The 115343-nt window shown below is 67.5% G+C and carries 100 protein-coding genes, 2 pseudogenes and 1 riboswitch (1 of these 103 only partly in view); of the genes and pseudogenes, 51 read left to right on the forward strand and 51 right to left on the reverse strand.

Translation table 11 applies throughout. The features are described from left to right. From BPODLACK_RS01350 to BPODLACK_RS01360, 3 genes are all read left to right on the forward strand, one after another. A protein-coding gene (locus tag BPODLACK_RS01350; protein ID WP_159404556.1) for a sodium/solute symporter crosses the window boundary here: on the forward strand, positions 1 to 359 show its final stretch. It extends 1429 nt beyond the left edge of the window; 359 of the gene's 1788 nt are visible here — the last part of the coding sequence; the start codon falls outside the window, past its left edge; its stop codon occupies positions 357 to 359. Between the two features lie 170 nt (positions 360 to 529). Beyond that, on the forward strand, positions 530 to 889 hold the full coding sequence (locus tag BPODLACK_RS01355; RefSeq protein ID WP_006436856.1) for a DUF485 domain-containing protein: 360 nt from the start codon (positions 530 to 532) through the stop codon (positions 887 to 889). Next, positions 886 to 2529, forward strand: a complete 1644-nt coding sequence (locus tag BPODLACK_RS01360; RefSeq protein ID WP_159404557.1) for a solute symporter family protein — start codon at positions 886 to 888, stop codon at positions 2527 to 2529. The genes BPODLACK_RS01355 and BPODLACK_RS01360 overlap by 4 nt, the downstream gene beginning before the upstream one ends. An 85-nt stretch (positions 2530 to 2614) precedes the next feature. On the opposite strand, the gene BPODLACK_RS01365 is transcribed toward BPODLACK_RS01360, so the two are convergent. The 3 genes from BPODLACK_RS01365 to BPODLACK_RS01375 all read right to left on the reverse strand — a co-directional run bounded on the left by BPODLACK_RS01365 (position 2615) and on the right by BPODLACK_RS01375 (position 6707). After that, positions 2615 to 4447, reverse strand: coding sequence for an outer membrane protein assembly factor BamB family protein (locus BPODLACK_RS01365; RefSeq protein ID WP_159404558.1), 1833 nt, complete (start codon positions 4445 to 4447; stop codon positions 2615 to 2617). A gap of 209 nt (positions 4448 to 4656) precedes the next feature. Continuing rightward, complete coding sequence (locus BPODLACK_RS01370; protein ID WP_159404559.1) at positions 4657 to 6069, reverse strand: amidase; 1413 nt, start codon at positions 6067 to 6069, stop codon at positions 4657 to 4659. Continuing rightward, positions 6066 to 6707 (reverse strand): TetR/AcrR family transcriptional regulator, encoded by a 642-nt coding sequence (locus BPODLACK_RS01375; protein WP_159404560.1) that lies wholly within the window; start codon positions 6705 to 6707, stop codon positions 6066 to 6068. The genes BPODLACK_RS01370 and BPODLACK_RS01375 overlap by 4 nt, the downstream gene beginning before the upstream one ends. Before the next feature lie 90 nt (positions 6708 to 6797). Here BPODLACK_RS01375 and BPODLACK_RS01380 point away from each other — a divergent pair, with 90 nt between their 5' ends. After that, entirely contained in the window at positions 6798 to 8060 is a 1263-nt protein-coding gene (locus BPODLACK_RS01380) for an MFS transporter (protein WP_159404561.1), read from the forward strand. A gap of 8 nt (positions 8061 to 8068) precedes the next feature. Here BPODLACK_RS01380 and BPODLACK_RS01385 read toward each other — a convergent pair whose 3' ends face one another. Next, positions 8069 to 8683, reverse strand: coding sequence for a TetR/AcrR family transcriptional regulator (locus BPODLACK_RS01385; protein WP_159404562.1), 615 nt, complete (start codon positions 8681 to 8683; stop codon positions 8069 to 8071). Between the two features lie 196 nt (positions 8684 to 8879). Here BPODLACK_RS01385 and BPODLACK_RS01390 point away from each other — a divergent pair, with 196 nt between their 5' ends. The 4 genes from BPODLACK_RS01390 to BPODLACK_RS01405 all read left to right on the forward strand — a co-directional run bounded on the left by BPODLACK_RS01390 (position 8880) and on the right by BPODLACK_RS01405 (position 12366). After that, positions 8880 to 10073, forward strand: coding sequence for an acyl-CoA dehydrogenase family protein (locus tag BPODLACK_RS01390; protein WP_159404563.1), 1194 nt, complete (start codon positions 8880 to 8882; stop codon positions 10071 to 10073). Between the two features lie 49 nt (positions 10074 to 10122). Then, positions 10123 to 11235: an acyl-CoA dehydrogenase family protein gene (locus tag BPODLACK_RS01395; protein WP_159404564.1), complete on the forward strand. Its 1113-nt coding sequence runs from the start codon at positions 10123 to 10125 to the stop codon at positions 11233 to 11235. 145 nt (positions 11236 to 11380) lie between these two features. Then, the gene (locus tag BPODLACK_RS01400; RefSeq protein WP_159404565.1) at positions 11381 to 11809 is read left to right on the forward strand and encodes a DUF350 domain-containing protein; all 429 of its coding nucleotides are present in this window, start codon (positions 11381 to 11383) and stop codon (positions 11807 to 11809) included. 86 nt (positions 11810 to 11895) lie between these two features. Then, positions 11896 to 12366 carry an SRPBCC family protein gene (locus BPODLACK_RS01405; protein ID WP_006436865.1) on the forward strand — a complete coding sequence of 157 codons (471 nt, stop codon included), beginning with the start codon at positions 11896 to 11898 and terminating at the stop codon, positions 12364 to 12366. Positions 12367 to 12372: 6 nt separating this feature from the next. Here the strand turns inward: BPODLACK_RS01405 and BPODLACK_RS01410 are convergent, their stop codons facing one another. Continuing rightward, complete coding sequence (locus BPODLACK_RS01410) at positions 12373 to 13173, reverse strand: HAD-IIA family hydrolase (protein WP_006436867.1); 801 nt, start codon at positions 13171 to 13173, stop codon at positions 12373 to 12375. 100 nt (positions 13174 to 13273) lie between these two features. Between BPODLACK_RS01410 and moeA the strand changes: the two genes are divergently transcribed. The 5 genes from moeA to BPODLACK_RS01435 all read left to right on the forward strand — a co-directional run bounded on the left by moeA (position 13274) and on the right by BPODLACK_RS01435 (position 19556). Beyond that, positions 13274 to 14533 carry a molybdopterin molybdotransferase MoeA gene (gene moeA, locus BPODLACK_RS01415; protein WP_006436875.1) on the forward strand — a complete coding sequence of 420 codons (1260 nt, stop codon included), beginning with the start codon at positions 13274 to 13276 and terminating at the stop codon, positions 14531 to 14533. 86 nt (positions 14534 to 14619) lie between these two features. Further along, a complete protein-coding gene (locus BPODLACK_RS01420) occupies positions 14620 to 15348 on the forward strand; it encodes a phosphatidylserine decarboxylase (protein ID WP_159404566.1) in 729 nt (242 codons plus the stop codon). A gap of 12 nt (positions 15349 to 15360) precedes the next feature. Continuing rightward, positions 15361 to 16518, forward strand: coding sequence for a CDP-alcohol phosphatidyltransferase family protein (locus tag BPODLACK_RS01425; protein WP_006436877.1), 1158 nt, complete (start codon positions 15361 to 15363; stop codon positions 16516 to 16518). Further along, a complete protein-coding gene (locus tag BPODLACK_RS01430) occupies positions 16515 to 18785 on the forward strand; it encodes an AAA family ATPase (protein WP_006436878.1) in 2271 nt (756 codons plus the stop codon). The genes BPODLACK_RS01425 and BPODLACK_RS01430 overlap by 4 nt, the downstream gene beginning before the upstream one ends. 117 nt (positions 18786 to 18902) lie before the next feature. Then, positions 18903 to 19556 carry a TetR family transcriptional regulator gene (locus tag BPODLACK_RS01435; RefSeq protein ID WP_006436879.1) on the forward strand — a complete coding sequence of 218 codons (654 nt, stop codon included), beginning with the start codon at positions 18903 to 18905 and terminating at the stop codon, positions 19554 to 19556. Between the two features lie 30 nt (positions 19557 to 19586). On the opposite strand, the gene BPODLACK_RS01440 is transcribed toward BPODLACK_RS01435, so the two are convergent. The 11 genes and pseudogenes from BPODLACK_RS01440 to BPODLACK_RS01490 form a co-directional block, all read right to left on the reverse strand. Then, positions 19587 to 20564 (reverse strand): PDR/VanB family oxidoreductase, encoded by a 978-nt coding sequence (locus BPODLACK_RS01440; protein WP_006436880.1) that lies wholly within the window; start codon positions 20562 to 20564, stop codon positions 19587 to 19589. A gap of 31 nt (positions 20565 to 20595) precedes the next feature. Then, positions 20596 to 21582 (reverse strand): GNAT family N-acetyltransferase, encoded by a 987-nt coding sequence (locus tag BPODLACK_RS01445; RefSeq protein ID WP_159404567.1) that lies wholly within the window; start codon positions 21580 to 21582, stop codon positions 20596 to 20598. Continuing rightward, positions 21579 to 23979, reverse strand: a pseudogene (locus tag BPODLACK_RS23760) (CaiB/BaiF CoA transferase family protein). Before BPODLACK_RS23760 ends, BPODLACK_RS01445 begins: the two are co-directional and overlap by 4 nt. Positions 23980 to 24004: 25 nt before the next feature. Next, positions 24005 to 25444 carry an aldehyde dehydrogenase gene (locus BPODLACK_RS01455; RefSeq protein ID WP_006436884.1) on the reverse strand — a complete coding sequence of 480 codons (1440 nt, stop codon included), beginning with the start codon at positions 25442 to 25444 and terminating at the stop codon, positions 24005 to 24007. Between the two features lie 28 nt (positions 25445 to 25472). After that, positions 25473 to 26657 (reverse strand): thiolase C-terminal domain-containing protein, encoded by a 1185-nt coding sequence (locus tag BPODLACK_RS01460; protein ID WP_159404568.1) that lies wholly within the window; start codon positions 26655 to 26657, stop codon positions 25473 to 25475. Beyond that, a complete protein-coding gene (locus BPODLACK_RS01465) occupies positions 26657 to 27103 on the reverse strand; it encodes a Zn-ribbon domain-containing OB-fold protein (protein WP_006436886.1) in 447 nt (148 codons plus the stop codon). Before BPODLACK_RS01465 ends, BPODLACK_RS01460 begins: the two co-directional genes overlap by 1 nt. Continuing rightward, positions 27100 to 27414, reverse strand: coding sequence for a hypothetical protein (locus tag BPODLACK_RS01470; protein ID WP_006436887.1), 315 nt, complete (start codon positions 27412 to 27414; stop codon positions 27100 to 27102). Before BPODLACK_RS01470 ends, BPODLACK_RS01465 begins: the two co-directional genes overlap by 4 nt. Before the next feature lie 69 nt (positions 27415 to 27483). Next, positions 27484 to 29010: an aldehyde dehydrogenase family protein gene (locus BPODLACK_RS01475; protein ID WP_255219193.1), complete on the reverse strand. Its 1527-nt coding sequence runs from the start codon at positions 29008 to 29010 to the stop codon at positions 27484 to 27486. 173 nt (positions 29011 to 29183) lie between these two features. Continuing rightward, the gene (locus BPODLACK_RS01480) at positions 29184 to 30476 is read right to left on the reverse strand and encodes a TetR/AcrR family transcriptional regulator (protein ID WP_040004805.1); all 1293 of its coding nucleotides are present in this window, start codon (positions 30474 to 30476) and stop codon (positions 29184 to 29186) included. A 76-nt stretch (positions 30477 to 30552) separates the two neighbouring features. Further along, positions 30553 to 31377, reverse strand: coding sequence for an alpha/beta fold hydrolase (locus tag BPODLACK_RS01485; protein WP_006436890.1), 825 nt, complete (start codon positions 31375 to 31377; stop codon positions 30553 to 30555). Next, positions 31374 to 32105, reverse strand: coding sequence for a nitroreductase (locus BPODLACK_RS01490; protein ID WP_006436891.1), 732 nt, complete (start codon positions 32103 to 32105; stop codon positions 31374 to 31376). Before BPODLACK_RS01490 ends, BPODLACK_RS01485 begins: the two co-directional genes overlap by 4 nt. A 160-nt stretch (positions 32106 to 32265) precedes the next feature. Between BPODLACK_RS01490 and BPODLACK_RS01495 the strand changes: the two genes are divergently transcribed. Both BPODLACK_RS01495 and BPODLACK_RS23395 read left to right on the forward strand, forming a co-directional pair. Beyond that, positions 32266 to 33591 (forward strand): oxygenase MpaB family protein, encoded by a 1326-nt coding sequence (locus tag BPODLACK_RS01495; protein WP_006436892.1) that lies wholly within the window; start codon positions 32266 to 32268, stop codon positions 33589 to 33591. A 541-nt stretch (positions 33592 to 34132) separates the two neighbouring features. Then, positions 34133 to 37524: pseudogene (locus BPODLACK_RS23395) on the forward strand (AMP-binding protein); the annotation flags it as partial. Between the two features lie 102 nt (positions 37525 to 37626). On the opposite strand, the gene BPODLACK_RS01510 reads toward BPODLACK_RS23395, so the two are convergent. The 8 genes from BPODLACK_RS01510 to BPODLACK_RS01545 all read right to left on the reverse strand — a co-directional run bounded on the left by BPODLACK_RS01510 (position 37627) and on the right by BPODLACK_RS01545 (position 46318). Further along, positions 37627 to 38262: a TetR/AcrR family transcriptional regulator gene (locus BPODLACK_RS01510; RefSeq protein WP_024500243.1), complete on the reverse strand. Its 636-nt coding sequence runs from the start codon at positions 38260 to 38262 to the stop codon at positions 37627 to 37629. 194 nt (positions 38263 to 38456) lie between these two features. Then, positions 38457 to 39977 (reverse strand): class I adenylate-forming enzyme family protein, encoded by a 1521-nt coding sequence (locus BPODLACK_RS01515; RefSeq protein WP_024500244.1) that lies wholly within the window; start codon positions 39975 to 39977, stop codon positions 38457 to 38459. A 165-nt stretch (positions 39978 to 40142) separates the two neighbouring features. Further along, on the reverse strand, positions 40143 to 41324 hold the full coding sequence (locus tag BPODLACK_RS01520; RefSeq protein WP_159404569.1) for an aromatic ring-hydroxylating oxygenase subunit alpha: 1182 nt from the start codon (positions 41322 to 41324) through the stop codon (positions 40143 to 40145). Between the two features lie 172 nt (positions 41325 to 41496). After that, on the reverse strand, positions 41497 to 42729 hold the full coding sequence (locus BPODLACK_RS01525) for a cytochrome P450 (RefSeq protein ID WP_159404570.1): 1233 nt from the start codon (positions 42727 to 42729) through the stop codon (positions 41497 to 41499). After that, positions 42729 to 42965, reverse strand: coding sequence for a ferredoxin (locus tag BPODLACK_RS01530; protein ID WP_096272936.1), 237 nt, complete (start codon positions 42963 to 42965; stop codon positions 42729 to 42731). Before BPODLACK_RS01530 ends, BPODLACK_RS01525 begins: the two co-directional genes overlap by 1 nt. Before the next feature lie 2 nt (positions 42966 to 42967). Beyond that, complete coding sequence (locus tag BPODLACK_RS01535; protein ID WP_024500248.1) at positions 42968 to 43837, reverse strand: SDR family NAD(P)-dependent oxidoreductase; 870 nt, start codon at positions 43835 to 43837, stop codon at positions 42968 to 42970. Between the two features lie 362 nt (positions 43838 to 44199). Continuing rightward, entirely contained in the window at positions 44200 to 45693 is a 1494-nt protein-coding gene (locus tag BPODLACK_RS01540) for an aldehyde dehydrogenase (protein WP_024500249.1), read from the reverse strand. Positions 45694 to 45889: 196 nt separating this feature from the next. After that, positions 45890 to 46318: a hypothetical protein gene (locus tag BPODLACK_RS01545; RefSeq protein ID WP_024500250.1), complete on the reverse strand. Its 429-nt coding sequence runs from the start codon at positions 46316 to 46318 to the stop codon at positions 45890 to 45892. Positions 46319 to 46391: 73 nt separating this feature from the next. Between BPODLACK_RS01545 and BPODLACK_RS01550 the strand changes: the two genes are divergently transcribed. Genes BPODLACK_RS01550 through mnhG form a run of 6 tightly spaced genes read left to right on the forward strand, consistent with a single transcriptional unit; the run spans position 46392 to position 53093 of the window. Next, positions 46392 to 49364: a Na+/H+ antiporter subunit A gene (locus BPODLACK_RS01550; protein WP_159404571.1), complete on the forward strand. Its 2973-nt coding sequence runs from the start codon at positions 46392 to 46394 to the stop codon at positions 49362 to 49364. Beyond that, the gene (locus BPODLACK_RS01555) at positions 49361 to 50050 is read left to right on the forward strand and encodes a Na(+)/H(+) antiporter subunit C (RefSeq protein ID WP_096272928.1); all 690 of its coding nucleotides are present in this window, start codon (positions 49361 to 49363) and stop codon (positions 50048 to 50050) included. The genes BPODLACK_RS01550 and BPODLACK_RS01555 overlap by 4 nt, the downstream gene beginning before the upstream one ends. Then, positions 50047 to 51660: a Na+/H+ antiporter subunit D gene (locus tag BPODLACK_RS01560; protein WP_096272926.1), complete on the forward strand. Its 1614-nt coding sequence runs from the start codon at positions 50047 to 50049 to the stop codon at positions 51658 to 51660. Before BPODLACK_RS01555 ends, BPODLACK_RS01560 begins: the two co-directional genes overlap by 4 nt. Next, a complete protein-coding gene (locus BPODLACK_RS01565; protein ID WP_096272924.1) occupies positions 51657 to 52490 on the forward strand; it encodes a Na+/H+ antiporter subunit E in 834 nt (277 codons plus the stop codon). Before BPODLACK_RS01560 ends, BPODLACK_RS01565 begins: the two co-directional genes overlap by 4 nt. Next, entirely contained in the window at positions 52487 to 52750 is a 264-nt protein-coding gene (locus BPODLACK_RS01570; RefSeq protein ID WP_096272922.1) for a monovalent cation/H+ antiporter complex subunit F, read from the forward strand. The genes BPODLACK_RS01565 and BPODLACK_RS01570 overlap by 4 nt, the downstream gene beginning before the upstream one ends. A 10-nt stretch (positions 52751 to 52760) precedes the next feature. Continuing rightward, complete coding sequence (mnhG, locus tag BPODLACK_RS01575) at positions 52761 to 53093, forward strand: monovalent cation/H(+) antiporter subunit G (RefSeq protein WP_096272920.1); 333 nt, start codon at positions 52761 to 52763, stop codon at positions 53091 to 53093. Here the strand turns inward: mnhG and BPODLACK_RS01580 are convergent. From BPODLACK_RS01580 to BPODLACK_RS01595, 4 genes are all read right to left on the reverse strand, one after another. Next, positions 53090 to 54214, reverse strand: coding sequence for a glutamate--cysteine ligase (locus tag BPODLACK_RS01580; RefSeq protein WP_096272918.1), 1125 nt, complete (start codon positions 54212 to 54214; stop codon positions 53090 to 53092). The genes mnhG and BPODLACK_RS01580 overlap by 4 nt on opposite strands. A 32-nt stretch (positions 54215 to 54246) precedes the next feature. Then, on the reverse strand, positions 54247 to 54927 hold the full coding sequence (locus BPODLACK_RS01585; RefSeq protein ID WP_096272916.1) for a superoxide dismutase family protein: 681 nt from the start codon (positions 54925 to 54927) through the stop codon (positions 54247 to 54249). Between the two features lie 133 nt (positions 54928 to 55060). Next, positions 55061 to 55546, reverse strand: a complete 486-nt coding sequence (locus tag BPODLACK_RS01590; protein WP_096272914.1) for a LytR C-terminal domain-containing protein — start codon at positions 55544 to 55546, stop codon at positions 55061 to 55063. A gap of 47 nt (positions 55547 to 55593) precedes the next feature. Next, positions 55594 to 55938 carry a DUF3263 domain-containing protein gene (locus BPODLACK_RS01595; protein WP_024500253.1) on the reverse strand — a complete coding sequence of 115 codons (345 nt, stop codon included), beginning with the start codon at positions 55936 to 55938 and terminating at the stop codon, positions 55594 to 55596. 329 nt (positions 55939 to 56267) lie between these two features. Between BPODLACK_RS01595 and BPODLACK_RS01600 the strand changes: the two genes are divergently transcribed. From BPODLACK_RS01600 to BPODLACK_RS01635, 8 genes are all read left to right on the forward strand, one after another. Further along, positions 56268 to 56879 (forward strand): peptide deformylase, encoded by a 612-nt coding sequence (locus BPODLACK_RS01600; protein WP_024500254.1) that lies wholly within the window; start codon positions 56268 to 56270, stop codon positions 56877 to 56879. A gap of 8 nt (positions 56880 to 56887) precedes the next feature. Then, positions 56888 to 57913 carry an N-acetylglutamate synthase, CG3035 family gene (locus tag BPODLACK_RS01605; protein WP_024500255.1) on the forward strand — a complete coding sequence of 342 codons (1026 nt, stop codon included), beginning with the start codon at positions 56888 to 56890 and terminating at the stop codon, positions 57911 to 57913. Next, the gene (locus BPODLACK_RS01610; RefSeq protein WP_024500256.1) at positions 57913 to 58542 is read left to right on the forward strand and encodes a ribonuclease domain-containing protein; all 630 of its coding nucleotides are present in this window, start codon (positions 57913 to 57915) and stop codon (positions 58540 to 58542) included. The genes BPODLACK_RS01605 and BPODLACK_RS01610 overlap by 1 nt, the downstream gene beginning before the upstream one ends. Continuing rightward, the gene (locus BPODLACK_RS01615) at positions 58539 to 59051 is read left to right on the forward strand and encodes a barstar family protein (RefSeq protein WP_159404572.1); all 513 of its coding nucleotides are present in this window, start codon (positions 58539 to 58541) and stop codon (positions 59049 to 59051) included. The genes BPODLACK_RS01610 and BPODLACK_RS01615 overlap by 4 nt, the downstream gene beginning before the upstream one ends. Before the next feature lie 59 nt (positions 59052 to 59110). Further along, the gene (locus BPODLACK_RS01620; RefSeq protein WP_024500258.1) at positions 59111 to 59740 is read left to right on the forward strand and encodes a TetR/AcrR family transcriptional regulator; all 630 of its coding nucleotides are present in this window, start codon (positions 59111 to 59113) and stop codon (positions 59738 to 59740) included. A 42-nt stretch (positions 59741 to 59782) separates the two neighbouring features. Next, on the forward strand, positions 59783 to 61003 hold the full coding sequence (locus BPODLACK_RS01625) for an oxygenase MpaB family protein (RefSeq protein ID WP_375295676.1): 1221 nt from the start codon (positions 59783 to 59785) through the stop codon (positions 61001 to 61003). Then, a complete protein-coding gene (locus BPODLACK_RS01630) occupies positions 61000 to 62142 on the forward strand; it encodes a DUF5995 family protein (RefSeq protein WP_024500260.1) in 1143 nt (380 codons plus the stop codon). Before BPODLACK_RS01625 ends, BPODLACK_RS01630 begins: the two co-directional genes overlap by 4 nt. A gap of 69 nt (positions 62143 to 62211) precedes the next feature. Continuing rightward, positions 62212 to 62997: an exodeoxyribonuclease III gene (locus tag BPODLACK_RS01635; RefSeq protein WP_024500261.1), complete on the forward strand. Its 786-nt coding sequence runs from the start codon at positions 62212 to 62214 to the stop codon at positions 62995 to 62997. Between the two features lie 115 nt (positions 62998 to 63112). Here BPODLACK_RS01635 and BPODLACK_RS01640 read toward each other — a convergent pair whose 3' ends face one another. Continuing rightward, entirely contained in the window at positions 63113 to 63865 is a 753-nt protein-coding gene (locus BPODLACK_RS01640) for a siderophore-interacting protein (protein ID WP_024500262.1), read from the reverse strand. Further along, entirely contained in the window at positions 63862 to 65526 is a 1665-nt protein-coding gene (mbtM, locus tag BPODLACK_RS01645; RefSeq protein ID WP_159404573.1) for a long-chain-fatty acid--ACP ligase MbtM, read from the reverse strand. The genes BPODLACK_RS01640 and mbtM overlap by 4 nt, the downstream gene beginning before the upstream one ends. A 339-nt stretch (positions 65527 to 65865) precedes the next feature. Between mbtM and BPODLACK_RS01650 the strand changes: the two genes are divergently transcribed. The 7 genes from BPODLACK_RS01650 (at position 65866) to BPODLACK_RS01680 (ending at position 78500) form a co-directional block, all read left to right on the forward strand. Next, on the forward strand, positions 65866 to 69321 hold the full coding sequence (locus BPODLACK_RS01650) for a non-ribosomal peptide synthetase (RefSeq protein WP_096272910.1): 3456 nt from the start codon (positions 65866 to 65868) through the stop codon (positions 69319 to 69321). A gap of 75 nt (positions 69322 to 69396) precedes the next feature. After that, on the forward strand, positions 69397 to 70005 hold the full coding sequence (locus BPODLACK_RS01655) for a GNAT family N-acetyltransferase (protein WP_024500265.1): 609 nt from the start codon (positions 69397 to 69399) through the stop codon (positions 70003 to 70005). A 4-nt stretch (positions 70006 to 70009) separates the two neighbouring features. Next, complete coding sequence (locus tag BPODLACK_RS01660) at positions 70010 to 71809, forward strand: IucA/IucC family protein (protein WP_096272908.1); 1800 nt, start codon at positions 70010 to 70012, stop codon at positions 71807 to 71809. Next, the gene (locus BPODLACK_RS01665; protein ID WP_159404574.1) at positions 71806 to 74148 is read left to right on the forward strand and encodes a penicillin acylase family protein; all 2343 of its coding nucleotides are present in this window, start codon (positions 71806 to 71808) and stop codon (positions 74146 to 74148) included. Before BPODLACK_RS01660 ends, BPODLACK_RS01665 begins: the two co-directional genes overlap by 4 nt. Beyond that, the gene (locus BPODLACK_RS01670) at positions 74136 to 75578 is read left to right on the forward strand and encodes a condensation domain-containing protein (RefSeq protein ID WP_159404575.1); all 1443 of its coding nucleotides are present in this window, start codon (positions 74136 to 74138) and stop codon (positions 75576 to 75578) included. The genes BPODLACK_RS01665 and BPODLACK_RS01670 overlap by 13 nt, the downstream gene beginning before the upstream one ends. 64 nt (positions 75579 to 75642) lie before the next feature. Then, a complete protein-coding gene (locus tag BPODLACK_RS01675) occupies positions 75643 to 77187 on the forward strand; it encodes a pyridoxal phosphate-dependent decarboxylase family protein (protein WP_024500269.1) in 1545 nt (514 codons plus the stop codon). Continuing rightward, on the forward strand, positions 77184 to 78500 hold the full coding sequence (locus BPODLACK_RS01680) for a lysine N(6)-hydroxylase/L-ornithine N(5)-oxygenase family protein (protein ID WP_024500270.1): 1317 nt from the start codon (positions 77184 to 77186) through the stop codon (positions 78498 to 78500). Before BPODLACK_RS01675 ends, BPODLACK_RS01680 begins: the two co-directional genes overlap by 4 nt. 342 nt (positions 78501 to 78842) lie before the next feature. Here the strand turns inward: BPODLACK_RS01680 and BPODLACK_RS01685 are convergent, their stop codons facing one another. The 6 genes from BPODLACK_RS01685 to BPODLACK_RS01710 form a co-directional block, all read right to left on the reverse strand. Further along, positions 78843 to 79814 carry an ABC transporter substrate-binding protein gene (locus BPODLACK_RS01685; protein ID WP_024500271.1) on the reverse strand — a complete coding sequence of 324 codons (972 nt, stop codon included), beginning with the start codon at positions 79812 to 79814 and terminating at the stop codon, positions 78843 to 78845. A 43-nt stretch (positions 79815 to 79857) separates the two neighbouring features. Next, complete coding sequence (locus BPODLACK_RS01690) at positions 79858 to 80670, reverse strand: hypothetical protein (RefSeq protein ID WP_096272900.1); 813 nt, start codon at positions 80668 to 80670, stop codon at positions 79858 to 79860. 135 nt (positions 80671 to 80805) lie between these two features. Next, positions 80806 to 82110 carry a wax ester/triacylglycerol synthase domain-containing protein gene (locus BPODLACK_RS01695; RefSeq protein ID WP_159404576.1) on the reverse strand — a complete coding sequence of 435 codons (1305 nt, stop codon included), beginning with the start codon at positions 82108 to 82110 and terminating at the stop codon, positions 80806 to 80808. 25 nt (positions 82111 to 82135) lie between these two features. After that, the gene (locus BPODLACK_RS01700) at positions 82136 to 83302 is read right to left on the reverse strand and encodes an acyl-CoA dehydrogenase family protein (protein ID WP_159404577.1); all 1167 of its coding nucleotides are present in this window, start codon (positions 83300 to 83302) and stop codon (positions 82136 to 82138) included. A 12-nt stretch (positions 83303 to 83314) separates the two neighbouring features. After that, a complete protein-coding gene (locus BPODLACK_RS01705) occupies positions 83315 to 83563 on the reverse strand; it encodes an acyl carrier protein (RefSeq protein WP_024500275.1) in 249 nt (82 codons plus the stop codon). 49 nt (positions 83564 to 83612) lie between these two features. Further along, positions 83613 to 84956: a salicylate synthase gene (locus BPODLACK_RS01710; RefSeq protein WP_024500276.1), complete on the reverse strand. Its 1344-nt coding sequence runs from the start codon at positions 84954 to 84956 to the stop codon at positions 83613 to 83615. 149 nt (positions 84957 to 85105) lie between these two features. Here BPODLACK_RS01710 and BPODLACK_RS01715 point away from each other — a divergent pair, with 149 nt between their 5' ends. After that, positions 85106 to 86764 carry a (2,3-dihydroxybenzoyl)adenylate synthase gene (locus BPODLACK_RS01715; RefSeq protein ID WP_035760984.1) on the forward strand — a complete coding sequence of 553 codons (1659 nt, stop codon included), beginning with the start codon at positions 85106 to 85108 and terminating at the stop codon, positions 86762 to 86764. Between the two features lie 64 nt (positions 86765 to 86828). Here the strand turns inward: BPODLACK_RS01715 and BPODLACK_RS01720 are convergent, their stop codons facing one another. Beyond that, positions 86829 to 87176 carry a GNAT family N-acetyltransferase gene (locus BPODLACK_RS01720; protein ID WP_006435014.1) on the reverse strand — a complete coding sequence of 116 codons (348 nt, stop codon included), beginning with the start codon at positions 87174 to 87176 and terminating at the stop codon, positions 86829 to 86831. Between the two features lie 183 nt (positions 87177 to 87359). Then, positions 87360 to 87474: riboswitch (TPP riboswitch) on the forward strand. Here BPODLACK_RS01720 and thiC point away from each other — a divergent pair. Continuing rightward, the gene (gene thiC, locus BPODLACK_RS01725) at positions 87465 to 89156 is read left to right on the forward strand and encodes a phosphomethylpyrimidine synthase ThiC (protein ID WP_024500277.1); all 1692 of its coding nucleotides are present in this window, start codon (positions 87465 to 87467) and stop codon (positions 89154 to 89156) included. Its footprint overlaps the riboswitch before it by 10 nt. A 77-nt stretch (positions 89157 to 89233) precedes the next feature. Continuing rightward, positions 89234 to 90034, forward strand: coding sequence for a bifunctional hydroxymethylpyrimidine kinase/phosphomethylpyrimidine kinase (gene thiD, locus BPODLACK_RS01730; RefSeq protein ID WP_051349686.1), 801 nt, complete (start codon positions 89234 to 89236; stop codon positions 90032 to 90034). Positions 90035 to 90070: 36 nt separating this feature from the next. Here thiD and BPODLACK_RS01735 read toward each other — a convergent pair whose 3' ends face one another. The 5 genes from BPODLACK_RS01735 to BPODLACK_RS01755 are packed head-to-tail and all read right to left on the reverse strand — an operon-like array spanning position 90071 to position 96213. Beyond that, positions 90071 to 91723 carry an ABC transporter family substrate-binding protein gene (locus tag BPODLACK_RS01735; protein WP_024500279.1) on the reverse strand — a complete coding sequence of 551 codons (1653 nt, stop codon included), beginning with the start codon at positions 91721 to 91723 and terminating at the stop codon, positions 90071 to 90073. Continuing rightward, positions 91720 to 93795 (reverse strand): dipeptide ABC transporter ATP-binding protein, encoded by a 2076-nt coding sequence (locus BPODLACK_RS01740; protein WP_024500280.1) that lies wholly within the window; start codon positions 93793 to 93795, stop codon positions 91720 to 91722. The genes BPODLACK_RS01735 and BPODLACK_RS01740 overlap by 4 nt, the downstream gene beginning before the upstream one ends. After that, positions 93792 to 94790 carry an ABC transporter permease gene (locus tag BPODLACK_RS01745; RefSeq protein WP_024500281.1) on the reverse strand — a complete coding sequence of 333 codons (999 nt, stop codon included), beginning with the start codon at positions 94788 to 94790 and terminating at the stop codon, positions 93792 to 93794. The genes BPODLACK_RS01740 and BPODLACK_RS01745 overlap by 4 nt, the downstream gene beginning before the upstream one ends. Position 94791: 1 nt before the next feature. Further along, positions 94792 to 95775 (reverse strand): ABC transporter permease, encoded by a 984-nt coding sequence (locus BPODLACK_RS01750; protein ID WP_024500282.1) that lies wholly within the window; start codon positions 95773 to 95775, stop codon positions 94792 to 94794. Positions 95776 to 95823: 48 nt separating this feature from the next. After that, the gene (locus BPODLACK_RS01755; protein ID WP_024500283.1) at positions 95824 to 96213 is read right to left on the reverse strand and encodes an SHOCT domain-containing protein; all 390 of its coding nucleotides are present in this window, start codon (positions 96211 to 96213) and stop codon (positions 95824 to 95826) included. Positions 96214 to 96407: 194 nt separating this feature from the next. Here BPODLACK_RS01755 and BPODLACK_RS01760 point away from each other — a divergent pair, with 194 nt between their 5' ends. Then, the gene (locus BPODLACK_RS01760) at positions 96408 to 97484 is read left to right on the forward strand and encodes an LLM class flavin-dependent oxidoreductase (RefSeq protein ID WP_024500284.1); all 1077 of its coding nucleotides are present in this window, start codon (positions 96408 to 96410) and stop codon (positions 97482 to 97484) included. A 106-nt stretch (positions 97485 to 97590) separates the two neighbouring features. Here the strand turns inward: BPODLACK_RS01760 and BPODLACK_RS01765 are convergent, their stop codons facing one another. The 3 genes from BPODLACK_RS01765 to egtB form a co-directional block, all read right to left on the reverse strand. Continuing rightward, positions 97591 to 98025: a hypothetical protein gene (locus BPODLACK_RS01765; protein WP_152528565.1), complete on the reverse strand. Its 435-nt coding sequence runs from the start codon at positions 98023 to 98025 to the stop codon at positions 97591 to 97593. Between the two features lie 214 nt (positions 98026 to 98239). Then, positions 98240 to 99250 carry an L-histidine N(alpha)-methyltransferase gene (gene egtD / locus BPODLACK_RS01770; protein ID WP_024500286.1) on the reverse strand — a complete coding sequence of 337 codons (1011 nt, stop codon included), beginning with the start codon at positions 99248 to 99250 and terminating at the stop codon, positions 98240 to 98242. Then, complete coding sequence (gene egtB, locus BPODLACK_RS01775; protein ID WP_024500287.1) at positions 99247 to 100551, reverse strand: ergothioneine biosynthesis protein EgtB; 1305 nt, start codon at positions 100549 to 100551, stop codon at positions 99247 to 99249. Before egtB ends, egtD begins: the two co-directional genes overlap by 4 nt. A gap of 179 nt (positions 100552 to 100730) precedes the next feature. Between egtB and BPODLACK_RS01780 the strand changes: the two genes are divergently transcribed. Continuing rightward, positions 100731 to 101486: a Clp protease N-terminal domain-containing protein gene (locus tag BPODLACK_RS01780; RefSeq protein WP_024500288.1), complete on the forward strand. Its 756-nt coding sequence runs from the start codon at positions 100731 to 100733 to the stop codon at positions 101484 to 101486. A gap of 5 nt (positions 101487 to 101491) precedes the next feature. Here the strand turns inward: BPODLACK_RS01780 and BPODLACK_RS01785 are convergent, their stop codons facing one another. Beyond that, positions 101492 to 101986 carry a DUF5709 domain-containing protein gene (locus tag BPODLACK_RS01785; RefSeq protein ID WP_024500289.1) on the reverse strand — a complete coding sequence of 165 codons (495 nt, stop codon included), beginning with the start codon at positions 101984 to 101986 and terminating at the stop codon, positions 101492 to 101494. Between the two features lie 132 nt (positions 101987 to 102118). Here BPODLACK_RS01785 and BPODLACK_RS01790 point away from each other — a divergent pair, with 132 nt between their 5' ends. Then, entirely contained in the window at positions 102119 to 102691 is a 573-nt protein-coding gene (locus tag BPODLACK_RS01790) for a hypothetical protein (RefSeq protein ID WP_024500290.1), read from the forward strand. Between the two features lie 91 nt (positions 102692 to 102782). Here BPODLACK_RS01790 and BPODLACK_RS01795 read toward each other — a convergent pair whose 3' ends face one another. Beyond that, complete coding sequence (locus tag BPODLACK_RS01795) at positions 102783 to 103214, reverse strand: DoxX family protein (protein ID WP_024500291.1); 432 nt, start codon at positions 103212 to 103214, stop codon at positions 102783 to 102785. A gap of 219 nt (positions 103215 to 103433) precedes the next feature. On the opposite strand from BPODLACK_RS01795, the gene BPODLACK_RS01800 reads away from it, so the two are divergent. Together BPODLACK_RS01800 and BPODLACK_RS01805 are read left to right on the forward strand one after the other, a co-directional pair. Further along, entirely contained in the window at positions 103434 to 104801 is a 1368-nt protein-coding gene (locus BPODLACK_RS01800; RefSeq protein WP_024500292.1) for a M1 family metallopeptidase, read from the forward strand. A gap of 7 nt (positions 104802 to 104808) precedes the next feature. Beyond that, complete coding sequence (locus BPODLACK_RS01805) at positions 104809 to 106095, forward strand: hypothetical protein (protein WP_024500293.1); 1287 nt, start codon at positions 104809 to 104811, stop codon at positions 106093 to 106095. On the opposite strand, the gene BPODLACK_RS01810 is transcribed toward BPODLACK_RS01805, so the two are convergent. Further along, positions 106082 to 106939 carry a glycosyltransferase family 2 protein gene (locus tag BPODLACK_RS01810; RefSeq protein WP_024500294.1) on the reverse strand — a complete coding sequence of 286 codons (858 nt, stop codon included), beginning with the start codon at positions 106937 to 106939 and terminating at the stop codon, positions 106082 to 106084. The genes BPODLACK_RS01805 and BPODLACK_RS01810 overlap by 14 nt on opposite strands. A 90-nt stretch (positions 106940 to 107029) precedes the next feature. On the opposite strand from BPODLACK_RS01810, the gene BPODLACK_RS01815 reads away from it, so the two are divergent. The 5 genes from BPODLACK_RS01815 to BPODLACK_RS01835 all read left to right on the forward strand — a co-directional run bounded on the left by BPODLACK_RS01815 (position 107030) and on the right by BPODLACK_RS01835 (position 110580). Then, a complete protein-coding gene (locus BPODLACK_RS01815) occupies positions 107030 to 107731 on the forward strand; it encodes a glycosyltransferase family 2 protein (RefSeq protein ID WP_024500295.1) in 702 nt (233 codons plus the stop codon). Positions 107732 to 107738: 7 nt separating this feature from the next. Then, positions 107739 to 108104 carry a DUF2304 domain-containing protein gene (locus tag BPODLACK_RS01820; protein WP_024500296.1) on the forward strand — a complete coding sequence of 122 codons (366 nt, stop codon included), beginning with the start codon at positions 107739 to 107741 and terminating at the stop codon, positions 108102 to 108104. A 76-nt stretch (positions 108105 to 108180) separates the two neighbouring features. Beyond that, entirely contained in the window at positions 108181 to 108723 is a 543-nt protein-coding gene (locus BPODLACK_RS01825) for an EXLDI protein (protein ID WP_024500297.1), read from the forward strand. 115 nt (positions 108724 to 108838) lie between these two features. Continuing rightward, a complete protein-coding gene (locus BPODLACK_RS01830; protein WP_024500298.1) occupies positions 108839 to 109777 on the forward strand; it encodes an ABC transporter ATP-binding protein in 939 nt (312 codons plus the stop codon). An 8-nt stretch (positions 109778 to 109785) separates the two neighbouring features. Then, the gene (locus BPODLACK_RS01835; protein ID WP_024500299.1) at positions 109786 to 110580 is read left to right on the forward strand and encodes an ABC transporter permease; all 795 of its coding nucleotides are present in this window, start codon (positions 109786 to 109788) and stop codon (positions 110578 to 110580) included. A gap of 28 nt (positions 110581 to 110608) precedes the next feature. Here the strand turns inward: BPODLACK_RS01835 and BPODLACK_RS01840 are convergent, their stop codons facing one another. Both BPODLACK_RS01840 and rfbA read right to left on the reverse strand, forming a co-directional pair. Beyond that, positions 110609 to 111226, reverse strand: coding sequence for a dTDP-4-dehydrorhamnose 3,5-epimerase family protein (locus BPODLACK_RS01840; RefSeq protein ID WP_024500300.1), 618 nt, complete (start codon positions 111224 to 111226; stop codon positions 110609 to 110611). Positions 111227 to 111254: 28 nt separating this feature from the next. Beyond that, positions 111255 to 112130: a glucose-1-phosphate thymidylyltransferase RfbA gene (rfbA, locus tag BPODLACK_RS01845; protein ID WP_024500301.1), complete on the reverse strand. Its 876-nt coding sequence runs from the start codon at positions 112128 to 112130 to the stop codon at positions 111255 to 111257. A 152-nt stretch (positions 112131 to 112282) separates the two neighbouring features. Here rfbA and rfbB point away from each other — a divergent pair, with 152 nt between their 5' ends. Both rfbB and galE read left to right on the forward strand, forming a co-directional pair. After that, positions 112283 to 113287, forward strand: a complete 1005-nt coding sequence (gene rfbB, locus BPODLACK_RS01850; RefSeq protein ID WP_024500302.1) for a dTDP-glucose 4,6-dehydratase — start codon at positions 112283 to 112285, stop codon at positions 113285 to 113287. Positions 113288 to 113339: 52 nt separating this feature from the next. Then, positions 113340 to 114359 (forward strand): UDP-glucose 4-epimerase GalE, encoded by a 1020-nt coding sequence (gene galE / locus BPODLACK_RS01855; RefSeq protein ID WP_024500303.1) that lies wholly within the window; start codon positions 113340 to 113342, stop codon positions 114357 to 114359. A gap of 4 nt (positions 114360 to 114363) precedes the next feature. On the opposite strand, the gene BPODLACK_RS01860 is transcribed toward galE, so the two are convergent. Then, positions 114364 to 115200, reverse strand: a complete 837-nt coding sequence (locus BPODLACK_RS01860) for a hydrolase (RefSeq protein ID WP_024500304.1) — start codon at positions 115198 to 115200, stop codon at positions 114364 to 114366. Positions 115201 to 115343: the final 143 nt, after the last annotated feature.

The following is a 115343-nucleotide window of genomic DNA, read 5'->3' on the forward strand; positions in this document are numbered from 1 at the left end:
TGCTGGGGATCTGGTGGCGGGGTCTCACCGCAACCGGTGCGATCGCCGGTCTGGTGGTCGGCGGGTTGTCGTCGGGTTCGGCGGCGTCGCTCGCCATCGCCGGGGTGATCGACGACGACGTCCTCGGCGGATGGGCGGCCGCGCTGGCCGGTTATCCGGGTGCCGTCACCGTGCCGCTCGCTTTCGGCACGATGGTGCTGGTCAGCCTCGCCACCCGACGACGGCTGCCCGGCGACCTCGCACGGACGTTCGCACGCATGCACGTTCCCGAACGCGTCGGGATGGGCGTGGACCGTCTACCCGGTCGGACCGTCGACACGCCGCTCGCCGATCGGCAGACGGACCGCGGCGACGCCTGACCGTTCACCGTTCGTCGGATTTGAACGACCGTCCGTCGCACAGACGACGACCTTCGGCGTGTGACCCACGCCACCTGATTGCGGTGTGATCTGAGCCTCAATCAGGCTGTCTCCGAAGAGCCATCACAGTGGGGCTCCACCACCGTGGCCCCATCACCTTGGAGGACAGTGTGTCGAACATCGACCAACCAGCAGCGGCACCACCGCATGCGCCGACGGGCGAGCAGTTCATCGAGATGCAGAACAGCCCTCAGTTCCAGGAACTGAAGGCACGGCTGCGCAAGTTCATCTTCCCGATGACCGCGTTCTTCCTGATCTGGTACGCGGTCTACGTGCTCCTCGGCGCTTTCGCGCATGACTTCATGTCGATTCAGGTCTGGGGCAACATCAATGTCGGCCTGATCCTCGGACTCTTGCAGTTCGTGACCACGTTCGTCATCACCGGCCTGTATGTGCGCTTCGCGAACCGCGAACTCGACCCGCGCGCCGAGGCCATCCGCAACGAGATGGAAGGCGGTCCGTCGCTGTGAACAGCTCCGTACACACCACCACGCTCGCCGCCACCGTCGGCAGTCCGGCCGCCAACATCGCGATCTTCGCCGCGTTCGTGGCGATCACGATGTACATCGTCATCCGGGCGAGCAAGAACAACAACTCCGCCGCGGACTTCTTCACCGGTGGCCGTGGCTTCTCCGGACCGCAGAACGGGATCGCCATCGCCGGCGACTACCTGTCGGCGGCCAGCTTCCTCGGTATCGCCGGTGCCATCGCGGTCTACGGCTACGACGGCTTCCTCTACTCCATCGGCTTCCTCGTCGCCTGGCTGGTGGCTCTGCTGCTCGTCGCCGAATTGCTGCGCAACACCGGCAAGTTCACGATGGCCGACGTCCTCAGCTTCCGCCTGAAGCAGCGGCCGGTCCGTCTCGCGGCGGCCATCTCGACCTTGGCCGTCTCGCTGTTCTACCTGCTCGCCCAGATGGCCGGTGCCGGTGGCCTCGTCGCCCTGCTCCTCGACATCGAGGGCCGCGTGGGACAGTCGATCGTGATCGCCGTGGTCGGCGCGCTGATGATCGTCTACGTCCTCATCGGCGGCATGAAGGGCACCACCTGGGTGCAGATCATCAAGGCGGTACTGCTCATCAGCGGTGCGGCGATCATGACCTTCATCGTCCTCGCCAAATTCGGCATGAACCTGTCGTCGATCCTCGGCTCGGCCCAGGACGCCATCTCCGGCTCGGCGAGCGAAAAGGTGGCCGCCCGTGACGTTCTCGCGCCCGGCGCCCAGTACGGCGGTTCGCTGGAATCGAAGATCAACTTCCTCTCGCTGGCCATCGCGCTGGTCCTCGGCACCGCGGGCCTGCCGCACGTGCTGATGCGTTTCTACACCGTGCCGACCGCGAAAGAGGCTCGTAAGTCGGTGGTCTGGGCGATCGCGCTCATCGGCGCCTTCTACCTGTTCACCTTGGTCCTGGGTTACGGCGCAGCCGCTCTGGTCGGTCCGGACAAGATCCTCGCCGCCGCCGGCGGACAGAATGCGGCGGCACCGCTGCTGGCGTTCGAGATCGGCGGCGTGGTGCTCCTCGGCATCATCTCGGCGGTCGCCTTCGCCACGATCCTCGCCGTCGTCGCCGGTCTGGCGATCACCGCGTCGGCGTCCTTCGCCCATGACATCTACGCGTCGGTCATCAAGCGCAACAGGGTGAGTGAGGACGACCAGGTTCGCGTCTCGCGCTACACCGTCGTCGTGCTCGGCGTGCTCGGCATCATCCTGGGCATCCTGGCCAACGGGCAGAACATCGCCTTCCTCGTGGCACTGGCCTTCGCCATCGCCGCGGCGGCGAACCTGCCGACGATCGTGTACTCGCTCTACTGGAAGCGGTTCAACACCCGCGGCGCACTGTGGAGCATGTACGGCGGCCTGATCTCCACGATCGTGCTGATCGTCTTCTCGCCGGCCGTCTCCGGTTCGTCGACCGCGATGATCCCCGGCGCCGACTTCGCCTGGTTCCCGCTGGCCAACCCCGGCATCGTCTCGATCCCGCTCGCCTTCGTCCTCGGCATCATCGGCACGCTGACCAGCCCGGCGGACACCGGCACGCCCGAGCGCAATGCGGAGATGGAGGTTCGCTCGCTCACCGGCATCGGCGCGGAGAAGGCAGTGCAGCACTAGCCTTTCCGGCAGACCCACCCCTTTTCGGCAGAATCACCACCCTCCGAGGTGGTGATTTTGCCGATCAGGGGTGGGTTTGTCAGCGTCATCGGAGCGCGAGGACGTCGACCCTCTCGGTGTCCCGCGGTTCGCGATCATCACGCACACACGTCGCCAGCACCGAACCCGGGACCACGAGAACCCCTCCCGCGTCCTCGCCGCACGGTGATGGTCGTCGAGTCACCTGACCGGCGGGGTCGACGATCGCGAGCCATCGGTCCCAACTCCGAAATCCGGAGTCTCCGACACTCATTCCCACGATGTCCTCGCCCACCCGCGACCATCGCTGAGTCGGGATGACGGCCTCGGTCTCTCCGAGGTAGTGGACCACCCCCGGGATTTCGCGCCTCAGACCAGTGCCTAGATCCACGAGCAGCGTTCCCCCGGGGACGCCGTGCACGTCGTATCGGAGGGGAACGATCGGGCCGGGTAGAAGCAGGTCTCGGTCCATCAGCCCGAACCGGCTGTAGTCCCTCTCGGCGTCCGGTACGACTTCCACCGAACGAGTTGTCACATCGACGATCACCGACTGGCGAGGCCGAAAGTCGTCATGCGCGTACATGTGAACAACGACCCGATCTCCGTAACTTCCCTGCAACGAGGTCATGACGAAATCGCCGTTCCGCAGTCCTGGTATCTCCGGCAGGTCAATCGTGCTCTGCTTTCCCGATTTCACGTCGAACAGGGTCACCGCGGCCGCACGAGTCCTGGCGTCGAGGGACCCCGACTCGCAGTGGTTCAGCATGACGAGCGCGGTGTTCGTCGATGTCACATTCCCGTCTAAGTACCGACATTTCGTCACCGTCGACCACAGAAGGTCCCCGGAATACAGATCGAGGACCCCGAACTCGGCGGGCGCCTCAGACCGGGAACTGACCACCGCAACCGACGATTCAGGCGTGGCGACGCTGGTCCTGGGTTCCATTTGCGCACGCCTGGTCCACCGGACCGTCCCAGTTGACGCGTCGATCGCAATCACGTGTCCGCGATGGAGTTCGTCGGCACAAGTGATGAGAACCGTGCTCCTCTCCCCGATGCCCGATGACCAGATCGCCTCGGGATCACATCCGCCGGCCAGTGCCGTCGAGGGCACCACCCATCGAACTCGGCCGGTCGCACCGTCGTAACCGACGATCTCGCGGTCGAACCGAATGACGAAACCCGCACCTGCCGCGACGACATCGGACTGTGATTCGATTGTCGCCCACTGCACCGCGCTCTCGCCGACCGTCGTCGGCAGCGCCGGAGCCGCAACCTCGGACGCTGTCCGGTACCCGGCGGGAGGTGTGGAGGCGGTCAACTGCAGGCCGAAAGCAAGGACAACGACCACCACCACAACGGCCGGCGCCCAGGAGATGGTCCGAGGTGACAACCTGCCCGACGACAACGCCGCCCCGACCACCAGGACAGCGAAAGCCACTGCGACGACTACAACCGCAGCCCTCGCCAACGCCACCGAGGTCGAACTGTCGGTACCGTGAAGCGCATGACGCGCCGACGCCGTCACGGCACCGGACATCACGGCGACGATCGCAATGCACGCACACGCGAGAAGCCAAGCCGCGCAGCCGACGACTCGCTTTCCTCGGACCGCGACAACGACGAGGACCACCAGGCTCATCGCGCCGAGAAAGACACCCGCCAACGCAGAGCCGAGGAACACGAGGGCCGGCCCCGTGTCGACTCCGAGAACACCGGTCTCCGCGAGCCTGATCACCGCGTACAGGCTCAATCCGACGGCTCCGACGGCAAATCCGACGGACACAGCGAGCATCCCGAGACCCCAGGCATTGCGGCCTCGACGAGGCTTGGTGCTGCCGTCCGGTGCGTCGACAGCCGTCGGTTCGACCTTCCGCAGCGACTCGTCGTTCGTCGTCATGCTCCCCCTCGACCCACTTCCGCGCATCAGCGACGTCCGGACCCTACCGCAGACGAGGCCGACGAACGTGGACCGATTCACAGCCGGCGGCACACCCACCAAGGGGCGGCAGGAATTCCCGCCGGCGTGTCTCCTACCCGCTCATCAGATCCGATAAGCGCGAGGGAGACGATGTGGCGGGAGGGAAATCCACAGGCGGGAACCGACGCTCAGTCGTCCTGAATCCGCGCGAACGGGCGGGCCGCCTCGAGCTCGAAAGCCAACTCCAGCAGCGTGCGCTCATCGCCGAGGTCGGCCGAGAACTGGATTCCGACCGGCAGCCCCGACGTCGACTGCCCCAGCGGCAGACTGATGGCCGGGGTTCCCGACGTGTTGTTGGCGGGCGTGAACGCGACATAGCGGGTCAGACGATCCATCGCCTCGGCGAAATCGACACCCGGGTCGAGGTATCCGATCTCCGGAGGCAGGTGCGCGAGGGTCGGCGACAGGATCACGTCGAACTGGTCGTGCAGCGAGCGGAACGCGGCCGTGGAGCGACGGAGTCCGCGGATCGACGACGGCATGCGATAGAAGTGACGCAACGCGTTCCGCGACAGGCCGCGCGTGAACGAGTCCAGCTTCTTGCGGTCGAACCCCTTGTCGTGCAGTCGCTTACCGGTACGGTCCAGCGCGAACGCCAACAGCGACCAGTAGTCGATGAACTGCCGGATGTAGGCGCGGTCGACGGGCAACGGCACCATTTCCGTTCGGTGACCGAGGGATTCGACGAGCTCGGCGACATCGGTGACGCACCGCTGGGTATCGCGATCGAGCAGCTGGCCGGTGATCGGTTCGGTGATCAGCGCGATCCGCAGACGCTTGGTGCCGGGTCCCTCGACGAGGCCCACCGGCGGCAGGCCGGGCGCCGGACGGAAACCCTGGGAGTCGTCGAGGAAGCGTGCGGTGTCGCGCACCGAGCGGCTCACGATCCCGTTGCACACGAGATCGATCGGGGCGTCCTCGGTCTGCTTCGCCGGCGCGGTGCGACCCCGAGTCGGTTTGAGACCCACCAGACCGCATGCGGCAGCGGGGATTCGGATCGAACCGCCACCGTCGTTGGCATGCGCTATCGGCAGGGCACCCGCGGCCACGAGCGCAGCGGACCCGCCCGACGAGCCCCCGGCGGAGTGGTCGGTGTCCCAGGGATTGCGCGTCGGCTCGCGGTCGACATACTCCGTCGTGGCGGTCAACCCGAAGGCCGGCATGTTCGACGCGCCGACGAAGTTGACGCCCGTCGCCAGGAACTGGTTGGTGAACGCCTCGTTCGCCACGGCCGGGTTCGGAGCGACCGCCGCCGAACCATGACATGTGGGGAGACCCGCGAAGTCGGTGTTGTTCTTGATGATCGACGGCACCCCGCCGAACGACCCGAGCGGGAAGTCGTTGTCGACGGCACGCTTCCGGGCCCGTTCGCGGTCGTCGAAGGCGATCGCGTTCAGCTGCGGATTGACCGCGTCGATCCTGGCGAGGGCCGCTTCGACCGCCTCGGCTGCCGAGATCTCCCGGGAGGCGATTGCTGCGGCGATGCCGACCGCGTCCAGATCACCCAGTGCGTCGTCTCGGAACGCATGAACCTTCTTCATGCCCGGACCCTATCGCCCGAGAGCGGGTCCCCGGGGCGGCTGGAGAACATCGAGACGACATCGTCGATCAACTCGGCGACATACGCATCGTCGACGGCCAGGCCGAACACCGCGTGGTGGTAGAGCGGCGCGATCACGTGGTCGAGCAGCTGCCGCACCGACGGCGCCGACTCGCCACGCGCGCGGCCCCGCGCGATCATCTCCTCCGCCTGCTCACGGCGGATCTCCCAGCACGGGCACACCTCGACGACGTCGTCGCGGGCCGCGACCATCGCCCGCAGGTACGCCCGGCGCTTGGGCCGGCCGATGTCGGCGGCTATGACGCGCGCCCACTCCGCGACGTCCTCGCGCAGCACTCCGGTGTCGGGAAGCGGCTCGCCCTGCGTCAGGGCGGCGACCGCCACCTCACCCAGGAGCACGTCGATCGACCCCCACCTGCGGTAAATGCTGGTCGGGTTGACTCCGGCGAGGTCGGCGACCTCGGGAATGGTCATCGTGTCGCGTTGTCCGGCGCCGACGAGCTGGCCGACCGCGGCATAGACCGCCGACTGCACCCGCGCACTCCGGCCACCGGGCCGCCTCGCGCGCGGCGCCGCATCCGCGGAGTCCGTCCGCGACGTTGCGCTTCCCATAGCCATGCGACCATTATTGCAAATTGAATTGCTTTTGGAAGCGATCCCCGCCTATCGTCATGCTTAATGCAACTGCGTTTGCGTTAAGGAGACGAGATGGCACCCCTACATCCCCACCGCGCGTTCTGGCTGATCGCGGCCACCTACGTGATGGTCCTCTTCGCCTCCGCCGCCCCGTCGCCGCTCTACCCGATCTACCAGGAGCTCTGGGGGTTCTCGTCGCTGACGCTGACCCTGGTCTTCGCGGTGTACGTGGTCACGATGCTGATGAGCCTGCTGACGGTCGGATCGCTGTCCGATCACATCGGCCGACGCCCGGTGCTCGCCGTCGCGCTCGTCGTGCTGATCGCCAGCATGGTGCTGTTCGTCGCGGCCCAGGACGTGGGCACGCTCCTCGCCGCCCGCGCACTCCAGGGCCTGGCCACCGGCGCGGCGATGGGCACCCTCACCGCGACCACCGTCGACCTCCAGCCCACCGCGCGCCTCGGCTCGACGATCATCGGCGCCGCACCGGCGTTCGGGCTCGCCGCCGGCGTCGGTGTCGCCGGCCTGCTCGTCGAGTACGCGCCCGCGCCGCGAATCCTGGTCTACGAGATCATTCTCGGCTTCTTCGCGATGCTTCTCGCCGCTCTGCTCATCATCCCCGAGACGCGCGAGCGCGAGGGTTTCCGCTCACGGCGCCACCTCGCGGTCACCCTCGCCCCCCAGGTTCGCGTGCCCCGTGAGGTACGCCCCGTGTTCTTCGCCGCGGTGCCCACCCTGGTGGCCACCTGGTCCCTCGGCGGGCTATACCTGTCGCTCGGATCATCCGTTGTCGCACGGGTCTTCGGCGTCACCAACCACGGTGCGGCCGGACTCATCCTCTTCACGTTCTTCGCCAGCGCGACCATCACGTCCCTGGTCATCACGGGACGGCCGTCGACGGTCAAGCAGGCCGTCGGCTACCCGACCCTCGCCGCGGGCGTGCTGATCTCGCTGTCCGGCGTGCTGACCGAGGCCCTGCCGCTCTACATCCTCGGTTCGATCGTGGCCGGGTCCGGATGGGCGGCGACCTTCCTCAGCGCGATGGACAACATCACCGCCGCAACACCGCCCGCCCAGCGCGGGCAGGTCTTCTCGTCGGTGTTCGTCGCGAGCTACCTCGCGTTCAGCGTGCCGGCGGTGATCGCGGGGGTCGTCGTGTCCCACATCGGTCTTCGCGCGACGATCATCGGCTATGTCGGCTACGTCCTGGTGGTCGCACTGTTCGGCGCGGTACTCGCTCTCCTCATGCGTCGTGCCGCCACGAGAGCCGACCGCGCCATCGCCACGATCGGCGACGCCGGCCCACGACAACCGGTGGCGGCCGGCGAACCCTGACCGGCGGTCTAGTCCCGGTCCCGCAGACCCACCATCCGAGTGGCCAGGCGCGCGTAGAACTTTCCCATCTCCTCGGGCGGGAGCGAGTTCTCGGCGCGATACCACCGCGCGACGTCGATACCCATCGACAGCATGGCGTTGGTGGTGGCCTGCGAATCGGCGGCATCGAAGTCGCCGTTCTCGATACCCGCATCGACGATCGCCCGCACCCGGCGGGTGATCTCCCGACGCAGCTCCATGACCGTCTCGAGGTGATCGGGCGCGAGCGAGGCCAGTTCGTAGTTCACGACGCGAGCGCGGACGTGCTCGCGCGCATGATGCTCGGTGAACGCGCCGATGACCGTCGCCAGCCGATCACCCGGCGGCGACGCCGGATCGTCGACCTCGTCGATCATGTCGAGGATGCTTCGATGCCCGGCATCGGAGAGCTCGAAGAGGAGCTCTTCCTTGGAGCGGAAGTGCACGTAGACCGCGGCCGAACTCATCTGCGCCCCGTTGGCGATGTCCCGGGTCGTCGTGGCGTTGAAGCCCTTCGCCGCGAACGCCTCGACGGCGGCGAGCAGGAGTCGTTGCCGGGCCGCGACCGGTTGCACCCGGGTCGTCGGTTCGGTCGACGAGACCATGTACGCCTCCTCGAATTCGCTCGGCGACCATGCGCCTACCTTGCCGATTGACACCGCCCACGCGGCGCGGCATAGTGCAACATATCACTAAGCAAGCGCTTAGTCAGCGGCGGTCTCCCCGGTCTTCCCAGGTAGGCGGTCCGCGACCGGTGTCGCCGAACACCCGGCAACCCCCGACAGGAGTAGAGAAGAACCCATGCACCTGAAGTTCAGTCCGGAGGAAGAGGCGTTCCGCGAGGAACTGCGCGGCATCTTCGCGAAGGTCCCCGAGGACATCCGCAAGCGGAACGAAGAGGGCAACCTCAACTACCCCGACGACATCGTCACCGCCTCGCGCGTCCTCAACGAGCACGGCGTGCTGACCCCGAGCTGGCCGATCGAGTGGGGCGGCAAGGACTGGACGCCGATCCAGCACCACATCTACCGCGAGGAGATGAGCCTGGCGTTCGTCCCCGACCCGCTGCCGTTCAACGTCAGCATGATCGGTCCGGTCATCGCGCAGTTCGGGTCGCAGGAGATGAAGGAGAAGTTCCTCCCCCAGACCGCCAACCTCGACATCTGGTGGTGCCAGGGCTTCTCCGAACCCGAAGCCGGCTCCGACCTCGCCTCGCTCAAGACCCGCGCGGTCCTCGACGGCGACCACTACGTCATCAACGGTCAGAAGACCTGGACGACGCTGGGCCAGTTCGCCGACTGGATCTTCCTGCTCGCCCGGACCAACCCGGATGTCAAGAAGCAGGCCGGCATCAGCATGTTCCTGATCCCGATGGACACCCCCGGCATCGAGCTGCGCCCCATCCAGCTCATCGACGGCAGCTATGAGGTCAACGAGGTCTTCTTCAACGACGTCCGCGTGCCCGTCGAGAACATGGTCGGCGAGGAGAACAGCGGCTGGACGCAGGCCAAGTTCCTGCTCGGCAACGAGCGCAACGGCATCGCCCGGGTCGGCTACACGAAGTCGAAGCTGGCACGTGCCAAGGAACTGGCCAGGGGCGTCCGCACCGCCAACGGCACGCTGCTCGACGACCCGCTGTTCGCCACCCGCCTGGCCGAACTGGAGAACGAGCTGCTCGCCCTCGAGATCACCCAGCTCCGCGTCGCCGCGTCGTCGGCCGACGGCAAGCCGAACCCGGCGTCGTCGCTGCTGAAGCTCAAGGGAAGCCAGCTGCAGCAGGCCGCCATGGAACTCATCGCCGACATCGCCGGACCGGACTCGCTCCCGGTCGCCGGGGTCGACGTCGACGCCGCGAACGGCAGCGCAGCGGTCACCTCTCCCGAGTGGGCCCAGCTCGCCGCGCCGACCTACCTGAACTACCGCAAGGTCTCGATCTACGGCGGTTCCTCCGAGGTCCAGCGCCAGATCATCGACAAGGCGGTCCTCGGTCTCTGACCGCCGGCCCCACTGACCTCACTTTCGACTTCACAGACCAAGGACGACAATGGATTTCGAGCTTTCCGAAGAACAGGGGATGTTGCGCGACACCGTGCGCGAGGTCCTCACCAAGACCTACGACGTGGAGACCCTCCGCAAGGTGACCGACACCGATCTCGGCTGGAGCGAGAAGGTGTGGAAGTCCCTCGCGGAGATCGGCATCCTCGGTCTGACCTTCCCCGAGTCCGAGGGCGGCATGGACGCCGGACCGGTCGAGTTCACCAGCGTGATGACCGAACTCGGTCGCGCCCTGGCACCCGAGCCCTACCTGGACTCGGTGCTCGTCCCGGGCTCGCTCCTCGAGGCCGCCGACGACGCGACCCGTGGCGAGCTGCGTGAGGGCCTCGCCTCCGGCGAGCTGCTCATGGCCTTCGCCCACAACGAGCCCGGCGACCGCTGGCCGGTGGCCGCGGTGGCCACCACCGCCACCGCCGACGGCGTGCTCAACGGAACCAAAACCCTTGTCGGACATGGCGACGCAGCGCACAAGCTGATCGTCTCGGCACGCGCCGGCGACGAGGTGGGCCTCTTCCTCGTCGACGCCGACGCCGAGGGTGTCACCCGCACCCCCTACCGCACGCACGATCGTCGACGCGGTGCCGAGATCACCTTCAACGACGCGAAGGCCACGCGCCTCGGCAGCGGCGACGCGTCGGAGCTCATCGCCAACGCGGAGATCGGCATCCAGACCGCGCTGTGCGCCGAAGCCCTCGGCGCGATGGAACGCAGCCTCGAGCTGACCGTCGAATACCTCAAGTCGCGCAAGCAGTTCGGCGTTCCGCTGGCGACCTTCCAGGCGCTCACCCATCGCGCTGCGGACATGTACGTCCAGCTCGAACTCGCGCGCAGCCTGGTGCTGTACGCGACGACCGCACTCGCCGACGGCGTCGCCGACGCGGCCATCGCCTCGCGGGTGAAGCTGCAGACCGTGCGTTCGGCACGCCTCATCGGCCAGGAGGCCATCCAGATGCACGGCGGCATCGGCATGACCGCCGAATACCCGATCGCGCACTACGTGAGCCGCCTCACCGCGATCAGCCACACCCTCGGTGACGCGGACGCGCACGTCACCAAGCTGTCGAAGGACCTCGGTTCCTACGACATGCTCAGCGTCGGCTGACACCCCTCCTCGCTCCCTGAGGCACTTCAATCGCTGCCTCAGGGAGCGAGGGCGATCCGCCCTGCGCAGACACGTGTCGGACGGCCTTTCCGCATCGCCCACCGATAGTGTTCTCAGCGAGCGTCGATGAGCGAGAGGGACTCGGATGGAACTGCTGCGTGACAATCTGGCCGCCGGGGCGTCGTTCAGCCTTGTCGGGATCGCCTTGCTCGTCGTCGGATTCGTGGCGCTCGATCTGGTGACCCCCGGCCGTCTGCGGCAGCTGGTGTGGGTCGACCACAACCGCAACGCGGTCATCCTCACCACGTCGATGGTGATCGGACTGGCCATCGTGCTCGCCTGTTCGGTCGTCGACACCGAACTCCTCGCACTGTGGCGCGCGCTCCTCTACACCGCCGCCTACGTCGTCCTGACGATCGCCGTGATGATGTGGTCGTTCGTGCTCATCGACTGGCTGACCCCCGGCAAGCTGGGCACGCTGCTCCTCGAGAACGACGAGCACCCCGCCGGGTGGATCACCGCTGCCGTATTCGTCGGCATCGGCGCCGTCATCGGCATCACACTGCTGGTCTGAGCCCCTCCGTCGCACCGATCGCGCTTGTTGACGGTCCGCCAACAACGTATTGACGGTGCGCCTACAAGCCCATACTGTTGGCGACCATGACCGCATCACTCATCGAAGAGTCCATCGACATCGACGCCACTCCCGCACAGGTGTGGTCGGTGATCTCCGATCTCCAGCGTATGGGCGAGTGGAGCCCGCAGTGCAAGAAGATGATCATCCGCGGCGGCACCGTCGGGTTGGGGACGAAGACCATCAACATCAACCGCCGGGGACCGCTGGTGTGGCCGACCACCTCCAAGGTCGTGCGCTTCACGCCGAACCAGGAGATCGCGTTCCGCGTGGCCGAGAACCGCACCGTGTGGAGCTACACCATCACCCCGAACGGGTCGGGCGTCACCGTGACCGAACGTCGTGAGCTGAACGGCACCACCACCAAGGTGTCGTCGGTCCTCGTGGACAAGGTCATGGGCGGCACCGAGTCCTTCGAGGCCGAACTCAAGCTCGGCATGGCCGAGACCCTCGGCAAGATCAAGCGCGCCGCGGAGAGCAAGCTCGACCGCGTCTGAGGGCCATCAGGTTCGGCTGATCTTGTCGATCAGCTCGGGGAGGTCGGCCACCGAGTCGATGACGTGGTCCGGGTAGGGCCCGAACTCGTCACGCTGCAGCGCGTTCAGCGCCTCCTCGCGGAACTTGCCGGTGCGTACCAGCACACCGATCAGCGCCGACGCCTGCGCGCCCAGGACGTCGTTGTGCATGTCGTCCCCGACCATCACCACCTGGTTGGGCTCCAGCCCTAACATGTCGGTGGCGGCCCGGAACCCGAGTGGCGACGGTTTGCCGATCGCCTTGATCTTCTTGCCCGATGCCTTCTCGAGGCCCTCGAGGTACACGCCGGTGTCGATCGACAGCCCGTCGGCCGTCGACCACGTCATCGAACGGTGCATGGCGATGACCGGCACGCCGTCGAGCAGCATCTCGAGCACCTTCGACAGCGCGTGGTGGGTGAACACGGGCCCGGCCCCACCGAGAACCACGACCTCCGCGTCCGACGGGTCGTCGGTGAGTTCGACGCCGGTCATGTCCTCCGCGATCGGCCCCTGGTTGAGAACCCACACCCGCTTTCCCGGGAAGGTCGACGCCACATACTCGGAGGTCAGCTTCGCGGCGGTCAGGATCTCGCCGCCGTCGACGAAGAAACCGCAGTCGTTCAGCAGTTCCGCGATCTCGTTGCGCGAGCGCGAGGTGGTGTTGGTCAGGAACATCCGCGGGATCTTGCGGTCGGCGAGTCGGGAGACGGCCTCCACCGCGCCGGGCAGAGCCTTCCACGAGGTGACCATCACCCCGTCGATGTCGAGAAGCAGACCCAATGCCATGGGCACGAATGTAGTCCGCGGTCCCCGGCGACGCAGTGCAGGCATCCCGCGAATCGGGGACCGCGGCGAGACGCGACCGCCCACCTGGCATCCTGAGCGCATGCGTACCGTCGCAGAGCATCAGGCCGTCGTCGCGGCGCTGTTCGGCCCACCCGTCCCCGTCCGGCTGCCCGTCCCGGAGGCACTGGGCCGGGCAACGCTCGCCGACGTCGACGCACCACTGTCGCTGCCCGGCTTCGACAACTCCGCGATGGACGGATTCGCCGTCCTCGCCGCGGATCTCGCCTCCGCCGGCCCCGACTCCCCCGTCACACTGCCCGTCGCCGCGGACATCCCGGCCGGGCGCACCGACACCCTCACGCTCGCGCCCGGCACCGCGCACCGGATCATGACCGGCGCCCCGTTGCCGGCCGGCGCCGACGCGGTGGTGCCGGTGGAACTGACCGACGCGGTGATCGGCCCGGTCGCGGCCGCCGAGACGGTCACCTTCACGGCACCGGTCGAGTCCGGCAAACACATCCGGCGCGCGGGGTCCGACATCGGGCGGGGAGCACGGGCACTGCCCGCCGGCACCGTGATCGGCGCGCCGCAGGTCGGGCTGCTCGCCGCGCTCGGGATCGTCGAGGTCACCGTCGCGCGCCCGCTGCGCGTCGAGGTCCTGTCCACCGGTTCGGAACTCGTCGAACCCGGAAACCCGTTGCAGCACGGCCAGATCTACGAATCGAACGGGGCGATGCTCACCGCCGCGGCCATCGAGGCCGGCGCGCTCGGCCGGCATGTGCACTTCGTGCCGGACGACACCGGCGACTTCCTCGCGCGTCTCGACGAGGTCGCCGGCGAGGCCGACCTGATCATCACGTCCGGGGGTGTGAGTGCGGGCGCCTTCGAGGTCGTGAAGGACGCGCTGTCGGCCACCGGTTCCGTCGAGTTCGTCAAGGTCGCGATGCAACCGGGCATGCCGCAGGGGTGCGGTCACCACGTCGCGTCCGCCGGGTCCGACGGGACGGCCGGACCCACCGTGCCGATCATCACACTGCCGGGCAACCCGGTCAGCGCCCTGGTGTCCTTCGAGGTCTTCATCCGGCCCGCCCTCCGCACCGCGACGGGGTTGCCGCCGCACCGGCCTCGTGTGACCGCGCGCCTGGGCGCCGACATCCGCTCACCGCAGGGCAAGAGGCAATTCCTGCGCGGAGTCCTTCGGACGGACGAGGGCGGATCGGGCGTCGTCGTCGATCCGATCGGGCCGCCCGCGTCCCATCACCTGCGGTTCCTCGCCGAGGCCGATGCGCTCATCGACGTGCCCACCGAGACCGACGGCCTGGCCGCCGGATCTCCGGTCGACGTGCTCGTCCTGCGCTGAGCTCTAAGCTGGACCGGAGTCGCACCCACCGTGGTGCACGAGGTTTCATCGAGTCGCCCCACACCGGGCACAACAGGAGGTAGATCGTGGCCAGACGTCCGCGTCCGGACGAGGGCAACACCGGCCGTGTCGCCCATTTCCTAGACCTGGCCCGCGAGACCATCCCACCGATCCATCCGGCGGGTATCCCGTTCGTCGCCGCTCCCGCGGCGATCGCGCTCCTCGGGCGCCGCCACCGCTGGATCGCTCGCCCCGCGGCCCTCACCGCCGGCGCCTGTGCCGCCTTCTTCCGCCACCCCGGCCGTATCCCGCCGACCGAGCCGGGCGTGGTCGTCGCCCCCGCCGACGGCACGATCGCGCTGGTCGACGAGGCGGTGCCGCCCGCCGAATCGGGCCTGGGCACCGAGCCGCTGCCCCGCGTCTCGACCTTCCTGTCGATCTTCGACGTCCACGTGCAGCGTGTGCCCATCGCCGGTACGGTCACCGCGGTGACCCACACGCCCGGAGCATTCCTGTCCGCGGACCTGCCCGAGGCCAGCCGCGACAACGAGCGCACCACGATGACCATCCGCACCACGGCGACCGGCGGAGGGGCGGGGCCGGACCTGGCGGTCGTCCAGATCGCCGGACTCGTCGCACGCCGGATCGTCTGCGATCCGGAGGTCGGCGACACGCTGCGTCTCGGCGACACCTACGGGCTGATCCGCTTCGGCTCCCGGGTCGACGTCTACTTCCCCGAGGGCACCACTCCCCGCGTCTCGGTGGGTCAGCGCGCCGTCGGCGGCGAGACCCCGTTCGCCTACCTGGATCTCTGACCCGGCCCGCCCGTGAACCCCCCAGCAGCGAACTCCTCCGACGGCCACTCCGGACTCCGGGCCGGTGGCCCCGGGATCCGCCGACCGACCCGACCCTCCACGACCCGCAACCCCACCGCGCGGTCGGCACGACGCCAGGCGCAGGCCCACGCCCCGACACCGGCGGCGCCACGGGAACCCGAGCGGCGTCGCGTCCGCCGACAGGCGCAGGCCGGGCGCATCATCATCCCGTCGTCGCTGACGATCCTCGCGATCTGCGCCGGACTGACGGCGATGCGCGCGGCGACCACCGGTGACATCGACGCCGCCATGGGTCTGCTCGTGGCCGCGGCCTTCCTCGACGGCATCGACGGACGGGTCGCCCGGCTCATGGGCGCGACCAGCCGGATCGGCGCCGAGATCGACTCCCTGGCCGACGCGATCAACTTCGGCGTGGTGCCGGCGATGATCGTCTACTTCCACCTGCTCGAGGGCCAGGATCTCGGTTGGGCGCTGGCGCTCGTCTACTGCTGCGCGGTCGTGCTGCGCCTGGCCCGCTTCAACACCCTGCTCGACGACGAGGAGGCACCCGGCTACACCAGGGACTTCTTCGTCGGCGTTCCGGCGCCCGCGGCCGCCATCGCCGCGCTGCTGCCGATCGGTCTCGCCCAGCAGTTCGGTGAGGGCTGGTGGACGTCGCTTCCCGCCGTCGGCGGCTGGCTGGTCCTGGTGGCCTTCCTCGCCGTCAGCCGGGTCCCGACCGCGTCGCTGAAGACCGCGTCGATCCCGCCCCGCGCGGTCGCCGGTCTCCTCGTCCTCGTCGCGGTCGGCGCGGCACTCCTGCTGACCTACCCGTACGTGCTGATGATGATCGCGATCCTCGGTTACGCGATCCACATCCCGTTCGCGTGGCGCTCACGGCGCTGGGTCGCCTCCCGACCGGAGTACTGGGAGGAGAGGCCCGCCGAACGTCGCGCACAGCGGAAGGCGTCGAAGACCGAGCCCGACGGCCGTCGACGACGCCCCGTCCTCAAGTCGCAGCGCCGGCTCGGCCTCAACCGTCCGACCGGCGCCCCGGCCATTGCTCACCAGCCCGCTGATCGCCCGACCGAGGACGACACCGCGGACCGGAACGCCGCGACCGCCGGCGCTGGACCGGTGGCCGCCGAAGCCGAAAGCGAGACCGAGTGAGCTCACAGGTGTCCCTGACGCTTACCGCGCGGCTCAACACCTCCGCGGCCGAGGCCCGGCGCGGCATCATCCGGGTCCATCCCGAGGTGCTGACCGCGCTGTCGCTGCGGGAATGGGACGCCGTGTCGATCACCGGCGCCCGCGTGACCGCCGCGGTGGTCGCGGCGACCGGCGCGGCGTCGCCGACCGGGATCGCGCTGCTCGACGAGATCCTCTTCTCCAACGCCGGGGTCAGAGAGAACGCCTCGGTGGTGCTGGCACCGGTGGTCGTGCACGGGGCGAGCCGGGTGATCGTGAACGGTTCGGTACTGGCCACCCAGTCGATCACCGAGTCCACGCTCCGGCGCGCGCTGCTCGGCAAGGTGCTGTCGGTCGGCGACGCGGTGTCGTTGCTGCCGCGCGACCTCGGCCCCGAACTCGCCGCCACCGAGGCGACGCGCGCCCTGGCCCGGTCCGTCGGCATCACCTGGACCACCGAACTGCTCACGGTCACCGGCACCGATCCCGGCTCCCCCGTCAGCGTCCAGACCAACACCGCGGTGTTGTGGTCGACGACCGCCGGCGTGGTACCCCCGCTCGGCGACGACCGCACCGGTTCACCGCGTCTTCCGGGCGCACTCGGCATCGTGCCCGAGGCGCAGGTCAGCGCACCCGCCCCGGCGACCGCGGCCGGCGTCGGCCGCCTCCCGGTGGAGGAGCCGGACGTCCCGGTCCGGCCGGTGTCCGAGCTGGTCGGCGTCGATTCCCAGATCACCAAGCTCACCGAATGGCTGGCGATCACGCTCGACGAGCCCGACGTGCTGCGCACCCTGGGAGCCGCACCCCGCCTCGGTGTCCTGGTGACCGGGCCGGCCGGCGGCGGCAAGGCGACAGTGGTGCGGTCGGTCTGCGCGAAACGCACACTCGTCACCGTCGACGGCCCGACGACCGGCGCGACCGAACCCAACACCCGCCTGCGCACGGTCTCCGACGCCGTCGCCCGGGCCCGCGCGACCGGTGGGGTCCTGCTCATCACCGACGTCGACGCCCTGTTGCCGTCCGAACCCGAGCCGGTCGCCACCCTCATCCTCGACGAGTTGCGGTCGGGCATCGCCGACGGTCGCATCGCACTCGTCGCGACCACGGCCGAGCCGGTCCGCCTCGACTCGCGCCTTCGCGATCCGTCGTTGTGCGACCGCGAACTGATCATCGGCCTACCCGACGCCGCGACGCGGGCGCGGCTGATGTCGGCGATCCTGTCGACGGTTCCGACCGAGGGCGACCTGGACCTCGACTCGGTGGCCGCACGCACGCCCGGCTTCGTCGCCGGCGACCTCGCCGCGCTCACCCGGGAGGCCGCGCTGCGCGCCGCCACCCGTGCCAGCAACACCAGGTCCGAACCGGCACTCCGCACCGAGGACCTGGTGGGCGCGCTCGACGTGATCCGCCCGGTCTCACGGTCGGATTCACCCGAGGTGGCCCTGGGTTCGATCACGCTCGCCGACGTCGGCGACATGGTCGAGACCAAGCAGGCCCTGACCGAGGCCGTGCTGTGGCCGTTGCAGCACCCCGACACCTTCGCCCGTCTCGGCGTCGACCCGCCGCGCGGTGTGCTGCTCTTCGGCCCGCCCGGCTGCGGCAAGACCTTCGTCGTGCGGGCGCTCGCCGCGTCCGGCCAGTTGTCGGTGCACACCGTCAAAGGTGCTGAGCTGATGGACAAGTGGGTCGGCTCGTCGGAGAAGGCGGTCCGTGACCTCTTCGCCCGCGCACGGGAATCGGCGCCGTCGCTGATCTTCCTCGACGAGGTCGACGCCCTCGCTCCCCGCCGCGGACAGTCCACCGACTCCGGGGTCGGCGACCGCGTGGTGGCCTCGCTGCTCACCGAACTCGACGGGGTCGAACCGCTGCAGGACGTGGTCGTGCTCGGCGCCACCAACCGGCCCGATCTCATCGATCCCGCTCTGCTGCGGCCCGGACGCCTCGAACGACTGGTCTTCGTACCGCCGCCGGATGCCGCCGCCCGCGGTGACATCCTGCGCGCCAGCGGCCGCGACGTCCCGCTCGACGACATCGACCTCGACGAACTCGCGGCCGACCTCGACGGCTATTCCGCCGCAGATTGTTCGGCGCTCCTGCGCGAAGCCGCCCTGTCGGCGATGCGCCGGGACATCAACGCCGCCGCGGTCACCGCCGACGATGTCACCGAGGCCCGGCGACGGGTCCGCCCCTCCCTCGACCCGGTCCAGGTGGAGGAGCTCAGGGCGTACGCCGAGCGCCGCCTGGACTGACCGGAGAGAATCGCCCCCACCACATGGACGATCGGTCACGCAGAAACTACTGTGGTTAGGTCAGATGCGGGCGCGCATAAGGTGTGCCGCACTTTGTGACGCGCTGAGAGGGGAACAATGGCACGGCCGTCCAAGCCGTTGATCAGTCGCGATGCCGCCGTGATGGCATCGATCGAGATCATCGACTCCGAAGGGCTCGACGCCTTCAGCCTCCCCAAACTCGCCAAGCATCTCGGGGTCCGCGCGCCGTCGTTGTACCACCACTTCGACGACAAGAACGAGATCCTCACCGAGGTCGCCCGGTACATCGCCGGCACCGCGGTGCGCCGGCCCCGGATGAAACCCGGACCGGACTGGCCGGAGTTCTTCGTGAACCTGGCCCTGAACTTCCGGCAGTCGATCCTCCGTCATCGCAATGCCGCACCGGTTCTGCTGCAGCACCTGCCCCGCGACCTGTTCACCGCCACCTACGAGGACACCGCCGAGTTCCTGCTGGAGTCAGGAGTCCCCGTCGACCTGCATGTCCGCATCCTCGACGGCATGGAGACGCTGTCCATCGGCGCGGTACTCATGGAGGCGATGCGGCCGCCGCGACCGCGCTCGGCGATCTTCCCCAACGTGTCGGCCGATTCGCAACCGCTTCTCGCCGAGGCGTTGTCGAAGAACGAACTGACCCAGAAGCAGCTGTTCGAGGCGATGATGCGGAGCTTCCTGCACGGCATCATCCGGGATCACGACCTCCCGGCCGCGGACGAGGTCGCAGCGGGCTGACGATGGGCGCGCTCGGACGGTCCTTTCGGGTCAGAGATCCAGAACCAGCCGCGCCGAGCAGCTGCGCGAGACGCAGACCATCATGCAGTCGTTCGCGGCCTGCTCGTCGTCGTCGAGCACCGAATCCCGGTGGTCCGGAACGCCGTCGAGGACGGTCTGTTCGCATGTTCCGCAGGTGCCCTCGCGGCAGGAGAAGTCGACCTCCACGCCATCGCGGAGGAGCGCGTCGAGGACCGTCTCGTCCGCTCCGACGGTCACCGTCCGTCCGCTTCGGTGGAGGACCACCTCGAACGCATCGCCGGGTGAATCCGATTCGGACGGAACGGACTTCGGCGAAAACCGCTCCAGGTGTAGTTCGACGCCGCGGGACCGGCACTTCTCTTCGAGAGCCGCCAGCAACGGTTCGGGTCCGCAGCAGTAGACGGCAGTACCCGGACTCACGGCGTCGAGTGCCGCGTCGAGGTCGAGCAGTCCGTGCTCGTCCTGCGGCCTCACCTGCACCCGATCCGAATACTCTTGTGCCAGAACATCCGCGAACGCCATCCCCGCCGCCGTCCGGCCACCGTAGAGCAGGGTCCACTCGGCACCGCACCCGTCGACCTCGGCGATCATCGGCTTCAGCGGGGTGATACCGATTCCGCCGGCGACGAACAGGTAGGCCGGTGCGTCGACGAGCGGGAAGTTGTTCCGCGGCCCCTTGACCGCGATCAGGTCGCCGACCGCCACGTCATCGTGCACGCTCTGCGACCCACCGCGCCCCTCCGGTTCGCGCAGGACCGCCACCCGGAGATGACGCCGGTCGGTGACCGCACCGCACAGGGAGTACTGGCGGATCAGGTTCTGCCCGAGCACCAGATCGAGGTGCGCGCCCGGCGACCACGCCGGGAGGTCGCCGCCGTCGGGGTCGGCGAGGACGAGCGATACGACCCCTTCGGCCGCAACCTCTTTCGCGACGACGCGCAGCTTGTGATGGTCGAGCACGCCGACGCCGGTCAGGTTGTCGTTCATCTAGGGCCTTCTCACATGTCGTGACGTCGTGTCAGCGGAATGCCGGTGGCGGACTCGCGCTCTCGCCGACCTGGTAGCAGGAGTGCACGTCCTCTTGCTCGTAGCCGAGCAGACGACACATCCGGACCGCGCCCGTGTCCTCCGGATCGATTCGCAACGTGGACAGCTGGACGTCGGCGTCGATCTGGTGCCAGAGCGCACCGAGCAGGAGCGCGGCGCCCACGCCCTCGCCGCGCGCGGCGGCCGAGAGGACCAGCGCGTGGACCGGCGCAGACCTGAGGTCGAGGTGACGGCGGTGGTCGATCGAGAACCACACGAAGCCCAGTACGTCTCCGTCCGCGTTCCGTGCATCGGCGATCAACCTGCCGCCGAGCCGCAGCTCGTCGGTGATGCGATCACGGTGCCGCGGTGCGAGTTCGGCGGATTCGAGGACATCGGCGAGCACCGGGTCGTCGGCCGTGAGTTCCCGCGGCTCGGTGAGGGTGACCCCGGCCGGGACCACCGGCTTGTCCAGCGGCAGCGCGAACGGCCCGGTCAGGTGCCGCACCAGGGTCCACTGCCGGCTGACCGCCGGGACACCGAACCGCCGGGTCAGGCGCCCCGAAGCGGGATGCGTCGAATATGCCCAGCACCGAAGTGCGGTGGCGCCGGTGTGATCCCAGCCGTCCGGGCCGGCCGTGTCGAGACCCATCTCCTCGACGAGCAGGGTCGTGATACCGCGCGACCGGTAGTCCGGATGAACCACACAGGAGACGGTCCCCAACCCGTCCGCGTCGACCGTGAGGTTCAGGTACGCCACGATCACCATCGGGACGTCCTCGAGCGGGCTGAGATCGCGACGTGCCTTGATGGGCAGGTGCGCAACGGTGCGGGTACCGTCACCGACCTCCCTCACCAACGCGGGGTCGATGTGTGAGAACCCGGCCTCGTCGTCGTATTCGGCTGCGGTGGTGACGAGTTCGATCACTTCGTCGAGTTCGTCGCCCTCGAGGCGAGGACGCCATTCATAGGTGATCATCGTGCACTCTCCTCGAGTGGCTGGAGCACTCCGTCGGCGACGAGCCTGCTGTACCCGGCCTCGTCGAGGCCCAGCAGCTCCACGGCGATCTCGTGCGTGTCGGCGCCGGGCAGAGGGGCCGGCCGTAGGGGCGCGTCGGCAATCGAGGTGAACCGCGCGACGCGCACCGCGGTGGGCAGGGGCGCCGGGAGCAGCGGATGCTCGAGTTGGGTGTAGGCCTCACGCGCCGACAGGTGCGGGTCGGTCAGCAGTTCGGGAAGCCGGACCATCGCCCCGGCGGGTACGCCGGCCTCCTGCAGGGCGGTCATCGCCTCGGTCGGCGTCCGCTCCGACAGCCATTCGGTCAGCACCTTGTCCGCCTCGTCGCGGTTCTCGATCCGCTTGGCCACGCCGTCGAATCGGGGGTCGCCGGCGAGATCGTCGCGGCCGATGAGGTGAGTGAGGTTGCGCCAGTCCTGATCATCGCGGACGGCGACCACGCACCACTCGTCGTCACCGGCACACGGGTACACGCCCGCGGGCGCGGCGAACGGGTCGGTGTTGCCCACCGCCGACACCGATCCCGGCGCCAGCGATTCGCGGACGAGTTGCCCGCCGAGCGCGACGAGAGCGGCGTCGGCCTGCGCCACCTCGATCTCGGCACCGCGACCGTGCGACAGTCGGGCGATCAGCGCGGCGAGTACGGCCACCGCCGCGACCTGGCCGCCGATGTGGTCGGGGTAGACGGTCGAGCCGTCGCTCAGGCCGGTGTCGGCGTCGGAGTATCGCCACAGTGCGGAGACCCCGCAGGCCGCGCGCACGAGTGGCCCGTACCCGAGTCGGTTGTTCCACGGACCGGTGCTGCCGAAGGCGCTGCCGTCGGAGACGATGATGCGCGGATTGATCTTGCGCAGTTCGTCGTAGCCGATCCCCATCGAGTCGAGGGTTCCGGGCTTGAAGTTGGCCAGGACCACGTCGGCTTCGGCGGCCAGCTGCCGGAACACTTCCCGGCCTTCGTCGGTGCGGAGGTTGACGCCCAGCGAGCGGCGGTTGCGATGTCCCCACGCCACGGATGCGGCGAGCGAAGCGCCCCTCTTCGACTGGCGGAGACCGTCCGGGAAGTCGCGGTTCTCGACCTTGATCACGTCCGCGCCGTGGTCGGCGAACTGGCGACCGAGTTCGGCGCCGAAGACGACCACACCGAGGTCGAGCACACGCAGCCCCGTGAACGGATGGGGCCCCGCCACGCCCGCGTCGGGGATCGACTCGTGGAGATCGTTTGTCCCGGACCAGAAGTCGGCCGCTTCGTCGAGCGACTGCGCGCCGTGCCGGAAGCCTGCGCGCTGTCGGTCGAACTTGACGTAACCCGACGGAATGCGCGCTTCGACACCCGGGGCGATCTCGACGTCGACGAGGGTGCCGGAAGCCGCGAAGTGGTCGTTGGTGAGCACCTCCGAGGGACGCAGCACGCCCCCGATCGGAATCCCGCGCGCGGCACCCTCGGCGACCAGTTCGTCGCGCGTGCGCCCGGCGAAGAGCTCTTCGATGAGTGGATGCAGCCGGTCGGCCGCGGCGAAGCGCGCCGGAATCGTGTCGTAGGCGGGGTCGGCGAACTCCTCGGGCTCGCCGAGCCAGGCGAACATCGCGCGCCACTGCCGCTTGGCCAGCAGGCAGATTCGCACCTGTCCGTCCGCACACCGCAGGACCGGATAGAAATTAATTCGCCGCATCGGGACGCCCACGCGGGAAGTCGTCACGACGACCGGCCGCGGCGGACCCCTGCACGCCGAAGCCGGGATCGAAGCCGTGGACCACCGACTCGAATGCCGAGATGTCCACGAGTTGTCCGCTGCCGGTCCGGAGTCGGTCGTAGTAGGCCAGCAACGCCGACCATGCGGCGTGCACCCCCACCGACTGCTCGACGAGGCCGGCCGGCGGCAGAAGCGGTTCACGGCCCGGTTCGCCGGATCGGGACAGCACCCCGCTCATCGCGTAGATCACGGATTCGGTCGCGGCCCAGTCCCGGTACGGACCGGTCTGACCGAACCCGCTGATCGAGACGGCGACGAGTCCGGGGGCCATGGCCAGGAGGTCTGCGGCGCCCAACCCCGTACCTGTCGGCAGCCCGTTCGGCGTGCTCTCCACCAGGATGTCGGCGGCGGCAACCTGATCCAGGAAACGAGTCCGGTCCGGTCCGGAGTCCAGATCCAGGACGACGACCCGCTTGTTCGCGTTGTTCAATGCGAACGGGATGCTGATCCCGGATTCGACCGGCTGGGACCGGCGTGAGGCCGAACCACCGGGCCGCTCCACGCGGACCACCTCGGCGCCCAGGTCGGCGAGAAACCGGCCGCACGACTCACCGAGGCCGTCGGTCACGTCGACGACCCGTACACCGGTTAGGGGCAGATCCGTCATGTCACTCCTGTTGCAGCTCAGTCGATCAGCGGGTGGCGAAATACACCGATTTGGGGGCGAGGTAGGGCGCGAGACCCTCTGGGCCGAGTTCACGTCCGAGACCCGATGCCTTCACCCCGCCGAACGGAGCGGTGAGGTCCAGGGCGTAGTGATTGACACCGACCGTCCCCGTTCGGATCCGGCGGGCCAGTTCGAGTCCGCGCTCCTCGTCGGCGGTCCACACGGTGCCGCCGAGTCCGTACACCGAGTCGTTGGCGATGCGCACCGCGTCGTCGGTGTCGGCGTACTCGGTGATGGTGAGCACCGGACCGAAGATCTCCTCCTGCGCAATGGGGGCAGAGTTGTCGACGCCGGCGAAGACGGTCGGCTCGACGAACCAGCCCTGCGCGAGGTCGGCGGGAACGCCTCCCCCCGTGGTGATCTGATAACCGCCAGCCCGGCCCGACTCGATGTGGCCGAGGACCCGCTCGCGCTGTGCGGCGCTGACGAGCGGACCGATGGCCGTCGTCTTGTCCAGCGGGTCACCGACGCGCAGCGCACGGACGGTCTCGGTGACCGCGTCGACGACCTCGCCGTAGCGAGACCTCGGAGCGAGAATCCGTGTGCTGGCGTGGCAGGTCTGCCCGTTGTTCACCAGCGACACCTCCAGCAGGTGATCGGCGAACACCCCGAGATCGGCGTCCTCGGCGACGATCGCCGCCGACTTGCCGCCCAGTTCCAGGGTCACCGGCCGCAGGAGCCGGCCGCACACCTCACCGATCGCCCGTCCGGCGACGGTCGACCCGGTGAAGGCCACCTTGTCGACCCCGGGATGTCCGACGAGGTGAGCACCGGCCTCGCGACCGCCCGGGACGACGTTGAGGACACCGGCCGGCAGGCCGGCCTCCTGCGCCGCGTCGGCGAAGACGAAAGCATCCAGGGCGGTTTCGGGCGCCGGTTTGAGTACCACAGTGCAGCCGGCCGCAAGTGCGGGCGCGATCTTCATCGCGGCGAGCGGCTGCGGGTAGTTCCACGGCGTGATCGCGGCGACGACCCCGACGGGCTCGCTGCGGACCACGGTCCGACCGCCGAGCGCACCGGGCCGCACCTCCTCGTCCTCCGCCGACCGGATCAGGCCGGCGTAGTACGACAGCATCGCCGCGGGGCCGTAGCCGTTCGTCGGCTTCGCGAGGGTGATCGGCATCCCGTTCTCCCGGCTCACCAGTTCGGCGGTGGCACGAGCACGCGCGGTCATCGCCGCCGCGAAACGGTCGAGGAGGTCGGCACGTTCGGCGCGACTCATCGAACCCCACGGTCCGTCGAGCGCGGCGCGTGCGGCCGCAACGGCGGCATCGATGTCGGTCGGTCCCGCGAGAGCGCTACGGCCGAGCACCTTCGCGGTGGCGGCTTCGATGACGTCGCCATGCTCTCCCGACGCCGGCGCCGTCCAGGTGCCGTCGATGAACAGTTCGTTGCGATCCAACATGATGACCCTTCGGAGTCTGAGTGCCTGGCTACAGGGTGTCTGCGTGGCCGAACAACACGGAGCTGACCAGCGGCGCCATCGGACCACCGATGAACAGCGAGGTCTTCGCGTCGGCGACCTGGTTGGTCGACGTACCCCGGATCTGTCGCACCGCTTCCACGGCGAGGTTCAGCCCGTTGATGAACGAGTCGGCGAGGTTGCCGCCGCTGGTGTTCACCGGGAGCTTTCCGTGCGGGGCGGTCAGGTTCTCCACCGTCATCACGGTGCCGGCCGCCTCACCGGGCGGGCAGAGGCGATGGTCGATGAGCGCCGCAACCGCGGGGCCGCTGAAGTTCTCGTAGACCTGCACCACGTCGACGTCGTCGGGGCCCAGACCTACCGACGCCCAGAGACGTTCGGCAACACCGGGTTTGCCGCCGTTGGCCGGACCGAAACCGGCGGTCGCGTACTGCTCGTCGTTGTCGACGCGCTCGCTGTAGCCGCCCGGCGCACCCTGCGCGCCCGCGATGACGTAGGCCGGATCGGCACGGAGGTCGCGCGCCCGGTCCGCGGAGACCAGGACGAGCGCCACCGCGCCGTCGCTCTCCCGCGAGCAGTCGTAGAGATGGAACGGCTCGGCGATGAGGCGCGACGACTCGTAGGTCTCCTCGTCGAGCGGCCGACCGTGGCCCTGGGCCGTGGGATTCTGCTGCGCATGCTGATACGCCGCCAGGACGAGTGAGCGCATCGCCGACCGCGGGACGCCGTCGTGCTCGAGCATCCGCTGAGTACGCATGGCGCAGATCTGCGCGGGCGAACCGACGCCGTGCGCCAGGAAATGCGGGCCGTAGTGGTATTTGGCGTATCCGAGTCGTCCGGTGTCGGCCTGGGACATGGCCCGGTACACGACGACGCACTGCGCCTGTCCCGATGCGATCGCGACAGCCGCGTTGGTGACGGCTGCGGCGACACTGCCTCCGCCGCCGCCCCACATCATGTTCGACCAACGGAGTTCGTCGACCATAAGGGCCGCGCCCAGGATGGGGCCGTCGTTGGAACCGCCTGCGTACGAGACGAATCCGTCGATCTCACGGGGCGATACCCCGGCGTCGGCACAGGCATCGATGATGGCCTTGATGGTCATCTGCTGTTCGGTCATGGGCGATTGCCCACGCTTGTAATGCATCTCGGCGACGCCGACGACGGCGGTCGCACCACGAATCGATCCGGACATCACTGCTCTCCATTCGGCGAGTCGGCCCGGCGCCACCGCAGCAGCGGCCAGGGTTCGCCCTCCTTGTGCTCGAAGACGCCGGTGACGGGCTCGCCGATGCGCGGTGTCCGCTCGACGTCGTCGACGAGCAGGCCCAGGACGCGGCGACCGCCGGCGTCGGCCAGTTCGACGAGAACACTGATGTAGGGCATCCGGTCGGACAGTTCCTCGATGTACGGGTACCAGCTCCGACTCCAGCTGTAGACGGTGCCCACCGGTTCGACGCGCTCCCATTCGAGGTCGAAGCCGTGACAGGAGCCGCACACCGACTGCGGACTCCAGATCCAGGTCCGGCAGGTGCCGCAGCGTTGTAGCCGCAGTTCACCGGCGAGAAGGCCCTCCCAATACGGCGCATCGAGACCGTCGGCCGCCGGCCCCCACGGGACGTCGACCGTCGGGGCGGTCATGCGCGATCACCGGGCGGGAAGTTCTCCAGGGCGGCCGCCAGCCAGGTGCCGTCGTCGCGTTCCCAGATCGAGCGCAGACCGATCTCGCGGCCATCGAAGGCGTACACCGCCTCACCGATCATCCGGTCGCCGTCCGCACGGACGCCGACGATCCGGTGGTTCTCGATCGCGCCACGGGGCACGTCGACGCCCTCGAACACGGTCGGGAGGTTCTCCTGGACCATCTCCGCCAGCGCGGACTTCATGTCCCCAGCGGCGACGTGGCCGACGTGCTGCGTATAGCGCGCACGAAAGTCGTCGATCTCGCTCATCGCGTCACTCCTTCACCGCCGGATGCCCGGCGTCTGTGCAATAAACCTTACGTCTTTAGATAATCACGGTCAATCGAGGCGGGCCGTACCGGACTGCTCGACCCGCAGTCGGCGGCCGGCCATCTCGGCCTCGGCGAGCTCACGGAGGTCACCGGAGTCGGTGACCACCGCCAGCGTCCGCGCGCCGCCCGGTACGCGCGCCGCCACGAATGCCTTCTCGGGGTTACCGTCTCGACCGAAAGCGACTGTCCAGGATTCGATCTCGGCAATTCCGTCATGGGTCTCGGCCACCGTGGTCGTCGGCTCCGCATCCACCTCGGCCTGGACGTTCTCGCGGCGGAAGCCGTCGACCGGCGGTTCGGTGCTGTAGACGCCGAACGCATGCTTGGTCAGGTACCCGCTGTTCGCGGTCACCAGACCGTAGGTACCCGGCGACTCGCGAAGTCGCGAGACGACCGTGGCGATGGCGCGCGTGCTGTAGTTGTTCCACGGCCCGCCGGCGAAGGTGAGACCACCGGTGCAGGTCAGCGGGCGCTGCGTACCACTCGGATCGACCCCCAGTGCGACGACCCGCCTCGACTCGTCGATCGCGCCGCCGTACTGCTCGCCGCCGTGCGTCGACAGGATGCGCCGCAGTCGGGCGACATGCCGGTCGTTCACGATCCGGGTGCTGTCCTGGGCCCCGCGCAGCGGCAGTTCTGCAAGCAACCGCTCGACGAGCGCCGGTCGCACCGACTCCTCCACCAGCACGTAGTCGGGAGCGGTACACGTCTGGCCGGCGTTCACCGCCTTGGCCCAGGCGATCCGCCGGGCGGCGACGTCCACATCGGCGTCGGAGGCCACGATCACCGGGCTCTTACCGCCCAGCTCGAGCGTCACCGGGGTCAGATTGCGAGCGCTCGCCGCCATGACCGCACGGCCCACCGGCGTCGAGCCGGTGAAGAACGTGTGATCGAACGGCCGCCCGGCCAGCGATGCGCTGACCTCTGCGTCACCCAGCACGAGGCGAACCGCCTCGGCATCGACGTACCGCGGCAGCTGCTCCGAGAGATATCTCGCGGTCGCGGCGGAGATCTCCGACGGCTTCACGACCGCGGCGTTCCCCGCTGCCAGACAACTCACCAGTGGATGAAGGGTCAGCAGGATCGGGAAGTTCCAGGCGCCGAGGATGAGAGCAACTCCCTTGGGCTCCGGGACAATCCACGCTTGACCCGGCGCGGTCGCCGCACTCACCCGAACCCTCTCCGGCTTCATCCACTGCGCCAGGTTCGCAAGCGTGTGCCGGATCTCGTGCCGGACAGGCGCGATGTCGGCCATGAACGTCGCCATCGGGTCTCGCCCGAGATCGGCGCACACCGCGGCCGCGATACCGGCCTCGCAGTCGTCGATGAATCGCAACAACCCCTCGAGCTGAGCCACCCGCCAGGACAGCGGCCTCGTGCGCCCACTCGTGAAAGCCCTACGGGCACAATCGAGGTCGTGGTCGATGCCGGCGGTGGTCGAGCCGGCGGGGATCTGGGTAACACTCATCGATGACTCCGGTTTCTTCGCGGGGTGCCGACAGCCCACCGTGGGCCGGCTAGATACCGTGAGCATACATAGTGTTCAGACGTGACGTCAATCACAAAAACGGCAGTGCAGATCCGAGTTCGATCGATGTGCGTCACGCACGATTCCACCGCCGATCACCGGGAGTTCCGCCGGAATAGTCCGAAATCGACTCGGCAGGAGGGTTTTCGAACTCTCCCGCGTCGCGTTGTGCAGCGCGGTCAGCGACGTCCGTAGATCGCTGCGAAGACGAATCGTGTGACCATCTCCGTGACGGCGGCACGGTCGCCGAGATGGGCCTCCCCGGCCAGCGAACCGGCAATCGTGCGTTCGATCGTCCACAACAGGGTCGCCGCATACTCACGAACGGGCGGCCCGGCGGGCGCGAGACCTCGCTTCCGATCGGCGAGGATGATCGACTCGAGCACGGTCTCCATCGCACTCATCGCCGCCAGGTATTCGACACGCAGTTCGGGCAGACGCGGCCACTCGTGCACGGCGTTCTTGATGACCGCCCCCGCGTGACGATCGACGTTCAACCACTGGTCGACCTGGGCCATGAGCGCCGACGGGTCCGCCCGATCGACCTCGACGATGTCAGCGAGCCCGGCGACGACATGCGCGGCCGCTTCCCGGAACAGGACGACGAAGGCATCTTCCTTGCTGCGGAAGTAGAAGTAGAAGGATGCGCGAGAAGTGTTGGAGTGCTTGAGGATCTTCGCCACCGACAGCTCGGCGAGGGTCTCGGTCATCAGCAGCTCGCGCATCGAGTTCAAGATGTTGCGCGCGGTCTCGGTTTCGACGGCCACGGGTTCCGCGGCCGGCGGTGCGGTCACCTCGGTCGCGGCGTCCTTCGCCGTCGCGCGCCGCCCCTTCGCCGGGGCGCGTCCTCCGTAGATGGCCGCCTCGTTGATCGCGGTCAACGACGTCGTGACGCTCGCGGCGGCCGGCAACCGATCATCGAGACCACGGGTGCTCACGTAGAAGGCACGCTCGGCGCCGCCGACCAGCATCGCGGCGAGCATCACCGCGGGAGCTCCGTCAGGTGCCCGACCCTCGGCTCGCTCGAACCTGATCTGTTCCGCCAGAGCCGACACGAACTGTTCGAACATGCGCTGCCACGCCTCGGCCACCGCCGGTCGGCTGTGCATGTGCTCGATGACCGCGCAGATCACTGCTCCGTGCTTCGACCACATCTCGAGCGTCTGGTCGAGACTCGACCCCATTCGCCGGGCCCGGTCGCGACCCGGGTCCGTCCCCCACGGTGCGTCGAGACCGTACGACTCGTCGAAGACACGGCCCAGGAGCGCAACCAGCACGTCGTACTTGTTGGCGAAGTAGTGGTAGAAATTCGCCCGGGACAAACCGCCGACCTCCAGGATCTGCGCCACCGTCAGGTCCTGGAGAGATGTGTTGGCCAGCAATTTCTCGGTCGCGTCGAACACCGCGATCTCCGCCGCGGAACTCCCGTCGTGGTCACGGGGGCGTCGACGCGCGAACGAACCCTGGCTCATGGGAGAAGAGTAGTAGATGTCCGGACACGCCGTCTGCAGGGTCGTCTGCAGGGAGGGACCGGGGTGACCTGATCGTTCACGACCGGAGTCCGGCACCGGTCCGCAGTCCCGCCAGCAACGCCTCGTCGAAGTCGTCCGGACACTCCAGCATCGGATAGTGACCGGCGTCCAGCTCCACGAGCTCACCGCCCAGACGATCCCGCACCCACCGGGCACCGCGCACCGAGAGCGCCGGGTCCGCGTCGCCGACGATCTGTGTCACCGGCAGCGACAGACGATTCAGCAGATCGACCTGCTCGGTGGTCATCAAGGTGCGCAACGCCGCCCCAGCGGCCCAGCTCGGGGTCTGAAGCGAGATGCGATGCAGCCAATCCAGCACCGACGGTTCCGGGTCGCTTCCCTTGAAAGGGTCCCCGACCGCCTTCCGCCGGAAGGAGATCCGGTCGGCGTGCTCGGCCGCGAGCATCGCCTCGAGCGGCCCCTCCGGCGGCACCCCGAAGGGGAAGGTCTCGTGTCGCGCCGACGCGACGCCGTTCGACGCGACGAGCACCAGGGAACGCGCGAGATCCGGTCGCCGACAGGCCAATCGCATCGCGACCAGGCCACCCAGCGACCATCCGACGAGGGCCACCCGGTCGAGGGCGCGTTGCTCGATGACCTCGATGGCGTCGTCGCAGAGTGAGTCGATGTGACAACCGGCGCGAGGGGCGTCCGAGTTCCCATGGCCCCGAAGGTCCATCGCGACCACCCGGTGGCCGCTCTCAACCAGCACACGGATCTGCCGATCCCACACCTCCCCACTCAGACTCCAGCCGTGGATGAGCAGCACACCCGGCCCGTCACCGACGTCGTGGAACGCGATCCGGACGCCGTCCCGCGTCAGGACATGGAAGTGGTTCATCCGAGCCGGCCTCCGCCGACGAAGGTCGCGACCTCGTCGACACTCTGACGGTGTGTCCGATAGCCGTTGACCGGGTGATCGACATCCGCGTAACCGAAGGAGATCCCCAGCAGAACCTGCCGGTCAGCGGGTAAACCGAGATGCTCACGGAGGAGGGGTGCCTGAGTGGCGAGCGCCGCCTGCGGAATCGCGGCCACCCCGCGACTGTGCGCCGCGAGCAGAAAACTCTGGACGAAGAGCCCGCAGTCGACGGCGCCGTAGGTGCCCAGGACCTCTTCGGTGGTGAGCACGGCAACGTTCGGGGCGTCGAAGAAATCAAAGTTGCGCAACGTCTGTCGCGCCGAACCCACCCGATCGTCCCGGGCGATACCGAGGCTGTCGTACAGCTGCCATCCGCTCTCCCGACGGCGCTCGCGGTACACCCCCTCGTAGGCCCGCGGGAACTCGACGTCCGGCCGGACATCGGCCCCGGACGCAACCCGCGCCCGCAGCGCTTCCCGTAGGCGACCAGTGGCGTCGCCCTCGGTGATGTGCAGGTGCCACGGCTGGGTGTTGCACCAGGAGGGGGTTCGGCGTGCGATGTCGAGGATCGCTTCTATCTCGTTGCGCGGCACCGCCGTAGGCCGGAATGCGCGACAGCTCCAGCGCGTGGCCAGCAGGTCGCGCAGCACTTCGGCGGCGAGGCCGGAACCGACTGCGCCGGTCTCGTGGGTCGGGACTCCGGACATTGGCTTGTCTCCTCCTGATGGATCTTGCTCGCCGGCCGGTGGCACCAGCGACGAGACACCTAACCAGACATGAAGTGTAGACATAGTGTTCAGTCGGGTCTACCCTGCCGTGTAACGGCCGTCACACCGGCCGCTTCACGCACTCGGCGAGGAAGAGGACATGACACCCCACGCAGCACCACAGCCGGACGAGCAGACTTTTCGCGGCGACCTGGATGTACCGACGGGATTGCCCCGCGGGATCGACCTGGGACGAATCGCTAACAAGGACAAGGCAATAGCCATGTATGGGAGAGACCTGGTCGAGAAGCTGACCGACCACGCACTCCTCGCCGACGACTACGCGTACGCGGCGATGCTCGACTTCAAGGACCCGTCGTACACCTCGACGTGGCGCACGTTCGACCAGGCACTCGAGTACGGCATCGACGCCGTGGACGATCCGAGTCCCGGATTGATCGCGCTGTTCGAGCAGCTCGACCGGGTCCCCGAATGGGTCGACTTCGACCAGCTCTACCGGGGCGCGGTCGCGTTCTGGCGCGCCGGACCGATCGTCCCGCCGGTCCTCGCCTGGGGTGCGATCGCCGGCGGGTTCTCGATGTACAGCGCCACGCGCCCGGTCCTGTTCAGCGGCCGGCTGCGCAAAGAGGACAAGGTCGGGACGCGACTCATCGAGAGCTTCCGTTACGTGGTGGCGGCGTACACCCCGGGCGGGATGAGGCGCTTCGAGGAAGGGTTCCGGCTGACCGCCAAGGTCCGCATGATCCACGCCGCCGTCCGTCACAGCCTCGGGCGCTCGGACCACTGGGACTGGGCGAACTGGGGCATCCCGATCAACAACCTCGACAGCATGGTCACCCAGGCCGGGCAGTTCGGTGTCAAGTTCACCGATGCCGTCCAGTCCGCCGGAATCCGTTACAGCGACCGCGAACTCGACGACATCTTCGCTCTGAGCCGCTATGTCGGTCATGTCATCGGTGTCCCGGAGGACATCTTGCACACCGACTACGACGACGCCCGCCGAAAGACAGATCTGCACACTCTCATCGAGTTGCCGCCGGACGAGCTCTGCCACGACGTCGTGCATTCGATCATCGAGTACAGCGTCGAGAACCCGCCCGGCGATGTCGAGGTCCTGCCGGGGCCGGTCGCGAAGTTCATGACGAACGAACGAAGGCTGAAACTCGCTTACGGACTGCTGCACTCGTGGATTCCGCCGCATGTGATGGACGCTCTCGGCGTCGAGAAGACCGCTTGGCGGCACATTCTGCCGGCCATCAGTCCCCTCGTCACCTTCGCCGATCGTGTCGGGCGGATACTCCCGCACGACGACGAGAAGGCAGCCTTCGCCATGCTTCGCCAGTTCAACGACGCCATAAAGCTCCCCGATGGAGCCGACAAGCAGATGGCCGTGGCCAACCCGGACGAGGTTCACGCGGACATCGCCGCGAACAAGGGCGGCATGCCGGTGGTGGCGAAACGATGACCGCACATCGGACATCGGCACCACATCGGACATCGACACCACGTCCCCCGTGGCCGGGCCCCGATTGGTCCGGCGCACCGGACAACTCGTTCCGGCCGAACGCGGAGTTCGGCGACGCGGAGCTCGAAGCGGCGCTCGAGGAAGCGAATCTGCCGATTCTGCTCGGATCGCTGGCATTGCTCACCGGTGACGACCGCTGGATTCGTGAGCCGTTTCTTCCCACCCCGCCGCCCGACCTCGGCGACCACGATGGCGGTGGTTTCGGTCCGGAACTCGCGACCCGCATCCGACAGGAAGCACACACGGCACTGTGCGCCTGGCGTGACGGTGACCTGACGATGGCCGATCCCCCGGCACCCGAACGACTTTCGCAAATCCTGTCGGTCATCCTGGCCGAACAATCCCCGACGACTACGGCCGGCTGCTCGGCGAGGAGATGGGGATCCACCGACGCCACTCCGAACCGTCGTCACCGCCGGCGGACGGTTTCCGGGTCGCCGTCATCGGTGCCGGCATCTCCGGACTCGCGATGGCGATCCGCCTGGAGCAGGCGGGAATCGACTACATCCTGATCGACAAGAACACTGCCGTCGGCGGCACGTGGCACGAGAACGTGTATCCGGGCTGCGGCGTCGACACCCCGAGTTACCTGTACGCGCTGTCCTTCGACCCCAAACCGGACTGGTCGAGTCACTTCGCTTCCCAGCATGAACTGGCCGAGTACTGGCGGGATCTGGCCGAGCGGCACGGCGTGCTCGCACGAACACGGTTCTCGACCATGGTGGATTCAGCCGCCTTCGACTCCGGCACCTCGACGTGGACACTCACGGTCCGTTCGGTCCACACCGGTGAGGCCGAGAACCTCACCGCGACCGCCGTCGTCAGTGCCGTCGGACTGCTGAACCAGCCGAGCATCCCGGACCTTCCGGGACTCCAGGACTTCGACGGTCCGGTTCTCCACACCGCCCGTTGGGATCCCGAGTTCGACCTCCGGGGCAAACGCGTCGCCGTGGTGGGCACGGGCGCCAGCGCGATGCAGTTCGTCCCCGCCGCGGCCGAGATCGCCGCACAGGTGCGTATCTTCCAACGGTCACCGCAGTGGGCGATGCCCCATCCGTTGAAAGGTGTTGCGGTACGCGCGTCGACACACTGGCTGAACGAACACGTGCCGTTCTACCTGGCGTGGTACCCCGCCAGGCTGTTCTGGCGCATGGGCGACAAGGTGTGGCGTCTGCTGCAGGTCGATCGCGATTATCCGCACCTCGGCCGCGCCATCAACAAGGGAAACGACCGGCTCCGCGCGATGCTCACCGCATACATCGAAAGCGAGTTGTCAGATCGCCCGGACCTGTTGGAGAAGAGCCTTCCCGATTATCCGCCGTACGGAAAGCGTCTGCTGATCGACGCGGGCTGGTTCCGCACCCTGCGTCGGGACAATGTGGACCTGATCACCACCGGGATCGAGACCATCACGCCGAACGGTGTCGCCACCACGGCGGGAACGACTTTCGAGGCCGACGTGATCGTCCTCGCCACGGGGTTCCGATCGGTGGACGTCCTCGGCTCGGTCGAGGTCCGCGGACGTGACGGACGAACTCTGCGGGAGGTCTGGGGCGATGACGACGGTAGGGCGCATCTCGGGATCACCGTGCCCGGGTTCCCCAACTTCTTCTGCCTATACGGCCCGAACACCAACACCGGCCACGGCGCGACGGTCATCGCCGGGACGGAGATGCAGATCCAACACGTGACCGCATTGCTCGCCACGATGATCGACGATCGCCTCGCGACCATCGAGGTTCGTCCCGAGGCGTACGAGGCCTACAACCGGGAACTCGACGAGGCGCTCGCGGACACCCGTCTGGCATTTCGGCGGCACCACCACATACTACCGCAACGATCGTGGGCGGATCGTCACCAACAGCCCATGGCGCTACGTCGACTACTGGCGACGGGTCCACCAACCCGATCCGGCCCACTTCCTCACCACCCGCGACACCGTCACGGCCGGCCTGCGCTCCGCCGTCGCGGAACCTGTTGCCCAACCCGGGTGAATTCCCACTCCCTCAACGTGATCGAGACAGGACCCATGAACCGCACACAGACATCGCCGGAACCCGTCGCGGCTCCCGGTATCTCCGCCACCACCCTGGTCGAGGCCTTCCAGGCAACCGCGGCGAATCGCACCCACTGCACCGCCCTGACCGCATCCGGCGACAACCGTTCGTACACCTGGGGCGAGTACCGCGACGCGGTGGAGGAAGTGGCCACCGGCCTCGCGAGCCTCGGCGTCTCCCGCGGTGACACCGTCGCCCTCATGGTGCGCAACAGTCCGGAGTTCCACATCCTCGACATGGCGGTGCTGCACCTCGGCGCGACCCCGTTCTCCATCTACCTGACCTCGGCGCCCAACAGATCAGCTACCTGTTCGAGAACGCGGGCAACCGCGTCGTCGTCGCCGATCCCGAGTTCGTCGACGTTCTCCGACGCACGGCGGCGCCCACCGTCGAACACATCGTCGTCAACGGCGCCGTCGACGACGGTCCGCACGGCCGCGACGACGGTCCCGAGGCGCTCATCTGCCTCGCCGACCTCCGGCGGCATCCCTCGGACGGCTTCGACTTCGAACAGGCCTGGCGCACCGTCGGGCCCGACGACCTGGCGACCCTGATCTACACCTCCGGGACCACCGGCGACCCCAAGGGGGTCGAGCTCACCCACGCGAACCTCATGTTCGTGATGTTCACCTGCAACCTGCGCTTCCCGTTCGCCTCCGACGGCGCGGCGATCAGCTACCTCCCCACGGCACATGCGGCCGACCGCGTCTTCTCCCACTATCTGGCGACCGTGACCGGATGGCCGATCACGACCGTGCGCGACGCGACAGCCGTCTTCGCCGCCGTGGCCGAGGCGCGTCCGACCTGGTTCCTCGGCGTTCCCCGGATCTGGGAGAAGCTCCGTGCCGCACTCCTCGCCCGTTTCGCCGCACTTCCGGACGATCAGCGAGAACCCACGCTCGCAGCAATCGAGGCGGCAACGCGCAGGGTACAGATGGAGCAGCGTCACGAACCGGTCCCGGCCGAGGTCGAAGCGTCGGTCGCCGCCGCCGACGGACAGATCTTTGCCGGACTCCGCGCCCAGCTCGGCCTCGACCGCGTCGCGCTGCTCATGACCGGCGCCGCCCCGATCGCGCCGGCGGTACACGAGTTCTTCCTCGCCATCGGCACTCCGCTCCAGGAAGGTTTCGGCATGTCCGAGACCGGAGCACTCGGCTTCACCAACCTGCCCACCGACATTCGCGTCGGGAAGGTCGGACTCGCGCAACCGGGTACCGAGGCGAAACTGGCGCCGGACGGCGAACTGCTCCTGCGCGGCCCCCATGTGATGAGGGGCTATCGCAAAGACCCCGAGAGGACCGCCGAGGCCATCGACGAGTCGGGTTGGCTGCACACCGGTGACATCGCACGGATCGACGAGGACGGATGGGTCACGATCGTCGACCGCAAGAAGGAACTCATCATCAACGCCGCCGGTAAGAACATGTCGCCGGTGAACATCGAGGGCAAACTCAAGAGCGCATCGCCGCTCATCGGCCAGGCGTGTGTCTTCGGCGACCGGCGCCCGTACAACGTCGCACTGATCGTCTTGGATCCGGACGCCGCGGACACCTACGCGGCCGCGCACGGTCTCGCCGACGGCTCCCCGGCGACACTGGTCGCGAATCCTGCCCTGCAGGCCGTGATCGCCGAAGCAGTCGAGCGCGCCAATGCTCAGCTGTCGCGGGTCGAGCAGGTCAAGCACTATCGGCTGCTCGCCGACGAGTGGCTACCGGATTCCGACGAACTGACACCGACCATGAAACTCAAACGACGCGCCGTCGCCGACAGGTACGCCTCGGTCATCGACGAGGTCTACTCCGAGAGTTCGCCGTAGCCACCGAAACCGCCCCTGGAAACCACCCTCTGTAGTCGCGCCGACGTGGTGTCGTCGGACAGTCTGTAGAGGGCGGATTTCAGGGGCGCTTTGCGGTTCGGGCTAGGACTTGGCGGTAGCGGCCGGCACCGCGCTCGGCAAGAACGCCGGAAGAACGAAGGTACGCAACATGTCCCGGTGTTCGGGGTCGTCCGGACGATCGAAGTCCAGACGCCCGACGAGGATGAACTGGACGAGCGCGATCCACTCCGCCATCTTCTCCCTGTCGACGTCCCGTCGGACCTCGCCGCGCTCCATCGCCCGTTCGATGACCGGGTCCCACATCTCGGCGGTCAGCCGCGCGGCGAGGCCCGAGGCACCGACCAGCGGTTCGGCCATCTGCATGTGCTCGGGGCTGACGAGGATGCGGATCAACGGATCACGACGTCCGCGGTCGACCAGGAAGATCAGGCCCTCGACGAGCTGATCGGCGAAGGTCTCCTTCTCGAGCAGGAACTTCCGCGCTTTGGCGAACAGCATCCGCGAGCGCCGCTCGATGATGGCCGAGATGAGCGTGTCGCGGTCGCCGAAGTAGCGGTAGACGGTCGGGCGGGACACACCGGCCTCACGACCGATGTCGTCCATCGTCGTCTTGGATACGCCGTATCGCTGGAAAACCTTCTCGGCAGCGACCATGATCTGTTTACGGGCCTCGTCGACGTCCTCGCTCAGGACGTTGCCCGTCTTTCTGCGTGCCACGTGTGTGCACCTCCCTCAAGCGATGTTACAACGGACAAACTGTGTCATCTGTCCGCGAGGCGGAAAATTCGAGACAGCCTCGTCGTCCGTGGCGTCGAGGCGGCCGACACGCAAAACGACCGAGGCGCGGATGTCCTCCGCAACCTCGGCCGTCTCACACCCAGCGCGTATCCCGTCTAACGCACGCGCACCCCTCAGCGCACGCGATCGAAGCGAGTGTCCACGTCCTTGTACTCGTCCCGGATCACCGTCTTGGCGATCTTTCCACTTGGGAGCCGGGGCAGCGGGTCCTGCCGGATCACCACGTAGCGGGGCACCTTGAAGTCGGCCAGGACCTGCTGGCAGTGCTCGACGATCGTCTTCTCGTCGACGTCGCCCGAGGTCGTCACGATGGCCGCCGGCGTCTCGCCGAACCGGTCGTCGTTCGCCGCGATCACGGCGACTTCCTGGACACCGTCGATGGCGCCGATCGCGATCTCGAGTTCCACCGGCGAGATGTTGATGCCGCCGGAGATGATGAGGTCCTTGAGACGATCGACGAACTTCACCCGACCCTCTTCGTCCGCCTCGCCCAGGTCACCGCTGTGCAGCCAGCCGTTCCGGAGGGCCTGCGCGGTGGTCTCGGGGTCGTTCCAGTATCCGGGGGTCACACCCGGGCCGCGGACGACGAGCTCGCCCTCTTCCCCGGGCGCCGCTTCCTCACCCTTGTCGTTGAAGACCTTGACCTCGGTGAAGATCGACCCGGTGCCGCACCGATCCGGGTACTCGAAGGCCTCCTCGCGGATCGTCGCGGTCGCGACGCCGCCCGCTTCGGTCATGCCGTAGATCTGGCGCAGCAGCACACCCTTGTCGCCCCAGCGCTTGAGCAACGGCACCGGCACCGCTGCGCCGCCGACGATCGCGGTCTTGAGGGAACTCAGGTCCGCGTCGGCGAACTCCGGGGCACGCGAGATGGCCTCGAAGATCAGCGGAACACCGAAGATGGCTTCCACCGAGTGCTTCTCGAGGAGCTTCACCGCGTTCGAGGGGTTCAGTTCCGGCTCGATGACCAGCGTGCCGCCCAGAACCGTCGTGATCAGGAGTCCGTACACCAGACCCGGGGTGAAGGCGAGCGGCAGGACCAGCAGCGTGGTGGTTCCCGGCCGGAAGCCCTCCTCGGTGAGCGTGTTCTCCAGGACGATCGACGTGAGGGTCTGATTGGTCAGGATCACCCCCTTGGACAGACCGGTGGACCCACTCGTGAACAGCACGGTGGTCGGCTCGTCCCGATCGAGATCGACCCGGAAGTCGTCCGCACTCCCGCTACGCAGCGCCTCGAGCTCGGCGTAGGTGACCACGGTGAACGGTTCACCGATCGCGGCGGTGTCCTCGGCGAGCTGTTCGAAACCCGGCGCAACGATCACGACGCCGATTCCCGCGTCGTCGGCGATCTTCCGCAGCTCCGCCGGACGGTAACGGCTGTTGAGCGGAACCAGGACACCACCGGACTTGAGCGCACCGAGGGCCGCGACCGGCCACTCGAGCGAGTTCGGCCCGAGCAGGCCCACCCGGTCACCCCGGGCGACTCCCTTGTCTTCCACGAGGAGGCGGGCGATGCGGCTGCTCCAGTCCCGGAGCTCACGGTAGGAGATCTCGGACTCGGAGAACACCACGGCGGTGGTGTCACCCTTGGTCCGGGCCCACCAGTCGAGGGCTTTGCCGATGGTTGCGGTCATGATCGTACTTTCTTCTATGTCAACGGGTTTCGATGCGACCGAGGGGCGCGGCCGCCGCACTGCGAGAATCCGGCGGAACGACCGGCCCCCCAATCACCTAACGCTTATAGGATAAATCGGACTTCGCCGACACGGGCCGATTCGGCCGAACCGACCCCCCGGTGATCACGAACCGGCGGCGCGTCCTTCGGCGACCAGCCTCTTGGTCTCACGACGGAAGACCTGGTTGGCGATCTCGTTGCGGCCCAAGAGCATCTCGCCGGCATCGGCACTGCCCATGCCCACCTGCGAATCCCGCAGCAACGGGAAATCCTCCTGGTGCAGAACGGCGAGCAGGATCTCCCAGTTCTTGTTCCACAGGCGCTCCCAGCGCTCCTGTTCCATTCCGCTGTCCTCGACCGACGGAACGATCAGACGCTGCTCCATCCGCGACTTGGTCGGGTCGGTGGGATGCGGCCGGAAGGTCAACAGCTGGAAGTGATCCGGCTGACGGAGCAACGTGCTGTTCGGCCCGAGCCAATGGGTCTCGGTGACGTACTTGTCCAGCGGCGCGTCACCGGGGTCCTCCTCGAGGAATCGGTCGATCGTCTTGCGCGGCGCGATGAACCGGCAGTGTCGCCCGAAGTCCTCGAAGGCCATCACGTTGGTGTGGATGACCTTGCCCGCGGTGTTCGGATGCGCGTACTGGATGTGGTAGCCGTCCAGGAAGGCGTCCTGCATGATCTTCCAGTTGGTGGGCTCGTCGAAGCCCCCCGCCCGGAAACACACCAGTTTGTCCAGGTTGTACTCGGCGAGCATCGTGTCGATCTCGGGACCGAGCCACGCCGCGACATCGATCTCGGCCGAGGCGTTGTCGACGACCCAGATGAATCCGTGACGCTCCTCGGTCGGGATCTCGATGAGTCCGTGGTCGGAACGATCCACGTCGCCGAAGGTCGAGTCGCGCGTGATGGTCCGCAGCGATCCGTCCGGGTCGTAGGACCAGCGGTGGTAGCCACACGAGAAGATCCGGCAGCGCCCCTTCTCGCTCTTCTCGAGCATCGCCCCGCGATGTCGGCAGAGATTGACGAACGACCGGACACTGCCGTCCTTCTGCCGCACCACGATGATGTTGTTCCGCGGCATCTGGACCGTGACGAAGTCGTTGGGCCGGGAGATCTCGCTGCCGTGCGCGACGATCGAGGGCACACGGCCGAAGATGTGGTCGCGCTCCTCCTTCGCGAGCACCGGATCGGTGAACTCTTCGGGCTCGAACTGGACGATCTCGTCGAACTTGTCCGTCGTCTCGTTGCGCAGGAGGTCCAGCGCACGCCTGATTCGATCTTGACGGGGAAGCGAAGTGGTCATGATTCCCTCCGTGGAGGAGCGGTTGTCTGCGAGTAGGGATGCACCCGGCGGGCTGCCGCGGATACGGACCTAAACCTACAGTAATAAGTTTTATGGGGCAACGGTGCGGCCTGGGTACCGGTGCGGCGAGCGGGGAACACAACCCGCCGCACCGGTGGTCTGGGACGCCGGGTCAGGACTCCGGGGTGAACCGGATCGGCATGCGGACGCAGCCACGCACCTGGCTGGCGTGGAACACCGGCGGATCCGATTCCACGAGCTGGAAATCGGGGATTCGGCGCAGGATCTCTTCGAGCGCGACCGTGAGCTCGATGCGCGCGAGATGTGAACCGAGGCATCGGTGTGCGCCACCGCCGAACGACAGATGGCGGTTCGGCTTACGGGCGATGTCGAGGGCATCGGGGTCCTCGAACTCCTCGTGGTCCCGATTCGCCGAGCAGAGCATCAGGATCAGCTGCTCGCCCGCCGAGATCTTCATCCCGCCCAGTTCGACGTCACGGGTGGCGCGACGCCCGGGCACCACGGCCGCCTCGATGCGCAGGATCTCCTCGACCGCGGTCGGGATCATCAGCTCCGGGTCGTCGATGATCTGCTGTCGCTGCTCGGGATTGTTCACCAGGTGGACGATCGCCCACGCCAGCGAGCCCTGGACGGTGTGCAGGCCGGCGATGAGCAGCAGGAAGAACATGCGGTTCAGCTCTTCGTCGGTCAGCAGCCGGAGTCCGTCCTCGAGCTCCACCTCGGTGTGGATGAGCTGTGAGGTGACGTCGTCGCCCGGGCTCGCGCGGCGCTCGTCGACCATCTTCTGGAAGTAGCCGAGCATCTGCATGCCGGCGATCGCACGAGCTTCCAGCGACTCCTGTTCGGAGCCACCGGGCTTGCCGAACAGCACGACGTCGGTCGCCTCGGTGAACAGCGGCGCGTCCTCGACCGGCCAGTCCATCAGCGCCAGGAAGATCCGAGCCGGGAGTTCGTGGGCGAACTCCGAGATGTATTCGGCCTCACCCTTCTTCGCGAAGCCGTCGAGCAGGTCGTTGACGACACCTCTGATGTCATCGGACAGCTTCTTCATCCGCGCTGGACCGAACAGCGGCTGCAGCGCCTTGCGGTAGCCGGTGTGCTCCGGGGGATCGAGCTCGATCGGGATGAATTTGCCGAAGGCCTCGTTCGTCACCAGGTTGTTGGGGTAGCTCGAGAAGGTCTCCGCGTCGCGCAGGACCTCGTGGATCTCGTCGTAAGAGGTGACGATCCAGTGGCCGCCGTGGGCCGTCGAGTAGACGACCGGTCCCTTCGCGGCGAGTTCTGCGGCAAATTCCTGGAATCGATCGATCGGGGCTGCGATGGACTGGTCGTAGACGTCGAAGTCGACGGTGACGTCCTCGCGGGATCGTTCCGCTGTTGTCATTACTGGTCCTTTGTGGTCGTGGAGTCGGTGGTGAGCAGCGCCAGGGCCCGTTCCGGACACATCGACACCGCCTCGCTCGCCTGAGCCGCCTCGTCCGGGGTGAGAGCGCGTTCCGGAACGACGGGGTCGCCCTGATCGTCGGCGTCGATCAGATCAGGGGCGACCCCGTAGCACAGTCCGTGTCCGGCGCACGCCACGCGATCCACGATGAGAGTGGTGGGCTGCGGGGAGGACATGGTCAGGCGTTCGGGTTCTTCTGCTCGAGGTCCTCGGGGAACCACATGCCGACGCGCGACATGGTGCCGCCGTCGCCCGAGGAGATGACCTGGCCGGACATGTAGGCGGCGTCATCCGAGGCCAGGAACAGGGCGATCTTGGCGTTGTCGACGAGTGACGGCGGGCGGTTCAGCTTGAGCGGGATCGGCGAGACGAACGGGTCCCACGGGCCGGAGACCTCTTCGTAGGACTGGCCGACGACCGGCGAACCGGCGGGCATCAGGAAGTTCGGCGACATGCCGTGGGTCGGTGCGAGGCCGTTGACGCGAATGCCGAAGGGGCCGAGGTCCAGGCTCAGGCCGCGCACGAGGCCGTTGACGCCGGCCTTGGTGGCCGAGTACAGCGCGATCTGGTGGTAGGCGAGGAACGAGGCCGCCGACGAGGTGGCGATGATGGTGCCGCCGCCGTTGCGCTTGAGATGGGGAACCGCGGCCTGGGCGGTGAAGATGACACCGGAGAGGTTGACGCCGAGGACATTGTTCCAGTCCTCCTCGGTCAGGTCCTCGAAGTTGACCTGCTCGCCGCCGGCGACGGTGGGCACGCCACCGCGCGAGACGACTCCCGCATTGGCCCAAGCGATGTCGAGCTTGCCGAACTCGGCGACCGTCTGGTCTACCGCGGCGGTGATCTGGTCCTTCTTGGAGACGTCGGCGGTGATGGCGATCGCCTCGCCACCCTGCTGCTCGACGAGCTTCACGGTCTGCTCGGCGCGATCACCGTCGATGTCGACGACGGCGACCTTGGCACCCTCCGCCGTGAACAGCTGGGAGGACTGACGGCCCAGACCCGAGCCGGCTCCGGTGATGAGTGCGACTTTGCCTTCGAGTTTCATGTTCGATCCTTGCTCTGGGGGGGGTGAGTGGCGATACCTGCCGAGTTCGCGGCCAGGCTGACTGACGCCGTGAAACGAGGTGACTCGCATCGTGACGTGTGAGTCGATGTGATGACCGCCACCTTCGGGCACCACGTTAGATCGTTGAACATGAGACGTCAAGTGATATTTGTCAGCAGCTCAAGGTTTTCTTTTCTCGTTGCCACACAGCTGATTTCAACGACGACGACCAGGCGTGACAGTGTCACGCCTGGTCGTCTGTTTCGTTCCGCGCGCCACCTTGGCGACCCGGAAGGATCGCCACGTTGGCGTCGTTCAGTTGTCGGTCGTGCAGCCGTCGGAGAGGTCCGCCCTCACCCGGTTCAGGACTGCGGGGGCGCCGGTAGGTGCACGGTCTTGATCTCGAAGAACTCCTCGAGACCCTCCGCGCCGCCCTCGCGGCCGACACCGGACTGCTTGTAGCCGCCGAACGGCAGGGTGAAGTCGAGAACAGAGGTGTTCACGTTGACCGTTCCGGTCCGGATGCGTTGCGCGAGTTCGAATCCGCGCTCCACGTCGGCGGTGAAGACGGCACCGGACAAGCCGTAGACGGAGTCGTTGGCGATGGCCACCGCGTCGTCTTCGTCTTCGTAGGTGATGATCGAGATGACGGGACCGAACACCTCTTCCTGGGCGATCGTCATGTCGTTGCGCACGTTGTCGATGATCGTGGGCTGCACGAAGAAGCCCTGATCCCCGACCCTACCGCCGCCGTAGACGACCTCGGCACCCTCGGCCTTGGCCTTCTCGATGTAGCCCTCAACGCGCTCACGGTGACGCTCCGAGGTCAGCGGCCCCAGGAAATTCGTCTGCTCCCAGGGGTTTCCGATCGGGATCATGTCGAGGGCCGCCTTGTACGCCCCGACGATCTCGTCGTGACGCTTGCGCGAGACGAGGACGCGGGTCAGGGCGACACACGCCTGGCCGGACTGCATGCAACCGGCCATCGGCAGGTTGGCCATCACCGTGTTCAGGTCAGCGTCGTCGAGGATGATCGCCGCGGACTTGCCGCCCAGTTCGAGGGACACCTTCGCGACCCGGTCGGCCGCGAGGCTCATGATCCGACGGCCGGTGGCGGTGCTGCCGGTGAAGGTGATGTGGTCGACCTTCGGGTTGACCACGAGCGACTCGGAGACCTCACGGTCGGCGACGAGCACGCTGAGGACGCCCTCGGGGATCACACCCTCTTCGACGAGTTCGGCGACCACGTCGGCGAACACCGACGGCGACAGCGGCGCCTCGGGCGAGGTCTTGAGGACCACCGAGCACCCGGCGGCCAGCGCCGGGATCACCTTGAAGGCGATGCTGCCGATGGGACCGTTCCAGGGGATGATCGCGGCGACGACGCCGGTCGGCTCCTTGACGATGCGGGAGACCCCGCCGTCGGCGCGCGGACGCTCCTCGACGACATTCACCTTGCGCGCCTCGGCGGCCACCGCACGGTACAGGCCGAGCACCATCTGCTGGGTCATCGCGCTGACGGGCGCGGTGACGCCGACCTCGACGATGCCGAGGGTCGTCAGTTCGGGGATCCGCGTCTCGAGGCGGTCGGCGATGGCGTCGATCACGTCGGCACGTTCCGCAGGCGACTTGCGCGCCCATTCACCGCCGTCGAACGATGCCCGGGCCACGTCGACGGCACGCGCCATGTCCTCGGCGGTGGCGGCACGGACGCGGGCCGCGGTGCGCTCGGAGTACGAGTCGACCACGTCGATCCAGTCATTGCCGCTCGATTCGACCCAGCGGCCTCCGATGAAGACTCGGTCGCGGTCGGCGATGGTGGCGAGTGGGTCGGTCGCCTGTTCGGTCGTCGTCATGGAACAGCTCCTCGATGAGTGGATGTGCGGCCCCGGAGTCCAGGGCGGACAACACGGTGACGCAGCGTTGTGAATCGGGTCACAGGAGAGACTAGTAACCGAAAGGCGTTAGGTCAACACCTGACATGTTCTGTCATTTGTCTCGCAGCTTCGGGCACGAGAAAGCCCCCGCCGCAGCGGGGGCCGACGCGCCGGATTACTCCGCGTTCACCAGGTAGAACACCGATGAACCACCACCGGCCGCCTGGGGTGATGCGCCGATCTGGACCCAGAAGGTCGATCCGCCCTTGGACGCGGACAACACGGCGACCGACTGACCACCTTCGGTGGAACGGTGCGATTCGGTGTAGCCGGCGTCGGTGAGCTTCTTCGCCGCCGCGTCGAGCTGGTTGCCGGCATTCGCCGGACCCTGGACGGTGACCTCCCAGCCGTCGGCGCGTGTACCGCTCGCCGAGAGCACGTGCCCGTCGATCAGCGGCACCTGCGTGACGGGAAAATCCGACGGCAGCGGGACACCCTCGGGACCGGCTTGCTCCTCCTCGCCACACCCGGCCAGTGAGCCCGCGACCACCACGATCGAAGCCAGTACCACAAGGAGACGCCAGAGCCAGTCGAACCGGAACATACGGGCAACGGTAAAGTAGTTCCCGCGGGTGTTCGCCCGTGACACCCCGCCGGGAGAAAGACGGAGTGCCCTTTTGATATCCGTGTTGACTGCGTTGGCAGTGTGCGCACTGATAGCGCCCGCAGTCATCCACTGGATCGGCACCCGGGGCTTTTACATCCTCGCGCTCGCGCCGCTCGGCGCCCTGATCTGGGTGATCACCCACTGGCCCGAACCGGAAGCCGACCGCGTCGTCGTGGAGACGGTGAGCTGGGTTCCGTCGCTGCAGATGGACATCGCCACCCGGTTCGACACCCTCGCGGCGATCCTGTCCGTGCTGATCCTCGGGGTGGGCGCCCTCGTGCTCTGCTACTGCGCCCATTACTTCGACGACGCCCGTCCCCGCGTCGCGCTGTTCGGCGGCGAGATGGTCGCGTTCGCCGGTGCCATGTTCGGTCTGGTCGTCTCCGACAACATGCTCGTGCTCTATGTGTTCTGGGAGCTCACGACCGTGCTGTCGTTCATGCTGGTCGGCTTCTACGGCGTCCGCGCGACTGCCCGCCGGTCGGCCACCCAGGCGCTGCTGGTCACCACCTTCGGCGGTCTGGCCATGCTCGTCGGCATCGTCATGCTGGGCGAACGGTCCGGGACCTACCTGCTCTCGGAGATCATCGCGGCGCCGCCGACCGGCGTCTACGTCGACGTCGCGATCGTCCTGCTGCTCGTCGGCGCGCTCAGCAAATCGGCCATCGTCCCGTTCCACTTCTGGCTCCCGGGCGCCATGGCCGCCCCCACCCCGGTCAGCGCGTACCTGCACGCCGCGGCGATGGTGAAGGCCGGCATCTACCTGATCGCGCGGCTGGCCCCGGCCTTCTCGGTCACCGCCAGCTGGCAGGTCGCCGTCGTCGGACTGGGCGCGTTCACGATGGTCCTCGGCGGCTGGCGGTCGCTGCGTGAACTCGACCTCAAGCTCATCCTGGCCTTCGGCACGGTGTCCCAGCTCGGGTTCATGGCCGTGCTCGTCGGCATCGGCGACGCCAACGTGGCCATGGCCGGACTCGCCATGCTCGTCGCGCACGCCATGTTCAAAGCCTCGCTGTTCATGGTCGTCGGCATCATCGACCACGCCACCGGTACCCGCGACATACGTAAACTCGCGCGGCTCGGTCATCGGCTACCCGTGCTCGCCATCACCGCCGCGGTCGCCGGCGCCAGCATGGCCGGCATCCCCTTCACCTTCGGTTTCATCGGCAAGGAAACCGCCTTCGCGTCGGTCTGGGACACCGGCGCCCTCGCCCCCTGGCAGGCCCACACCGTCGACATCGTGCTGCTCGTCGGCTCGATCATCACCTGCGCGTACACGCTCCGTTTCCTGTGGGGGGCCTTCGGTCGCAAGGTGCGGCACACGCCCAGCCCGGCAGTGGCGAAGATGCACGCACCCTCATGGGCCTTCTACCTCTCCCCGGTCGTCCTCGCGGTCGCCGGTGTGGTGGCCGGACTCGTCAGCGGACCGATCGGCGATCTCTTCGAGCCCTACGCCGAGACCCTGAACAGCTACGGCCACGAGATCGAACACCTCGCCCTGTGGCATGGATTCGGCCTCCCGGTGATCTTCTCGATCATCGTCATCGTGGGCGGCGTGATCGCCTTCCTCGGCATCCGCCGAATCCGCGACCGCGTCTTCGGGTTCCGGCCCCTGCTCAACGCCGACCGCATCTACGACGCTGCGCTGCGTTCGGCCGACACCATCTCGCTGCTGCTGACCCGCAACACCCAGCGCGGTTCACTGCCCATCACCCAGGGCGTCATCCTGTGCACGGCGATCCTGCTGCCGACGATCGTCCTGTTCCTCGGCGCGCGCGACCGGCTGCAGGTCGACTACGGCGCCACCGCGGTCCAGGTCGTCATCGGCGGAATCATGATCGCCTCGGCGCTCGCCGCGGTCGTCCTGCGCAATCGTCTCGCCGCGACACTGTTGGTCGGCATCACCGGCTACGGCTGCGGCATGCTGTTCGCGCTCTACGGTGCCCCCGACCTCGCCCTCACCCAGTTCCTGGTGGAGACCCTGACGCTGGTCATCTTCGTGCTCGTGCTGCGCAAGCTGCCCGCCGAGCCGGAGAAGCGGCACGCCACCGCCTTCAAGCCCCTCCGCGCGCTGATCGGTCTCGCATTCGGCGCCATGCTCGTGGTGATCGGTCTGTACGCCGCCTCCGCGCGCTCGACCGAGCCCCTGCACGTCGACCTCCCCGAAGCCGCCTACAAGTACGGGCACGGCGCGAACGCGGTGAACGTGCTCCTGGTCGACATCCGCGCCTGGGACACGATCGGCGAGGTGTCGGTGCTGATCGTCGCGGCGACCGGCGTCGCCTCGATGGTGTTCCGCAACCGACGCTTCGGCGCGGCACCACGCGTCGCCGACGCCATCCGGCTGCAGGCGGGCATCAGTGGCGACGATTCGGACGACGACGATCCGATCCCACCCGACCGCACGACGTGGCTGCTCGGGTCGGGTCTGCGCGACCCGCGGCACCGTTCGATGGTGCTGGAGGCGACGACACGTCTGCTGTTCCCGACGATGGTGGTGCTCTCGGTCTACTTCTTCTACGCCGGCCACAACTCGCCGGGCGGTGGTTTCGCCGGCGGACTCACGGCAGGACTCGCACTCGTCCTGCGGTACCTCGCCGGCGGACGCTACGAGCTCGGTGAGGCCCTGCCGATCGAACCGGGCCGCATCCTGGGCGCGGGTCTGGCGATCTCCGCCACCACCGCGATCACCTCGATGTTCCTCGGGGCCCCGGCGCTCTCGTCGGCCGTCTTCGAGATCACCGTCCCCGTCCTCGGCGACATCAAACTGGTCACCGCGCTGTTCTTCGACCTCGGCATCTACCTCATCGTGATCGGCCTCGTGCTCGACGTGCTGCGCAGTCTCGGTGCGCGACTCGACGTCGAGACGACGATGGCCCGCACCACGGTCCGGTCCCGGACCTCGTCGGAGACGGTCCCGGCCGAATCGGACGAACCGACCGCCGAGAACGTACCGACCGGGAAGGGACAGGTGGCGCGATGAGCACCAACCTCCCGCTCCTGCTGGTCGTCGGATTCATGGCCGCCTGCGGTGTGTACCTGCTGATGGAACGCAGCCTAGTCCGGATGCTGTTCGGCCTGCTCCTGTGCGGCAACGCGCTGAACCTGATGATCATCGTGGTGTCCGGCGGGATGGGCAATCCGCCGATCCTGGGCCGGTCGTCGGAGAACCGTGCAACCGATGCCGACCCGCTCGCACAGGGGATGGTCCTGACCGCGATCGTCATCACCATGGGTGTGGCGGCGTTCGTGCTCGCGCTGGTGTACCGGCTGTTCGTGATCAACCGCGACGACGACGACGTCGAGGACGACGTCGAGGACGTCAAGATCAAGACCGGCACGCTCGACACCGCCCCCGACCGCGACCGCAGCGACGACCCGGTCACCTTGTCCGACACCGTGACCGGCGACTACTTCGACGACGCGGGCAACCCGCTCACCCCCGAGGAGGCCGCCGAGCGGCACTCCGCCCTGCATGAGACCGACATCATGCCGACCGACGCGGACGTCATCGACGAGATCGGTTCCGACGACACCGAGGACGACCCGGACGTCGTTGGCGACAAGGTGCCCGACGACGACTCGGGCGAGCCGAATGTCATCAGCAGCTCCGGGGAGAAGATCGCCGCCGACGACGCAGCACACAGTTCCGAAGGGGGTGACCGATGACTCCGCAGCCGTCCTGGATTCCCGTCCTGATCGCCCTGCCGACGCTGGTGCCCCTGGGCGCCGCCGCGCTCTCGCTGCTGCTGGGCCGGAGCCCCCGGTTCCAGCGCGTGGTCGCCATCGGGGCGATCTCGGTGGCGTTCATCACGTCGTGCCTGCTGCTCTACCTGACCGACCGGCACGGCACCTTCGCCGTCGCGATCGGCGGCTGGGGCGACAAGGGCTACCCCAACGGTCCGCTCGGGATCACGCTGGTCGTCGATCAACTGGCCGCCCTGATGCTCGTCGTCTCGACGATCGTGCTGCTCTGCGTCGTCGTGTACGCGATCGGTCAGGGTATCCGGGACGGCACGGCGCAACAGCCGACGTCGATCTTCCTGCCGACCTACCTCATTCTCACCGCGGGTGTCTGCAACGCCTTCCTCGCCGGCGACCTGTTCAACCTGTACGTGTCCTTCGAGGTGCTCCTCACGGCGAGTTTCGTGCTGCTGACGCTCGGTGCCAGTGAGGAGCGCGTGCGAGCCGGCGCGTCGTACGTGATGGTGTCGATGGTGTCGTCGCTGATCTTCCTGGCCGGCATCGCCTTCGCGTACGCCACGACCGGCACGCTGAACCTCGCGGAGATGGCCGTCCGTCTCGACGACGTCTCCAGCGGTACCCGCAACGCCCTCTACGCCGTGCTGCTGGTCGCCTTCGGCATCAAGGCCGCGGTGTTCCCGCTGTCGACCTGGCTGCCCGACTCCTACCCCACCGCCCCCGCACCGGTCACCGCGGTGTTCGCCGGTCTGCTCACGAAGGTCGGTGTCTACGCGATCGTCCGCGCCCACACCCTGCTGTTCCCCGGCGGGTCGATGGACACGGTGCTGATGGTCGCAGGTCTGCTGACGATGATCGTGGGCATCTTCGGCGCGATCGCACAGTCCGACATCAAACGTCTGCTGTCGTTCACCCTCGTCAGCCACATCGGCTACATGGTCTTCGGTGTCGCCCTGTCGTCGGAACTCGGCATGTCGGCCGCGATCTACTACGTCGCCCACCACATCCTCGTCCAGACCACGTTGTTCCTGGTGGTGGGACTGATCGAACGTCAAGCGGGTTCGGCGTCGCTGCGTCGTCTCGGTGGCCTGATCGCCAGCCCGATCCTCGCCGTCCTGTTCCTGGTCCCGGCCCTCAACCTGGGCGGCATCCCGCCGTTCTCCGGGTTCATCGGCAAGGTCGCCCTTCTCCAGGCCGGCGTCCAGAACGGCTCGGTGCTGGCCTGGATTCTGGTGACCGGTTCGGTCGTGACCAGCCTGCTCACGCTGTATGTGATGGCCCGCATCTGGACCAAGGGTTTCTGGCGGCCACGTGCCGACGCCCCCGAGGGCGAGCTGGCCGACCAGGGACCGTCCGCACTCATCGACGAACGCGACGAGGGCGCCTTCTCCGACCGTGAGGACGTCGGCCGCATGCCGGCGATGATGGTGCTCCCCACGTTCGCGATGGTCGTGGCGGGTCTGGTGCTCACGCTGTGGGCAGGCCCGATCTTCGACTTCACCGACAGTGCCGCGACCGACGTCGTGCACCGCGGCGTGTATGTCGAGGCCGTACTGGGCGGAGGTGAAACACGGTGACCACCGGAGAACCGCACACCGGCAAGCACACGGGGCCGCCGAAGCGGCGCGCGCCCGTGGTCTCCACCAAGGGGCCCGTGCTGTCGCTGGTGATCAACACCTGGCGGGTGTCGCTGCTGTTCCTCTTCTGGCACTTCGTCAGTGCCCTGGTGTGGCTGCGCAATCACACGAGCCTGCCCACGTGGCTCGGCGGCGACAGCCGCGAGGTCGCGGTCCGGCTCTGGACCATCGCCTGGCTGACCTTCGTGTGGGTCTTGTTGTGGGGCACCGTCTCCTGGGCGAACGTCATCGGCGGTGTCGTCCTGGCGATCACGGTGCTCACCGTGCTGCCGCTGCCCCGCGTGCCCGTCGAGGGCCGTATCCATCCGTTGTCGGTGGCGCGGCTCCTCGTCCGGATGGTCGTCGACTTCTTCGTCTCGAGTGTGCAGATCGGCTGGATGGCCCTGCGTCCCGGCCGTCCGCCGCTCGGCGCGGTCGTGCGAGTCCGGGTGGCGATCAAGTCGGACATGGTTCTCACTCTCGCCGTCGACTACCTGAACCTCGTGCCGGGCACGATGGTGCTCGAGATCGACCACCGGCGGCGCATGCTGTACGTCCATGTCTTCGACGTCCGCTCGGAGAAGAAGGTGCGCGCCTTCTACGACCAGGTGGCGTATGTCGAGCGCATGTTCATCAAGGCCTTCGAGCGCGACAGCGAATGGCATCCCAGCCCGTACCACGGCATCGACGAGGACTTCCATCACGTGCGGCCCATCGAACCGGTCGACGGCGCCCCACCGGCCGAAGAACCTGACCGGACCACGGGCCGGTCGGATCGAGGGGAGTCATGAGCGTGGTGTGGACGATCGTGGCGGCGATGCTGTTGCTCGCCGCGGTCCTGACGACGATCGCGATCCTGCGGGGTCCGACGACACTCGACCGCCTGGTCGCGCTCGACGTACTGATCGCCCTGTGCATGTGTGGCCTCGGTGCGTGGGCGGCCTACAGCCGGGACTCGACCGTCGTGCCGGCCATCGTCGCGCTGTCGTTGGTCAGCTTCGTGGGATCGGTGTCGATCGCACGCTTCCGTGTGCGGGATGACCAGACATGACGGTGAAGAAATGATTGTGGACATCGTCAGCGCGACGCTGATTCTCGTCGGCTGCCTCCTGGCGGTCACCGCGGCCATCGGCCTGGTCCGGTTCCCGGACACGCTGAGCCGAATGCATGCGGCCACCAAACCGCAGACCTTCGGCCTGCTGCTGGTCCTGATCGGTGCCGTCGTGCGACTCGGCGACAGTGTCGACAGTGGAATGCTCATCCTGGCCGGACTCTTCGCGCTGATCACCGCACCCGTGGTCGCACACCGGATCGGACGCCTGGCGTATCAGGAGCAGCGTGCCCGCGACGGCCTCATCGAGGAGCGGGACATGGAGTCACCCGACCGGGATTAACCGCCCAGTTCGGCCACGACCGATGCGACGACGTCGCGCATCGAGTGGGTGTCGCGGTACACCGCGCGCTGCCGCTGATAGCTGGCGCCCTGCGCGATGATGTTCTCGATCCCGGCGAGTTCGTCGACGCAGTCGAGGTCGCGCGCGATCGGCTGTAGGCGTTCGAGCAGGTCGTGGAGATCCTCGGTGACGAGTCTCTCGGTGCAGTCCGCGTCGAGGATGACGATGGCCTCGAGGCCGTAACGCGCTGCCCGCCACTTGTTCTCCTGAACGAGCCAGGGCGCCATCGTCGGCAGCGTCTCCCCCGCGGAGAACCGACGGTCGAGATCGACGACGAGACAGTGGATCAGTGCGACGATCGCCGAGAGCTCACCGAGGTTGGTCATGCCGTCGCAGACCCGCACCTCGATGGTGCCGAGATGCGGCGACGGGCGGATGTCCCAGCGGATCTCGTTGAGATGGTCGATGATCCCGGTCGTCTTCTGGTCGGCGACGAAAGCCTCGAACTGTTCCCAGGTCTCGAACTGGAACGGCAGCCCCGCGGTCGGGAGCTGCTGGAACATCATCGCGCGGTTGCTGGCGTAGCCGGTGTCCTGGCCGGCCCACATCGGCGACGACGAGGACAGCGCCAGCAGATGCGGATAGTAGTTCAGCAGGGCGTCGAGGATCGGGAGCACCTTGTCGCGGTGGCTGATCCCGACGTGGACGTGGACGCCCCAGATGAGCATCTGCCGACCCCACCACTGGGTGCGCTCGATGAGCTCGGCGTACCGGTGCCCTTCGGTCAGCAGTTGGGTCGAGTACTCGGCGAACGGATGGGTGCCCGCGCCGTAGAGGTCGACGCCGAGTTCTTCGGTCAGTACCCGCACGATGCCGAGCGTGTCGGTGAGATCCGCGACCGCCTCACCGGTCGTCCGGCAGATGCCGGTCACCAGCTCGACGGTGTTGCGGAGCAGCTCCTTGTGGATCTTCCCCAGACGTTCCGGGTGATGCTCCTCGACCGCGGCGAAGAGCGCCGCCGCCGAGTTCGACAGATCGCCGGTGACCTTGTCGGTCAGCGCGAATTCCCACTCGACCCCCAGAGTGGGGGACGGCGACCCGTCGAACTCGATCGGTGTCATGGACGGCCGCGATCGCTGTCGGATCGCGGTGCCTAGCTCTTCTCTTCGATGACGCCGCAGGCGATGCGGGAGCCGGCGTCACCGGTCTTCAGGGTGTCTTCCTTCGGTCCACCCGGGTACTTGTCGGCCGGGATGTTGCCGAAGTTGTCGGCCTTCTCGTGGATCATGATGGCCTTGCCGAAGACCTGCTGGAGCTTCACCGCGTCGGTCGTGGTGACCGTTCGGCCGGTGTGATCCTTCAGGATGTTGATCGAGACCAGGTCACCGCTCGCGGGGTGGCTGGTGTTGCCGTTGACCTGCAGGTGCCCACCCGCCGAGGTGAAGGCCTGTGCCCCGCCTGCACCGGCGTCGCAGGTGCCGTTCTCGTGGATGTGCATGCCGTGGAAGCCGGCCGGGAGGTCACCGTCGGTGATGCGGACGCTGACCGTGACCGCACCCTCGCTCTGGCTCTCGGCCGAGAAGGTGGCCTCGCCGACGACCTTGCCGGAGGCGTCCTTGATCTCGGCGACCGCGGTCTGGCCGCTGGGCTCGCTGTCCACGTCGTCCTCGGCACCCGGGGGCAGCGGTTTGTCGGAGACCACCGGCGGGGTCGTGCCGGGGACATCAGTGGGGTTCTGGTCGGGGCTACATCCGGCCAGGGCCACTCCGATCAGTCCCGCGGAAGCCAGCGCGGCGAGGGCGCGCGACGCGGTGAGTTTCGAACGTCCGGACATGTCACTCCTTGATCACTGTCACCGGGTCTGCGCCCGGTTGGGGCGGTTCACTGGGCGTCGGCCCAACGGTGCGCGACAACTACAGGCGCGCTGTTGAATTGTGGATGCTTCGACGATAGTCCGGCCTCGTGCGTCACGATCCACTGACCGCGGTCACCACGATGACCGGGAGCCCGCCCTTGCACCGGGTGAACGAGCTGGGACGCTCCTCTACGGAGACGGTGCCGCCCAACGCCTCCGCGAGCTGCTCGGCCTGCGCCTTGTCGGAGTCCTCGTCGTAGAAGACCGTGTTCTCGCTGAAGCCACCCGCGGTGTAGTTGCCGGGCTGGGCCATCGTGTAGCCCTTCTCCTTCAGCAGGTCGGTCACGTCCGACGCGAGTCCGGACACCTGGCCGGCGTTGATGACGCACACGCGCTTCGCCGACGCCGCGGCAGAGGTCGACGACGGGGTCGCTGCGGTGGGCGTCGAGGTGGCGGTCGCGGTCGTCTCGGTCTGGGGATCGCTTCCCGAGGTCGCCGCGGAATGCCAGCCGAGCCCGATGAAGACGACGGCCACTGCGAAGAGCATCATCGCCCCCGCGCGCAGCGGGAGGCGATTGGGCTCACGGTCTGCATTCATCACCGACGACCTTAACGCACCTCGGGTGGCTGACCGGGGTCAGCGTCTCAGGTGATCTCGAAGCCCAGACGACGCGCGGCGCGGGCCTTCTGGCGCGACGCACGGAGACGGCGGAGTCGCTTGACGAGCATGGGATCCGCGGCCAGCGCCTCAGGACGGTCCACCAGCGCGTTGAGCACCTGGTAGTACCGGGTCGCCGAGAGACCGAACAGTTCCTTGATCGCTTCTTCCTTGGCGCCGGCGTACTTCCACCACTGCCGCTCGAAGGCCAGGATGTCGTGTTCCCTGCGCGTCAGTCCGTCCGCACCGACCTCGTGCGGATCGAGCTGGGCTCCGTTGTCGGGGGTGGGTTGATCGCCTTCGTTCTGGCTACGCGCGACTGCGCCGTCCATCTCACTCCCTCACCGATGAAACCTGATGACCCTCACACCGTCGCCGACGTGCGCCGAGCCGGCGGACCGACCCGAGTTGACCGACTCGAGATTCCGGGACATGGCGACGAATCACAACAGTGTGGTTCGCAGACAATCTAACCACGGTCACGCCGTCCGATCGCGCTGTGACTCGCCACGACGCTCGGTCGGTCGAGACCACGCGTGAGCTGTCGCTGTAAGCCTCACCTCACCACGTTCACGTCGATCCGGGGAATCGGATGATTTCCGGACTGTGGCGCCGTACCCGGCGTCGTTCCGGCGCCCTGAGCAGCTATAGGGTGATCGGCATGGCGATTCTCCCGATCTGCATCGTGGGCGAGCCGGTGCTCCACCAGCCCACCTCCCCGGTCCCGCTCGACGCGGACGGCCGTCCGTCGCAAGAGGTCATCACCCTCCTCGACGACATGTACGAGACCATGGACGCGGCCCGTGGCGTGGGGCTGGCGGCCAACCAGGTCGGGGTCGGGTCCCGGATGTTCGTCTACGACTGCCCCGACGGCGACCGCATGGCCACCCGACGCCGCGGCGAGGTCATCAACCCGGTCCTCGAGACCTCCGAGATCCCCGAGACCATGCCCGATCCCGACGACAACGACGAGGGCTGCCTGTCCGTGCCGGGCGAGCAGTTCCCCACCGGCCGCGCCGACTGGGCACGCGTCACCGGCGTCGACCGGACCGGCGCCGAGGTCGTCATCGAGGGCAACGGCTTCTTCGCCCGCATGCTGCAGCACGAGGTGGGACACCTTGACGGGTTCCTCTACGTCGACGTGCTCGTCGGCCGCAACGCGCGGGCCGCGAAGAAGGCCATCAAGCGCAACAAATGGGGTGTCCCCGGGCTGACCTGGCTGCCGGGCACCGTCGCCGACCCCTTCGGGCACGACGACGAAGACGAGGACTGACCCACCAGGTGACTGTCTCGCTGTCGGGTGCCGTCGTCGGCGACCGGGTCGTCGTGCGCTATCTGCTGGGTTCCACGACACCCGCCGACTGGCGCGGCAATCCCGATGCCGCACAGTCGGATGTGACCGGCATCCTCGTCGACGACGCGGATCCCTTGCGGCTCGAGCGTGACGGCGAGGTGGTGTCGATCCCAGTCGCGACGGTGACATCGGTCCGGCTCCTCTCGGCACGTCCGGTGCGCAACAGGGAGATCCGCACACTCGAAGAGGCAGCGGCCCGTGCCTGGCCCGGCGTGGAGACCGCATGGATCGCCGGCTGGTTCCTCCGCGCCGGACTCGGCTTCACCCGCCGCGCCAATTCAGCTGTCCCACTGGACATGTCGGCCCATCCCGACGCGACCACGCTGCAGCGGATCGCTCGCTGGTACGCCGACCGCGACCTGCCGCCGCTCCTGGCGCTGCCCGACCGGCTGATGAAGGCATCGACCATCGGCGGCGTGGAGGACATCGAGGTACAGACGCTGACCTGCGACCTCGCGTCACTCACCGAGCGCCTCGCCGATTCACGGTCGGACGCGGTGCGGCTCGCGGACGAACCGGATGCGGCGTGGCTCGACGCCTACGCCGGACACCGAGCCGACGCCGACACCGACGTGGTCCGGCAGGTGGTGACAGCGGGTGACGAACCGCTGGTGTTCGCGTCGATCGATGCGGGCGGCACCGCGGCAGCTATCGGCCGGGGCATCGTCACCCAGGCCGCCGACGGCCGGAAGTGGCTGGGGCTCTCCGCATTGTGGACCGACCCCGCACGACGCCGCGCCGGCCTCTCCACCCAGGTGCTCGCCGAACTGGTGGCCTGGGGAGCCGAGAATGACGCCGACGCCGCCTGTCTGCAGGTCGAGACCACCAATCGCTCTGCCGGAGCGTGGTATCGGCGGCTCGGATTCGGCCTCCACCACGCCTACCGCTACCTGACCCCCGAGATCCCCTCCACCGACATCCCCACCGAGGACATCCCCACCGAGGACCACTGATGGCCCGCCGTTCACGTTCCCGTTCGACGCCCAGCGTCGCCCAGCGCCGGCGGCAGGCCGCGATCACCGTGGCCGCGTTCGTGATCATCGGGCTCGTCTTCGCGATCACGTGGTTCATCAACAACAGCCGCGACTCGAGCGCGGACGACATGCGTACGGCTGCGGCGTCGTCCACGACCAAGGCCACGAAGTCCAAGGCATCGAAGGCCGCGACCACAACCAAGACGACCACAATCAGGACGACCACCACCAAGACGTCGAGGCCGAAGACGTCCACGGCCCGGACGGCGACGAAGACCTCCAGGGCGTCGAAGACCTCGAAAACACCTGCTCCCGCATCGATTCCGGCGCACGTCACCCGCACGCTGGCGTACATCGACGCGGGCGAATGGCCCGAGGCCGCCCGGGCGCCGGGCACGAAGGGCGGAATGACCTTCCGCAACAACGAGGGTCATCTCCCGGCCACCGACGCGAACGACCGCCGGATCACATACCGAGAGTGGGACGTGAATCCCAAGGCCCCCAACCGCGGCCGGGATGCCGAGCGGATCGTCACCGGCAGTGACGGTTCCGCCTGGTACACCGCCGACCACTACCGCTCGTTCATCCAGATCCGAGGACCGTCATGACCGCGCCGCACGACGATTCGTTCATCGAGGACCTCCGCGCGTTCCTCGCCGGCGTAGGCCAAGACGGCCCCGCCGTCGCCGTCACGACCGCGCCGAGACTTCCCGATCTCGAGCCCGACACCCGCATCCGCACGGTCAGCGGCACCACCGCGACCGACCTCGGTGGCCTGTACACCTCCTTCGCCCGCGTCTGGGATTTCCCGGACCACTTCGGGCGCAACAAGGATGCTTTCGACGACTGCATGCGGGATCTCGAAACCGCAGCCGCCGAGGGCGACGCCCCGTCGACGATCGTCGTCCACATCGCCCAGGCGCATCGGTTGCTGGATTCCGACGACGCAGGCTTCACATGGTTCGCGCAGTCCGTCGAGTTCTACCGCGATGAGTATCAAGATGGTGGACGCACCTTCGCGGTGATCCTGTCGACCTCGGATTCTCGTCTGGGCGAGGTGCGCTCCCGCTGGTCCGATGCGGGTGTGGCAATCACGGACCTGTCGAACCTCCGCTGATCAGGCCACGCCGGGTCGTGGCCCACCATGGCGTCGGACCGTCGTAACCTGGGGCGGAGATGACTACAGAACCGGCACGACGCGGCCGAGGCCGCCCTCCCGGCCCTCCGGTGGACCTCGACGCCCGTCGCGAGGAGCTACTCGACGCGGCCGAGGCCGCGATCCGCAGCTCCGGGGCGGAGGTCGGACTCGCCGAGGTCGCCAAGGCGGCCGGACTCACCCGCTCGGCGGTGTACGCGGCGTTCGCCGACCGGGACGCGCTCATGAATGCCCTGGCGGCGCGGCATGCGCGGAAGATCGTGGAGAAGCTCACCGTCGTGGTCAGCGGAACCATCGAACCGGCCGATCAGACGCGCGCCGCCATCGACATCCTGGCCGAATGGTTCGACACCGAACCCCAACTCGCCCAGCTCCTCACCGGCCGGCTCGACCAGTCCGCCGACGGGGAGTCCGGGGCCGTGGTCAGCGCGATCGCCGAGATCCTGCGCGCAGGCTTCCGCGCACGTGGTGGCGACGACGCCCCCGCCGATTCCTGGGCGCACGCGCTCGTGGGCGCGGTCTCGTCGACGGTGAGCTGGTGGTCGCGCACCCGGTCGATCCCGCGGTCGACGCTGGTCGATCACCTCCATCTCCTCATCTGGTCCGGTTTCGAAGGCGTCGACAGCAGGGCGAACGCCCGCAACCCTTGACCACAACCCATCAAAAAGACACACTGTCTTTTTATGAACGCCATGAGTACCGTCACACCGCAACGCGCCGCCTCGATCACCGGCGCCCGCAACTGGACGGAGGTGAGGTCCGCCCATCCCGAACAGGTCGACGCGATGGCCGACGGGTTGATGGTGGGCGACCCCGCCGCCGACGCCGTCATCGCCGAGATGTTCGCCGGCGAGGGGTGGGCGTGGCCCCAGATCATCGCCGCCGTCGACGATCCGACCCTGGGCGCCGACGCCCCACCCGCCCTGCAACGGTTCCTCGACCAGGCCGCCCATACACCGCCGTGGTTCGATCCGGCCGTCGCACGCGCCGGCGCCGAGGCGTGGTGGCGTTTCGGTTCGCTGCAGTCGAGCACCTTGTACCAGTCGCTGATCTACGGATATCAGGCCCGTGGATTCACCCGGCCCCTGGTGGAAACCGGCCGATTCACCGAAGGCACCTGGGACCGCGTCGTCGCCACCGGACGGTGGGTCACCCTCGCCACGGCCCCCGGAATGATGGAACCCGGCAACCCCGGCTGGTCGCAGACGCTGCGAATCCGCTTGGTGCACGCCATCATTCGCCACCACCTGCACGCGGGCGAGACATGGGACGACGATCAGTGGGGCGTACCGATCAACCAGACGTACTCACAGCTGACCATCACCGCCGGTTTCCTCGTCCTGCCACTCCGGGTCGCCAAGGACTTCGGAATCCAGTACTCCCAGGCCGAACTCGAGGCGATCACCCATCTGTGGCGTTGGATCGGCTGGGTGATGGGCGTCGACGAGCACCGGCTCCCGAAGAGCTTCGCCGACGCGCGGCGGACGGACCACATCGGACGCGAATTCCACCTGACCCCACCGGAGGAGTCCAAGCTGCTCGTCCAGGCACTCCTCGACGACGGGTACCGAACCGATCTCCGACTGCCCAAGCCACTCAACAACGCGGTGCACCGGTTGTCCCGGCCATTCCTCCGGAGCCTGTTCGCCTCCGTGTCGACCCGCTGGGTCGACGACGAGGTCGCGGCCGCAATGGGTTTGCGGTCCACGCCGCTGCATCACCTGGTGACCCTGGCGCGACCCGTCGTGCGCTCTCGCGAGATGGCGCGCGGCGCCGGACTGCTCGGCTCCGAGCGGAAGGTCGCGCATCGCGAACTACAGCTCGTCACCATGCAACTCGGCATCGACCTCGAGCACATCATGTCCACCCGTTACGACGCCGCCGACAAGGGCCACCTGGAGACCGTCGCATGACCGCCACCTTCACCCTCCGCCAGAAACTCCGTTGCACCCCCGAGGCCGCATGGCATCTGCTGACCGATCCGGAGCAGATGTGCCGGTGGTCGACGGCACCGATCAGCCCGCTGTCCAGCGGCCCGCAGGATCGACTCGACACCCCGGGCGCGCTGCGCATGGTGACGCTGCCGGGAGGACGGGTCAAACTGCGCGAGGTCATCGAAGATGCGGAGTTCCCAACGACATTCAGGTACCGCGTCTACGACGGTGGTCCTCTGCTGGTGGACCACCGCGGTCACCAGCGCGTCGTCGAGACCCCCGATGGCGTCGAGGTGCACTGGACCGTCCACATGACCCTCTTCCCCGGTGTTCTCTCTCATGTGATGGCCCGCAAGATCCGCGGAGAGGTGCAACGGTCCCTCGAGGTGATGGCGTCGATCGCCGGCGAGCTCGACGACGCGACGCTCACTCCCCCGAGCACCAGCCCACCCCGCGAACCCGACGACCTCGACGAACTCGTGGCGTCCGCGCTCGCGATCCGCGACCTACAGCAGGAGATCGCCGACGAGCTCGCCGGCGCCAACGACCCGAAACAGTGGTTCGCCCGCGTCTACCAGTACGTGACCGAGACGATGATCGACGCGGCCACCGGACGTCTCGAACTGGGACTGACCCACCCCGATTGGGTCCTCGCGATCATCCCGGTCTTCCACGACTACTTCGCCCGCAACCTAGACGCCTACCGGAACGGCGGCGACGTCGAGGAACCGTGGCGGGTCGCATGGTCTACCTGCGAGATCGTCAGCCCGGAGAAGCCGCATCTGCCGGTCATGGAAGGACTGCTGGCCGGGGTCTCGGCACACATCGAAGCCGATCTGCCGCGGGCGCTCGCGGAGGTCCATCTCGACCGCTATCCCAACCGTGATCTGCGCGAATTCCGGCCCGACTACCTCCGGCTCGCCCCGGTCTTCACCGTCGCCTCCGACCGGCTGCTCGCCGATCTGCCCCGGAGCCACAAGCCCTGGTGGGCCGGGATCGCCGGCCGGTTCAACACCCAGTTCCGCGACGCCTTGCTCGCCCGGACCGGGTACGACGTGGCCCGACACCGCGTCCGGTCGTTCGAACGCGCCGTAGAGCTGGCCGCCAACCCCCGGTGACCCTGCAGGCCGACCGGCCACATTATGGTGGACCCGACATCGGCCACCACCATGATCGAGGAACGCTGCATGCGCTTCGCCACCTGGAACGTCAATTCGATTCGGGCGCGATCGGAGTCGGTCGTCGCGTGGATGGAGCAGGCCGACATCGACGTGCTGGCGATGCAGGAGACGAAGTGTCACGACGACGCGTTTCCGCTGATGAGTTTCCTGGCCGCCGGTTACGACGTGGCACACATCGGGCAGGGCGCCTACAACGGGGTCGCGATCGCGTCGCGGGTCGGCCTGGACGGCATCGAGATCGCCTTCGACGGCGTGCCCACCTATCCGGTCGACAACCAGCCGATCCGCGAGGCTCGCGCGATCTCCGCGGTGTGCGCCGGGGTGCGCGTGTGGAGTCTGTACGTCCCCAACGGACGTACGCCCGACGATCCGCACTACGAGTACAAACTGCGCTGGCTCGACGCGCTCGGTGACCACATCGCACTGCGGCTGGCTCACGATCCGGCCGTCGAGATGATGCTGGCCGGCGACTGGAACGTCGCCCAGACCGACGACGACGTCTGGGACCGCGAATACTTCGAGGGACGCACCCATGTCACACCTCCGGAACGCGCAGCGGTGCAGCGCTTCCTGGACGGCGGTCTGGTCGACTCCGCGCTCCCCTACGCCCCCGGTTACACGTTCTGGGACTACACACAGTTGCGCTTCCCGCGCGACGAGGGCATGCGTATCGACTACGCGTTCTGTTCACCCGCGCTCGACACACGCGTTATGGGCGCGCACATCGACCGCGAGGCGCGGAAACGCAAGGGCGCCAGCGATCATGCCCCGGTGGTGTTCGACCTCGCTTGACCGCTCCCTGAGGAGCGAGCCTGCGAGCATCTCGAAGAGTCCTTTCGATACGCCCTTCGCAAGCTCCGGGCTACTCAAGGAGCAGAAAGAGCGAGCTCGCGAGCGTCTCGAAGGGTCAGGCGAAGGACTTGCCCGGAATCCAGTAGGCCTGCGCCTTCACTGACTTCTTGGGGATTCCGTAGTCGTTCTTCAGCGTCGCCGACACCGCGCGGGTGCTGACCGAATCCAGTGCGACCCAACCGAAGTGGCCATTCGCATCGAAGGCCGCGGAGCGTACGGCGTCGACGAGTGCGGCCCCGTCGCGCTCACGGGCGATCCAGTGGACGGTGTCGTGCGCACGAGCACGCAGCGGCAGGGACCTGTCGCTCTCGTGCTGATACTCCAACCAGATCGTGGCAGGCGTCTCCGGGCGACCGGATGCCTCGATGGCGTCGAGCAGCGAGTTGATCGCCGGGAGCGAAGCCGCGTCACCGGCCATGACCCACCCGCGGACGTCGGCCGGCATGGCGAACTTCGAACCCATCACGGTGGCGTTGATCGTGTCCCCGGGCTGCGCCTGCTGCGCCCAGCGGGCGGCGATGCCGTCGTGGATCGCGAACTCGATGCCGAAGGTGTCGGCGGCAGGGTCGGCGTCGACGAGGGTGTACCCCCGTTGGTGGAGTTTGCCCGCGTCGTCGAACCACATCCGGATCCACATCGTGGGGTGCAGTGCTCGTTTCGCGAGGAGACCGCCGCCGCTGAAGGTCAGACGCACATAGTGTTCGGTCACCACCTCGGAGCCGGTCACGGTGAGCCGGAAGTCGTCGCCGCCCAGCAGCTTGAGGACGGCGCCCTGCCATCCACGACCTCTTGTCACCACTTGGCTCACTGTTGCTCGACCGATCCGAGCGTCCCGTCCTCGACCATCTGGCGGGTTTCGAGGCGACGGATCTTGCCCGAGGTGGTACGTGGAACCGAATCGGGGGCCACGAAGATCACGTCCGCCGGCATGATCCCGCATGCCGATGCGACCTCCGACATGACCTCGGCACGAGCCTTTTCCGGGTCCGAACCCTTGTACTCGGCGACGATCACCAGGCCCGGACGCGACGACCCTTCGCCCCGCGCCATCGCGACCACGCCGCCACGCCGAACGCCGGCGGCCTCGGCGGCCGCGCGCTCGATCTCGATCGGGAACAGGTTGCGTCCGGCAACGATGATGACCTCTTTGGCCCGTCCACAGATGACCAGGCGGTCGTCGATCAGATAACCGAGGTCACCTGTGGAGAACCATTCCCCCGCACCGAGATCGGCGCTGCCGAGGTAGCCGCGCATCATCGAGGCACCACGGATCTCCACGTGGCCCACGGAACGACCGTCGACGGCGGGAACGTCAATATTCGGTTCGACGATCCGAATCTGCATGCCGCCCAGCGGCTTTCCGAGGATCGCGTACCGGCGTCGGATGGGTTCGCCGCCGCCGGGCGGGGTCACCGTCACCTCGTCGTAGTGTGCGCCCTCGCCGACCGCGGGCATCGTCACGGCACAAGCGGATTCGGCCATGCCGTAGGCGGGTGCCGCCGCCGAGCGATCGAAACCGAACGGCGCGGTCGCCTCGAGGAACTTGTCGAATGCGTCGGCGTCGATCGGCTCGCCGCCGCTGATCGCGACGCGGAGGTTCGACAGGTCGACGTCGCGCAGGAGTTTCCCGTAGCGACCGAGGATGTCGTAGGCGAAGTTCGGGGCGGCCGTCACGGTGGCCTTCGTCTCGGTCAGCCACTGCATCCACTTGAACGGCGCGGCGGCGAACGCGGTGTTCGGCACCACATAGGTGGAGATGCCGGTGGTCATGCCGGCGAGCAGGAACATCAGGCCCATGTCGTGGTACAGCGGGAGCCAACTGAACCCCGTGTCGCGGGTGCGGTGCAGTCCGAGGCGGCTCACGAGTTCGATCGCGTTGGAGTACACGGCCGACGACGTGAGCACCGCGGTCTTGGGGTCACCGGTCGACCCGGCGGTGCCCTGCAGGACAGCGACGGTGTTGCTGTTGACGTTGCGGGCGACGAAGTCGGTGGTGTCGGCGGCGACACCGAACTCGGCGACCCGCGCGATCCTCAGGTGACCGTCGACCTTCGACAGCAGGTCGAGCTGGGAGCCGCTGCCCAGGACGGTGCCGACACCGATCGAGACGAATCGCGAGTAGGTGGCCTGCGCCCACCGGTCCTCGTCGGCTCCACGGATGGGTCCGGGCAGAATGCTCACCGGCACTCCGACGAGCCACGCACCCTGGATCGCGGCGATCAGGTCGACGGTGGGATCGCCGATGAGTCCGACGGCGAGCGGCTCGTGGAGCTCACTGTCGGCGAGCAGCTGCACCGCGATCTGCTCGGCGCGTGCGTGGACCTCGCGCCAGGGCGCGGTCACCCACTCGCCGGTGTCGGAGTCGAGCACGGACAGCGTGGTGTTCCCCGCCGACATCGCCTCTCGGACAGTTGCTGCCAGGGTATTGGTGGAGCCGGCCTCCTCCAGGACCACGCTGCTCTGCGACATGTTCGTTCCCCGTTCTCGCCGACCGCGGCGTCGGCTGTCTCGTAAATCTGGCGAATGGCGTCCACTGCGCCGGAGCGCGCGAATCGCGTGGGTCGCGGCGACCGAACTCAGCCCACCACCCTTGGGTAGGTTAGCCTAATCTTTGTAACGCACAAGGGGCGGTCGACTGCCCACCGAAGCGTGATTCAGATCATTTGGCGACATGGCGGTTCATAACTTAGGCTAACCTAAGTTTTGTCGCCGGCAGACGTTGGTCGCGGCGATTAGTTAGTATACCCTACCCTAAATTGGCGTACACGAGTAGACGACGTTCCCGAACCGCGAGAGGCACTTCGACTGATGGCCACGAACTCCGAGATGACATCCACCATCACCGATCTCGCCGACCCTGCCGTCATCCGTGCCGAGGTCGCCGGCGCTCTCGGCGTGACATCGGAGTCCCTCGACCCCACCCAGGACCTCATCGCCCAGGGACTCGACTCCCTGCGCATGATGCGACTGGCCGGCACCTGGCGCAAACGCGGCATCGACATCGACTTCGCCCGCCTGGCCGCCGCACCCACACTCGACGCCTGGACTGCACTCATCGGAAGTCCCGCGACCACCGCAGACACCGACGAGTCCCCGGAGAACGTCGACCCCACAGCACCTTTCCCGTTGGCGCCGATGCAGCACGCGTATTGGATCGGCCGCTCCGACAGCCATGCGTTCGGCAACGTCGCCGCGCACCTCTACATCGAATTCGACGGTCACGACATCGATCCGGACCGCTTCACCACCGCCATGAGCGCGCTGCTGGAGCGTCATCCGATGCTGCGGATCCGCGTACTCCCCGACGGCACCCAGGTCGTCGGACCCGCACATCCGGAGGCCATCGCCGTCCACGACCTCCGCGGCCGGCCGGCCGCGACGGTCGACGCGATCCTCGCCGAAAAGCGTTCACACGGAACGCATCGCGCCCTCCCGGTCGAGGAGGGCGCGGTCATCCGCGCGGAACTGAGCCTGCTTCCGGACGGCTCCACCCGCGTGCACCTCGACGTCGACATGATCGCGGCCGACGCCATGAGCTACCGCGTGCTCGTCGACGATTTCGCGCGTCTCTACCGCGGAGAGACCCTGCCGGAGCTCGGTGTCACCTTCGCGACGATCACGGCCGACCGGACGTCCCGTGAGATCCGCGACGAGGACCTCGCATGGTGGCGGGAGCGCATCCCCCACCTGCCCGGACCCCCCGAACTCCCAGTCGACGATCGCGCCGCCCGCGGCGAGGTGGAACCGCGCAGCGTCCGCCTCCACCATTCGGTCTCCGCCTCCGAGTGGAAACGACTCGAGGAACACGCCCATCGCCGGGGCGTCACCCCCGCGGCTGCGGTGGCGGCGGTCTTCGCCGAGGCCGTGGGCACGCACTCCGCGAATTCCCGCTTCCTGCTGACTGTTCCGCTGTTCGACCGTCCGCAGATCCACCCCGATGTCGAACGCGTGGTCGGCGACTTCACCTCCTCGATCCTCGTCGACGTCGACCTGAGCCAACCGGCGACGCTGGCCGAGCGCGCACATCAGATGCGTTCGGCAATGCATGACGCCGCTGCCCACGGTTCGATGAGCGGCCTCGACGTCCTCCGCGAACTCGGGCGTGCACGAGGCGAATCCGTCGTCTCGCCGGTCGTGTTCACCAGCGCGCTCGGGCTCGGCGACCTCTTCTCGGCGCAGTCCACCGACGTACTCGGCGACCCCACGTGGATCGTCTCACAGGGTCCCCAGGTACTGCTCGACGCACAGGTCACCGAGATCGCCGGCGGCCTGCTCCTGAACTGGGACGTCCGGGTGTCCGACCTCGACGAGACCACCGCCCGCGCGATGTTCGACTACTACGTCCGTCTCCTCGGCCTCCTCGTCGACGGCGAGTGGGACCTGGCCGCGCCCGATCCGGTCGCCGATGAGGTTCGTACACAACGTCGCTCGGTCGAGCACCCGCTCCCTGCCACCGATGTCTTCGACGGCACCCTGCACGGCACGATCTTCGGCCGCGCGGCGCAGCGGTCCGCGTATCCGGCGGTCATCACCGATGACCACACCTGGACGCACGGCGAGCTCACCGACGACGCACTCCGTGTGGCGGGCGCACTCGCCGCGGCGGGCCTCCGCACCGGGGACACCGTGGTCGTCCACCTGCCCAAGGGCGGCGACCAGGTCGTCGCCGCACTCGCCGTGCTCGCCGTCGGCGCCGCCTACGTACCGATCGCGCCGACGCAACCGGAGGCCCGCCGGGCCCGGATTGTCTCCATCGCCGGACCACGCGCTGTGCTCACCGCCGATGTCGGCGCCTGGGCGGACGGCGACGGACCCGCCGTCATCGACATCGCACATGCCCGAACCGCGGCACCGGCCGAGCCCGCAGAGGTGTCCGGCGAGGCGTTGGCCTACATCCTCTTCACCTCCGGATCGACGGGACTGCCCAAGGGCGTCCAGGTCCCACATCGTGCCGCGGTGGCCACCCTCACCGACCTCCTCGACCGCTACTCGCTCGACGAGCGTGATCGCAGCCTCCAGGTCTCCTCGCTCGAGTTCGACCTCTCCGTCTTCGACATCTTCGGACTGCTGGCCGTCGGCGGCGCCGTGGTGGTGCCCGGTGACGACGAGCGCACCAAGGTCGACGACTGGGTGCGGCTTCTCACCGAACACTCGGTGTCCGTGCTCAACTGCGTGCCGTCGATCCTCGGCATGATCCTCGACATCGGTTCGCTGCCCGCGTCGATGCGGGTGATCATCATGGGCGGTGACAAGGTCGAGGTGTCGCTGCTCGACCGGGTCGCCGCACAGCTGCCCGACTGCCGGGTCGCCGGCCTGGGCGGCACCACCGAGACCGCCATCCACTCCACGATCTGCGAAGCGGACGACGTGCCCGCCGGTATGGCGTTCGTGCCCTATGGCGTTCCGCTGCGCGGCGTCCGGTGCCGGGTCGTCGACGAGACCGGCCGTGACCGTCCCGACCTCGTCCCCGGTGAACTGTGGATCGGCGGTGCCGGCGTCGCCGACGGCTATCGCGGCGATCTCGAGCGCACGGCGGATCGCTTCGTCCACCATGACGGCGAGACGTGGTATCGGACCGGTGATCTCGCCCGCTATCTACCCGGCGGATTCCTCGACTTCCTCGGCCGCGCCGACCACATGGTGAAGGTGCGCGGCTACCGTGTGGAGCTCGGCGAGGTCGAAGCCGGACTGCTCGGGCTCGACGAGGTCGGTTCGGCGGTCGCCTGGTCCGACGGCCGCGACCTGCGTGCCGCGGTCGTCCCTGCCGGCGCACGGATCGGGGAGGACGAGATCCTCGCCGGACTCTCCGAAACGCTCCCGCCGCACATGATCCCGCGTTCGATCGCCGTGCTGGATGCTCTGCCCCTCACGGCGAACGGGAAGTACGACCGCAAGGCACTGGCAACCCTCGTCGACCCGTCGGACAGCGGCCCGGCGGTCGTCGCACCGCGTACTCCGCTCGAGGAGGCGCTCGTCGTGATCTTCTCCGACGTGCTGCCGGTCCGGCCGATCGGTGTCACCGAGGACTTCATCTCGCTCGGCGGCGACTCGGTGCAGGCCACCCGCCTCGTGGCGCTGTCGCGCACCTGGCTCGACGCCCCGCGCCTGTCGGTCGCCGACATCTTCGGTCACAGGACCATCGCAGGCCTCGCCGAACGGCTCACCGCCCTCGAAGGCCCGCGCGTCACGCGCGTCGCCGAGATCTTCCTCGGCGTCGTGGCCCTGACCGACGACCAGGTGGACGCCGAACTCGCCGGGACCTGACGCGCGGCCGGCAGCCCCGGCACCCACCACGACCGCACCCACCACGACCGCAGACTTCACGACAGCAAAGGCATCATGACCACTTCATCGGCACCCGCGTACGACCTGCACTCGGTCGATCTCGACGACCTGTCGCACGCCGTCACGGTCCACGGATGGCTCACCCATCCCAAGGCCAAGTACTGGGACATGCTGGAGAGCTCGGTCGCGGACGTGGAGAAGATGATCCGGGAGACCGCGGCGGCAACCGCCGGCACGCCCTACGGCATGCGCCTGGGCTACCACGACGGCCGACCGCAGTTCCTGTTCGAGCTGTACGATCCGCAGACCAGCGAACTCGCCGACCCCGCAAGCGGTTACGTTCATGCCGAGGGCGACATCGGGATGCACCTGCTCGTCGCCCACGCCGAGCAGGCCCTGCCCGGCTTCACCGGCGCGGTGATGCTGCACATCATGCGGACGGCGATCCTCGAGGTCGGCGCCGCGCGTGTGGTCGTCGAACCGGACGTGCGCAACACCGCGGTCCACCGCCTCAACGCCAGCGTCGGATTCCAGGCCGACGGCGACTATCCGGTCGGCGACAAGATCGCTCATCTGAGCTACTGCACGCGCGACGACTTCCTCCGCGTCACCGCCGGCGGCACCAGCGTCGGCGCCGTCGAGGTGACGGACCTGGGAGCGTGATCCGTTGACCGTCGAACAGATCCGCCATACGCGAACCGCACCGTCGGACACCGTGTCCTACCGGCAGACGTATCACCGCAGGATCGCCAGGAAGATCCTGGCCGAGTTCTCGCACGAACGCGCTCTGAGTCCCGTCGAGACCGCACCGGGCCACTACGTCGTCAGCTCCGCCGACGGTGACACCGAGTACCGTTTCCGCGCCGAGATCCTCGCCCTGGAGAACTGGGCGATCGACGAATCCTCGTTGCGTCGTGTGCGACGTGGCGAGGAACTGCCCGTCGACGCCATCGCCCTGGTCGTCGACCTGGCACCACTACTGGGTATCGGTCCACAGGCGCTGCCGGACTACCTCGAGGAATTCATCAACACGCTCGCAATCAGCGCCGAACGGTCCGACGAACGTCGCGTCACGGCAGCCGATCTCGCGTACGCCGACTTCCAGACCATCGAGAAGACGATGACCGAGGGCCACCCCTGCATCGTGGCGAACGCCGGGCGCCTCGGATTCAGCGCCGAGGACATCGAGCGCTACGCACCCGAGGTCGGCAATCACTTCCGGCTCGTCTGGGTCGCTGCCCGCCGTGAGGACTGTGACGTGGCGACGGTCGGCGGCGTCGACTACGACGCCATGCTGGTGGACGAACTCGGCGTCGAGACACTGGCGGACTTCGACGCTGTCCTACGCGAATGCGGTTGTGAACCCGACGATTACCGCTATCTGCCGGTACACCCGTGGCAGTGGACCGAGAAGCTCCGCAAGCTCTACTCCGCCGATCTCGCCGACCGGCGCATCGTGTTCGTGGGTGAGAGCCCCGACCTGTACCAGGCGCAGCAGTCGATCCGTACGGTCTTCAACTCGACCAGGCCCACCCGCCACTACGTCAAGGGCGCCCTGTCGATCGTGAACATGGGCTTCACCCGAGGCATGTCGGCGGATTACATGCGCACCACCCCGCTGATCAACAACTGGGTCCGCGGACTCGTGGCCGACGACCCGTACCTGGCCGCCATCGGATTCGAGATGATCTTCGAGGTCGCGGCCATCGGCTACCGCAGCCCCACCTTCACCCAGATCACCCAGCCGGGATCGGAGTACCGCAAGATCCTCTCGGCGCTGTGGCGCGAGAGTCCGGTCTCGCTCGTGGGCAGCGACGAACAGCTCGCCACCATGGCGGCGCTCCTGCACGTCGACCACCACGGCGACTCCCTTGTCGGTGCGTTCATCGCACGGTCTGGGATTCCCGCCGCCGAGTGGATTCGACGCTACCTCCGGACATACCTCCATCCGATCGCCTACCTGTTGTACCGGTACGAGCTGAAGTTCTCCCCCCATGGCGAGAACCTGATCCTCGTCCTCGACAACGGGATCCCGGTCCGTGCGATCCTCAAGGACATCGGCGAGGAGGTCTCGGTCTTCGGCGATCCGGAGGGGTTCCCCGAGAACTGCGCTCGCGTGCTCACCGCCGAACCCGACGAGATCCGCAACCTCGGCGTGCTGTCGGACATCTTCGACGACTTCCTGCGCCCACTGGCGGGCATCCTCCACACCCACCGGCTCGTCACCGATGGGCAGTTCTGGGACCTGGTGGCCGAGAGCCTGCGCGAATTCGTCGCCGCCCATCCCGATCTCGACGACAAGTTCGCGAAATGGGATCTGTTCGCGCCACATTTCGGTGCGGTCCACATGAACGGCCTGCAGCTGCGCAACAACAAACGGATGGTCGACATCGAGGACTCCTACGCATCTCTCATCGACGCCGGCCATCTGCTTGCCAACCCCGTCGCCGATCGGGGGCCCCGATGACCACCACGACCCCGTCGGCCGAATCTCCCGTCGCGGAGATCCTGCGCGACGCCCACGGCATCCCGCACGTGCTGGCCGCCACTCCGGCCGGGGCACTTTACGGACAGGGCCGTGCCTGCGGTCAGGACCGCCGGTGGCAGATCGAGTTCATGCGGCTGCGCGCCAAGGGCCGCACCGCCGAGGTCTTCGGCGGGTCCTGCGTGGAGTGGGACACCTTCGCCCGGCGAGCACGCCTCGATGCGGCCGCCGAACGGATGTACCACGCTTCCTCGGAGCGCACCCGAAACCTGCTGCGCGCCTATGCCGACGGCGTGAACAGTACCCTGTCGGATGCCGATGGCGTTCCTCCGGCACCGGAACTCGCAGCGCTCGACCATCATCCGGAGCCCTGGCGGCCGTGGACCCCGATCTCGGTCTTCATCATGCATCACGTGCTGTTCGGCCGGTTCACCACGAAACTGTTCCGGCTCCACGCCTGCCGCACCACCGGACCGGATGCATTGCGGTTCTGGGCCTTCGAGGGCAGCGAGAACGACCCGACCGTGCCGAGGATTCCCGACGAGGCATTCCTTCGCGAGATCCTCGATCTCACCCGGCCCACGCCGGTCGCCGAATCCCCCGTCGGGGAAACCGTCGACCTGGGGGATCCGATGTCGGGCAGCAACGCGTGGGGTGTCTCCGCGGCCCGCAGTACCACCGGGTCGCCGATCGTCGCCGGCGACCCGCACCGATTCCTCGAACTGCCCGGCATCTACCAGCAGTTCCACCTCGCCTCGACCGACCCGGCACAGTCCTTCGACGTGGCCGGTTTCGCCTTCGCGGGCGTCGCCGGGGTCCCCCATTTCGCTCACGGTGAGGAGATCGCCTGGGGCATCACCAACGCGATGGCCGATTACCAGGACCTCTACATCGAGCGACTCAGCCGCGACGAGACGGGCACACTGCTCGTCGAGGTGCACGGCGGAAACCGGGTGCCGGCGACCGTCCACACCGAGCTGATCGGCGTCCGCGACTCCGAACCCGTTGCGGTCGAGGTGATCACCACACACAACGGCGCCGTCGTGTTCGGTGGTCCGGATGAGTCGTTCGCGATCAGCCTGCGTTCGCCGCTGCTCTCGACGGACGTCACCTTCGACGCCCCGCTCGACCTGCTGTTCGCCCGATCGATCGCCGACGTCGAAGCCGCGCTGTCGTCCTGGGTCGAGCCGGTGAACCGTGTCGTCATCGCACACGCCGACGGAACGACCGTCACCCACGTGGCCGGACGGGTACCCGTCCGGGCTTCGGAGAACTACTGGCTACCGGTTCCCGGCTGGGACGAGCGCTACCAGTGGCAGGGCTACGAACCGGGTTCACTGGGCGACCCCGGTTTCGACGCGACCGTGGCCGACGGCGGTGTCAGCGTGACCGCCAATCAACGGATCTCCACGGTCCCTGCGCTGCAACCGATCACGACCGAGTGCGTGGAGGCGTTCCGCGCCGACCGCATCACCGCTCGTCTCGACGAACTCGACGCGGTCAGCGCGGACGACTGCGCAAACATCCACCGCGACATCCGCCTCGACCAGGCGGAGGTGGTCCAGCGACTCCTCACCCGGGTGGTGGGCAACACCCCTGCCGCCGAGGACATCCGACAACGCATCCTCGCCTGGGACCGCACCATGGGCGCCGACAGCACCGACGCCTTCCTGTTCGCCGAATTCCGCAGTCAGCTGGTGCTCGGAGTCGCGCGCACCGACGTCCTCGCCCCGCTGCGGGGTCCGCACGGCTTCCCCGCGGTGTTCCAGCCGTGGTTCGTCCCGGAGCCGCGCCTCGCCACCGCCATCACCACGGTGATCACCAACTCCGCCGTGATCGGGATAGACATCGGCGAGGTCGCGCTCGACGCGCTCGACGCCGTCGTCACCCGCGTCGAGGCGATCGGGCACGTCCCGAGCTGGGGCAGCGTGCACGTGCTCGCCCCGATCCACGGTTTCGATCTCGTCGGTGCGTCACCGAGACATCCGGAGCTGTTCGCGGCGCTGCGACCCACTCCACTGCCCCTCGCTGGGGATTCGGAGTGTGTCTTCGCCAATGCGTCCGCGGTCGGCACCCACGTGTGCATCACCGGCTCTGCGGCCCGCTATGTCTGGGACCTCGCCGACCCGCGGGCGAGCCGCTGGGTGGTGCCGCTCGGCGTCAGCGGCGACCCGGATTCCGAGCACTTCCAGGACCAGGCCCCGCTGTGGGCGGACGGCCGATTGATCCCGGTGTCCCGCGACTGGGATGTCCTGCGCGCGCAGGACCCCACCGTCACTTCGACCGCCACTTCGACCGAGGGAGAACCGTGCCCACATTGACCGAAGCGCGACTCACACTGCTCCGCCGGCGGATCACGGAGTCCGGCGACGCCGCTGCGGGCGAGGCCCGCCCCGACCCGAGCGCAGAGACCCCGGATACCTTCGGGCAGTTCGGCACCGCCGAACGTCGAATGTGGAAGATCTACGAGCTCGATCCGGAATCAGTGTCGCACAACATCGGTCTGGTCATCGACTTCGACGGCGATCGAACCGTCGAATCCGTGGTCGCCGCAGCGGAACTACTCGTCGAACACTTCGAGGTTCTCAGTTCGATCGTCGAGGTCGAGGCCGGCGTACCCCACCGTGTGAGGGTCCGTCGAGAAGGACGTTGGGACGCAGCCCGTTCGGTCTGGACCTGGGGTCTCGACGATGCCGCGGTCGGCTCGACGGAGAGCGACACCATGGCAACACGGTTGACCCGCACTCCATTCGACCTGTTCGCCGAGGTGCCGTTACGCCTGCATGTCTCGGGAGGTGACGGGCGGGTGACGATGATCCTGGTGGTTCACCACCTCGCGGTCGACGACACCTCGTGGCCTTTGCTGCTCGGCACGCTCGTGTCCGGCGAGTGGATCGGGGACGTGCACGCAGAGTCCCGGCCCGCCGCCCCGGATGCCGCCACTGCGGCCGAGACCACCGACGCCGCGGTACGCCACGCTCTCGACACCTGGGCGGCCGATGATGTGCGCCACCCGCTCTCCGGCGAACTGCCCGCCGAGAGCGCCGCGGAGAGCTGGCTCTCCCCGATGGACGATCGGGAGGGCATCAAGGTGGCCGCCGCGGTCGCCGACGAATCGCTCGCCGCGTTCGACCGGGTCGCACAGATCGTCGGCGCTACACCCAACGCGATGCTCATCGGAGTGTGCTCGCTGGCCGCGTTCGCGCTGACCGGTTCACCCGACCATGTGCTCGTGGTCCCGGCCGACAACCGGCGCCGCACGCAGTCACCGCAGCGTATCGGCTACTGCGGCAACATCATCCCGATGCGTTTCCGCGCCGACCCGAACGCGACCGTCGAGCAGGCCCTGCGCGATGCCGCCTCGGTGATCTACCGGGCGATGGAACACTCCGGCACCGACTTCGGCCCGATCCTCACCGCACTTCGTCAACGGGGCGGCCGGTTCCCGGTCATGGAGATCATGGCCTCGGTCCGTCCCGCGCCGCTGCGCGGCGTCGCCCGACCCGACGGACCTCCGGTCACCTGCCGTTCGGTGTTCAACGGAATCGCCAACTATCCGTTGTCGATCGCCTTCGAGACCGACGACCACGCCACCCACGTCGAGGTCGATCACCAGCCCGGAATCGTTCCCGACCACGTCGCCACGCGCGTCACCGGCGTGTTGACCGCACTCGTCGACCTCATCCCGTCCGCTCTGGGCTCGACGGTCGCCGAACTACTCGCGGATCTCGAGAGACGGGTCCCGGCGTGACGGACCGACACGCGCACGAGCGAGCGCATGACCACACCACCATCGAAAGTCCAGGGGGAACTCAGTGACCGAAGACCGCGTGTCCGCTTGGGGGGCTTCCCGTTTCGCCCGGCCGGGAACGGGTTGGGCGGACGTCGGCCGCGGTCTGGCCGAGGCGGCCGAGTCGGTCACGGCTCACCACCACGGCGCGCCACTGCCCGCCGGGGACCCCGTGTCGGTGCTCGCCGCGGTCACCGCATCCCTGGGTGGCCCCGGAATCCCCGATTCCGGGATCGGCGAGTCCGAGGCCCTGTCACGACTCGCGCGCCTGGTGGCCGAGTACGGTCTCGACCTCACCCATCCGCTGACCGCAGCTCATCTGCAGCCGGCACCTCTGTCCGTCGCGGTCGTCGCGGATGCACTCGCGAGCGCCACCAACGCCTCGCTGGACACCTATGACTCGGGACCCGCAACGCTCGCCCTGGAGACCTGGACCGTTCGCTCCCTCGCCCGCATGGCGGGATTCGGCGAGCAGGCCGGTGGCGTCTTCAGCCCGGGCGGATCGATCTCGAACCTGCTGGCCCTCATGATCGCCCGCGATCACACCGCCGCACGCCGTGGCATCGACGTCCGGCACGACGGCGTGGGTGCACTGCGTCGACCCGTCGTGTTCTGCTCTCGCGTCGCCCACTTCTCCGTGCACCGCGCCTGCGCCGCACTGGGTCTCGGCGAGTCCGCGGTCATCCCGGTCGAGGTCGACTCCCATCACCGGATGGTCCCGGAAGCACTCGAGAGCGCGATTCGGCAGGCCGGCGATGTCACTCCGCTCGCGATCGTGGCGACGGCCGGCACCACCGACTTCGGCACCGTGGACCCGCTGCCCGAGATCGCCGACATCGCCGAGCGTCACGAGATCTGGCTGCACGTCGACGCCGCCTACGGATTCGGCACGCTGTTCTCCGATCGTCTGTCCGGACTGCTCACGGGCGTCGACCGGGCGGACTCGGTCACCCTCGACCTGCACAAGGTCGGCTGGCAGCCGGCCGCCGCCAGCCTCATGCTGCTCTCTGATGCCAACCGGTTCGTGTCACTGAACCGTTCGGTCGCCTATCTCAACCCCGACGACGACGTCGAGGCCGGTTACAGCGGCCTGCTCGGTCAGACCCTGCAGACCACCCGTCGTCCCGACGTGCTCAAGGTCGCGGCCACGCTGATGGCCTACGGACGTCGCGAACTCGGCGGGATGCTCGAGCGGTGCAACGACCTCGCGGTGTACGCCGAACAACGGGTGGCCACGGAGTTGCAGCTCGAACTGATCGCACCGGTCACGCTGACCACCATCGTCTTCCGCTATCGCTGCGCCGACCTCGACGCGGTCAACGGCGAATTGCGGCGTCGCCTCATCGCCGATGGCAAGGCGCTCATCGGGCGCACCCAGGTACGGGTGCCCGGCGAGGACGAACCCCGGACCTGCCTGAAACTGACGCTTCTGAACCCGGAGACCTCGGAGAGCGACATCGACGACCTGTTCGACGAACTCCTGCGTCTCGCAATCGAAGTGGAATCCGAGAACACCTCGGTGTCCAGCGACCAGGCCCACAGTGAAGAAATGGTGAGGGTGTCGGAATGACCCGAGTTGAGAATGTAGATGTACTGGCGGTCGGCTGCGGCCCGTTCAATCTGGGGCTCGCCGCGCTGGCGTCGACCGTCGAGGGCCTCGACGTGCTCGTCGTGGACTCCCGCGACGAGTTCCGGTGGCATCCGGGACTGATGTTCGACGAGGCCCGACTGCAGGTGGGTTTCCTGTCGGACCTGGTGACCCTGGTCGATCCGACGCACCCACTGTCGTTCCTGAACTACATGGCCGACACCGACCGGATGTACCGGTTCCTCGTGCGGGAGAACTTCTACCCCACCCGCATCGAGTACGAGGCCTACCTGCTCTGGTGCATCAAGCGGCTCGACTCCCTGCGTTGGGGCACCACCGTCACCGAGGCCACCTGGGATGACGAGGCCGACGCCTTCCGCGTCTCGATCGTCTCCGGCGGCACGGCGTCCACCGTGACCGCCCGTCACATCGTCGTCGGCGTCGGCACCGAACCCTTTGTGCCGGAATCATTGTCGTCGGAGTCCCGGGCTGTCGTCCACAGTTCGGATTACCTGTACCACCAGGACCGGGCTCATGCCGCCGACTCGGTGACCGTCATCGGTTCGGGACAGTCAGGCGCAGAGATCGTCATCGACCTGCTCGAGGCGAATCTCCGTGGCGGCCCCTCCGTGCGCTGGTGGACCCGTACCCCCTGGTTCGCGCCGCTGGACTTCACCAAGCTCTCCCTGGAGATGACCACCCCGGCGTACATGGACTACTTCCACAGCCTTCCGGAAGCGGCTCGCGACCGAATCCGCCCGCAACACTGGCAGTTCCACAAGGGCGTATCCACCGACACGCTCGAGCGGGTGCACGAACTGCTGTACCAGCGCCAGCTGCGCGAGAAGCTCAACCCCGTCCAGCTGCGCATCTCGACCGAGGTCGAGGGCATCGACACCCTCGCCGACGGCACACTGAAGGTCCGGGGACGCCACCTGGACACCGGAACCCGGCTCGCCCACACCACCGACATGGTCATCGCCTGCACGGGCTATCGGGCCCGTGAGGCGGACTTCCTGGCCCCCATCGAGTCGCAGCTCCACCGGGATTCCCGCGGCCGTCTCGTCATCGGCGCGAATCACGAGGTCGAGACCGAACCCGCCCTGACCAACCGGGTCTTCGTGGCCAACGCCGAGGAGCACGCCATCGGCGTCTCGGCGCCCAACCTCGACATCGGCGCGGTCCGCAACGCCCGAATCCTCAACGCCGTCATGGGCCGCGAGGTGTACCGGCTGCCGAAGGACACCGCTTTCACCAGCTTCGGCATCGACGACTCCGACGACATCGTCGGCTAGGACTTCATCGAGTGGCCACGGCCCGACCCGCGATCCGGGTCGGGCCGTTCTTTCGTTGCGGGGACAGCGGTTCGAGGGAGTACGATCCCTCGCTACGCTCACCCAGATTGACGGCGCGCGACATCGATCCGACTGGACGACATCAGCCGAGGTCGCACAGCCGGAGCCGTGTCGCATGCGACGTCATTCCGCACTCGCTCAACCGATTCGACGAACCACCCCCTCGCTCCCTGAGGTGCGAGGAGCGCAAGCGACGAGCCTCGAAGGGCTGGCGACACGACGTCGCCGGCCCTTCGAGGCTCGCTCCGCTCACACCTCAGGGAGCATTCCAGGCTTTGGAGATCAGCTCGTCGCGGCCGCGAAGCTCGGCTTGAGCAGGTCCAGCACGTACGGCACCGAATTCGGCGACGGCGCGTTGAGACCGGTGATCTGCGACTGCGACATGAAGGTGACCGCGTTGTTCTTCACGGCCTTCAGATTCTTGTAACCCGGTAGCTTGCGGAGGGTTTCGGCCTGCTCCGGCGTCGCGGTGGCGACGACGAGGACGTCGGCGTCGAGCATCGGGATGTTCTCGGTGCTGAGGCCGAAGCGGGGATTGCGGGTGCGCTGGTACTCGGCGACCAGCTTCGGCGCCATCTCCATCTTCAGTTCGCTGAAGAGCTTCGCCGCACCGTCGTTCGGATCACCGAGTACCGACAGCTGGTCGTTTCCGTACATGAAGGCCAGCGCGTAGGTCTTGCCGGCGAGACCGGGGAACTCCTTGCCGACGGCGGCGACCTTCGCGTTGGTGTCGTCGATGATCTCGGTCGCCTTGTCCGGTTGGTGCAAGACGGTGCCCATGACCGTCACCATGTCCTGCCAGGGGTCGATCTCCTGGCCGCTGATGGAGTTGACCGTCGGCGCGAGCTTCGCGATCTGTTCGAATTCCGGGCTGTTCGAGGCGAAGCCGGGTGCGAAGATCAGATCCGGGTCGAGCTTGGCGATGGTCGTGGCGTCATCGCCCTTGGTCGGGTCGATGAACGTCGAGTCGGCGAGCTTCTGGCCGTACCACGGCTGCAGTTCTCCCGTCGCCGACTTGGAGTAGTCGTAGTAGCCGACCGGGGTGACACCGAACGAGAGCGCCACGTCGGTCCACTGGTCGCCCAGGGTCACGATCCGCTTCGGCGTCTCCGGGATGGTCACCGACCGACCGTCGGGCAGGTTCAGTTGCACCGACCCACCGGCCGAGTCGTCCGAACTCGAACAGCCGGCCAGCAGGCCCGCGAACATGAACACACCCGTGATGAGCGCGCCGAAACGAAGTCGTGAGGTCACGTCAGATCTCCAGAACAGTAGGTGTCGACGAACGGTGAGGGTCTCAGAGCGAGCAGGGCAGCAGGACGAAGCTGGCGATGAGGCAGACGCTGCTGTTCGACAGCTTCCACTTGTCACCGCTCCACACCCAGGTCATCGCACGGTTCTGGCTGCCCCGTCCGACGACGCTGATCTGCAGGGGGGCGGTCATCTTGTTGCCGCTGATCTGCACCGGACCGACCATCTGGTAGCTGAGGCCGACATTTCCGTAGGTGGTGATCGCCTGGGCGACCGCGTCGATCTGACGCAGGGCACGCTCGCCGCCCTGGAGTTCGGCGGCGCGAGCGGCACGGTTGCCGCGAGAGTTCATGACGATCTTGACCTTGGTGTTGAGCTGGCCTGGCGTCAGCGCCGTCGGGGCCGCGGCGGCCTGCTGCTGCGGGGGCGCGGCAGAAGTGCCCGGCGCGGGTGCCGGCGCGGGCGCGGCGGCGTCGGGGCCCGCACCGACCGTGCCACCGCTCTCGGGCACGTTCTCCGTCGCAGCGGGTGCGGGTGCTGCCGCCGGGGCGGGCTGCCCGGGCGCGGCGGCCGGCTGCTGGGTGGCGGCCGGACCCACCAGGCCCTGCTGCTGGGGTGCCTGTGCGGAACCCAGGTTCACGACGGTCGGCTGCGCCGCCGACGCCGTGTCGTTGCGTTCGCTGACCACGATGCCGACCACGCCGATGGTGACGACGATCGCCGAGATCACCGCCGCGACACCCGCCGATGCCAGCACCGTCGGAATGCTGACCCCGCCCGAGCGCTTCTCCGAACCGGCTTCCGGCTCGTGGGTGTCACCCACGTATCCCGGGTCCTGGTAGCCGACGTCGTTCTGCATGGTGTTCTCCGTGTTTTCTTCGGTATGGCGTGTTCACTCGTCTGGCGTGGCCGCGCGCTCGATCGGCGTCACCACGTACTGCATCGTTCCCGATTTCCACCGGGATTACTAGGCAAGCCTAAGCTAGCTTCACTGTCACTCGGGCGTTAGGGCCTCGTTCAGCACCTTGTCGAATGTCGTGACGAACTTCTCCGCGTAGTCGGGCAGTGCCTCCGCATCGGTGACGATGCCGAAACTCGTCGTGGTGCCGAGGATGAGGACCGTCACCGAGAAGGAGTAGCCGGCCAGCGGCGACAGCGGGGTGAGGCTCACGATCGACCTGCCCAGCACCGACCGCACCCTCGAGAAGCCGGGGTTGATGCCGATGTGGATGTCCGGGTGCATGTGCGCCATCGAGGCGTTCACGATGGCGCGCTGCAGGCCCCACAGCGGCGCGCGCGGGAGGTCGTCCGCCGCTGCGAGATAGAGTTCGGGCCGCCGTTGCGCGATCGTGGCCAGCTCACCACGAGCCCGTTCGATCTGCTGCGACAGGTCGGTCTCGTTGCCGGGCAGGTTGAGCAGCGCCACGGACACCGCGTTGCCGGTGTGCCGGAACTCCTCGTCGAGGGTCACCGGAAGCGTCACGCGGAGGACCTCCGCCGGCGGCGACGCCGGCGGATCGAGGCTGAGGGCCCGGCCGATGGCCCCGAGGACGAACTCGTGCACGCTGGAACCGTTGGCCTTGGCCGCTTTACGAAGAGCGCGGGTCGACGTGCCGAACAGCGCATGTTCACGACGCCCCGACTTCGTCAGGCTCGGCCAGGCGCGCTTCTTGCCACCACCGGCGGCGTGCTGATCGTTGAACGCCGCCTTGGCCTCGCCCAGCTTCTCCGGGTCGATACCGCTGATGTGGAACCGGGGACTCGTGGCGAACCGCTCGAACTCGGCGAGGTCCTCGCGCTCACCGTCGGCGAGCAATGCCGCGAAGGCCGCACCGGCGATGCCGTCGGAGATGCTGTGATGCACGCGGAGCAACACCCACTGACGCACGCCCTCGGCGCCCGCAGAGGGTGTGAACAGCGTGATGTCCCAGAACGGACGCGGACGCGGCAACGGCGTCTCCAGGAGCTTGGAGACACGACGCTGCAGGTGCTCGCGATCGGTGAAGCCGAGTTCCGAGACGTGTTCGCCCGCATCCCAGTTCTCGTCGGCGAGCACCACCTCGGGCTTGCGCCAGCGGCCGTTCTTGACACCCAGCCGGAAGATCTCGAACAGCCGGCCCCGTTCACGCACCCGGGCACGGACCTCGTCGAGGCCGAGAAGCGTTCCACCCGTCTCGAGTTCGAGGATCATCGACCAGTGCATGGGCCGGCTGTCGGTGTCCATGTGCAGGTAGGTGTGGTCCGGGGGTGCGAGCTCGGTGACGCGAGCGTCGGCCGGGGAAGTGACTGTGCTGTTCATCGATGACCGCCTGGATGAAGGACGCTCAGGGCGCCTGGGTGAGAGAACCGGAGAAGTGCTGCTGGTAACGCTCGGTGTCGGGTTTCATGGCCGCGGCGACCAGTTCCCACAGCACCTCGTCGGTACCGCCACCGACGCGCGCGAGTTTCATGTCGCGCCACCAGCGTCCGATCGGGGTCTCGGTCTCGAGGTAACCGATACCGCCGAAGATGTGCAGGCATTCCGAGGCGACCTCTTCGCCCAGGTTCGCCGCGGTCGCCTTGAGTGCCGCCGCGGTCCGGAGGTTGATCCTGCCCCCGGCGGCGACGCCGTCGAGCGAGTAGCTCAGCACATCCACGCGGGCCTGCAGGTCCGCAAGACGCAGGCGGAGTGCCTGATGGTCGTAGAGCTTCTTGCCGAACTGGGTACGCTCCATCATGCGGGCGAGCGTCACGCCGAGCATCACCTCACAGGCGGCCGCGATCTGCGCGGCGACCGAATAGCGTTCGTGTGCAAGGCCCCAGCTGATGATCGCCAGACCCGTGCCCGGGCGGGCGATCAGCGCCTCCTCGGGGATCCACGTGTCGATGGCGACCGGGGCGGTGTCGAGCGGTCCGGCACCCAGCTTCTGATACGGCGCGCCGACGCGGACCTGGTCGACCGGCACCGCGGCGAGCGCGACGTTGCCTCCGGCGTCGGGGCCGTCCTCGACGCCACGACACACGACGAACATGTAGTCGGCGATCGGCGACAGCGAGACGAACTTCTTGTTCCCCACGACGCGGTATCCGCCGTTCTCGCCGAAGATCCGCGTCTCCGAGTTCTGCAGGTCCGACCCGCCCTGCTCCTCCGAGGCGCCGATGCACAGGACGGCGTCGGTGGTCATCGCCCGGTACGCGAGATCTTTCAGGAAGTCGTTGCGGCCGAAGCGTCGGAGGATGGCGATCGCCGAATCGTGCAGGCTGACACCGACGCCGATCGCGGCCGAGCCCAGCGATCCGAGACGACGGCCCAAGGCGAAGTGGTCATGGAGGTCGGTGAGCTTGCGATCCTCCCACTTCCGGGTGAAAACCCCTGCCTCGCCGAGATGTTCGAGCAACGGACGGGGAAATCGATGATCCCTCTCGGCCTGCGCCGTCCACGCGGTGACCTTCTCGTCGAACGCGTCGTCGAGCAACTCTTCGAACGTCTGCACTCCGGTGTCCACACTCATCCCCCACACCCCCTAGGCCGGTGTTCCGGCCTTCGAGCGGACCAGGTCTTCGAGATCTCCGACCGTCGTGGATTCGACGAGTTCACGTTCGGTGAGCTTCACGCCGAGACGCTCCTCGATCGCCACGACACCGATGGCGAATGCCACCGAGTCGAGCCCCAGGTCGTCGATCAGCCTCGACTCGCGGGTGACGTCGCCGAGCGCGAGGTCGAGGTCCTCGGCGAGGATTCCTTGTAGCGCTTCGGTGATGTTGTCGGACATGTGATCACTCCTGAGGTGACGATGGTGTTGGGTCGGATGTAACGGGTGGTCAGCGTGGGATGACATAGGGCGCGACGCTGCCCAATTTCTCACAGGTCTCCTCGAACTCGCGCTCAGGTGTCGACTGCGCGACGATGCCGGCACCGGCGCGCAGCCACGCTTTGCCCCCGGTCGCGAAGACGGTACGCAGTGCGAGGGTCGCCTCAAGCTCCCCCGACGACGACGCGACGAGTATCGCACCGGAATACGGGCCGCGACGCCGGGACTCGAGCCGGTCGATGGCCTCGACGGCCGGGGTCTTCGGAACCCCCGAAGCGGTGATCGATGGGAAAACGACTTCGAGTGCGCGCCAAGATGTTTCGCCGTCAGCGAGAGTGCCCTTCACGGTGGAGGCCAGGTGCTGGACGCTGCCCCGCTCACGCACCTCCATGAACTCGCTCACCGCAGTCGTGCTCGCGGCCGAGATCGACGCGATCTCGTCGAAGCAGGCACGAACCGACATCGCGTGCTCGGCGACCTCTTTGGCGTCACCCAGAAGCTCGGCGCGGGCGGCGGCATCACGCTCGGTCGAGATTCCGAAAGCCCTTGTACCCGCGAGAGGTTCGGTCACCACCGTCCGGTCGCCGTGCACCGCGACCACGAGCTCGGGACTGAATCCGGCGGCCGCGAGATCACCGAGCGACAGCAGATACGAACGCGCCGGGGTGTTGTCCGCGCGACCCCGCGCGTAGGTGGCGGGGATGTCGACCGGGAACGGGATGTCGACGACGCGGGAGAGGATGACCTTCTGATAGCGTCCGGCGGCGATCTCGGCGACGGCGGTGGCGACGCGACTGCGGTAGTCCTCCGAGTCGACTCGCACATCGACCGGGCGCGACTCGCCGGGAGCGCTTGCCGTGAGGGCGATCTCGAGGAGACGACGTGCTCGATCGGGATCGGCGGTGCCGGTGTCCACGCCATCCGCGTCGACGAAGGCCTCGAACTCGGGAACGATCAGATGCGCGAGGACCGTGTCGTCGGGAACACGGTCGAGGATGCCGTGGTACGGCGCGCAGAAGTCGAAACCGACCCAGCCGTAGAGACGCCAGTCGGCGATCGACAGGGATTCCGTCGCCGCGGCGAGAGCATCTGCCGGGTCGCCGTGCCACGCAGTGGTCGTCCGGCGCCCCCGGTCGTCGACGATGACCTCGCTGCGCGTGACGATCACACGCGCACGGACGCCCGCGGCGAAAGTCCAGCGACGGTTGCGCTCGTAGACGACGTGGTCGCCGAACTCGCCCGAACCCGCCCAGGCCGCCGAGATCTCGGCGGCAGCGGAGTCGCTGACCGGCGTCGCCGGACCGGGCCCCGCAGCGTCGAGCGTCGGGGTTCGCGAATCGGTCGTCAGCGACATGTCCTTGTCCTCCGGTCGTGGGCGGCAGCGCCAGTGATCTTAGAGATATTAGGACAGCCTAAGCAAACAACTCTACGATCGATGGCGTGGCTCACATCAGCGACCGATCGGTAAGGTTACCCTATCCTGCCTGTGTTTGAATGGGTCCCATGCAGACGCATCTGGACCGAGTGACCGACCTGCTCGACGGTTTCACCCCGTACGCCGACGTCCAGGCCGAGCGCTACCGGGACGCCGGACTGTTCCGCGGCCTCCCGCTGTTCGCGAGCTTCGACGCCAGTGCCGATCGCATCCCCGAGGCGCCGGCCGTCACCGATGCGTCGACCGACGGACCGCGGACGCTCAGCTACTCCGACCTGCGTGCCGCCTCGCTGCGTCGTGCGGCAGGTTTCGTCGAGGCCGGACTCCGGCCCGGACAACGCGTCGTCCTGCAGCAGAACAACTCCCTCGACTTCGTCGTGAACCTGTTCGGTCTGCTCCGCGCGGGCATCGCCCCGGTGATGACCCTGCCCGCCCACCGGATCACCGAGATCGCCCACCTCGCGGCCGGCGCCGGGGCCGTCGCCTACATCGGCGAGGACGGACGGCGCGGCTTCGACTTCCGGGATCTCGCCACCGAGCTGCAATCCCGCGTCCCGGACGTCGAGCACGTGTTCATCTCCGGCGATCCCGGTCCGTTCCGGGCCGCACCGGATACGGACCCCGCCGCGGTCGACCTCCCGTCCCCGCCGGATCCCGGTCTCCCGGCGCTGTTCCTGGTCTCGGGCGGCACCACCGGTCTGCCCAAACTGATCGCGCGCACCCACGACGACTACGACCTCAATGCGCGACTGTCGAGCGACGTCGCGAACCTGACGGCCGACGACACGTACCTGGTCGCGCTGCCCGCGGCCCACAACTTCCCGCTGTGCTGCCCGGGCATCCTCGGCGTCCTCGGCGTCGGCGGCCACGTCGTCTTCACCGACAACCCCAGCCCCGACCACACCTTCGACCTCATCGAACGCCACCGCGTCACGGTGACCGCGCTGGTCCCCGCCCTCGCGCAGCTGTGGTGCGCGGCGACCGAGTGGGAACCCGCGGACATCAGCTCCCTGCGACTCCTCCAGGTCGGCGGCGCCAAGCTGGCCCACCCCGACGCCGTCGCGCTCGACGAGGCGCTCGGCGACGTGGTCCAGCAGGTGTTCGGCATGGCCGAGGGGCTCATCTGCTACACCCGGCCGGACGAACCGCGCGATCTCGTCCACGAGGTGCAGGGTTCACCGATGTCCGAGTTCGACGAGGTGCGCGTCGTCGACGACCAGGGCGCCGACGTTCCCGACGGCGAAGAGGGCGAACTGCTGGTGCGCGGCCCGTACACGATCCGCGGGTACTACCGGGCGGACGCCCACAACGAGAAGTCCTTCACCCCCGACGGCTTCTACCGATCGGGGGACAAGGTGACCCGCCTGCCCTCCGGACACCTGTCGGTGACCGGCCGCATCAAGGACACCGTCGTCCGGGCCGGCGAGAACGTCGCTGCCGACGACGTCGAGGAGAACCTGCTCGCACACCCGTCGGTGCGACAGGTCGCGGTGGTCGGGCTGCCCGACGATGCGCTAGGTGAGAAGATCTGCGCCGCGGTCGTGCTCTCCCACGACCATCCGCCGGCCCAGCCGCTCGAACTGGCCGCGCTCCGCACGTTCCTCGCCGACCGCGGCCTCGCGTCGTTCAAGCTCCCCGACGTGGTCCGCATCGTGCGGTCCCTGCCCGTCACCGCCGTCGGCAAGATCGACAAGAAGGTCCTGCGTACGACGCTGCTGGCGGGATGAGCCGGTTGAGCCGCCCTTCCCGCTGGTTGAGCCGCCCTTCCCGCTGGTTGAGCCTGTCGAAACCTCACACGGGCGCGAGCTCCACGATTCCCGGGTGATGGTCGAGGTAGTCCTTGGTGAACGAACACACCGGCCGGATCCGCGCGTTGTGTTCACGGGCGAAATGGATGACCGTCCGGGTGAGACGCGTCGCAAGCCCGTGGCCGGTGTACTCGTCGTAGAGCACGGTGTGCAGAACGGTGATGGTCGTCTGGCCGTCGACGGTCTCCATCGAATAGCCGAGTACGCCGACGAGATCGCCCGCAACCCAGAGTTCGAACCGTTCGCGGTCGGGATTGTGCACCACCTGAGCGATCTGCTGCAGGATGGACCTCGCCGATTGCGGCGGTCGATGCCGGTTCTTGCGTAGCACCTACACCTCCTCATGTCGTCACCGTCTGCGGGTCACCGGCATCACGCCACTTCTTGACGTTCGGCCCCCTGTGACTAGGGTCACACCCTACCTTACGGATCCGTAACTGCTGAGAAAGGGTCTCGATCTGCCTGGCATCGGGTGGCTGCTCCGCGGACGTTGTATGGTGGCGAGCGCAACACAACTACACACCGCGGGGGCTCTCACGATGACCGAGGGCTGAGATGGCGACGGGCGGTCGCCGACCGCTCGAACCTGTCCGGGTAATGCCGGCGTAGGGAGACCATCATGGGCACACGTGTATCCACCACACCCACCACTGCAACCTTCGAAGACGGCGGACTGACCACGGGACCGATCGAGGGCAGTTCCAAGCACTACCTCGCCGTCGATCATCTCCGCGTACCGCAGCGTCGGATCCACCTCACCAACGGCGAACACCTCGACGTCTACGACACCTCGGGTCCGTACACGGACACCGAAACCGAGATCGATGTGGAGCGCGGACTGCCGAAGACCCGCGACTCGTGGCACCGCCCGGAACCGATCGACGGCGCGAGCACCCAGCTCGCGTGGGCACGAGCGGGGATCATCACCGACGAGATGCGGTTCATCGCCGCGCGTGAGGGCGTCGACGCCGAACTCGTCCGCTCCGAGGTGGCCATCGGTCGCGCGGTGATCCCGGCCAACCATCGTCACCCCGAATCGGAGCCGATGATCATCGGCAAGCGGTTCGCGGTGAAAATCAATGCGAACATCGGGAATTCGGCGGTGCGCAGCTCGATCGCCGACGAGGTCGAGAAGATGGTGTGGGCCACGCGTTGGGGCGCCGACACGATCATGGACCTCTCGACCGGCGCCGACATCCACACCACGCGCGAGTGGATCCTGCGCAACTCCCCCGTACCGGTCGGCACCGTGCCCATCTATCAGGCACTCGAGAAGGTGAACGGCGATCCGGTCGCCTTGACGTGGGAGATCTACCGCGACACCGTGATCGAGCAGGCAGAGCAGGGAGTCGACTACATGACGGTGCACGCCGGGGTCCTGCTCCGCTACGTGCCGCTGACCGCCCGGCGGGTCACCGGAATCGTCTCCCGAGGCGGTTCGATCATGGCCGCCTGGTGTCTGGCTCACCACGAGGAGTCGTTCCTGTACACGCACTTCGACGAACTGTGCGAGATCTTCCGCCGCTACGACATCACCTTCTCCCTCGGCGACGGACTACGGCCGGGGTCGATCGCGGACGCCAACGACGAAGCCCAGTTCGCCGAACTGCGCACCCTCGGCGAACTCACCACCATCGCCAAATCCCATGGCGTGCAGGTGATGATCGAGGGACCCGGACACATCCCGATGCACAAGATCGCCGAGAACGTGCGCCTGGAGGAAGAACTCTGCGAAGAGGCACCCTTCTACACACTGGGTCCCCTGGCCACCGACATCGCACCCGCCTACGACCACATCACCTCCGCGATCGGTGCGGCGATGATCGCCCAGGCGGGAACGGCGATGCTCTGTTACGTGACGCCCAAGGAGCATCTCGGGCTGCCCGACCGCGACGACGTGAAGGTCGGCGTCATCACGTACAAGATCGCGGCCCACTCCGCAGACCTCGCGAAGGGGCATCCCCGGGCACAGGAACGTGATGACGCATTGAGCAAGGCGCGCTTCGAGTTCCGCTGGATCGACCAGTTCAACCTCGCCCTCGACCCGGACACCGCCCGCGAGTACCACGACGAGACCCTGCCGGCCGAACCCGCGAAGACAGCTCACTTCTGCTCGATGTGTGGTCCCAAGTTCTGCTCGATGCGGATCTCCGCCGACGTGCGCGCCTACGCGGAGGAGAACAACCTGGTGACCGCCGAGGACATCGACCGCAAGATCGCCGAGGGCATGGCCGCGAAGTCGGCCGAGTTCGCCGAGGGCGGCAACCGCGTGTACCTGCCCCTCGAGGCCAGTCGAGGCGGTTCCGCGTGACCGGCCAGCCACCGCAAGGCCACGGGGACCTCGAATTGCTGCCCGTCGCGGCACCGGGTGAGACGCCGGTCCGCGTGATGACCATCGCCGGATCGGATTCCGGTGGCGGCGCCGGCATCCAGGCCGACATGCGCACCTTCGCGCTGCTCGGCCTGCACGGTTGCGTCGCGGTGACCGCGGTGACCGTGCAGAATTCACTGGGCGTCAGCGGCTTTCAGGAGATCGCACCGGAGACCGTGTCCGCCCAGATCCGCACGGTCGCCGACGACATCGGGATCGGCGCCGCCAAGACCGGCATGCTGGCGTCGGCGCCGATCATCGACGCGGTCGTCGCCCAGTGCACAGACAGCGGTATCGGTCGCGACACGTCGACACCGCTCGTCGTCGACCCGGTATGTGCTTCGATGCACGGGAACCAGCTACTCGCGGATTCCGCCCTGGACACTCTGCGCGACAAGCTGTTCCCTCTCGCGACGGTGGTGACCCCGAACCTCGACGAGGTCCGGCTCATCACCGGGGTCGACGTCGTCGACACCGATTCCCAGCGTGATGCGGCAAAAGCATTGTTCGATCTCGGGCCCGCCTGGGCCCTGGTCAAGGGTGGACACCTGCGCTCCAGCGACCACTCCCCCGACCTGCTCTACGACGGTGCGGAGTTCATCGAGCTCAACCACGAGCGCATCGACACGACCCACGACCACGGGGCCGGCGACACCCTCGCCGCCGCGATCACCTGCGCTCTGGCACACGGGTACTCGGTGCCCGACGCCGTCGCGTTCGCGAAGGAGTGGGTCACCCGCGGACTCGCCGCAGCTTATCCGCTCGGCGCCGGCCACGGCCCGGTGAACCCGCTGTGGCGGGTGGGCCCCAACCGCTGAAGCGTCGCCCGCCACCGTCGAGGTCGATGGGCGACCCTACTTCTCCCAGCCGATGTCCTCGATCGGACCGACGTAGAACTGTCCCGCACCGTAATTGGCGAGATCTTCTTTCACCGCGACCATCGCCGGACCGTTGAAGAGCGGGAGGTTCGAGTACTGGGCGAATGCCTCGCGCTCGACCTTGTTCCCGGCCGCGATCTGGGCCATCGGGTCGCCGATCCGTGTCATCGCCCTGATCTGTGCATCGAGTTGGGGAGTGCCGGCCCCGGCGGGGTTGAACTGCGAGTCGCTGCACCACACCTGGCAGAAGTAGGCCATGCCGAACGGATCGCTCGAGGAGAAGCCCATCATGAACAGGTCGAACTCCTTGTTCACCACGACGGCGGAGAAGTCCGACGAGGGACGTTGTTGCACCACGAGATCGACGCCGACCTTGCCCAGGATCGCCTGGAGCGCCCGTGACAGGTTGGCGCCGGTTGCGTCGTCGCCGACGTTGGGCAACACCAGCGACAGCCGTTTGCCGTTCTTCTCGCGGATGCCGTCCCCGCCCTCACGCCACCCGGCTTCCTCCAGCAGCGCCGCCGCCTTGCCCGGGTCGTAGGACACCACCCCCGCGAGGTTGTCCTCATACCCCGGCTGGAAGGGGTACAACGACAGCGAACCGGGGAGTTCCTCGGTGTAGTTCAAACCGGTGAACCGGATGCGCGCCAGGGTCTGCCGGTCGATCGCGGCGAACACCGCCTCTCGGACGACGCGGTCGGACAGTATCGGCGCATCGAGATTCAGTACGAGCAGCGCCTGCTGCGGCGACGCAGCGGTCCGGATGTCGATGCCGTTCATCGTGAGCACCCGTGCACGCGCGTCCTTGGCCGCCACCCCGGTCGCGTCGATCTCGCCGTTCTGGAAAGCATTGAGCGCCGCCTGCGACTCCATCTGCCGGAAGATCCGCCGGTCGAGTTTTCCGGGCCTCCCCCACCACTTCGGATTGCGTTCGAAGACGACGGTCCCGTTGTCGGCGTCATACGAGGAGACCGTGTACGGTCCTGCACCCCATTCCGGATGCGGTTGCCGTACATAGCCTTCGTTGTACACCTCGGGCGAGGTGGCCTTCGGATGGAGCACGACGTTGAACAAGCCGTCGGGCCAGGCGTAGACGCCGTCGAAGCGCACGATGACCTCGCGGTCGTCGACACCGCGGGTGACCGAGGCGATCTGGCTGTACCCGTCGGTGGAACTGACGATGTAGCGGTCGTCGACACCCCGACTGGTGCGCCACGTCTCGACGAAGGCGCGGTAATCGATCGGCGTGCCGTCGTTGAAGAACGCCTTCGGGTTGATCGTGTAGGTGACCACCGTGTTCCGGCCGACGGTCTCGGTACGGACTCCGGTGAGGTAGTCGGGGTTCGGCGAGTACCGTCCGTCGGGCGAGAAGTAGGCCAGTACCGGGTTGTACCAGCGCCACAGACTCAACGTGTAGGCGCTGGCATCTGCGTGGAAGGTGTTCCACTGGGGCGACACCTCGGTGATGGCCGTCGTGAGGCTGCCGCCGTCCTCGAGGTTCTCCCGGGGTTGCGGATTGAGCGAGGCACCCTCGGTCTTCACCGCACCGCTGTCGACCGCTGCGCCGCAACCGGTCACGCAGGCGATGGTCAGGAGCACCGCGGTGATGAACCGCGACCAGCGCCTCACTGCTCCACCTCCAGGAAGTGGCATGCCGCTCGGTGGTCGCCGCGAACAACACCATCGTGGTCCGCCGGCCGTAGCCGGGGAACGACGGTGCGGCACCGCTCGCGACGTTCGTCGTCGAGCTGCGCGTGCAACGGACAACGACTCGTGAAGCTGCACCCGACGATCTCGTCTGTCGCGCTCGGTTGTTCGCCGGTCAGGACGATCCGCCGCCGTTCGCGTTCGACGCGCGGGTCGGGAATCGGCACCGCCGACAGCAGCGCTCGGGTGTAGGGATGGGCGGGTTCGGCGAAGACCGCCTCGGTGGGTCCGGCCTCCACGATCGCCCCCAGGTACATCACCGCGGTGCGGTCGGCGAGATGTCGCACCACGGAGAGATCGTGTGCGACAACCAGATAGGCGACATCACCGTCGGCCTGCAGTCGCCGGATCAGATTGACGACGTCCGCCTGCACCGAGACGTCGAGTGCCGACAGCGGTTCGTCGAGGATGATCAAGTCGGGGTCGGTGGCCAGTGCCCGCGCGATGGCGATCCGTTGTCTCTGACCGCCGGAGAAGGCGGCGGGGAAACGGTCGGCGTGAACAGGGTCGAGCCCGACCCGTCGCATCAGGCGCGTCACCTTCTCCTCCGCCTCCGCCTTCGGGATTCCCAGTGCCCGAAGCGGTTCGGCGATGAGGTCGAAGGCGGTGAACCTCGGGTCGAGCGCGTCCGACGGATCCTGGAAGACGATCGACGCCCGCTGCCGCAGCGCGCGCGCCTCCCGCGCGCGGACCGCCGCCGGATCCACCCCGCCGATCCGCACGACACCCTTCGGCTGCGCGAAGTCCATGATCTCCAGCAGGGTCGTCGACTTGCCACTACCCGATTCCCCGACGAGTGCCATCGACTCGCCGCGTCGGATGTCGAAGCTGATGCCGTTGACCGCCCGCACCGATCCCACTCGCCGCTTGAGGAAACCGCTGGTCAGCGGGAAGACCTTCGTCATGTCCACCACGTCGAGGACGGTCGGCCGCTCGACCCGCTCGATTGCGGCCACCGATGTCACCGGCACGTCGGGCAGCGGGAACACCGGCTCACCGTCGATCCGGCCGTCGGCATCGATCTCCCGCGCGCGGACGCAGGCCACCCGGTGGTCGCCGCTCAGCTCCGCCAGGGCCGGCTCGGTCCGACCGCAGTCGTCGAGCGCGACGGGACACCGTGGCATGAACTGACATCGGTCCTGTACGTCGATGAGGACCGGTGGCGACCCCGGGATCGGGATCAACGCGTCGGTCCGCCGGTCCACGCGCGGCACGGCCCCCAGCAACCCGATGGTGTACGGCATGCGCGGCCCGCCGAAGAGCGTGTCGACGTCGGCGGTCTCCACCGACCGGCCGGCATACATGACCACGACGTCGTCGGCATGGCCCGCGACGACGCCGAGATCGTGCGTGATCAACAGCATCGCGGCACCGGTCTCCCGGCGCGCGGTGGCGAGCAGGTCGAGGATCTGGGCCTGGATGGTCACGTCCAGGGCGGTGGTCGGTTCGTCGGCGATGATCACCGACGGGTCGTTGGCGATCGCCATCGCGATCATCACACGCTGACGCATCCCGCCGGACAACTCGTGCGGAAAAGCCTTCGCGCGGCGTCCCGGATCAGCGATGCCGACCAGGTCGAGCAGCTCGACCGACCGCGCCCAGGCCGCCTTGGCGGTGACCGACTGGTGCGCCCGCAGCGCCTCGGAGATCTGCGCACCCACCGTGAACACCGGGGTCAGCGACGACAACGGGTCCTGGAAGACCATCGCGATCTCCGAACCCCGGACCGCCGACATCTGCTTGTCCGACAACCCGATCAGCTCCCGGTCCCGTAGGACGACCGATCCGCTGACGTGCGCGGAGTCCGGCAGCAGTCCCAGAACCGCCAGTGCCGACACCGATTTCCCCGATCCCGATTCGCCGACGATGGCCGTGGTTCGGCCGGGTCGCAGGTCGAGGTCGAGACCGCGGACGGCGTCGACGATCCCGGCCTCGCTGCCGAAATCCACTCTCAGGTCACGGACCGTCAGCACCGCGTCGGACCGGCTCGTCATCGGCGGGTACCTCCACTCGACGTCGGGTCGAAGGCGTCGCGCAGACCGTCGGCGATGAGCGCCATCGACACCGTCAGGAGCGCCAGCACGGCGGCGGGGAACCAGAACAGCCACGGTGACGCGGCGAGGGTCCCGGCACCCGCCTGCAGGAGCGAGCCCAGGGTGACGTCGGGGATCTTGACCCCGAATCCGAGGAACGACAGACCCGTCTCGGCGAGCACGGCCGCCACCACGCCGAGTGCGAAGTTGATCACCAGCAACGACGCGATGTTGGGCAGGATGTGCCGCAGGATGATCGCCGGCGGGGACACCCCCAGATACTTTGCCGCGGTGACGTAGTCGCGCTCCCGGATGGTCACCGCCAGCGAGTGGATCACGCGCGCGAGCATCATCCAGCCGAATGCGATGAGCACGACGATCAGCCACCGCCAGTCGCCACCGGTGCTGTTCGAGACCAGGGCGAGGATGAGGAACGTGGGCACCACGAGCAGCAGGTAGACGACACCCAGGATGACGCGCTGTACCCAACCGCCGAAATAGGCCGCGATCCCGCCGAGGAACGCGGCGATCGCGGTCGTCCCGATCGACACGGTCAGCGCGATCGTCAGCGAGCGCTGGAGTCCGTGCACCACTTGCGCATACAGGTCGTTGCCGGCGTCGTTGGTGCCGAACCAGTGGGCGCCCTCTGCTCCTTGCGTCGACGGCGGGAAGCCGATGGCCAGGAAATCGGTGTCGGTGTAGGTGTAGGCGGTGAACAGCCCGCCGAACACAGCGAAGAAGACGAGCAGGACGAACATGACCAGGCCCAGCACCGCGGAACGGTTGCGCGCGTATCGTTTGGCGAAGATCACGACCCGGCCGGCACGACGCCTCGCCAGCGGCGCCGACGCGGTGTCCGACTCGTCGAGGAGACCGCCGGTCTCGCCCATGATCGGGGCGGTGGCATCGAGGTGCCCGGACTGCGGTCCGCGCGGTTCGGGTGGCATCATCGCCATCTCAGCTCACCCGCACTCTCGGATCGAGATAGACGACGGCGAGGTCGGCGAGGATCGCACCGACCGCGGTCGCCAGCGCACCGAATGCGGCGACCGCGACGACACCGTGGATGTCGTTGGTGTTGATCGAGGTGACGAAGTACCGGCCCATCCCCTCCCAGCCGAAGATGGTCTCGGTGAGGACCGCGCCGGTGAACACCGCCGGGATCGCGAAGGCGATACCGACGGCCACCGGGATGATGGCCGTGCGCAACGCATGTCGTCGAACCGCCACGCCGCGGGTGAGTCCCTTGGCACGTGCGGTTCGTACGTAGTCGGCGTTGATGGTGTCGAGCACCATCGACCGCTGCAGGAGATGCAGTCCCGCATACTGGATCACGACCAGGGTGATGGTCGGCAGGATGAGGTGTTGAATGCGATCCAGCAGCACCGGGATGAACCCCTCGACACCCACGCTGGACGCCCCGGAGACGAATACCACGCTGTGGCCGAGGGATTGGTTGAGTGAGATGGCGGCCAGCACGATCCCCAGGCCGACAACGGGAACCGGCAGGTTGATCATCGCGATCGAGATGAACTGCCAGGCACGGTCGGCGAGCTTGTACTGCCGGAGGGCGGTGTAGACGCCCAGGGCTATGCCGAGAAGGGTGGAGATGATGGTGGCGGCGGCCAGGAGCTGCACCGAGGAGACCAGGCGGAAGCCGATCTCGGCGTTGACGCTCTCGCCCACGGGAGTCGACCCCCAATCCCAGTGCAACACCACGCCCGTCAGCCAGTTCCACCAACGTTCGACCAGCGGGGTCTTGTCGTTGAGGTTGTGGGAGGACAGCGTGGCGTCGACGACGCTCTCCGGCAACGGAGGTCGCCGGATCGCGTAGTTGGATCGGGGGTCGAGAAACCAAGTGGCCAGGAAGTAGGTCAGATTGGTTGCGATGAAGACGAGGACAGCCCAGGCCGCGATGCGTTTACAGAGGTATCCGATCACCGCGGCTCCAGGTCGTCGTCAGGCCATTTTCACCGACCGCATGGTGACTCAGGCAGCTCCGCCGAGTGCCTTCGACTTGAGGTGTTCGAACTCCTGCGGGGTGATGGCACCGGAGTCCAGGAGAGCCTTCGCCTCGGTGATCTGCTGGGTCGGAGAGGTTCCCGCAACCGACTTGATGTACTCGTCGGAGGCCTGCTTGGCCTCCGTGTAGGCCTCGCGCTGACGCTCGGCCATGCCCTTGCCCTTCGCGAGCAGGTACACGATGGCCGTGATGTACGGGAAGATGATCAGGAAGACCACCCAGGCGGCCTTCTGCCAGCCCGATGCCTTCTTGTCACGGAACAGATCGGTGATGATGTGCCACAGGACGATCAGGTACGCGACGAACGCGAAGATGACGACTGTGTACCAGATGAAATCCCAGAATGAGTCCCACATTGAAGGTCTCCCGTTTCTAGAAGAAAAGGACCATGCCGAATGGTCCCCTGACGAATAGAAGCATGTCACAGCCATACCCTCGGCATCGCGCTGTCAGGCCAAAGTGGCCGTGAGAAGTAGTAGCACGTCCCCCAGGCATGCACCATTTGCCACTTATACGAAGTTGTGCCACGAACCGACAAAAGAGAGACGAGATGGAATCACACACGGCCACGCATGAACTCGAGTTGGGCTTGGACACCTTCGGCGACATCACCGCCGAGCCCGATGGCACTCCGCGATCGGACGCACAGACCCTGCGGGACGTACTCGAGCAGGCGATCCTGGCCGACGAGGTCGGCGTCGACTTCCTCGGTGTCGGTGAGCATCACCGCTCCGACTACTCCGTATCCGCACCCGAGGTGGTGCTCGGCGCCATCGCCGCCCGCACCAGCCGCATCCGCCTCGGCTCGGCCGTGACCGTGCTGAGCTCGGACGATCCCATCCGCGTGTTCCAGCGGTTCTCGACCGTCGACGCGCTTTCCTCGGGCCGTGCCGAGGTGATCCTCGGCCGCGGTTCGTTCACCGAGTCGTTCCCGCTCTTCGATTACGACCTCTCCGACTACGAGGAACTGTTCACCGACAAGCTCGCGCTCTTCGCCGAACTGCGCACCGGCAAGCCGGTCACCTGGTCCGGCTCGACGCGGGGCCCCTTGCGTGCTCAGCCGGTGTACCCGCAGCTCGAGAGCCCGCCGCTGCCCACCTGGATCGCGGTGGGCGGCAGCCCCGAATCCGTGGTACGCGCAGCGTCGTACGGGCTTCCGCTGATGCTCGCCATCATCGGCGGTGACCCGGTGCGCTTCCGCCCCTACGTCGACCTCTACCACCGTGCGCTCGCCGAGATGGAGCAGGACGTACTTCCGGTCGGCGTGCACTGCCCGGGCCATGTCGCCGACACCGACGCACAGGCACGCGACGAGTTGTGGCCGCACTACCGCGGGTACGTGGCGCGGATCGGACGCGAACGGGGATGGCCGCCGCCCACCCGGATCGACTTCGAGCGGTCGACGGGCCCCGACGGTGCGCTGTTCGTCGGGTCGCCGGAGACCGTCGCACGCAAGATCGCCTCGACGTCGAAGGCGCTCGGGCTGAGTCGTTTCGACATGAAGTACTCCCACGGCACCCTGGGCCATGCCGAGCAGATGCGCAGCATCGAACTCTATGGCACCCGAGTGATCCCTCGGGTGCGCCAACTGCTCGGCGACAACGCGGCAGATGCGGACTCGGTATGAACCGGTCGGGCCCTCTCTCATCGCCGCGTGCAGGCGCGCTGGGAATCGCCTGCCGAATCAGCGATCGCGGAGCACGACTCCTACGCTCCGGCAAACGCGTGTCGCGTCAGTAGGGCACGTGCAAGCAGACGCCGTCGCTCAGGTTGTCGATGACAGTTCCTCGGCCGGCGACACGGAGCAGTTCGGTGTGCTTGACGGACCCATCCTGCCTCGCGCGGATCTGAAAGACCCCCACTCGCTGTGGTGTCCACATGGCAGTGGCCCAGGTATCGCCCTGCTCTGCTGTCTGGAGTGCTCGCCATGGTCCCTTGTTGCCCACATCGCGGACCTCGAAGTAGACCTTGATGCGATAAGGCGGCCAGTAGAAGGCCTCGGCTTCGTACTCACATCCGACGCGATAGAGTTCCCCCGAGCCGGCTGGATCGATATCCACCCGACTGATCGTGGCGTTTGCCGGTGCAGCAACCTGAAGGCCGACTGCGGCGATGATCGCGGAAAAACATAGAACAATCCGTACCCGAAGATCAGCTCGCCCTGCCATGACATTTCCCCTTCGACACTCGCGGACTCTGACGAAACAGCCTCCCCGACAGGCACAACCGCCCTGTGTCCCGTTCGCTGTTTCAGGACGGGAAATGCCTACAGTTCTTCTACTGTAATCTTCTCGGTGGATTTCTTCAGCGAGTTCAGAAATGGCACTTTCCCGGGTACGGCATGTTCCACCACCCACTCCGCATACGCGGCGTCGGCTTTCCTCAGCGACGACCCAGCGTGAGCTGGAAATCGCCGGCCGGATCCGTCCACGCCGACGCGACGTCGAATCCGGCCTCCTCGAGTTCGACACGCAGCGCCTGCGGTTCGAATTTGGTGCTGATCTCGGTGTGGATCTCGGTGCCGGCGGCCAGCTTCCACGAACGTCCGAGGACGCCGAAGTAGGCGTCGATGTCCCGCCGGGCACGCAACCACATCTCGATGCGATGTTCGCCCGGGTTCCAGCGCGCGATGTGTTCGAAGTCGTCCGCATACAGTCCGCGGGCATCCAGTCCCGTCCGCAGGACCTCGATGAGGTTGCGGTTGAAATCGGCTGTGACGCCCGCCTTGTCGTCATAGGCGGCCACGAGTCGGCCGGTGTCCTTGACGAGGTCGGTACCGAGCAGGAAGAAGTCGCCGGGCGAGAGCGCCTTCGCCAGACCCTGATAGAACTCGCGCCGCGCCTCGGGATCGAAGTTCCCGATGGTGCCACCGAGGAACACCGCGAGGCGGGCGCCGTCGGCGTCGGGGAGATGGAGGTCGGGTTCGGTGAAGTCCGCGACCAACGGGACGACCTCGACGCCCGGATAGTCGGCGGCCAGCACATCGGCTGTGGTCGTGAGCATCTCGGAGCTGACATCCACGGGAATGTAGGTGAACTGCTCGGAGTCGGGGGTGGCGGCACTGAACGCGTCGAGCAGCAACCTGGTCTTGGTGGAGGTGCCCGAACCCAATTCGACCATCACCTCGGCATCCGTGGCCGCCACGATGTCGGCCGAATGCTCACGCAGGATCGCGGTCTCGCGACGCGTCGGATAGTACTCGGGAAGCCGGGTGATCTCATCGAAGAGTCGGCTTCCGCGCTCATCGTAGAGCCACTTGGTCGGCAGCGTCGGCGGGTCCTGCCACAGACCCGAAAGCGCGTCCGCGGCAAGTCCTGTCGTCGCCTCGTCGACTTCGGTACGCGTGTCGTCGCGCTCGGATGTCCTGGGCTGCGCCTCGCGCTCGGGAGTCATCGAGCGAGCCGCAGTCCCGAGAACACCCACCGCGACGCAGCGGGAAAGAAATTGCGGTAGGTGATCCGCTCATGCCCCGGCGGCGTCACCGCGCTCGCGCCACGCAGGACGTGCTGGTCGGACATGAACTTTCCGTTGTACTCACCGACGGCCCCGTTCGCCGGGACGAATCCCGGGTAGGGCAGATACGCGCTCGCCGTCCACTCCCACACGTCACCGACCATCGCGGAGCCTGCCCGGCCGGGGTGACATCGGCCGGGATCGAGAAGCCCGCCCCGCGCGTCGCCGAGTGTTCCGGCCGCGACCTCCCATTCGAATTCGGTGGGCAGTCGGGCGCCGGCCCAGCGGGCGTAGGCGTCGGCTTCGTAGAAGGACACGTGGGTCACCGGCTCGTCGGGCACGACGGGGCGGCGTCCGGACAGGGTGAAGGTGGTCCACCGGCCGTCCTCTTCACGCCAGTAACTCGGTGCCTGCCAACCGGTTTCGTGGATCTTCGCCCACCCGTCGGAGAGCCAGTACTCGTGACGCCGATATCCGTCGTCGGCCATGAACTCCAGCCAGTCGGCGTTGGTCACCAGCCGATCGGACACCGCGAAGTCCTCGAGGTGGACCCGGTGGCGGGGGCCCTCGTTGTCGTAGGAGAATCCACTTCCGACAGCGCCGATCTCGTGCACCCCACCGGAGAACTCCCGCCAGCCGAGCGGCGCGGACCGCCCGGGCACGTCGGGATCCCGGTCGACGTAGACCGGTCCGAACGCATGCGTCGAGAACAGGTGCTTGATGTCCATCAGCAGCAACTCCTGGTGCTGCTGTTCGTGGTTGCAGCCGAGCTCGAGCAATTCGAGCGCCGCGTCGTCGAATCGCCCGGCCTCGAGAGCCTCGACCATCGCCGCGTCGACGTGCTCGCGATAACGCGTCACGTCGCGTACGCCCGGTCGCGTGACGAGACCGCGATCGGGGCGCGGATGTCGTTCTCCCACCGTTTCGTAGTAGCTGTTGAACAGGTACCGGAAGGTCTCGTCGTACACGACGTAGTCCGGGTTCCGACGGAGGATGAACTCCTCGAAGAACCAGGTGACGTGCGCCCGATGCCATTTCGCGGGACTCGCCTCGGTCATCGACTGCGGCGTCTGGTCCTCGGGTGAGAGTCGTTCGGCGAGAGCATCGGTCAGCGACCGCACCTCGAGAAACCGTCGGACGGTGTCGGGACCGTCCGCCGTGGCGATACCCGGAGGCCGGGCAACCGGAGACTCGGGATCTGATCTCGGGTCCGGGCGGACGGTGGGTTCGGTGATGCTCACTGGAAAACCTCCCGTGGCAAAGGCGGTGGAGTGCGGCGGCGTCTTCGGCGGATCTCCGCATCCATCGTCACGACGGTTTGCATCCGTGTCAACGATGGCCGGCCTTGCCCCCGATTCGCCGAATGATCGATCGTCAACCAAGGGTTGACGAAGTTCGGCCGTCAACCTACGGTTGACGCATGACGAAGAACGCTGTTCCCATTCGGCTGGACGACCTCATCGCAGCGATCCGCAAGGTGCACGACGACCCCCTCGACCAGCTGTCCGACGCGGTACTGGCCGCGGCTCATCTCGACGAGGTCGCCGACAGTCTGATCGGCCATTTCGTCGACCAGGCGCGCCGCTCGGGCGCTTCGTGGACTGCGATCGGGGCCAGCATGGGCGTCAGCAAGCAGGCCGCCCAGAAGCGGTTCGTCGACCGGGTGTCGGCCGCCGGCGGCACCGACGGCGGCCTGGCCGGCGAGTCGAACCCGTTCTCGCGGTTCACGCCCCGCGCGGCGAACGTCCTGATGGCGGCCAACGGTGCGGCGGCCGCCGATCGAGCCGAGTACGTGACCCCCGCCCACGTGGCAGCTGCCATGACCGCCGAGCCGCAGGCCCTCGTCTTCGTCGTGCTGCGGGAGTTCGGCGTCGACCCCGATGCGTTCGCCGATGCCGTGGCACAACTCGTCCCGGCGCCGCGGGACGTCCCGTATGCCGAGGCATCGTCCGTCGTGCCCTACGGCGCCGCCGCCAAGGCGGTCCTGGAGGCGACCGTCGGCATCGCCGTCGACCTCGGTCACAACTACGTCGGCACCGAACACCTGTTGCTCGGGCTGTTCGCCGACGATCCGGTGGCCGGTGCGCTCACCGGTCTCGGACTCGACGACAGCGCGATCCGCGACAAGATCGTCGCCACACTCGCGCAGTTCGGGGAAGCTCCGCCGGCCGAGTAGCCGAACTACTCCTGATCCGAGATGTAGTGCACCGCGGCCTCCTCGGCCGAGGCCGCGGCGCCGTCGATACCCGCATCCGCAGCCACTGCTTCGGCCTCCGTGTCGATCCCCGATCCCTCGTCCGGAGCGATCAGCCGGCCGGCCCGCCGGTCACCGACCTCGTCACCTTCGTCGAACTCGTCGCTGCGATCGGAATCGTGCGCACGCCAATCGGTTCGGGCGTGCTCGTCGGCAGTGATCTCGTCGAGCGGATCGACCGCACCGACGTCGGGCTCCTCCTCGGCCAGCCGCTCGTCGAGGGTCTCCCCCTCCGCCTGCTCGCGGACCGTGAGTCCGTGGATCGCCGCCTTGGGCGGGTAGTCGGGTGGCGAGTAGCCCTCGTCGAGGACGTCGTCGACGCCGCGGTCGACCAGGGTGTCCTCCGGCTGGAGCTGGTCGTCCTGGTCGAGGCTGAACTCGCCGTCGGAGCCTTCCGGGGTGCTGCCGATATCGTCCTTCACCCTTGCCACGATGCCAGCCGAACGGGGCGTGTGCCAGAGTTCCGCGGACTTGTCCGGTACACGTGACCTCGGGTGGTCCCAGTTCGGGCAAAGCGCCGGTGACCGTCCGTGGGATCGGCGAGAATGTCGAAGATGATCGAGGAATTGCAGGCCGAGGCCGAAGCCCTCCTCGCCGCGGGCGAATACGAGCACGCGCTGGCCGCGTTCTCCGTGCTCCGCGAGGTCAGAGCACGACGCGAAGGACCGTACTCGACGAAGTACCTGTCCAATCTGCACGACTGCGTCCGATGCATGTCCCAGCTGCAGTTGTGGATGGACGCCAACTACCTCTGCAGCGAGTTGCACGGCAAGTACGTGCGGACCCACGGTCGCGGGGAGGCCGACACCGTCGACGTCGCCAAACACTGGGCCTGGGCACTCGTGAACCTCCACGATTATCCGCCGGCCATCCGCCTCTACCTCATGACCGCCGATGCCCTCTGGGACGTCGATCCCGGTCAGGCACAGCGCCTTCTCGGTGCCGCGGTGATCCACCGGCACGACACCGACCCCCTGGCGATCCTCACCCCCGGCGTCATCGACGGGGTGGGGCTCCACCACGCCGACGAGGAACGGACCGTGATCTCGCGTCTGGTGGCCGAACTGGCCGACACGGACACGGCGTCACGGAGCTCGGCCACCATCGACGGCTTCGCGATCGCCTGACGGATCGCAGAATCTCGCCACTCCCGCCCAGCCGTGCTGTTCGGGCCGGCGCAGCTGCACGGAAGTGGCGATCCTGTCTATCGTCGACGTCTCAGACCACCTCGGTCCGTCGGCGGCGTCGCCGCAGGAGGTAGCTGTCCGCGGCTGCGCGTCCGGCCGAGGTGAATCCCACCGCCAGCAGTCCGGCGATCAAGGCCAGCGGCCATTCGTAACCACCGTCGGTGTTCCAGAATCCCGCATCCCAATGAACGAAGACGATCCCGCCGATCATCTCCGCGATCAGCAACGTGGCGACGATGGGCAGCAGGAGGCCCAGGATCAACAGGATGCCGCCGACCAGTTCCACCCAGGTCGCGTAGTACGCGGCCAGATCCGGATAGGGCACGTCCATGCCGGCCGGACCAAAGGCCACCTTGGTGGCGTCCATCCCCTGTGTCACCAGCTTCTGCCAGCCGTGGGCGATGAAGATGATGCCGAGTATCAGTCGCGCGAGAAACTGCGCGACACTGCCGAATCCGGTCATAATGCTGCTCCTCGCATCGTCGGACGGGCCTGGTTCCCCGCCGCCAGGTACTCTCACAGTGTCCGCGACGACGAGACCTCGTCGCGGGTGATACGCCGAAATCGAGTCATCAACCGTAACCGCACCGTGACCAAAGGAACCGCATCGTCGGCGCCCGATGACGCGGCCGGCAGCAGGCGGGCGAACATGCCATACGGCAGAACGGAGTAGGAGTCGAGAGTGCCGGGAAAGTCTGGCCCTGGGTCACGGGGGCACGCCGGGGAGCCCTTCCTGGGTGCACCGTCCGACGTCCTCGATCCCTACCTGCCGGACAACGGAAATCTCGGCTTCCGGATCTCGCGCTACGACCTCGAACTCGAGTACAAGGTGTCGAGCAACCGTCTCGAGGGCACCGCGGTCCTGACCGCGACGTCACATCGGGAACTCAGTCGCTTCACACTCGATCTCGCCAGCTCGATGTCGGTACAGCGGGTCTCGGTGAACGACAAGCGCGCCCGGTACAGCCATCGACGCCACAAGCTGACCATCACCCCCGACACCCCGGTGCCACCCGGCGGGGCGATGACGATCACCGTCCGCTATCACGGCAACCCCCGGCCGATCCGTGGCCCCTGGGGTGAGGTCGGCTGGGAAGAACTGACCGACGGCTCACTCTGCGCCAACCAACCCAACGGCGCGGCGTCGTGGTTCCCGTGCGACGACCATCCGAGTGCCAAAGCGCCGTACCGGATCTCGATCACCACCGACAGCCCGTACCACGCACTCGCCAACGGCGTACTGGAGTCCAAGCGGGTCCGCGCTGCGCAGACCACCTGGGTCTATCAGCAGGTGGAGCCGATGCCGACCTACCTCGCGTCCATCCAGATCGGCCAGTACAAGCAGATTTCGTTGACCAGCAAGCCTTTTCCCGTGATCGGCCTCATCCCGTCCCGCCTCGAGGAGAACTTCGGGATCGATTTCGGCCCGCAGACGGAGATGATCTCGGTGTTCGTCGAGATGTTCGGACCGTATCCGTTCCCGCAGTACACCGTCGTCGTCACCGACGACGAGCTCGAAATCCCCATCGAGGCACAGACCTTCTCGACGTTCGGCGCGAACCACTGCGACGGCAGCCGGGACGCCGACCGTCTCATCGCCCACGAGCTCGCCCACCAGTGGTTCGGCAATTCGGTGACCGCGGCACGCTGGCGCGACATCTGGCTGCACGAGGGATTCGCCTGCTACGCCGAATGGCTGTGGAGCCAGCGGTCGGGCGGTCGCAGTGCCGACGAATGGGCACGCCACTACTACGAGAAGCTCGATGCGAACCCGGTGCGGGTGCCGCTGGCCGACCCGACCCCGCGCAAGATGTTCGACGACTGGGTCTACAAACGCGGTGCCCTCACCCTGCACGCCTTGCGGCTGAGAATCGGCGACGGCGACTTCTTCGCGCTTCTGCAGCGCTGGACCGAGAAGTACCGCTACGGGTCGGTGACGACCGAAGACTTCATGGCGCTCGCCGCCAACCACTCGTCGATGCCGCTCAAGGACCTGTGGGACGCCTGGCTGTTCACCCCGGAACTGCCGCCGTTCCCCAGTCCGTCCTGAGGATCCGATGACGGACGTGCCGGCACCGACGCCGGAGACGCCTTCCGGCGCGGCCGGAGAAATCGACACCGACGCGCGTTCGCTGGGACGCGTCACCGTCGCGACGCTCATCGCCGCCGCGTCGGGCTATCTGGTGCTGCTGCTTGCCGCACGTCACCTCGGTGCGATCGGGTACGGCGTCTTCGCGGTGTTCTGGGCGGCCTACGGTCTCGTCACCGGTGCACAGAACGGTCAGCTGCAGGAGACGACGCGCGCGGTGCGCGCCGCATCCGGTGGTGCGGCCCGGTCGCGGCCGCTGGTCGTGAACATCGGGATCGGCGCCGGTCTCGCCGTACTGGTGGCCGCGACGTCACCGCTGTGGAGCGGCGCGGTGTTCACCGACGAACGCCGGCTGTCGGTGGCATTGCTGGCGATCGGGGTGGCGAGCTTCGCGGTGTACGCGCACTTGTGCGGCGCGCTGTCCGGGATGCTGAGCTGGTCGTCGTTCGCGGTGCTGCTGTCGGTCGACGCACTGATCCGCCTGGCCGGTGCCGTCATCGCGGTGGCCGCCGGCTGGGGCACGACGGCCTTCCTGATCGTCACCGTCATCGGTTCGGTGTCGTGGTGCCTGCTGCTGGTCGGGTCCCCCGCTGCCCGACGCGCGGTCGGGATCGGCGGAGACGTACCCCCGCGCCGGCTCACGACCAACACCCTCACCGCGATGGCCGCCGCCACCGCGAGTGCCGTTCTCGTCATGGGCTTCCCCGTGCTGATCAACCTGACCGCCAACCTGCGCGGTACCCCCGGCGCCGACGAGGCCCGGGTGATCGGCGCACTGATTCTGGCGGTGACCCTCACGCGTGCACCGCTGCTGGTGCCGCTCAACAGCTTCCAGGGCGTGCTGATCTCGCGCTTCGTCGATCACCGTGACCGACGGCTCGCGGCGCTGGCCGCCCCGCTCGGCATCGTCGGCATCGTCGGCGGGGTTGGGATCGTGGCCGCGTGGCTGGTCGGGCCCTGGCTGCTCCGGTCGGTCTTCGGCGCCGACTTCGACCTCGACGGCATCGTCGTCGCATTGCTCACCGCCGGCGCCACCTGCCTCGCCCTGTTGACCGTCACCGGTGCGGCCGCGATCGCCGCAGGTGCCCACCGCTGGTACGCCACGGGCTGGTGGGTCGCCACCCTCGTCGCCGTCGGGTTGCTGCTGATCCCGGCCGACGTCGAGGTCAGAACGTGCGTCGCGCTCGTCGTCGGCCCGCTGGTGGGGCTCGTCGTGCACATGGTCGGGGTGCTGCGGCGGCCTATCGCCGGTTGAGCCCCGTCGAAACCTTGCCTGCCGCCGCCCCCACCCGCGCTTGCAGGCGATTGAGCCGCGACGTCGCGTGTAAGCGCGCTGCCCTGGCCGCTCTTGGCCAACCGCGAGCCGCGCACCGTTCCGCCTCGGCGGCGAAGAAGCGGTTCTCCTCGTCGAAGCGACGTCCGTCGACGGCTTGCACCGAACTCACCGACCCACTGTGGCGGCGGTAGGAGAAGACGACTTCGGGGTCGTAGACGAGTGATCCGTCGTCGGCGGCGAGGTCGACGAGAAGCGCGAGGTCGAGGACGATCTCCAGCCCGGGCCGGAACCCGACCTCCCGCACCGCGGCGGTCCGCCACAGCAACGACGGAAAGTACGTCCAATTGCCGTGGTACAGGCTGGTCGCTAGGCGTTCACCGGACAGCACCGTCGCGTTCGAGGGGGCCAGGACGCTCTTCATCCGGTCCCCCAGCGGACGCACCGTCCGACCGTTCTCGTCGATGACGTCGACGCCCGGCGCGATGACCGACGCTTCCGGGTGATGCCGGGTCAACGTGCGGACGGTCGCGAGGTAGTCGGCGTGCATCACGTCGTCGCAGCCCATGACGACGAACCAGTCGGCGGTCACGAGCTCGACGCAGCGTCGGAAGTTCCCGTTGACGCCGAGGTTGGTGTCGTTGCGCAGGTAGCGCACGCGCGCGTCGTTCAGCGAGGCCAGCCATTCGCGCGGCGTCGGGTCGGGATAACAGTCGTCGACCACCACGAGCCGCAGGTCCGGGTCACTCTGATCGAGCACGCTGGTCACGGCCTCGCGGAACTGCGCGACGTCGCCGTAGAAGGGCATCATCACGTCGATCGGCATCCGACCAGACTAGCCGGGCCGAGCCGGGCGGTTCCTCTCCGAGGCCGCGGAATGGGAGTACCGCGACCGGCCGGGTTAGGGTTGTTCACCATGGCCGAACCCATCACCAATGCCGACGTCTGGCTGGTGGTACCCGTCTTCAACGAGGGGCAGGTGATCCGGGAGGTCGCGGCAAAGGCCCGCGAGACCTTCCCCAACATCGTCTGCGTCGACGACGGCTCGTCGGACAACTCGGCCGAGGAGATCAGGGCCGCCGGCGTCCACCTCGTGCGCCACCCGGTGAACCTCGGGCAGGGAGCGGCCATCCAGACCGGCGTCGAATACGCGCGCAAGCAGCCCGGCGCCCGCTTCTTCGTCACCTTCGACGCCGACGGACAGCATCAGGTCGACGACGTGTCGGCGATGGTCGCCCGCCTGCGGACCGAACCGGTCGACATCATCGTCGGCACCCGGTTCGCCGAGGGACGCAGCGAGTCGGTCCCGCTGCTGCGCCGGATGGCGTTGCGCACCATCGTCTTCCTGAGCCCCCGCACGCGACGGCTCGGATTGTCCGACGCGCACAACGGACTTCGCGTCTTCAACAAGAGGGTCGCGGACGATCTCGACCTCCTGATGAGCGGGATGAGTCACGCGTCGGAGTTCATCGCGCTCATCGATCACCACAAGTGGCGGGTTGCCGAGCAACCGGTCACGATCCTCTACACCGAATACTCACGCGCGAAGGGACAGTCGCTGATCAACGGGGTCAACATCGTCGCCGACGGCCTGTTCCACACCCGGATGAGGAAGTGAGGAGTCGATGATCTGGTTCCAGATCCTCGCGATCATCGGCCTGCTCGCACTGGTCGGCTTCTTCGTCGTCAACCGCGGCACCGCCCGATCGTCGGCCGGTGTGAAGATCCTGTTCGTCGCGTTCGTGGGTTTCGGCCTCTACGCGATGCTGCGCCAGGACGACGTCACCTGGGTCGCCAACAAGATCGGCATCCAGCGCGGCCTCGACCTCGTGCTGTTCCTGCTGGTCATCGCCTTCGCGTTCACCACGGTGTCGACGTACCTGCGGTTCCGCGACCTCGAGGTGAAGTACGCACGGCTCGCGCGCGCCGTCGCGCTGCAGAACGCCGAGAACCAGAACAGGCCCGGTCAGGACGCGGCCCCCGAGGACTGATCGGGCATAAGTCGCCGGAAGATCCGAGTTCGACGCACCCCTTGCGTCTACGTATACGTCTACTTATAGTGGGTTCATGCCCAACAAGACCATCTACGTCTCCGACGACGACATCGCCGTCCTCGAACGCGCTCAGCAGGTGTCGGGCGGTAACCTCTCCGGCGCCGTCGTCGAGGCACTCCGCGCGTATGTGCGGGCCGCGGACTATCGCGACGCCGGGTACGACGAGATCGTGCTCCGGGACGGACCCGACGGCGTGCGTCGGAAACGGTTCTTCGGTCGACCCCTCGCCGAGGAGACCGAGTACGACGAGAACACCGGCAACGCAACCAAACTCACCGCCTACGAGGGACGCACCGGCAAGATCGTGCTGTCGATCCACTTCGTGGACTGGAACAACTACGGCGTGACCCGCATGCAGAAGACCGGCAACTGGCTCAAGGACCTCACCGGCATCCCCAGCGTCCGCAGCCTGTTCAGTGCCGAACTCCCCGACTGGGGCGACTACACCGTCGAGATCGTCGACGACATCGAGGGACTGCGAAAACTCGTGCCCGAGAGGTTCTTCGAGCGCACCGCGGCCGCACTGGCACCCGACGTCGAAGACCTCGACGTGTAACGCCTCACCGTAACCGACCACTCCCCCAGAACATCCCGGCGACGCCCCATCGGGCGCTCGTCTATCAATACATGCATATATGCGCATGTCCTTATTCGTACGGAAAGGAACAGCAATGTCCGATCAACCCGCCATCAGTGTCTCCGGTCTTCGAAAGGCCTTCGGAGACAACACGGTTCTCGACGGTATCGACATCTCGGTGCCCGCCGGCAGCGTGTTCGCCCTACTCGGCCCCAACGGGTCAGGAAAGACCACCACGGTCAAGATCCTGTCCACGCTCGCACAGCCGGACTCGGGCGAGATACGGATCGCGGGACTCGATCCCGCCTCCGACCGCGATGCGATCTGCGCCCGGATCGGTCTGACCGGCCAGTTCGCTGCCGTCGACACGCTGCTCACCGGACGCGAGAACCTCACGATGGTCGCCCGGCTCCGGCATCTGCCGAAACACCAGGCCCACGAGCGAGTGGAGAAGCTACTCACCGACTTCGACCTCGTCGACGCCGCCGACCGCCGCGTCGCCGAGTACTCCGGCGGGATGACCCGCCGCCTCGACCTCGCGATGACCCTCGTCGGCGAACCGTCGATCATCTTCCTCGACGAACCGACGACCGGCCTCGATCCCCGCTCTCGCCGGACCGTGTGGGAGACCGTCCGCGGACTCGTCGCCCGGGGCACGACCATCTTCCTCACCACGCAGTACCTGGAAGAGGCCGACCATCTCGCCGACCGCATCGCCGTCCTCGATCGCGGCCGGATCGTCGCGGAGGGCACCGCCGCCGAACTCAAACAGCTCGTGCCCGGAGGTCACATCCGGATCGGTTTCGCCGACGCCGACGACCGCGAGCGCGCCCGCCGCGCGTTCTCGTCGTCGGTCGACGGGCAGGAGGAGAACAGCCTCGCTGTTCCCTCCGGCGGCGGGATCGGAGCGATCCGCGACGTCCTGTCGACCCTCGACGCCGCGGGCATCGAGGCCACCGGCATCTCGGTGCACACCCCGGATCTCGACGACGTGTTCCTCACCATCACCGGCCGGTCGGCCGCCACCCTCTAGGAGATCCGATGTCCACCACCCTCGCCTTCACGCTCTCCGATTCCTCGGTCATGGTTCGCCGCAACCTCGTTCGGCTCCGGCGATACCCCACGATGATGTTCTCCACGATCGCGATGCCCGTCGTCATCCTGCTGATGATGACCTTCTTCTTCGGCGGGGCGATCGAGAGCGCACTGGCCGCCGACGGCCCGCTCGACGGGAAGTACATCAACTACCTGCTGCCGGGGCTGCTGCTCTTCGTGCCGTCGTTCCTCACTGTGGCGGTGGCGGTCTCGGTCAACCAGGACGTCACCGAGGGCATCATCAATCGTCTGCGCTCGTTGGCCACCCCGCCGACGGCGATCCTCGCCGGTCACTTCGTCGGTGCCCTGATCCAGGGTGTCGTCGCGGTGCTGTTCCTGCTCGCCGCCGCCTTTGCACTCGGTTTCCGTTCGGAGGCAAACGCTCTCGACTGGCTGCTCGCGGGCGGCCTGTTGCTCCTGCTGACGGCCGGCCTGGTGTGGATCGCCGTCGCCATGGGCGTCGTCGCACCGAATCCGGAGAGCGCCAGCAACATGCCCCTGCCGCTGCTGTTCCTGCCCTACCTGGGCAGCGGGCTCGTGCCGACCGACAGCATGCCGAACGGGGTGCGGCAGTTTGCCGAGTATCAGCCCTTCAGCCCGATCGCCGACACGCTGCGCGGCCTGCTCATGGGACTCGACATCAGCGATCGCTGGCCGTGGGCACTCGGCTGGTGCGTGGTGTTCCTGATCGTCGGCTACTTCTGGGCGGTCACCGCATTCCGCCGCTCGACCGCCGGCTGAGCGGGCGGTCGTCCCGAGTCCGCGGCGCTCAGTCCGCCAGCGAACGCAGGTAGGCGGTCACGTCGTCGTGGCGCGGGAGCAGTCCCGACGCCGCGGCTTCGTGCAATCCGGGTGCGGCGGTGTCCTTCTCGGAGAGTTCGTACTCCAGCGGCGTACCATCCCGCGCGGTGGTCGGCCAGTCGATGGCGAGGTCGGGGTCGAGTGGGTTGATGCCGTGTTCGCCAGACGGGTTGTAGCCGGTGGAGCAGAGGTAGGTGACGGTCGAGTTGTCGGCCAGCGCGCAGAACGCGTGCCCTAGCCCTTCCGACAGGTAAACCGCCCGACGGTCGACGTCGTCGAGCAGGACGGTGTCGTAGGTGCCGAAGGTCGGGGAGCCGACGCGGATGTCGACGATGACGTCGAGGATGGCACCCGACGCGCAGGTGACGTACTTCGCCTGTCCCGGAGGAACATCGGCGAAATGCACACCGCGCAGCACACCAGCGGCAGATACCGACAGATTGACCTGCGCGAGGTCGAAGCGGTGCCCGATCACCTCGGCCAGCAGGTCCCCCTTGAACGCCTCGGCGAACAGTCCCCGTGCGTCGCCGTGCTGGACCGGGGTGAGTTCCCACGCGCCGTCGATCGTGAGCGGTCGCACCTTCATGGATGAGCCTTTCGCATCGGATGTATCCTCAGAATCCCTTGCCCCGCTGCAGGAGTTCGAGCAGGTAGTCACCGTAACCGGACTTGCGGAGTTTCTCCGCGCGAGAACGGAGCTCGTCGTCGTCGAGCAATCCACGACGCCACGCGATCTCTTCGGGCACAGCGATCTTGAGGCCTTGGCGTTGTTCGACCGTGCGCACGAAATTGCCGGCGTCGAGGAGGCTGTCGAAGGTTCCGGTGTCGAGCCAGGCGGTCCCACGCGGCAGGACCGTCACCGACAGTTTGCCGCGTTCGAGGTAGTGGGCGTTGATGTCGGTGATCTCGTATTCGCCGCGTGCGCTGGGTTTCAGGTTGCGGGCGATCTCGACCACCTCGTTGTCGTAGAAGTACAGGCCGGGCACCGCGAAGTTCGACTTCGGTTGTGCCGGCTTCTCTTCCAGCGAGATCGCGGTCCCGTCGGCGTCGAAGTCGACGACACCGTAGGCCTCCGGATTGGACACCCAGTAGGCGAAGACCGCTCCGCCGTCGACGTTCTCGAAACCCTGCAGCCGGCTGCCGAGACCGGGTCCGTAGAAGATGTTGTCGCCGAGCACGAGTGCGACCGACTCGTCGCCGATGTGGTCGGCGCCAAGGGTGAAGGCCTGGGCGAGGCCGTCGGGCGAGGGTTGGGTCTTGTAGGTGAGGTTGATACCGAACTGGTCGCCGTTGCCGAGCAGTCCCTGGAAGGCGGGCGCGTCGTGCGGGGTGGTGATGACGAGGATGTCGCGGATACCGGCGAGCATCAGCGTGGAGAGCGGGTAGTAGATCATCGGCTTGTCGTAGACCGGGACGAGCTGTTTGCTCACACCCTGCGTGATCGGGTGCAGGCGCGAGCCCGTACCGCCGGCCAGAATGATCCCTCGCATGCGCCACAGCCTAGTGCCCGACGCTCCGGCTCACTGCGCGCACACCCGGGGCCCTGGCCGGTCCCCATCCGCGTGGCAAGCTCGTCACCTCGGGTCGGGGTGCCGATCTCGGTAGAGTTGCGTCGACGAATACCTCAGGCGGAAGGATCGACGTGCGTGTTCTCGTGACCGGCGGTGCCGGTTTCATCGGCGCCAACTTCGTGCTGCGCACGCTGGCCACCCGCCCCGAGTGTTCGATCCGGGTGCTGGACAAACTCACCTACGCCGCCAACCCCGAGACCCTGACCTCGGTCGCCGACCGGGTCGAGCTGATCGAGGGCGACATCGCCGATGCCGCCCTGGTCCACCACCTGGTCGGCGAGGCCGATCTGGTGGTGCACTTCGCCGCCGAATCCCACAACGACAACTCCCTGGCCGACCCCTCGGCGTTCGTGCACACCAACCTGGTGGGCACCTACACCCTGCTCGAAGCCGTCCGCGCCCATCAGGTGCGCTATCACCACATCAGCACCGACGAGGTCTACGGCGACCTCGACCTCGACGACCCGGCCCGCTTCACCGAAGCCACCGCCTACAACCCCTCGAGCCCGTACTCGGCGACCAAAGCCGGCTCCGACCTGCTCGTGCGCGCCTGGGTGCGCTCCTTCGGCGTGGCCGCCACCATCTCCAACTGCTCCAACAACTACGGCCCGTACCAGCACATCGAGAAGTTCATCCCCCGCCAGATCACCAACGTGCTCTGCGGGGTACGTCCCAAGCTCTACGGCGACGGCCGCAACGTGCGCGACTGGATCCACGTCGACGACCACAACGACGCGGTGTGGACCATCATCGACCAGGGTCGGATCGGCGAAACGTATCTGATCGGCGCCGACGGCGAGGTCGACAACCGCACCGTCGTGGAAACCATCCTCGAACTCCTCGGCCAGCCGAAGGATGCCTTCGACTTCGTCACCGACCGCCCCGGCCACGACCGCCGCTACGCCATCGACTCCACCCGCCTGCGCACCGAACTCGGCTGGCAACCCAACTACGTCGACTTCCGCGCCGGCCTGGCCGCCACCATCGACTGGTACCGCGACAACACCAGCTGGTGGCAACCCGCCAAAGACGCCGTCGAACAGAAATACGCCGCCACCGAGCGGGTGACGGGCTAGTTCGCGGCCGGTCGTTTGGCGTTCTCGCAGTTCCGCCCCCTACGGTGTTCACATGCGCGTACTCGTGAGCGGCGGCGCGGGCTACATCGGCTCGCACACCGTGATCCAGCTGGTCTCCGCCGGACATGACGTCGTCATCGTCGACGACTTCAGCAATGCCAAGCCCACGGTCGTCGGTCGGCTCGAGGCCTTGAGCGGTCGTTCCATCCCGGTACACGCCTTCGACCTCGCGGACGTGGACAAGACCGAGCACTTCTTCGCCCACGAGGACGTCGACGCGGTGATCCACTTCGCCGGGTACAAGGCGGTCGGTGAGTCGGTGGCCAAGCCGCTGGACTACTACCAGAACAACCTCGGCACGACGTTCTCGCTGTTGCGGGCGATGGAACGCCACAACGTGCACACGCTGGTCTTCTCGTCGTCGGCGACCGTCTACGGCGCCGACCCCGAGTTGCCGATGACCGAGGACCTCCCGACGTCGGCGACCAACCCGTACGGCTGGACCAAGGTGATGATCGAGCAGGTGCTGCGCGACGTCGCGGCCAGTTCCGACGCCTGGCGGATCGCGGCGCTGCGCTACTTCAACCCGGTGGGTGCGCACCCGAGCGGTCAGATCGGTGAGGACCCGTCGGGCATCCCGAACAATCTGATGCCATTCGTCGCGCAGGTCGCCGTCGGCCGGCGCGAGAAGTTGTCGGTCTTCGGCGACGACTACGACACCCCGGACGGCACCGGCGTTCGCGACTACATCCACGTCGACGACCTCGCGGCCGGGCACGTCGCCGCACTGGACCGCATCAGCACTGGTCATACCGGCATGTCGACGTGGAACCTCGGAACCGGACAAGGCGTTTCGGTCCTCGAAGTCGTGCACGCTTTCGAAAAGGCGAGCGGCAAGCCGATTCCGTACGAGATCGCACCGCGCCGGCCCGGTGACATCGCCGCGTCGTACGCCGATCCCACCCGCGCGAACGCCGACCTGAACTGGCACGCCACCAAGACGATCGACGACATGTGCGCCGACACCTGGCGCTGGCAGTCGGGAAACCCGACGGGCTATCCGGACGCCTGAGCCGTCACCGATCGGCGTACGGATCGTCGGGATCGACGGTCTCGTCGGTGGCCCACCCGATGTAGCGGCGGGCCGACGTCTCGACGACCTCGCGTGCGTTCTCGTCGACGACGACGCCGAACGCGTCGTACAGTCGATCGAAGGGTAGTGCCGTGACCCGGTCGGCGATCTGACGAACGAGTCTGGGCGACAACGGGATCATGTTCGGGTAGCTGCGCATGAAGGTCACCATCCCCGGCTGCATGACGCCTTTGATCGTGTCGCCGGTCAGCAACGCTCCCCGACCGTCGGCGGCACCCGGCAGGTGCAGGACCGCGCTACCCGGAAAATGCCCGCCGCACTGGATGATTCGCACCCCGTTGAGGATCTCGGCGTCGCCGGACCAGAACTCGACGACAGGATCCGGCCGGGTCAGCCATCGACGATCGAGATCGTTGTAGTAGACCGGCACCCCACCGAACCGGTGACTGAGAGACACACTGGCGCCGTAGAGGTGCGGATGACTGGCCGTGATGGCTGCGACGCCGCCGCATTCCACCAGCCGGTCGACGAGAGAGGGACCGACGAAACCCGGTGGTTCCCAGAGGATGTTTCCCTGCGAAGTGGCCACCAGGAATCCCTGCTGGCCGATGCCGACCGACGGCCTCAGCGAAAGTCGGGTGAGGCCCGGCTCGACCTCGGCGACGTCGAGCGCATTGTCGGCGTCCTCGTCGAGTCGGGTCCACTGTTGTCCGCTTGTCGGAATCCACTGCCGGTCGTCGTCGCAGATCGGACAGACCTCGGGAAGGTCCGCGTCGGGCGCGTACTCGTTCGCGCAGAAGACACACATCCACGGCTGCATGACTCGACGCTAACCCCGTTGCCAGCCTCGGGCCCTGATCTCCGAGGGATGTGGTCCATCGGACCGACGTGGGTCAGCACTATATCAGTGCATACCGACAGAAGATTTGCACACGAACTCCATCGACAATCGTTGCACGCCTT

Origin of the sequence: Gordonia sp. YY1 (assembly GCF_009872315.1) — a bacterium.
Classification (GTDB): domain Bacteria; phylum Actinomycetota; class Actinomycetes; order Mycobacteriales; family Mycobacteriaceae; genus Gordonia; species Gordonia amicalis.

Coding starts and splice junctions, on each gene's coding strand:
- BPODLACK_RS01610 (WP_024500256.1), top strand. CDS start 57,913: ATGGCCCGCCGTTCACGTTCCCGTTCGACGCCCAGCGTCGCCCAGCGC.
- BPODLACK_RS01495 (WP_006436892.1), top strand. CDS start 32,266: ATGACACCCCACGCAGCACCACAGCCGGACGAGCAGACTTTTCGCGGC.
- BPODLACK_RS01405 (WP_006436865.1), top strand. CDS start 11,896: ATGACCGCATCACTCATCGAAGAGTCCATCGACATCGACGCCACTCCC.
- BPODLACK_RS01650 (WP_096272910.1), top strand. CDS start 65,866: ATGGCCACGAACTCCGAGATGACATCCACCATCACCGATCTCGCCGAC.
- thiC (WP_024500277.1), top strand. CDS start 87,465: ATGGGCACACGTGTATCCACCACACCCACCACTGCAACCTTCGAAGAC.
- egtD (WP_024500286.1), bottom strand. CDS start 99,250: ATGACTCCCGAGCGCGAGGCGCAGCCCAGGACATCCGAGCGCGACGAC.
- BPODLACK_RS01700 (WP_159404577.1), bottom strand. CDS start 83,302: ATGAGTGTGGACACCGGAGTGCAGACGTTCGAAGAGTTGCTCGACGAC.
- BPODLACK_RS01715 (WP_035760984.1), top strand. CDS start 85,106: ATGCAGACGCATCTGGACCGAGTGACCGACCTGCTCGACGGTTTCACC.
- BPODLACK_RS01595 (WP_024500253.1), bottom strand. CDS start 55,938: ATGGACGGCGCAGTCGCGCGTAGCCAGAACGAAGGCGATCAACCCACC.
- BPODLACK_RS01710 (WP_024500276.1), bottom strand. CDS start 84,956: ATGTCGCTGACGACCGATTCGCGAACCCCGACGCTCGACGCTGCGGGG.
- mbtM (WP_159404573.1), bottom strand. CDS start 65,526: ATGTCGCAGAGCAGCGTGGTCCTGGAGGAGGCCGGCTCCACCAATACC.
- BPODLACK_RS01755 (WP_024500283.1), bottom strand. CDS start 96,213: ATGTGGGACTCATTCTGGGATTTCATCTGGTACACAGTCGTCATCTTC.
- rfbA (WP_024500301.1), bottom strand. CDS start 112,130: ATGCGAGGGATCATTCTGGCCGGCGGTACGGGCTCGCGCCTGCACCCG.
- BPODLACK_RS01545 (WP_024500250.1), bottom strand. CDS start 46,318: ATGTTCCGGTTCGACTGGCTCTGGCGTCTCCTTGTGGTACTGGCTTCG.
- thiD (WP_051349686.1), top strand. CDS start 89,234: ATGACCATCGCCGGATCGGATTCCGGTGGCGGCGCCGGCATCCAGGCC.
- BPODLACK_RS01390 (WP_159404563.1), top strand. CDS start 8,880: ATGCACCTGAAGTTCAGTCCGGAGGAAGAGGCGTTCCGCGAGGAACTG.
- BPODLACK_RS01475 (WP_255219193.1), bottom strand. CDS start 29,010: ATGCTCACGGTATCTAGCCGGCCCACGGTGGGCTGTCGGCACCCCGCG.
- BPODLACK_RS01515 (WP_024500244.1), bottom strand. CDS start 39,977: ATGACCGCAACCATCGGCAAAGCCCTCGACTGGTGGGCCCGGACCAAG.
- moeA (WP_006436875.1), top strand. CDS start 13,274: ATGCGTACCGTCGCAGAGCATCAGGCCGTCGTCGCGGCGCTGTTCGGC.
- BPODLACK_RS01655 (WP_024500265.1), top strand. CDS start 69,397: ATGACCACTTCATCGGCACCCGCGTACGACCTGCACTCGGTCGATCTC.
- BPODLACK_RS01810 (WP_024500294.1), bottom strand. CDS start 106,939: ATGCCGATCGACGTGATGATGCCCTTCTACGGCGACGTCGCGCAGTTC.
- BPODLACK_RS01560 (WP_096272926.1), top strand. CDS start 50,047: ATGACTCCGCAGCCGTCCTGGATTCCCGTCCTGATCGCCCTGCCGACG.
- BPODLACK_RS01520 (WP_159404569.1), bottom strand. CDS start 41,324: ATGACCACTTCGCTTCCCCGTCAAGATCGAATCAGGCGTGCGCTGGAC.
- BPODLACK_RS01410 (WP_006436867.1), bottom strand. CDS start 13,173: ATGGCATTGGGTCTGCTTCTCGACATCGACGGGGTGATGGTCACCTCG.
- BPODLACK_RS01530 (WP_096272936.1), bottom strand. CDS start 42,965: ATGTCCTCCCCGCAGCCCACCACTCTCATCGTGGATCGCGTGGCGTGC.
- BPODLACK_RS01820 (WP_024500296.1), top strand. CDS start 107,739: ATGATCTGGTTCCAGATCCTCGCGATCATCGGCCTGCTCGCACTGGTC.
- BPODLACK_RS01465 (WP_006436886.1), bottom strand. CDS start 27,103: ATGACCGCCCCGACGGTCGACGTCCCGTGGGGGCCGGCGGCCGACGGT.
- BPODLACK_RS01680 (WP_024500270.1), top strand. CDS start 77,184: ATGACCCGAGTTGAGAATGTAGATGTACTGGCGGTCGGCTGCGGCCCG.
- BPODLACK_RS01375 (WP_159404560.1), bottom strand. CDS start 6,707: ATGGCTATGGGAAGCGCAACGTCGCGGACGGACTCCGCGGATGCGGCG.
- BPODLACK_RS01400 (WP_159404565.1), top strand. CDS start 11,381: ATGGAACTGCTGCGTGACAATCTGGCCGCCGGGGCGTCGTTCAGCCTT.
- BPODLACK_RS01580 (WP_096272918.1), bottom strand. CDS start 54,214: ATGACACCGATCGAGTTCGACGGGTCGCCGTCCCCCACTCTGGGGGTC.
- BPODLACK_RS01740 (WP_024500280.1), bottom strand. CDS start 93,795: ATGACGAGCCGGTCCGACGCGGTGCTGACGGTCCGTGACCTGAGAGTG.
- BPODLACK_RS01695 (WP_159404576.1), bottom strand. CDS start 82,110: ATGAACAGCACAGTCACTTCCCCGGCCGACGCTCGCGTCACCGAGCTC.
- BPODLACK_RS01625 (WP_375295676.1), top strand. CDS start 59,783: ATGAGTACCGTCACACCGCAACGCGCCGCCTCGATCACCGGCGCCCGC.
- BPODLACK_RS01455 (WP_006436884.1), bottom strand. CDS start 25,444: ATGTTGGATCGCAACGAACTGTTCATCGACGGCACCTGGACGGCGCCG.
- BPODLACK_RS01705 (WP_024500275.1), bottom strand. CDS start 83,563: ATGTCCGACAACATCACCGAAGCGCTACAAGGAATCCTCGCCGAGGAC.
- BPODLACK_RS01760 (WP_024500284.1), top strand. CDS start 96,408: ATGGAATCACACACGGCCACGCATGAACTCGAGTTGGGCTTGGACACC.
- BPODLACK_RS01445 (WP_159404567.1), bottom strand. CDS start 21,582: ATGATCACCTATGAATGGCGTCCTCGCCTCGAGGGCGACGAACTCGAC.
- BPODLACK_RS01485 (WP_006436890.1), bottom strand. CDS start 31,377: ATGAACCACTTCCATGTCCTGACGCGGGACGGCGTCCGGATCGCGTTC.
- BPODLACK_RS01665 (WP_159404574.1), top strand. CDS start 71,806: ATGACCACCACGACCCCGTCGGCCGAATCTCCCGTCGCGGAGATCCTG.
- BPODLACK_RS01635 (WP_024500261.1), top strand. CDS start 62,212: ATGCGCTTCGCCACCTGGAACGTCAATTCGATTCGGGCGCGATCGGAG.
- BPODLACK_RS01790 (WP_024500290.1), top strand. CDS start 102,119: ATGATCGAGGAATTGCAGGCCGAGGCCGAAGCCCTCCTCGCCGCGGGC.
- BPODLACK_RS01630 (WP_024500260.1), top strand. CDS start 61,000: ATGACCGCCACCTTCACCCTCCGCCAGAAACTCCGTTGCACCCCCGAG.
- BPODLACK_RS01825 (WP_024500297.1), top strand. CDS start 108,181: ATGCCCAACAAGACCATCTACGTCTCCGACGACGACATCGCCGTCCTC.
- BPODLACK_RS01555 (WP_096272928.1), top strand. CDS start 49,361: ATGAGCACCAACCTCCCGCTCCTGCTGGTCGTCGGATTCATGGCCGCC.
- BPODLACK_RS01365 (WP_159404558.1), bottom strand. CDS start 4,447: ATGACGACGAACGACGAGTCGCTGCGGAAGGTCGAACCGACGGCTGTC.
- BPODLACK_RS01540 (WP_024500249.1), bottom strand. CDS start 45,693: ATGACGACGACCGAACAGGCGACCGACCCACTCGCCACCATCGCCGAC.
- BPODLACK_RS01620 (WP_024500258.1), top strand. CDS start 59,111: ATGACTACAGAACCGGCACGACGCGGCCGAGGCCGCCCTCCCGGCCCT.
- BPODLACK_RS01525 (WP_159404570.1), bottom strand. CDS start 42,729: ATGACAACAGCGGAACGATCCCGCGAGGACGTCACCGTCGACTTCGAC.
- BPODLACK_RS01385 (WP_159404562.1), bottom strand. CDS start 8,683: ATGGTCTCGTCGACCGAACCGACGACCCGGGTGCAACCGGTCGCGGCC.
- BPODLACK_RS01570 (WP_096272922.1), top strand. CDS start 52,487: ATGAGCGTGGTGTGGACGATCGTGGCGGCGATGCTGTTGCTCGCCGCG.
- BPODLACK_RS01470 (WP_006436887.1), bottom strand. CDS start 27,414: ATGAGCGAGATCGACGACTTTCGTGCGCGCTATACGCAGCACGTCGGC.
- BPODLACK_RS01590 (WP_096272914.1), bottom strand. CDS start 55,546: ATGAATGCAGACCGTGAGCCCAATCGCCTCCCGCTGCGCGCGGGGGCG.
- BPODLACK_RS01460 (WP_159404568.1), bottom strand. CDS start 26,657: ATGTCCGGATCGATTCGTGGTGCGACCGCCGTCGTCGGCGTCGCCGAG.
- BPODLACK_RS01370 (WP_159404559.1), bottom strand. CDS start 6,069: ATGAAGAAGGTTCATGCGTTCCGAGACGACGCACTGGGTGATCTGGAC.
- BPODLACK_RS01395 (WP_159404564.1), top strand. CDS start 10,123: ATGGATTTCGAGCTTTCCGAAGAACAGGGGATGTTGCGCGACACCGTG.
- galE (WP_024500303.1), top strand. CDS start 113,340: ATGCGCGTACTCGTGAGCGGCGGCGCGGGCTACATCGGCTCGCACACC.
- BPODLACK_RS01835 (WP_024500299.1), top strand. CDS start 109,786: ATGTCCACCACCCTCGCCTTCACGCTCTCCGATTCCTCGGTCATGGTT.
- BPODLACK_RS01745 (WP_024500281.1), bottom strand. CDS start 94,790: ATGGCGATGATGCCACCCGAACCGCGCGGACCGCAGTCCGGGCACCTC.
- BPODLACK_RS01830 (WP_024500298.1), top strand. CDS start 108,839: ATGTCCGATCAACCCGCCATCAGTGTCTCCGGTCTTCGAAAGGCCTTC.
- BPODLACK_RS01815 (WP_024500295.1), top strand. CDS start 107,030: ATGGCCGAACCCATCACCAATGCCGACGTCTGGCTGGTGGTACCCGTC.
- BPODLACK_RS01780 (WP_024500288.1), top strand. CDS start 100,731: ATGACGAAGAACGCTGTTCCCATTCGGCTGGACGACCTCATCGCAGCG.
- BPODLACK_RS01840 (WP_024500300.1), bottom strand. CDS start 111,226: ATGAAGGTGCGACCGCTCACGATCGACGGCGCGTGGGAACTCACCCCG.
- BPODLACK_RS01585 (WP_096272916.1), bottom strand. CDS start 54,927: ATGTCCGGACGTTCGAAACTCACCGCGTCGCGCGCCCTCGCCGCGCTG.
- BPODLACK_RS01795 (WP_024500291.1), bottom strand. CDS start 103,214: ATGACCGGATTCGGCAGTGTCGCGCAGTTTCTCGCGCGACTGATACTC.
- BPODLACK_RS01805 (WP_024500293.1), top strand. CDS start 104,809: ATGACGGACGTGCCGGCACCGACGCCGGAGACGCCTTCCGGCGCGGCC.
- BPODLACK_RS01765 (WP_152528565.1), bottom strand. CDS start 98,025: ATGGCAGGGCGAGCTGATCTTCGGGTACGGATTGTTCTATGTTTTTCC.
- BPODLACK_RS01690 (WP_096272900.1), bottom strand. CDS start 80,670: ATGCAGAACGACGTCGGCTACCAGGACCCGGGATACGTGGGTGACACC.
- BPODLACK_RS01440 (WP_006436880.1), bottom strand. CDS start 20,564: ATGAACGACAACCTGACCGGCGTCGGCGTGCTCGACCATCACAAGCTG.
- BPODLACK_RS01480 (WP_040004805.1), bottom strand. CDS start 30,476: ATGAGCCAGGGTTCGTTCGCGCGTCGACGCCCCCGTGACCACGACGGG.
- BPODLACK_RS01490 (WP_006436891.1), bottom strand. CDS start 32,105: ATGTCCGGAGTCCCGACCCACGAGACCGGCGCAGTCGGTTCCGGCCTC.
- BPODLACK_RS01435 (WP_006436879.1), top strand. CDS start 18,903: ATGGCACGGCCGTCCAAGCCGTTGATCAGTCGCGATGCCGCCGTGATG.
- BPODLACK_RS01535 (WP_024500248.1), bottom strand. CDS start 43,837: ATGAAACTCGAAGGCAAAGTCGCACTCATCACCGGAGCCGGCTCGGGT.
- mnhG (WP_096272920.1), top strand. CDS start 52,761: ATGATTGTGGACATCGTCAGCGCGACGCTGATTCTCGTCGGCTGCCTC.
- BPODLACK_RS01615 (WP_159404572.1), top strand. CDS start 58,539: ATGACCGCGCCGCACGACGATTCGTTCATCGAGGACCTCCGCGCGTTC.
- BPODLACK_RS01380 (WP_159404561.1), top strand. CDS start 6,798: ATGGCACCCCTACATCCCCACCGCGCGTTCTGGCTGATCGCGGCCACC.
- BPODLACK_RS01600 (WP_024500254.1), top strand. CDS start 56,268: ATGGCGATTCTCCCGATCTGCATCGTGGGCGAGCCGGTGCTCCACCAG.
- BPODLACK_RS01860 (WP_024500304.1), bottom strand. CDS start 115,200: ATGCAGCCGTGGATGTGTGTCTTCTGCGCGAACGAGTACGCGCCCGAC.